Here is a 115,343-nt window from a genome sequence, read left to right as displayed (position 1 = left end):
GATACAGAAGCCCTATACGAGACGAACCCATTGAATGCGATGCGGTCCGGCGCGCGCGATACTCGCGACCGTCCATACTCCTATAGCCGAATCGGAGTGCGCGAGCGGGATGGACTGGGTTCACGCCGACGAAGGTCACCCGAACCGGAAGTAGCCACGTGCTGTTCTCAGAGGTGTCGTCTTCGGCTCCCCCGCTCGCGACGGGAGGGTCGAGCGCGATCAACCAAGCCACCCCACCCCCGGTGCACGCGGCAGTCGCTCCCAACGGATAGGGATTCGTGAATGTACCTTTCGCAGCCGACAATCCCGGATAGGGATTGCCCGTTCCCCAATCGCCGGTGGTGAAAGCGAGGGCGGAGCCGGACTCTGGGCACGGCTTGCTGGCTGACTTCGACAGACGTCGAGAGGGCGACTTCTTCCTTCTAGACGGCTTTCTCGTGATCAGGGTCAGCGAACGGAGGGCAGATTGGAGTTGACGGGTCGACATGTTCGCTCGGGTGACGTGACTTTCGGAGCGCGGCAGCGCCAGGTGGTTCGGGTGAAGGTGCGAGTAAACCGTACTTGACGCTGTGAAGGCTCTGATTCAATTCGAGGGAGAACCCAGCCCACGCCAGGTCGCCTCGCAGGTTCACGAGACTTTCAGGTCAACACGAGAAGTCAAGGCCCACAACATCTGGTTGCGCGAGCATCGGCCCCACGAGGGCCTCGATGTCCTTCTGCGCGAGTTGGCTCACATCGATGTCGATAGTCGCGCTCTCAGTGCCTCCGGGTGAAGTCTGAATGACTCCGCGCGCGACCGGATACGTATCATCTTGTCCCTTGAATGCGGCGGTCTGATCGGTCGTTCCCGTAATCGATGAGATCGACGACCCCTCCGGGGCGTAAACATACGTGAATACTCGCAAGTCGCCGAAGGGGACACGGAAGCCGTTACCACCGGCGCCGGTGATGAAGGTCGAGAGCCCGTCAACTGCCGCGGGATCGAGCACGTTGGTCGCGTCAATCTGCACGCGCACGATTCGATTGCCTGCGGCACACGTCTGCTGACCCACGTGGATAGTGGATCGGAGGTAGTAATCCATCTTCGAGCCGAGATAGTCGCTGAAGTAGATGCCAATCTGGTGCGCATTCGGTGTCTCGGCGGGCATCTGACCTTGAAGCCCGGCGTCGATGACGAGGGACTGAACAGTCTCGTCCGTGCTGGACGCGAGGATGCGCCTTTCGGTGCCGGATTTCTGAACAGCAGAGATGAAGGTCGGAAGATCGACCTTTCCGTTCATGATCGCACCGAAGGTCTCAGACGCGGCAGCCTCGAAGTACGCATCTTGAGCGTCTGCGTCTTCAGAGTACGTCTGATAAACCTGATTGAGCAGTACATCGTTGGAGTTTGCCGAGGTCAGCTCAGTGCCGTCTGGCAACGAGATCGGGCCGGTCGCATCCAAGATGTAACTAAGCGCAATCGGGTCTACGAAGATCACGGTGTCGGGAGACACGCCGAGCTGGCTTCCCCACATCGATCGTGTCAGATCAGCCGCGACCTCGACTCGGGGGGTCAGCGTGTTGTTCTGACTCTGCACCCCGAACGGCGGAAGGTAGAGAGCCCGGCTTTCCGCCGACACATGGCTATTGGCGAACTCCTCAGACTCGAACTTGAAGTCACGCCCGGTCGTCTGCTGCGTGATTGAAACTCGGCCCTGGTCAGCGGTGACCAGGATCTGCGCGCCAGCGATCCCACCAAGCGGCCTGACTTCGGCTGAATTCTCAAAAACCAGGAGGTAGTTTCGTGGACCATCAGCTCCCAACAGCCCTGGGAGGACGGGAGCAAGTGCTTTAGCCGTCGCTATTGCGGGCTCGACCTCGCCCACCAGAGAGTTGATTTCCTCCACGGCCGACTTCACCGGGCCGATCAACCCGGCCGTGTCGAGGGCGGAAATTTCTCGGCTAGCTCCCGTCAATGCAGTGCCGGCGCTGTCGACGACAGGAAGAACCGACTCAATCGCCGCAAGGTCGACCGCACCGTCGACGGGACGAAAGACCGACGGGGACAGCTTGTCGCCGAGCGCGACCGCAGGAACGACGGCGTTGTCGACGATATCGCTGACGTTGTCGGCGATGGTGCGGACGGCCACGAGGTTCGGCCCGACTTCGGGAATCTGTTCGGCAAGCCACCAGACGGGCCCCGCGGAAGCGTCGCGAGCCTTTGCCGCATGCTCAGCGAGCTCGGCAGCCTCGTCCTGAGCCGTGGAGGCCTCGCCGGCCAGGACCTTTGCCTTGACAGTTGTCAGGAGCGGTCGAGCCGCCTCGAGCTCGTTCTTGACGGTGAAGGCGTTCATCCCGACCCACACCGCACCCCCCACCACCAGCAGAATGAACAGAAAGGTGCCGCCGACGATCCAAGGCCAACGCCTGCGAGGACGTTTCCGTCGCCTTCTTGTCGAAGACGAGCGGGATCGGCGGGTTCGGTTCTCGTCGGTCACCGTGTCAGTTTAGTGAACCACCGGAGGGCTCTCCTGGACGAACGTCGAGTATCAGACGCGATCGTAGTGACCCGATCGCTCGAGCGCGAGAGCCTCCGCGGTCGCGCGGAGCGCCTTCTCGCTCTTCTCGGGGCTGTCGTTGAGAGTGTGTCCGAGCGAGGGAATCAGTCGTCTCAGCGTGCTCTCCCAATTCGCGAATCGATCGGGAAAACATTTGTGCATGAGATCGATCATGATCGGAACGGCCGTCGATGCTCCCGGGGAGGCGCCGAGAAGACCGGATATCGTTCCGTCCGCAGAGGTGATGACCTCGGTGCCGAATTGCAGCACGCCGCCCTTCTTCGGATCCTTCTTCATCACCTGAACTCGCTGTCCTGCCGTGATCAGGTACCAGTCCTCGGACTGCGCGGTCGGCATGAACTCCCGAAGTGCTGCAAGCTTCTTCTTGCGTGAAGCGAGCAACTCGCCGATGAGGTATTTCATCAAGTCGAAGTTGTCGCGAGCGACTGCCAACATCGGGCCGAGGTTGTGGAGACGCACCGACCCGGGCAGGTCGAACCATGATCCTGTCTTCAAGAATTTCGGACTGAAACCCGCATATGGCCCGAACAGGAGCGAGGGACGGCCGTCCACGATCCGGGTATCGAGGTGCGGCACCGACATCGGAGGGGCACCCACTGATGCCTTTCCGTAGACCTTCGCCTGGTGTTGAGCTACGACTTCGGGCTTGTCTGTGCGGAAGAATTGACCGCTGATCGGGAAACCGCCAAAGCCCTTGATCTCAGGGATACCTGACTTCTGCAGCAAGGGCAAAGCGTGACCGCCGGCGCCGACGAAGACGAACTTGGCGTTGACGGTGTAGGGGGTGTTCCCGACGAGCTCCCTCACCGAGACGTTCCACGAGCCGTCCTTTTGCTTCCGAAGTTTGCGCACCTCAGTCTCTAGACGCAGATCAGCGCCCGCACGAACCGCGTTGTCGATCAACTGCGTGGTCAACGATCCGAAGTCAACATCAGTACCAGAGGGAACCCGGGTCGCCGCGACTACCTCATTCTTGGCACGACCTCGGATGAGCGCCGGTGCCCACTCGTAGATAACGCGTGGATCATCGCTGAACTCGATACCCGCAAAGAGCGGCTCGTCTCGCAGAAGCTCGTACCGCCGTCGGAGGTAGTCGACGTTTTCTTCACCGCGAACGAATGTCATGTGCGGTGTCGGATTGATGAAGGACGATGGGTCCGGAAGGACACCCTGCGACACCAGCGAAGACCAGAACTGTCGGCTGACCTGAAACTGCTCGTTGATGTTCACCGCACGAGAACTCTCGAGCGAACCGCCCGGGCCCTCCGGCATGTAGTTGAGCTCAGCCAAAGCAGCGTGCCCGGTCCCGGCGTTATTCCATGGGTTGGAACTCTCAAGGCCCACGGCACTGAGCCGCTCGAAAATGAGGATGGACCAGTCGGGCTCCACCTGCTTGATGAGGGTGGCGAGAGTAGCACTCATGATGCCACCGCCGATCAAGACGACATCCACGTTCTTTGAGCTCACCGGATCATTGTATGGCGCTTGTATACAAGCTGTCGCCCCAATAGGGCCACAAACGTACTGACCTAGCTCAGGGACGGCCCATTCCGCGGTAGTCCCATCCCGCAGCTTTCCACTCCGCCGCGTCGAGGACGTTGCGCCCGTCAATGATTCGCTTTCCGGAGACAAGGCTCTCAATGTCGGCCGGCCTCAATGCGCGGTACTGGGTCCATTCAGTCAGAAGAACCACTATCTCAGCATCCCGCACTGCGTCTTCGACTGCTGTCACGAAATGAAGCTGGGGATGCTTGGCCCGTGCGTTCGCGATCGCCTCCGGATCGGTCGCGCTCACGAGGGCTCCGAGACCGTTCAGCTGCACAGCGACATCTAGGGCAGGCGAATCCCTGATGTCATCTGAATCCGGTTTGAATGCAAGTCCCAGAACCGCCACGCGCTTCTCGAAGGCGTGCTGCCCCAACATCTCGACGACGAGGTCGACAACCCTCTGTCGACGACGCAAATTGATCGCATCCACCTCCTTGAGGAATGCGAGCGACTCACCACGACCCAACTCCTCCGCACGAGCACCGAACGCGCGAATGTCCTTCGGAAGACATCCTCCACCGAAGCCCACACCCGCGTTCAGGAAACGTCGACCGATTCGAGCATCGAAACCAATGGCATCGGCGAGTTCTGTGATGTTGGCACCGGTAACCTCAGCGATCTCGGCAATTGCGTTGATGAACGAGATCTTCGTGGCCAGGAAGGCATTGGCCGACACCTTCACCAGTTCTGCGGTGGCGTAATCCGTGACCACCAGCGGCGTGCCTTCGCTGAGCGCTTTCGCGTACACCTCATCGAGTTGAGCCTTCGACGCCGCAGCGTCGTCCGCCTCAGATGCAACACCGTAAACCAAGCGGTCGGGCGCAATTGTGTCCTGCACGGCGAACCCCTCCCGTAAAAACTCTGGGTTCCACGCGAGGCGTGCTGCGGGCTGCACTTCGCGCACTCGCTCCGCCAACCTGGAAGCGGTCCCCACCGGGACCGTCGATTTACCCACAACCAGATCGCCGGGCTTCAGAATGGGCAGGAGCGCCTCGAGTGCGGCGTCGACGTACGTCATATCGGCGCTATAGGAACCCGGCTTCTGGGGAGTTCCCACCGCAATGAAGTGGACGGTGGCTTCGCTCGCGGCAACGATGTCTGAGGAGAAGGAGAGCCTTCCGGATGCGCTTGCCGAGGTCAAGATCTCGGGAAGGCCGGGTTCAAAGAACGGTGCTCTTCCCGCTGCGAGCGCGTCGATCTTTGCCTGATCGACGTCTATTCCAACGACGTCGTGTCCCAGGTCCGCCATCGCTGCCGCGTGTACGGCGCCGAGGTAACCGCAGCCAACCACTGAGATCTTCATCGTGTTTCTCCTACCAAGGGATGTAGTCCAACCACCGCGCTGTGCTGCCAGGATCATTCCTATCAGCTGTGAGGCAGCTCAGCGATTCTGCGCCACAATATAGGAAGCGGACTCAATCCACCCCGCACGCACCATCACGTCGTCGTCGAGGAGAATGCTTGTCTTCCGTTCTGGAAAGTCTTAAGGGCCGAAAGCTGCTTCTAGTGGCATCCACGGGTGGACATCTATCTCAACTCCACAGGTTGGCGGAACGAATCCAACCCGCCGAAGATTCGCTATGGGTGACTTTTGAGAAGCCCCAGAGCGTGTCCCTTCTCGCCAGCACCCGCCACAAGTTCATCGACTACATTGCCCCGCGTGACTACATGGGAGTCGCAAAGGCCTCGCGAATCTTCAGCGCCCTCCTCAAGGAAGAAGATTTCGACGCGGTGGTGAGCACTGGCGCAGCCGTTGCTCTAGCGTCTCACCTGCCTGCACGACGACGTGGAGCGAGAACGATCTATATCGAGAGCGTCTCGCGATTCGATGGGCCATCCCTCACCGGACGGATCCTTCAACGAGTCCCTCACATTGAGCGCTACGCGCAGCATTCAGGCTACAACGTCTCGCGGTGGCGCCAGGAGTTCTCTGTTCTCGATACCTACGCCGCGGACGCCACTTGGCAGCACGACGGGGTTCCGCGATCTATATTCGTCACTCTCGGCACGATCCACCCATACAGGTTCGACCGCCTGGTCGACCGCCTGGTCGAGATCGCTCCGACAAACACGGAGTTCGTATGGCAGCTCGGTTCGACCATTCGAGATGATCTGCCGGGCACGGTGCACAACGAGATGTCGGCGGCTCAGTTCGAGGCGGCCGCATTAGGGAGCGAACTTGTTGTGACCCACGCGGGGGTTGGCACGATAATGGGCCTGCTCGATGTTCGCCGCCCGACGCTGGTGGTACCTCGTAGACGCTCGTTCAAGGAACACGTCGACGATCACCAGCTTCAGATCACGCGCGAGGTTTCATCGCGAGGACTGGCTATAGCGAGTGAGGCCGATCAGATCGACATCGATACTCTGACTCGGGCCTCCGCGACTCGGGTACTCTAAACCTTCAAGGGGCACGTGTGTTCATCAGTTGGATTCGCCATCACGGCCGCAGCGCTGACCTCGCCGCAGCCCTGGATATCCCCGCCATTTTTGTCGATGGCGGCAGTGGAAACGTACTGCGACGTTACCTTCGCCAGTGGAACGACACCCGACAGGCTGTGCGGAGCGGAAGACCCTCGCACGTCATCGTCATGCAGCCACCACTGCCCGCTCTGCTGGCAGTTCTCTCCGTTCGGGAGGGACGGCGCTCACGGCTGATCGGCGATCTTCATACCGGAGCCCTGGAGAACCCCAAGTGGCGATGGGCAAGCGGCATAGTGTTGCGCATTCTCCGCCGCCGAGGCTTTGCTGTGGTCACGAACGAGGAACTCGCAGACAGGGTCTCGGTTCGCGGTACAGAGGCGCTGGTCATGCACGACCTTCTGCCATCCCTGCCCGACACCCTCGACGACACGTTAGACGACCCGAAGCTCGCCGAACTTCGCGCGAAGACGTTCATCCTCGTGCCGGTTACGTACGCGAACGACGAACCGATCGACGCTCTTCTTGAAGCAGCCAGTTCCGGCAGAGATGTCACGTGGGTGCTGACGGGTCGGGCTCCAACCGGTGTCTCATCGTCAGCACCACCGAATGTCTACTTCACCGGATACGTGTCGAATGCCGATTTCCTTCGGCTGCTGAGCTGGTGCAGTGCTGTCGCAGCTCTCACCACTAGGGAATTCACGATGCAGCGAGCGGGATATGAGGCCCTCGGTGCGGGCAAGGCGCTCATCACGTCGAACACGAATACACTCCTGCGCTATTTCGAGGATGCGGCCGTATTCACCGACAACTCGGCACGGAGCATCGCTGACGCCGGGCGGCGTGCACTCGACGAAAGCCGTGCTCTTGCCTTGAAGATGACGAGACTGAGAGAAGCGAAGATCGCCTCCGAGTCGATGGCGCTACAGTCCCTGCGTGACCGCTTGTCAGAATAGGCGGCTCAAATGAGGAGGTGGATCATCCGTGGGCGAATCCCTCCAGCCGCGCGAATCTACCGGCGGTAACGAGAATTCGAGACCGCGTATGACACGGCGAGCTTTCATCACCTGCTCGCTCCTCGGTATCGGAGCCGCGTCAGCTGCCACTGCCGGAGTCGTTCTCGGACGGCCCGTTCATCCGCGATCCTCCGGCGCCGCCCTTGACAAGCTCTCGACGTTTCCTGAGCTGGACGGCACGTTAACTGATGCTACCGGCGTGATCGCGCGCTACCTCCAGGATGCCCAGGGCATCGCCGTGCTGAGAGGCACCTACTATTTAGACGGCCCGGTCGAAGTTCCCCACAACGTGACTCAGTTGGTACTGCCCGCGACGAGCGCGCTCCATGTCCGTGGCAACCACCCTGCGCTCACGCGCATGGGCAAGGTGACGTTCCGAGAAACGACGTGGCGCGACATGCCGGAGAAAACTGTGCGTTTGGACGTGCGGAACTCATCGCTCTATAAGGCTGGAGAGACGGTGCTTCTCTCAGGTGCGAATGTCGTCCCCAACTCGAAAGACCGATACGGGTATCTTCGGCGAGTCACTGCAGTCGACGCGGGCACCATTTCGATCGATGCTCCGCTGCCTCGTACGATTGATGACGTTGCTCGAACGTCGTCCGTCGAACTCGCACCACCCCTGTGGGTCTCGGGATCCGGCCAAATAATGAGCGACGACCCTTCTGCAATGTTTTCGCCGCTGGTCCACTTCTTCGCTACAGAGGGCCCCAAGATCACGGGTGTCAGGGTCGGTCACAGTGGCGCCGCAGGCGTGACGCTGTCGCACTGCATGGGCGGCCTGATCGATTGTGAGATTTCTGATCTGCTTGATGACGGCGAGGCACACTTCGGATATGGGGTGAACATCACTGGCGCAACACGCGACGCGCGCGTGCTGGGCAGGATGTCCCGCGTCCGCCACGCAGTGACGACGAACACCGGGCAACACCTCGGGGGAGTCGGTTACGCGGGCGAGCCGGAGAATTGCTACTTCGCACCTCAAGCGTCGGACTGTTCCAACAAAGCGATCGACACCCACCGAGTGGGTTGGGGAATCGTCATCGTCCCTCATGTCGTCGGAGGCAATGGCGGTGTGCAGGTACGTTCCGACAATGCGACGGTGAAAGGCGGGTCAGTCGAGGGCAGCTCGGGCCCGGGAATCTTTGTGAGTTCAGTAGTCAAAGTACCGACCAGCATCAGCGACGTTTCCGTCAGCGCGCTGTCGGGCGGACAGACCGGGATCCTCTGCAAGGGTCCGGCGGAGATATCTGACGCACGCATCGATTTGACCGGCGGCACAGGCATAGAGATCTTCAACGACAGTACTGTTAGCCGCGGCTCAGTGATAGGAACCCCCGACACGGGGTTGGCGATCAACGGCGTCCGCAACACTGTCGACGGGTTGGCCGTCGGGCCCACGGTGCGCAGACAGTCGGTCGTCGTCAAACCAGATGACAACAACAGGGTTCTGCTCGCCGCAGCGCCAATGAGATAACCTGGGCTAGCAGCAACGACCGAAGACAGGACGGTTTGGGCCCAGTGCCGGGTGTCGCGAGGCGAGAGACGGGGGCTCCAATGAGTACGACGACGAGATCACGAGCATCCCGGAGGCCGCCTCGAATTGACGGGGAGCAGCTGAAGTCGCTGGGGCTCTTGATCGGCACCGCGGTCACCGTGGTTGTCGTGACTGTCGCGATCCTGTCGGGAGGCTCACAGGTCGCGGTTCTTCTCCTCATCGGCTGCTTCGGCGCGGCGTCCGTCACCGCGGCCGTGATGGGGCAGCCGGTCGTGATCATCGCACTTCTCGTCGTCGCGTCTGCAATCCAGCGCGCCGTAGCTGCATCTACCTTGAGTGCGACCGCGCTCTGGCTCGACGACATCGTCTTGGTCGGCATGGTCCTGTACGCCGCCGGACGGATCATGAAGGAGTCATCGCTTCGGGTCAAGCTCGTGGTCGTTGTTCTCGTCCTGGTCCTCGGCGTTGCCGTCGTGAGAGCCCCAGATCTCGGCTTAGGCATCACGCAGTTCCGCCAGATGGCCGTCCCCATGATCCTTGTCCTCTTCGGGATGGTACTGACACGCGAGCAGATCATGAAGGCCGGCCCGATAGTAGTGGCTGTGATCTTCGTCGGTGCCGTCTATGGGCTGTTCGAACAACTTGGTTGGCGCCCTATCGACCCCCTCGGAGTGCTCGGACTCAATCAGTACGCTCACGGCAAGTCGTTCGAGGGCCTGCCGAACTCGTACTACTACTACCCGGCCGACGGTGTACGCCTGGAACGGTCGGGCGGACTGGTGCTCAACCCGCCGTCCTTCGGCATGCTTGTCGGCGCAGGGCTGATCTGGGCTTGGTACACGTTGAAGGGCCACGATGTCGCGAAACTCATCTGTACGGTCGTCTTCCTCGCCGCGGCATTGTTCGCGTTCGGTCGTGGCGGATTCGTCCTGATCGCCCTCGCGGCGTTCCAGCCGTTACTCACCCGCAAGTCAGGAAAACTCTCCTTCCTTGTGGTCGGGGTCGTCCTCGGTTACGTAGCCCTCTCAGAGTTCATCAGCGATGGTCAATCTGCCAAACACGTAGACGGGTTCGTCGGCGGAATCGTTTACGCCATCACTCATCCGCTGGGAGGCGGGTTCGGTACGGCCGGCAACAGCCTCAGTCGAATCGGTCTGGAGAATGAGAGCGGTGCGAACGAGAGCTTGGCCGCTATCTTCATGGCCTCAGTAGGTTGGATAGGTATCGCGGTCATCGCGTTCCTGCTCGTTCGCGGAATTCTCGCAGGTAGGAGCCTTCCCGGTGCTGCACTGACAGGCGCAGTCGTCGTGAGCCTGGTCTCGGAGACCGCAGGTGGCCTCGATGCCACTGGCCCGTTGTGGATTCTGGCCGGGTTCGCTTTGTCACCCCTGTCTCGCGATGCGTCGTTTCCGCCAACTCGCGCGGAACGGCGGCTCATTCGACAATCATCCGCACCCCAGGCCGACCAGATTGGTGCCACCACTTGAGCGCAGCAACCGAGCCTCCTTCTACCCCTGGACAGCCACTTTCGGACGGCGTGTCCTGCGTCATTCCCACACACGGCAGACCGGACTTCCTCAAAGAATCAATCTCATCGGTGCTCGCGCAGACTCACGCGGTGTCGGAGATCTTGGTCGTCAGCGACGACGCAGAGGAGCGCACGAAGGTTATCGTGCAGGAGATGGCGCAGGAGTCCTCGATCCCCATCATCTACGTCGACAACTCGCAAGGAGTGGGCGGAGCGTCTTCGTCTCGCAATGCGGGCGCGAGGCTCGCGTCGGCCCCGAAGTTTGCGTTCCTCGATGACGACGATCTGTGGGAGCCAGAACACCTCGAGGGACTCCTTCGCACCATGGAGGCCAACGACGTTGCATGCGGCGTTGCCTGGCTCATGATGTTTCGCGGCGAGCTCCGTGTGCCTGGGCTCATGATGAAGAACGATCTCCCGGCTCGGGAGGTCGCTTCGATCAATCCGGGCTTCATCGGAAGCAACTTCGTCATCGACGCGGAAGATTTCTGGAGGATAGGCGGGTTCGATGACGAACTTCGCGTGATCAATGACGGCGATTTCATCTATCGGTACCTTCTTGCCGGCGGTACCTATCGGGTACACGAGGCGTTCACCGTTCTTCAGCGGAAGCACTCGGCCGGACAGCTCACAGCGGCGACGGAAATGCGCGCACTCGGACTCGAGAGGTACGTAGAAAAGCACCGCGAGACGCTCACTCTTGCGGACCGCCGATACATGCGGCTGGCGATCAACCGGATTCGTTACCACGCTGCGTCTACGCGCACTAAGAAACTGCGCTACCTTGTCGCCGGTGCACTCAACTCATCACCGAGATCCGTTCTCATCAGCGTTCGCGGATGGAAACAGCGACCAGTCTGGCGTTCGAACTGACGTCTGCGCTGGTGAGAGGATCGCGACCGGCGCGTCTGGCTCGAGCAGGGAGGCGGGCCATCGCCGTGGTCTGCTCTATCGTGCTTGCTGTCGTCGTCATGGCAGGAGTCGGCGTGCCGATCTACGTGCTCCCGCACCTCGATACGCCTACTCGCTCAGATGCCGTCATCGTGCTGGGGCCGCCCACCGTCCAGAGGCTGAAGACGGCGCAGGGGCTCGTAAACGACGGGCTCGCATCGACCATCGTGGTCTCTGTTCCACCCGGGGTGCGGGAGGACGATGCACACCCAAGGGTTCGAGACATGTGCTCGGGCCGATCCACATACGATGTAGTTTGCTTCACGCCGAACCCATTCACTACACAAGGTGAAGCGCGAGCAGCAGAGGCGCTCATGGCCGAGCACAGCTGGGACAGCATCATCGTCGTGACGTCCGTGAGCCATGTCACCCGCTCACGGGTGCTTTTCGATCGGTGCCTCACAGGCGCCCGAACGTCGGAATTCGTGAGCGACCAGCGCGACTATGACCTTGCTCGGTGGATTGCCGAATACGTGTATCAGACAGCAGCCTTCATCAAGGTCGCAGCTGCACAAGATTGCTAAAGCTATGCCCGCTGCTTCTGCGCCACAACGCGATCGTACAATTCCCGATGCTGACGCCCCACTAGCGGCCATTCGCGCTGAGACATATCAGGCGAGTCCTGACTATTGTTCCTTCGGCTCATCGAGAGCGCTGTCTCGAGGTCACTCACTGCCAATTCATCATTGAAGAGCGTGATCCAACGTTCCCCGAACTCAGCTTGAAGCGAGATGTTCGAAGGCGTCCTCGGCGCCAAGACGTGGGCACCGAGGCTCAGCGCGAGGAGAAGCGCCCCGGAGTTGTACATTCGCGTGTACGGGAGCACGACGACTTTTGAGCGCGACACCAGGTCGGTGAGTTGGTCGTCGGGCACGTGAGCCAGAGTGAGAGTCACGCTCCGTAGCCCCGACGCCCGATCGCCTATCTCAGCGGCATACTCAAGGGAGTTTGGCTTACCGACAACAGTGAGGTCGCTGCTGCCGCCGAGCTCGGAATATGCGGCGAGCAATGACTCCAGTCCCTTGTATGGTCGCACCAGTCCGAAGAATAAAAAGTCCCTGTCTCGCTCGCCAGACCAAGATCGGAGCGGTTTGTACCACGGCGAATAGGTGCCGTGCAGGATTGTCGTCGCCGGCAGATCAACGTTCTCGCTCGACCGGTTGATGTACACGCGAGATGAGACGGAGGCGAGAAAGCGGCGAAGGAAGAACCGCTCGAGGCGTCCGCCAGACTCGTGCGGCGACATGTTGTGGACCGTCCAGACGACACGAGTGCCGGTCATGCGGAACTTCCCCAGTAGCAGTATGCCCAGCATGGCAGCTGCTGCGCTCTTGAGTCTCGATGGTCTGCGGACGAGAAGTTCCGGCCAGTGCACGTGAAAGATGTCGACTCGGCCCACGAACGCAGATTTCCACGAGAAGAATCGAACAGAGACTCCTTCGGCCCCCAATGCGGCCACCAGAAGAGGAATGTACGGATTTGTGGCGGGCGTAGGAGACGGAACGGAGAACAGGACCTTCAGCCGGCGGGCCTTCTCGGTCTCTTCAAATGGCGACAATCGCAGCATCCTTCATGTGTCATGACCTGTTCATTCGGTGTCTCATGGGCGCGGAGGGTGCGTATGTCGAGGATACAAGGTGGTCGACATCTGCGGTGTTCCAAGTGATCGGAGCGACCGTCACGGTCCCCTAGTCTGGAACCGGCGCATCAGGACAATCACGAACGGGGGAACGTATGCCGGAGGTCGAACTTGTTCATTGGAATCCGACGCGACAAGTCGTTTCCGGCCGCCTGGGGCGATACCTGCCCAAGCGCCCCGTCAACAACTTCGGCGACCTCTTAGGACCTGTGATCGTCAAACGGATTCTCGAGCAACGCGGAATTGCGCTGGATTCGGCTCCTCGAGCACGCCGACTTCTCGCGGTGGGATCGATTCTGCACTTCGCCGAAGACGGGGACACGATCTGGGGAATCGGTGCCAACGGCAAGCGCCTCGACGACGAGGTCGCCTTTCGTGATCTCGATGTCAGAGCTGTGCGCGGGCCCTTGACGAGGGAGTACCTCGAAGGTCGCGGCATCACGACACCGGAGGTATTCGGAGACCCCGGGCTTCTCGTAGGTGAGCTATGGACTCGTGATGAATTGGCGAAGGGTTATCGATCCAACGACGTCGTCATTTTGCCCAATTTTCACGACTATCGGTCTACGAGGCGGGCACGCAATGTCATCAACCCGAAAGACTCGCTCTGGTCGGTCATCGGTCGTATCGCCGCGAGCCGGCTCGTCGTCGGTTCGTCCCTTCACGCAATGATCATCGCCGAGAGTCTCGGGATCCCGGCTCGACTGGTCGTTTCGGGCACGGAACCCATCTACAAATTCGACGACTACTACAGAGGGACGGGTCGCGCGGGAGCTGAGCCTGCCCCCAACATCAAGGAGGCCATCAAGATGGGCGGGCAGCGACCGATCGACTGGTCACCCGCTCCCCTCCTCAATGCATTCCCGGTCGATTTGTGGACGTCGTGACGTCCTAGGGGGTCATCAGCTAGCGATCAATGGTTGGGTCGACGACGAGGCGCTAGTGAAACCGGCACGCTTCGCGGTGACCTTCGCGACGATTGACTTGGCCTTCCAGGCGCTCATGACCTGAACCCGTGTCGTTGTGAGACCCGACACGAGGGCACCGTTCACGTACCAGGCGACCGTGTGAGAAGTTGCGGAGGGCGACCAGCTGCCGTACGCGACAGTCAGAAATGAACCTACCTTGCCCGTGCCGCTGAGGGAGGGGCGTGTCTTGTTGACGAGCGGCGCAGCCTCGATCGTTATTTTCGCGCTCTCAGCAGTGGAGGCGGTCCAGCCAGGTTTCGATGCGGTGACCTTCGCCGACACCTGCTTCCCCGACCAGTCAGAGCGCACCTGCACACGAGACGTGGTGAGCCCGGAGACGACTGCACCGTTGACGAGCCAAGTGACCGCCCAGCCGCTCGGGTAGGGGTTCCATGAGCCGTTGGAAACTGTGATGAAGGATCCGACTTTCGGCGTACCGGAAATGACGGGCTTGGCGGTATTAGTTATCGCAGCCCCCGCCATACGCTTTGCCGAAGTGGTGACCGACCCGGAAGCCCAACCGGTTCGGGTCGCTGTGACTCTCACCGCCACGGACTTCCCTGCCCATGACGATCGGATTTGAACACGATCCGCGGTCAGCCCAGCCTGTTCGACACCCTCGACGAGCCACGCGTAGCTCCAACTTTGCGCTGCGGGGGTCCAGGTTCCCTTCGTGACACTGAGCCACGTCCCGATCTCCCCTGTCCCACTCATGACGGGGGCTGTCGTGGCTTGAAGTGCTGGGCCCTGGGCCACGGGGACCGCCTCAGAAAGAGAAACTCCTTGCGCATATCCGACACGATCAGCCATGACTTTCACGGTGAGCGTCTTCCCCATGTCGACGCTGATGATGTCGTACTTCGGATGGGTCCTCGCAATGGCACCCGTGATCTCCACGCCGTTTCGGAGCCACGTGTAGGTGAAGACCACCCCGGCAACGTCCCACGAGCCTGTGCTGGCTCGGAGTTGACTCCCTACCGAAGGCGTGCCGGAGATGCCAGGCGCCGTGACAGCTTTCGGCGCGGGCAACGCCTCGATGTCCGTAGGGGGAGAAGGCTCGAACACGTTGTTGGTCGCACCGGAAGCCTCGATGTACGGCGTCGTCACCGATGCGCCCAGCTGAATGCCGCGAACTGTGTTGTTGCTGCCGAGGAATTGCACGCCTACGTTTCCACCGGCGCTGATGGATCCTCCTGTGACCGTCGAGTTATTCGCGAGCACGATGTTGGTGCCGTAGCAGTCACGAATTTTTACATCGGTCGCATTGACGGGCGCTTTGCACAGGAGCGCGGTACCTGAAGCCTTCAGGTTGCTGATGGACACGCCCGAAACGGTCGCTGCCACTCCCACGACGTCCGAGATCGCGATACCTGGGCCCGAGCTCGCGTTGATGGTGCCACCGATCACGCGTGTGTTGTCGGCTCTGATCTGCACTCCACCCTTACCGCCCACGATGTTCGGAACGATTGTCGTGTTCCAGCCGACTCGATGGGTATCGATCGACTTGTCGCTGCAGTTCGACACGACTGGCTCGAAACGACAATCCTCGGGTTCACCCGCTGGGCCGATCCCTGTGACCTGAGGGCCCGCGTTCGTGGTGACTGCGTGCCGCACGCGCGAGATGGTGCCTTTGACGGTCAGCCCACGAGTCGCCCCGGTAACGTTCACCCCGTACCCGAAATAGTCGGTCCCGTCGTCTCGGAGATCTGAAATGGTGCAGTCGATCGCACCGTTGAGCGAGTGAGCCACGTTGACGCCGGTTCCGCCCGAGTCGTGGAGAGACACCCCTTCCACCACGGGGTTATCGACCGCGAAGAACGCGATAAGCGGACTCCTCGAAACCAGGGGGTCTGTACTCAGAATCTCTCCCGCTCCCCAGATCCGCACCGACGGCGCAAGAGACACGGCCGCAGTTCGCGGCTGGAGCGTCATCGGTCTCGGAATGGCCTTATCGAGCGCGACTTGACTACCGCTGACAGCGGAGACTCGTCGGAGGTATCCGTACTTGTCGGGTGATTTCGGCACGACGTCGTAAGTCGTCACCAAAATGTACTCGCCGACCTTGTAGGCACCCGGCGACGCTGCGACGACACCCGTCGCGTCCTGGGCAACATTGGACGCCAGGAGTTCACGGAATGTCACAGTGCCAGCCCGAGTCAATCCCGCATGATTCCCGCGCACTTTCAAGCGTGACCCACTAGGGATCTGCAAAGACGTCACGGAATGCGGTAGGGGTAGCTCAGCATCAATGAAGTAGTCGCCGACGATTGTGGCGTTCGAACCAGCGCCCGCGAGATAGCGCGCGAGGGCTGCAGTCGCGTCAGCGCTCGTACCCGATAGCTCGGGAAGAGTCGAAAGCGTCGCGGCACTGACCCTCATCGGAGGTGCGACTGCTTCGACCGCGATCGTCGCGGCACCCAAAACCGAAGCAGACAAAAAAATTCGTCGAGAAAATGCACTATTCATATTTGGTGACCCCAATCACACTTCTCTGATCGTACGTCACCTCCGCGGAATCCGCACAGATGACTGTCGCCAGACTTCCGGTGGAGCACCAATGTCAGGAGGCTGACCCTCTTGTCCTGACCTTCTGGATGGCAATCCTCATCACACCGTTAGCGCCCTTGAGCAGACGACGCAGTCGCGCTATGAACAAGTGGGCGCGATCATCAGGCGCGTCCGGATGATCTTGAAGGTACAGCTCACGCGGTGGCCAGATGATCATCCAGAACTCATGCGCGCGAGCGCGCCGCGGTGTCTTGGTCAAGAACTCGAGCCACTGGCCAGTTCTCGAATGATGAGCGCGGCGACCGTCCCATGCGCGCAACGCACGAGGATCGGGGGCGAAACCCGTCAGCGTCTTCACTCCGAGAGCTTCAAAGAGAGGCGCCAGGGTTTCGTTGGCACCGACGATGCTGGCCAGTCGCCTCACCGCCTCGATCAGCTCTGCGTCGTCTTTCACACGGTCGATCAGCTGATCGAGCTCACTCTTCCGCGCAACGTCCCAGATCTGTCGAAGTGAGTGCAGCGCCAGGATCACCACGCTGGCGGCTCGCCCGGTGGCCTGAACTTCTCGCCCTGCAAGCGAGACTTCCGATCGTGTGCGCCACAGTTCACCGAACACCACGTCGTCGGGTGCCAGCATTCCTGGGAAGCGGACGTGAATATCGATGTCGCAGGGCCACGCGTCGTGAATCAAGGTGAAGGAATGGCTACCCACCCTCTCGAGAAACCAGCTCGGGCCCCGTTCATGCCACCCCTGATCACCGAGGAGATCCACAAATCGCTCGGCGTCTGATTGCGGAACCCAGACGTCGATGTCGGCGTAGATCCGCGGGGCTCGCAGACCCTGAGCGGCAAGAACAGGGCCTTTGATGACGAGCAGCTCGATCGACGCGCGTGCAGCCACATGGGAAGCCAGGGCTGCAGCAAGCTCCACGGCGACCGACTGGGGAAGGAGATGTGTCTCCAAGGGCTACCGCAGAACCTGGTGACAGCGAAAACGAGGCGCCTCACAATGTACCCCGCTCATCGCCTCAGGCTAGCGCATCCTCGTTATGAGTTCCTTGGTAGCCTCAGGAGATGCCCACGAGACCGGACTCTGCAGCGATGGTCCGGTGGAGGCAGTCACAGACGGTGGCGAGCGTAACGACGCCAGATGGTGTTTACGTACTGCAGGTGGATTCAAAGAACCCGACACCGGTGCTGATCAGCGGCAGCGGACTGACGATTTGGGAATGCTTGGTTGTCTGGTCGACGGTCGAAGAGATCGTCGGCACGATAACGTCCGCATTCGGGGTCGAACACGAGGCTGCGCGTCTCCAGATCACGTCGTACCTCGGCGAGCTGGGGTCACGCCTACTCGTCGAACGGGAGTGAACGCGCGCCCGGGGATGCAGTCCGAATAACGCTCTGGTCGCTCTTCGCATACGCCGCAGGGAAGCCCAGACGCAAATCCGGGGTTGCGCTCGCAGCCATGCGGGGAGCGGACCACGAGAAAGTAGGCCGTACAGCGGATTCGAGCCGTGAAGTCATCTGAGTCGGCAGCGCGAGTCGTTCCAGAATGCTGGCACCCACCGTCGCCTTTCGAAGCGGCGCCCCGTCGAATACACCACTCAAGCCCAGCTGGGGTTCCCGTGCCGGAGAGGCATTCGAACGTTTCGAGGCGGTGAATGGCCACGCAAACTGCGCGGCGGACGCCGGAGCGGCAGCTCCGCGAGTTCGCTCCCGCCCACCCAGATCGAGTTTTATGTCGGGAACCACATCGACGACTCGATTCGTCAGAAGACCAGAGATGTCGAGGGCGCGAGGTGGCGCGTTATGAGTCCGCCGCGTCGATCTCACGAAGTCGGAATCAGTGGGTGCAGCCGAGACAAGGATTGACGAACGGAGTCTGGCGATCCTCCACCGAGAAATAACGAACGATACTGCCGCTAAAGCAACGACGAGGCCGGCCGCTATGCCGCCCAGGATCAAGGGCAGGAGATCCCGGGCGGCCCCGGTCGATGGCGGGTAGAAGGGTGCGAAGATGTCAACTGCGGGAATAGGTGTCGGCGTCGGGGTCGGTGTCGGCGTTGGAGTCACCACAGGTGGCGGAGCAATCTGCTCCTCCTCCGATGGGCCCTCGTAGTACTCCTCTGCCGGCTCTTCGATAGGCTCCTCAGGAAGGGCGGGCTGAACCGGGGCCTCAGTTGGTTCATCGGGCACCGGCACGGGTACCTCTGTCGGCTCGGGCGCGGGCGGCTCGGATGGCTCAGGCGTCGCGGTCGGTTCGGGTTCCGGCACGGCAGTGGGCTCAGGCGAAGGTACCGGCTCCTCAGGAGCCACTGTAGGCACCACGACCTCTACGGGCGGTACCACGACCTCCGCGAGTGTCGATGCGGACGCCATGACAGGAAGCATGGGGAGCGCGACCACTCCAGCGGTCACGACGGCGATCGTCAAACCCCGGACCACGCTCTGATGTACGGCGACCATGCGCAATGCCCTCCCCGACTGGCGAACTCGCCAGGCTGAAATCCTACCAGGAGCCCCTGCGGGCCTTCGGCTCACTCGACGACCGTCGTCCGCGGATTCATGATCGACGCACCTAATGTGAAACAATCGGCCTGGGGATGCGGGCTCGTGATGTGACGGAACGGTTTGCGATTTCCGCATGATGTCGATGACGAGAGGCAACCAATCGTGACTTTGCAAGACTACCTTCGCGTACTTCGCAAGGGTTGGGTACTCATTGTCGTCGGTCTACTTTTGGGCGTGGCAGTCGGCTCGGCGCTCGCCATTGTCGCTACGCCGCAGTACCAATCTCAGACGCGCATCTTTGTTTCCGTCCAAACCGACTCGTCAAGTCCTGGAGAGTTGATTCAGGGAAACAGCTACGCCCAGCAAAAGGTCTCGTCTTACGTGGCCGTCGTCAGCAGCCCCGCTGTGCTGGACCCTGTGATCGAGCAGTTGGGCTTGGACACCACTGCTGCTTCGCTGGAGTCGAAGATCTCAGCTGCCGCAACATCCGGCACGACGATCATCAGCATCATCGCGACCGACCCCGACCCCCAGGTGGCCGCGAACATCGCGAATGCAACGGCTGACAGTTTTCAGAAGGTAGCCAATGACCTCGAGGAGCCCACAGGCGGCGGGCCGAGCCTAGTCAAAGTGCAAACGATCCAGCCTGCCGAGCCTGCGAGCCAGCCGGCGAGTCCTAACCTCGCATCGAATATCGGGATCGGGGCCCTGCTAGGCCTGGTCATCGGCATCGGTGCGGCGTTCCTGCGTTCAGCCCTCGACACTCGGGTCCATGGCCGCCACGATATCGAAGCATTGACTGACGTCCCGATCCTCGGAGGCACGACGTACGATCCCGAGGCAACGAAGTCCCCACTGATCGTGCAGAGTGACCCCCGAAACCCCCGGGCCGAGTCTTTCCGAGCGCTCCGAACCAATCTGCGATTCGTCAACCTCGATCATGACAATCGTGCCTTCGTCGTCACATCGTCTATCCCCGGTGAAGGTAAGAGCACGACTACCGCGAATCTCGCGCTCGCCCTGGCGGAAACGGGGGCGCGTGTCGTCCTTGTCGATGCTGACCTGCGGCTGCCGAGGCTGGCCGAATACATGGGCCTCGAGGGTGCGGTGGGACTTACCGACGTACTCATCGGAAGGGCAGCCCTCGGGGACGTCTTGCAACGCTGGGGCACTAAGGACCTGTTCGTCCTTCCCGCAGGGCAGGTTCCCCCGAATCCGAGCGAACTGCTGGGGTCCGAGGCCATGGTCGGGTTGCTCCAAGCTCTGAACGACCAGGTTGACTACGTCCTTCTGGATTCACCTCCGCTCTTGCCCGTCACCGACGCTGCTGTGCTCAGCAACCTGACCGCGGGTGCGATCGTCGTGGCCGCGGCGGGCAAGGTGAAGAAGACCGAGGTCGTTGCCGGCATCCGGAACCTCCACCAGACCAACAGCAAAGTCATCGGAATCATCATGACCATGCTCCCGAGCAAGGGGCCCGACGCCTACGGGGGCGGCGAGTACAGCTACTACGGTGGCGCGAGCGAGCCCGCTGAGGTCATGCCACAGTCGAGGCCGCGACGCGGCCGCAAGTAGCCCCTCTGTCGTAGGACCCCCACCAAACTGAGGAAGGCCGACTTGCCAGGTACTCGGAACCCGAACTCCGTCAGGCGTGTAAAGGTCTTGGTGGGGACGGCGGCCATCTGCGCGTTCGTCGTGGTTGACATTGCATTAGTGACCGCGGCGATGTCGTCGAACCCCTCGGCCCCCAGCACAGCCGCGGCCTACACACCGAGCCTCTCGAGTGCACCCACCCCCAGCCGCACAGTCGAGGCAGAACCCCTCGGTCGGGCGACGCGAACGATTTCTGCGTTCGATTCGAACACGGCGTGGAGAGCGGACATCGGAGACTGCCCCGTTTCCGACGCGGTGATTGAACGATCCTCCAATGGTGGTCAGAGTTGGAATGGTTTCGACCTCGGAACTCAGGGTGGACTATCCGGGCCTTTGACGCTGCTGGCCGGGGCCGACTCGAGTTCGGCTCACACCATCGCTTTGGACAAAGACACATGCGCGCCAACATGGGTGGGCACGACGACGGAGGGCAGCCAATGGGCTGCATACCCCGATCGCCTCGGCGATGACTGGTACGTAGACGCTGCGGACCCGTCGATCGTGCGTGGACCGGGGGGCACGGCCTCGGCGCCCTGTGAACTGGCGGTTTCTGTGGCGGGGACGGACACCTCATCGGCGGCAGCGCTGTGCTCTGACGGTGCGATCGCGCGGACCAACGACGCGGGGGCGACCTGGCAGTCTTCCACCCCGCTCGACGGCGGGGTGCTCGCGCTCGGATCGGGGTCAAACGGATACCTTTTCGCAGCATCATCGACCGATCCGAGCTGCATCGGCCTCGTCGTTGGGTACCTACCGCAGCAAGCTTCTACGACGGCCTCTCGCGTGTCGCGATGCGCCGAGACGGGCAACATCAGCCGTGACGTCGCGATCTCAGGCAATCAACAGGCAATCTGGCTGTGGTCGGGGAGTTCAGTGCGCCGGTCGACGGACGTTGGCGCGACATGGCAATGATGAGGGATAGACCCGCCTCAGTCGGGCAATCTCCCACACATCAGTAAGCGCCGCTTCCAGCGAAGACCGCCCGGACGGTCTTCAACAAGATGATGAAGTCGCCCACGATGGACCAGTTCTCGACGTAGTAGAGGTCAAGGCGAACGGAGTCTTCCCAGGACAGATCCGACCGGCCGCTGACTTGCCAAAGACCGGTGATGCCCGGTTTCATGAGGAATCGGCGATGCACATGCGTCTCGTAGAGTTCGACCTCACGCTGCAGGGGCGGGCGGGGCCCGATGAGCGACATGTCGCCTCGCAGCACATTGAAGAGTTGTGGTAGCTCGTCAAGGCTGAACTTCCGAAGCACACGACCGACGCGTGTGACACGAGGGTCGTCCTTCATCTTGAAGAGAACCGTGTTCCCCTCCGTGCGCTCTGCGGTCTTGAGATCCTCGATGAGCGCGTCGGCGTTCGTGACCATCGAGCGGAACTTCAGCATGCTGAACTTCGTTCCATTTAACCCGACCCTCTCCTGCTTGAACAACACCGGGCCAGGCGACGTGAGGCGGATCAAAAGGGCGATCAGAACGAGCACAGGAAGGGCGATGATGATCAACGCGCCAGATGCAAGGAAATCGAAAATCCGCTTCTGATACCGCTTGAACCCTTCATAGCGGGGCGTTTCGACATGGATAAGTGGGAGACCCGCAACGGGGCGAGTGTGAATGCGGGGGCCACCTATGTCCGTGAGACTCGGGGCAACCACAAGATGCTGGCGACCCGGTTCAAGTGACCAGCTGAGCTGTCTGATCTTGTCGGGAGACAGCTCGTCCGAGCTCGTGATGACGATCGTGTCGGCTCCGGTCGCTGCGATCGCTCGATCGACGCGTTCGACGCTTCCCGCAACGGGTATCTGGGTACTTGGTAAGTAGTCCGCGACACGTCCGCTCGGCACGCAGGCTCCTACGACGTTGTATCCAGCCTGCGGGTGACGCGCCAGTTCGCGTGCGGTGTGCAGCACCGATACCTCAGAGCCTACGAGCAGGACCTGAGCGGAGTATTCTCCCTTTGCGCGGTGGCGGTTCAGCCATTGGCGCCACCCCCATCGGACGACGACAAGAGCGATCGTTCCCAATGGCAGCGCGACGATGAAGTAGCCTCGACTGAAGTCGATCTGGAACAAGAACGCGATGATCGCGAGAAGACCGAAGATGCGCAGACTGCCGTCGACCACCAGACGATATTCAGCTGTTCCGGTGCCGACGATTCGGTCGCTACGGGATCCGATGATACCGAGGATGGCGGTCCAGCAGATCGCAAGTATTACCGAGACGGCCGTGTAGCTGACAGCCAGAAAGCTCAGGTTGGTTCGGAACCGGACCTCGTCGGCCGACGGGCCGAACCAGATGAGTTGGGTTGCCACGACCGCCACGACGATGACGATGAAATCCGACAGGCTGAGGCGCCGACTGTAGTCCTGCCGCCAATCGTGTCGCGATTCAGTTGCGTTGACGCGGTGCGTCGCAACCGTCATAGATCCCCCAAGCATGTCCGTGCGTGCAAACTGGCCGTTCAGCTCCGGAGCGCTTACGCGCTTTCTCCTCCTAGAGGATACGCCGCCAGACGGAGCACCCGTGCCACTTCCTCGACGGCTGGTGCAATCTCGAGGCCCGAACGGACGTAGGTCGCCCGATCTTTGCGATAGGGGTCCACAACATCATCTTCGTCGGGGATCGCAGGCATCGCTCCGGCCTTCTCCGCAACGAGACGTGCCATCACTGCCTCAAAGCGCCCGCGAACGTCGGGCGCTGTAGCTACTGCCCGAACCTCCTCATCACCCACGCGACCAGAGAGCCGCGCGAATTCACGAAGTGTGAAGGTTCGTGAGATCTTGCGCGGGTCATAACGCACAATCTGGCTGCGATGCGAGCGCGACATGGCCAGGATGAGGTCCGAATCGGACACGATGCTTTCAGTGAGATAGGTGGCCCGGTGGGTGGTCGGGTCGACGCCGTACTCGATGGCGAGCTCCTGAGCCGGATCCGGCATCGGATCCCCGTCACGGGCGACCGTGCCGGCACTCGTGACGACAAAAGAGTCCAGGCCGGATAGTCTGCTCGAGATCATCAGTTGAGCGAGCGGCGATCGACAGATGTTTCCCGAACAGACCGTCAGAACCCTGATTGAATCCACAGTGCCGTCTCCCAGCGTTTTGTTCGCATGCGTGAACGGCCCATCCTACGGGCAACCCGGGGTCGCCCGGCTGACGTGGCGGAGCTCCAAACCGTAGGATGGTGCGAACCGCATTTCGATGCGCGACGTGCACGCTGGGAGGTCTGCCTCCCGCCGATTCGAGGGATCACATGGAGCTGCGCTCATATCTTCCAGTGCTGAGGGCACATTGGCTGATGATCATCGCCATTACGATCCTGGGCGGCGCTGTTGCATTTGGATGGACCCTCTTCCAGCCGAAGGTCTACACAGCGGACTCGAGCGGTTATGTCTCCGCGGGCAACAACACCGATACCGGCAACGCCCTCGTCGGAAACAACCTCGCTGAATCGAAGGTGAAATCCTACATCGACATCGGACAGTCACGAGCGGTGGCGCAGTACGCCATCGACGACCTCGGACTCAGCGGGGTGTCTCCTGAGGGCCTCGTAGGACGCATCACCGTGACGAACCCCTCGAACACCGTTCTGATCAAGGTTTCTGCAACTGGGCCGTCTCCGACAGAAGCACGCGACCTTGCGGAGGCGTGGTTGCGCGGCATCGCTCAGCAGATCACCGAGATCGAGGGATCTGCCTCCAGCGGTGCCAGCATCGTTCAGCTCGTACCTCTCGACTCTGCTGTGCTGCCTTCCTCGCCCACCTCGCCCAACACTCGCCTGTCTGTAGCCATCGGCCTCGTGGCGGGTCTCGTGCTCGCTCTCATCTACGTATTCATCCGCCACGCACTCGACCGCCGCATTCGCAGCGCCGACGCTGTGGAAAAGGAGTTCGATGTCTCTGTCGTGGGAAGCATTCCGATCGACAGGCGGTTCACCGACGAGGACAGGCTCGTGGCGATGGATGGAGCCACCGACTACTCACGCGACGATGACGACGACGTGGCTGTGGCCGAGGCGCTCCGCGAGTTGCGCACAAACCTGCAGTACATGAACGTCGACAATCCACCCCGGGTTATCGTCGTCACCAGCCCCTTGCCTGGCGACGGGAAGTCGACGACGATCGCGAACCTGGCGATCGCATTGGCGGCCGGAGGTCAGCAGGTCGTGCTGGTCGATGCCGACCTGCGCCGGCCTACAGTGTCGAAGACCTTCAATCTGGTTGGAGGTGCTGGTCTCACGGAAGTACTCGCAGGTCGATCTGACATCGCAGACGTCCTGCAGCCCTGGGGCACTTCGGGCAAGCTGTTCATCCTCGCGGCAGGTAAGACCCCTCCCAATCCGAGCGAGCTCCTAGGCTCGGAACGCATGCACGCACTGCTTGCCGAGTTGTCAGAGCATGCCATCGTGTTGATCGACGCCCCGCCTCTCATCCCCGTGACGGATGCTGCGATCCTCACGCACAACACCGACGGCGCGCTTGTCGTGGCCAGTGTCGGAAAGACGACGTTCGAGGCCCTTTCCAAAGCCATCCAAAACCTCGAACGAGCGAACGGGCAGGCGCTGGGCATCATTCTGAACCGCGTACCCCGGCGCGGCCTTGGTTCGGGTTATGGGTACTACGGGTACCGAGGCGATTACAGCAGCCGACCGAACGCTGACGAGTCCGCGGAAACCTCCCATACCCCCGTGACCAGTGCACGACCGCCGGCATCCGCAGAGGCTGGTGCACCCACGGAAGCCCCGCAGCCAACGCACGAGCGGGACAGCCACCTGAGAGAACCATCGGCCCTCGAGTTCGACGAGCTGGTTTCGGGCGCAGGGATCATCGATTCGGCTACGTCCATGCCGGGCGCCATTGATCTCGTCGCGCCTTCCGGCTCCGAGCGACCCTCCACTCGACGCGAACTGCGCGCGCGATCCAGGAATACCTGAGAATGTTCGGTAACCCCTTCGCCAGGCCGCAGGCACCTGAAGGGCCGCCCCTGGTCTTGTTCGTATGCACGGGTAACATCTGTCGCTCGCCGTTAGCAGAAAAGCTCGTCGCTACTCGCCTCGATGAGGCGGGTAGTCTGCCGCAACTACTCACGTCAAGTGCCGGACTGCACGCCGTCGTGGGTTCCTCGATGGACACGATGCCCGCTCTCATCGCTCAGCGCCATGGTGCAGATCCTGCTCATGTAGCGCGTCAGATCGACAGCTCGATCGCAGATTCGGCCTCTCTCATTCTCACGATGACGGTGGCGCAACTCAATGAACTCGTCGTCGAGTATCCAAGCACCATGAAGCGCGCCTTCACGTTCGCCGAGTTCGTGGAGATACTCGAGCAGCTACCGGATTCGGTTCCACCGGTGGATGAAGAGTCTGGGAGATCGCTTTTCGACGTCGCCATAGACGCTTTCAACAATCGGTCTCTCATACCGCGTGATTCCAAACGCGACATCGACGATCCCTACCGACGCTCGATCGAGACTCACGAACGTGTCGGATCGGAGATCGCGGGTCTCTCGCAGCGTCTGTCAGCCCGCCTCGTTGCCTCATCGACAGGTAAGTAGCCGGTGCCGCTGGTCGCCGTTGCGTATGAGATATTCTGACGAAATGGACGGGGCCATTGCAATCAGTGCGCTAGGGGCCGTGGTTGGTCTCCAGTTCGAGAAGAGCATCTCCGAAGACGACGCGAACCGGCTTTCGGAGCTGTGGGCATCGACTCTGACACATGAGCCTGCTGAGACCTCGATCTCGGCCGCGTTAGCCCCCGCGTCGGCAGACGTGACTGCGCAGGACTTCAGTTCGTTGGCTGCCGCATTGTCGACCCGCGTGACGCTGACCGCGATCGAACAGCGTAAGTCCGATCTGGTCATGATTCACGCCTGTGGTGTGGCTTTACCAGACGGTCGTGTCGTTGCATTCGTCGGCCCCTCAGGGCGAGGCAAGACGACCCTGGCGCGAGCACTCGGTAGACACTACGGCTACGTCACTGACGAAACGGTCGGAATTGATTCGAACGGTATTGTCTATCCTTATCGGAAGCCCCTCTCGATCATCGAGGATCGAGCAGCGCCGCAGGTCAAGACTCAGATCGCCCCGGGCGAGCTCGACCTCCTGCCGATTCCCTCAACCGCACTCCGTATAGCAGCGATTGTGCTGCTCGACCGGAGCGAAACTTACACCGGTCCGCCGGAGGTCAGCGACGTCTCGATGCGGGACGCGCTTGTGTCGCTCGTCCCGGAATTGAGCTATCTCCCCGAGCTGCCACGCCCTCTCCAGCGCGTGGCAGGGCTCATCGATAGCGTCGGCGGGGTCAGGCGACTGAGATATCGTGAGGCAAATGATGTGCCCGTTGTGGTACCTGATCTCATCAAGCCGTCGAGAGAATCATCCTGGAACCTGATAGCTGACGATGGGCCTCATCACCGCCTTGGCGCGGGCGAGTTCGTTCGTGAGACGGTGTTAGATCAACTCGAGCTCGAGGGGGAATACGTAGCGCTGAGGGGGCGCAGCGTACTTGTTCTAAACGGCATAGGGCCCGCCATCTGGGACGCTCTCGTGAGCCCGAGGACGCCTACACAAATCACTGAATTCGTCGTCGACCGCCACGGCGAGCCGGAAGACACGGACTCCGCACTCCTGGTTACGAGCGCCCTCAGTCAGATGGTCGATTCTGGGCTCGTTCGATCGGAAACCGCGCTCCACTGAGCGGTGGCTCATCTCCTCAACGTCCCGCGAACAACTTCGTTGACCGTCGGATAGCCAAACAGACGGCGAAGTGAAGTAGGACCGCGAGGGCGAGATACGGGGAGAGGGATGCGATCAGGATCGAGACGACCAGAAGCTCTCGATGCGCGCGTTGTCGACGCTTAAGCCGACTCTACTCATAGACCCGAGCAGCACGGCAAGGCGCAAACGGTGCCCGAAGAGCCAGCTGATGGATTGCGCTCCGCGGTCCGCCTGAACCAAGATCCCAGGCTTGGGACGGCGACGCCAGCGTGCCATCTCTTGGGCGTCGACGACGATTTCCGCGGTGACCCGATCCGAGATTGACCAGCCCAGGATCCGACGCGAGTGTGTTGGCCCAAAGCAGCCGTGCAACAAGGTCCATCCCACAGCGCCATGCTCCTCGCAGTCACGGCTAGAGGCGGCGCTGGTCGCTAAGTTTACTGAGGAGACGGTGGAACCCGACTCGGCGGCGTATCAGCTACACGTGGGGAATGGGAACTGCGTGAATGCGACACTGTTAGGGCCACCCAGAATGACAGCCTTTTTGGCACCCATGCCGAGTATCTGGTCATTCACACCTGAACCGACGCACTGCGTCTGCGCGAGGAGGATGGGTGCCGCCCTGCCGGATCCCGCTAGGACGCCGCCTGTGAGCGCGTCGGGGAAGTTGGCTCCGGCTGCGACATACGCGGTGTCACGCTGAAACTTCGTGGGAAAGTATTTCTTAGCGGTGTTCAGAGAGACGGCGTACCGGTCGGCGCCGGTGATCTTGGTCACGTATGCCCCGGTTCGCGCGAAGCCCGTTATGAGGGCGGGAGTCAGGCTGGCCGGCCCCCCAAAGGTGATAACCGATGTGACCCCCCGATTCTTCAAAAGCGCCTTTTCGCTATCGTTCAGTGAGGTTTGAGTCCCATCGACGAGCAACACCGGCGAGTCATGCAAAGCAGCTGCAGGCGACGCACTGAGGGCGTCGGGGAACGTTCGACCGGTGGCCACGAAGATCTTTGAAGAGGGGGCGGCTCCGAATTTCGGGTGCGCGATGAGGTTTCGAGACATCTCATAGCGGTCCGCGCCCCCGATGCGCGTAATCACCGCGTCGGGCACGATGCCGCGCAGCTGATCGACCACGGCCGGAGTAAGTGTGTTCTCCCCCCCGAGCACGACTACATCGGCCGGCGCAAGACGCGCGAGCTCCGCCGCGACAGTATCCGGCACAGATGTCCTCGTAGCAAGCAGGAGGGGGGCGTTGCGCTGTGCAGCGATAGCCGACCCGCTCAGTGAATCCGGGAAAATCTCACCGCTGGCAACGTACACGAGACGCGAACCGTCCGGAGCTAGCGTCTTCGAGATGAGGGCGGAACCCTCGTACCGGTCAGCTCCCGCGATTCTCTCCACCGACGGCGCTGTGCGCTCAATCGTTACTGGCTTCGATGTTATCGATTTGGAGGGATAGCCAGCTTTGCTACCAGTGACCACAACGGTGATCTTCTGAGCCTCGTCGGTCTGCTGAACGGTGTAGCTCGCCCCCGTAGCCCCGCCGATTGCCGCGCCGTTACGATTCCACTGATAGGCGAGCGAGACAGGCTCGGGTCCCCAGGTACCTGGATTCGCGGTCAACTTACCTCCGACTCGCGGCACGCCACTGATCACAGGTTCCGGGGTCGGCGAGAGTTCACGAGAAGGGATGATCTCCTGCGACACCCTGGTGTCCTGCCCGGACCCCAGGGTCGCCGACACGGCGAAGGTCAGCTCTCTGTCGACATCGGCATCGGTCACGACGTATGTGAGTGTCGTGGCACCAGGAATCGGAACATTATCGCGACGCCATTCGTACTTGACTGTCGTGGGTTGCGGGCTCCACGACCCTGCCGCAACTGAGAGGGTGTTTCCGGGTGTCGCCTTACCCTGGATGACCGGGTCTGGCACTGTCGAGAACGGGCTACCCCTATCGATGTTCAGGTCCAAGTCTGCCGACGAGTTGCGCTCGACCACGAGGATCTTCGTACCCGAACTCAAAGAGGAGTCGGGGTATTCATAATCGAAATCTCCTCGTATGTGCTGCCACCAGTTGATGTCGTATGTCGTTTCATACTCGTTGCCATTCCAGGGCGGGGTGATGCGAATGAGGTACTTGCCCGGTGGCACCTTGATTTCGTAGCGGCCGGAAGCGTCTGGATGCACCGTTCGGCGCCGCGCCGTGTGGTTCTCTTCCGAGAACTGCTCCAGCGAGATGAACATGACGGAGAACTTCGTCAAGTCACCCTCCACAGGGGCAGATCGCGTCAAAGTGCCAGATATCACACTGAAGGCGTCCAGAGCGAAGTCGACTCCGTCCAGTGTCTGACCGGGCTCAACGGTCACTGTCGGGCCAGCTGTCTCAACACTCGTGGAACTTGCTGGCTCCTCGGATGGTCGCCCAACGAGCTGGTAAGTACCTGCCGGGACACCCGCCAGACGGTAGCGTCCCTCGAAATCGCTCAGCGCCTGCGCCGGGCGACCAAACTCATCGCTCGTCACCGTGACGCCAGGCAAGGGGGCACCTGCTGAATCCCTGACGATTCCTGTAATGATCGCTGCCGGCTCGAGTTCGACGTCGAGGTCTACCGCCTGCGCGGTCTGGACTGCGACCGGAGCGGTAGTGAGGTCGAGATATGCTCCGACGTTGTCGGTGAAGTAAACGGTATACGCACCGGTCTTAGCTCCAGCGAGTACGTAGTTCCCATCACTATCCGTTTGCGCAGTCTGATCGGCTCTACTGACTGAGACGCCGGCGATTGGCTCCCCATCCGCTGAGGACGTGACTGTGCCGGAAAGCACCCCAGGCGACTGAAGCTCGAGATCGACGTCATAGTCTTGGCCGAGGACGACGCCTGGGACGTCGACCGCGGCCGGCCCGTTACCCGGAAGCGTCGCGCTGACGCGGTAATCACCCGCAGCAAGCCCCACGACGTTGAAGGCCCCGCCCGCCTGCACAGTGCGCGTCGCGACCGGTCGGGATGACCTTGCCACGGTCACGATGGCGCCCTCCGGACTTCCGCCGTTCGTAAGGCTCACCGTGCCCTGAATACTCGCACCGACCGGCATGGATATGCCGACGATGTTGTCGCCCGTGGGATCGGGTACAACCGGGCGCACTGTGGTTGCCACGTACGGACTACCGCTTGGAGGCGTCGCGGTGATAGTGAAGCTTCGTCCGTCGGCCAAGACGTTTGAGAAAGAGTACTGCCCGGACGCGGAGGTCAGAGTCGATCCAACTTCCGAGTCATACGCATTGTCCGTCAGGACAACGCGTACACCTTCAAGGCGTGGCGCATCAACCCCACCTCCGGTCACCGTTCCTTGCAGCTGCACCGAAACCGCGTTCGCTTCCGACTCGAGGGTGTGCGCGGTGGCCGGCGATGCGGACATCAGCGTTGCCACTAGGAGTGCACTAAAACTACCGGCAGCGATGCTCCACCATCGCCGCGCCCCTGTGTTACCTCGCATACGCCCGCCCCCATCGACACGTGTCTTTGTGACAGGTTAGTGGCTCCTGTGCCAGCTTAGGAACGATGGCAATCGTGATGGGCTCACAGATGCCTTGCAGCTCCGGCTTCGGTGCTACAAGGAGACTGTCAACCCACGTTCATGCCAGCTAGTAATGATTCTGGAAGCACGGAATCAGCGGTGGAACTGTGCTCAATATGAGGCACCCGCAAGACGTCAGCCTCGACCGTTCAACGGCGTTCGACAGAGTGATCTGAGCGAGGAGCTTTCACTCCGAGCGGGAGCTTCGCGGATCAACGGCACGACACGATGAAGGCTCCGCCGCGGTGTACGCGACGGAGCCTTCATCGAAACGATCAGCCGACGGGCGGGGCGTACGGGTCGGACGGGAAGGTGCCGGTAGCACCGCCGCCGCCGGCGACGTTGCCCGCCGAGACGACGTACGACGCCGAGTAGACGGGCCACTGGCCCTCGTCGTCCTGCTCCCAGGTGCCGTTGTAGGTGGCCTTCACCGTGAACGCCGGTGCCGGGTAAGTGACCGGGCCGGGGGCCGCGACGGTCTGCGACGGAGCGGTGAGGGTGAGGAGGGTGCTCGAGGAGGCCGTGACGGTCCACACGAGGCCGCCAGCAACGTAGGTGCGGCCGATGGCCGAGGCGCCGGTGGGAACGGTGGCACCGTTCTGGTCGACGATCGAGCGCGCCGTGGAGGTGCCGCCGGCTGCGTTGTTGATGTCGAGGCGGAGGATACCCGTCTCCCAGGTGCCGATGATGTTGCTGATCTGCAGGTAGCCGTTGGTGAAGGCCGAGGTGACCTGCACGCCCGGGTACTCACCCGGAACGACGGTCGACGGGTTGGTGCTGACCGTCGAGGTGGCGCCGGAGATCGAGGTCGCGTCGGACGGTCCGCCACCGCTCGCAGCGGCAAGCGGCGTGGCAGCAGCGAGCGCGATGACGGGCGCGGCCCAGGCGGCGCCGACGGCGACCTGGCGGCGGGTGAGGCCGCGAGGTGCGGTCTCGGTGGCCTCGGAGCTCGGGAAGTCAGGAGTGTTCTGAGTCATAGGTGTATCCCCCGTGGGTTGTGGGCTTGTCGCGAACCGGGTCGAAGATGTCGCGAATTCGACGCTAGGGCCAGTTCTCCACAGTCCTCTTATAGGGGCGGTTCTTTTCACCCCCGAAATCACCTCCGGAGATCGACCGCCTCGATCGGCTAGCGTTCTCGTGTGAGCTCGACCACCGCGAAGCGCCCCAGCCAGCTCAGGCGGCTGGCGCGCAACCCCTTCGTGAACCTCGTCGCGGCCTTCATCGTGCTCGCGCTCGTGCAGAACTTTCTCGTTCGCCTCTACTACGTACCCTCCGGGTCGATGGAGCAGACGCTCGAGGTGGGCGACCGCATCCTCGTCAACCGGCTCGCCTACCTCGGTTCCGAGCCGACCACGGGCGACGTGATCGTGTTCGACGCCAGCGAGGCGTGGGATGGCGAGACGGCGCCCGAGACGAATCCGCTGAAAGCCGCCGTGCGGTGGCTCGGCGGCGTGGTGGGCATCGGCCCTTCCGATCGGCACACGCTCGTGAAACGAGTGATAGCCGGGCCCGGCCAGACAGTGTCGTGCTGCGACGCAGAGGGGCGCATCCTGGTCGACGGTCAGCCGCTCGACGAAACTTATGTGTTCGAGAACCTCCCCTTCGAGGCCGGCACTCTCGACTGTGACTCGACCCCCGCATCCCTGCGCTGTTTCGGCGAGTACACCGTTCCGGAAGGCGAGTACTTCGTGCTCGGAGACCATCGTTCGGCCTCGAGCGACTCCATCGCCCTGTGTCGCGGGGCGCCTGCGACGACAGACGGATGCGTGCGGCTGGTCGAGCGGTCGGGCGTGGTGGGGAAGGTGTTCCAGGTGGTGTTCCCGTTCGGAAGTTTCAGATCTCTCTGACCTCCGAGAGGCGGCTCGGGTAGACTTCGACGACCTGAGGACCAACGGAAAGGGTGGATCCGATGCTCGGCAACCTCAACGGATGGCACTTGATCATCGTTCTGGTGGTGATTCTGCTGCTGTTCGGAGCGACGAGGCTCCCGGCGCTCAGCAAGAGTCTCGGCCAGTCGATGCGCATCTTCAAGAACGAGACGAAGGCCATGAAGGAGGAGAACGCAGACCCGTCGACGGCGACGACCGCCACTCCCCCGACTGCGGCAACGCCGGCTCCCGCAGTTGCGGCGACGCCCGCGCCCGCTGCGCCCGCCGCGCCCGCGCCAGCTGCACCCGCCGCAGCAGCGCCTGCGGCCCCCGCCGAGCCGGTCGCGGCTCCGGTGCCCGCGCCGGCTTCTGCGACGGGCGAGAGCAAGTAATGACCGGCGAGCTCGACCGGCGCACCGTCTTGCAGGGTGCCGCCTGGTCGGTGCCCGTGGTCGCGCTGGCGGTGGGCACTCCCCTGGCAGCGGCCTCGGGAACGACGATCACCGTCGACTTCGCCGCAGCGTTCATCGCGCTGCGCAGCTCCGACATCGTGGCAGGCGTCATCCGCATCACGAACACGTCGGGCGCAGCCATCTCGGGAGAGACGCTGTCGATCGTGCTCACCGCGACGCAGACCGACGAAGGTGCAGAGGTCACCCCGAGCGAGTCGTACGCCGTCTCCCTCCCGACCGAAGCCCAGGTCGCAGAGTCGAACGGCGAGCTGGGAGACGTCGTCAATGACGACTTCGCCTTCAGCTTCACCGACGTCGACCAGTCGGGCCTGACGCTCAGCGGCCCCCTCACCGTCGCCGCCGGGGCCACAGTGGTGATCGCCCTGTACTTCCAGTGGGCTGCGGACAATCCTCGGCGAGCCGTCTTCCTCATCGCAGGAAGCTTCACGATCGGTGGGGCGACGAACCCCCTCGGTTCAGGACTCGAAGTCACGGTCGACCCGCCCGCCTGACAAGGGTGAGGCGGCGGGTGAATTCGTCGCTTTTCGATGATCGTCGATCACCGGACGGATAGATTCGTCAGGTCGGACCCGATGACGTCACAAGGTCTCGACGGTGTCGCGACCTCGACGGAGCACCCACTCCGTGGCGCAGATACATCGCCCCCTCGCCGGCCTGGCCCCAAACAGTCCCGGCGAGGGGGCCTTCTCATTCCCCGCACGGCGGTGACGATGACGAGAGCGCCAGCCTGAAAGCGCGTGTCCCCGACGCCGCTCCGTCCTCGAGGCTTACGTCGATGCGGCAAGGGCTAGGGGTGTGCAGCGCGGGCATGGGGTCGTAAGGTCCAGGCATGGGGGTCGGCACACGCAATCGGTACTGGGATCGCGGGTTCACGTCGCGTGGGCTCGCGGGGTCGGCCGTCGCCAACGGGGTCATCGCCCTCGGCGCCGTGAGTCTGTGGTTGGTCGATAGCGAGGGGCGACCGTGGGGTTGGCTGCTGGCGGTCGGATGCGCGGTCGTCGCGGCCCACTTCGGGTGGCAGGCAGTGCGGCTCCGCGCTTTCGAACGGGCGCAGCGCATCCCTGAGTCGGAGGCGGGCGCAGCGGCTCGGAGTGAGTGCGACACCCATGGCGGATGACGAATCGACGACGAGCACGAGCACGAGCACGGCGATGACCGACCGAATCAGTCCGCGGGCCGCAGGATGGGCGGCCGTCGGCGGGGCGGCGGTGCTGGCGGTGGGCGGGGGCATGCTGCTCGTGTACCCGCCGTGGAGCATCCTGGGCGCGGTGGTGCTGGTGGGGGCGAGCATCCTGGCGGCGGTGGGAGTGGTCTGGATGCTGCGGCAGACGTGGAGCGAACCGTGGCCCCCCGATGTCACGCCGTCGCTGCAGAAGCAGCTGCGGCGGGTTCGGGTGAGTCAGATCGTCACGAGTGTGCTGTTCGTCGCGGTGATCGCGCTCGCGTTCTACGCCGTCTCCCAGCAGAAGTGGTGGCAGCTGGCCTGGGCCGGTGTCATGACGGTGACGGGACTCACCAACCTGAGCGTGAACCGGGCGACACTGCGGCGGCTCCGTGAGCTTCACCTCGAGCAGGCAGACGCGGCCGACGAAGGCTGACGGCGGCCGCTACTCGGTGCAGGACCAGCCGCGGATGCTCGCACCGCGGCATTCCGGCGCCTCACCCCAGATGCGGGCCGTGAACTCGTCGGTGGGCTCGGGCTCCGACGTCTTGAGGATGGTGATGGTGGGCACCTCGACCTCTCGCGCGCTCGCGACGAGCGAGGGGCCCGTGAACTCGGCGCCGCGGTCGGACACCGACACCACACGCCACCCACCATCGAGCACGTCGTCGACGACGAGGCCGTGGGCGAGGAAGCCGTCCGTCCAGCGCAGAGACATGCGGAGCGCACCCGACGACGGGCCGAGGCCTCCGCCGCTCAGACGCACCCGGCCGTTGCCGAGGGTGACGCTCACGATTCCCGAGTTCGCATTGACGGCGAACTCGGCGGAGAACTGCAGGGGGCTGACGATTCCGGGGAGCGGGGGGCCCTTGGGGTCGGGCACGCGGGCGACGACGCGGGACATCCACGAGGCGGCGTCGTGCATCCGCTGGTCTTCGGTCGGGGCATCGTGAGCGTCATCGAACCCGTCGGGCTCGTTCGAGGGTGCCTCCGGGCCTGAGTATGCGGTCATCCGTTCGTCTCCAGTATCGGCCAGCGCCTGTCGAAGAGCGTGGGTCTCACTACTCGACACGTGTACAATTCGCGCACGGGTCGCTGGGCGTGACCCCAGCATGCCGGTATTTCATTCGGCGACACAGTGATTTTCAGACTGTCGGCGGATTTGAGAGCTAAATGGGCATCGATCGGCCGCTTTTCGGATAATCGTGCCGTTTCCTCGCGCACGGGCGCAGCGTAGGGTTATCACCACGATTCTCATGGGGTGATAGGTGACAGACGACGCTCAGATTCCTCGCCTCGGTGCTCTGGCCGCGAGGGTCTTGCTCGACGCGGTGATCTCGCAGAGCAGCGGCCAGTCGATGGAGGCCAACATCTCGGCGATGGCCGTGGCACTGGAGGCGTTGACCGAGGGCACGGATGAGAGGCCCGACGGTCGGGAACAGCCTGAGCCGAGCGACGTCGTGGGCGCCGCGGTGGTGTGCATCTCGTGGCTCGCGGCTCATCTCGCGGCGGCGAACTCCGTCGACCTCGAAGACGTCGTCGCCGACCTGCGCGGATTCATCGAGGACGTGTCGGAGCCTCGGTGACCCCGTCAGCGCCGCCGCCCCTCTTCGGGACCAGCTTGGTGAAAATGACGTAGAAGACGATCCAGAGCAGGAGACCCGTGGCCAGGAAGGTCGCGACGACGGCGAGATATCCCCAGGCGGTGTCGAGCGGGAACCATCCGCTGAGCAGGAGGGCGGGGAGCACAGTCACCAGCATGATCGCGAAGTGCACGGCCGTCTGCGTGCGCAAACTCCACCGCTCGACCTGATAGACGACGGATGCGCCGGCCGTCGCAGCGACGATCACCCCGACGGCGAGGGTCGCCCGCCCGTCGTCGGTCTTGCCCTGGGCCAGCAGCACCACACCGATCGTCGACATCACCACCAGAGGGATGCCCGCCAACAACGTCGCTCTCACGGGCAGTCTCATTGCGCCAGCCTACCGAGCGGCTGCTTCTCCTGCGGCCGGCGGAGGGCACTGCCACTACTCGGGGGCGGCGGGACGGAGGAGATCGCGGGTGAGGACGGCGTCGAGGGAGAGGACTTTGTAGCCCTGGGCGGGGAAGTAGGCGGTGAGGCGGTCTCCGTCGAGGGAGACGATCTCGCCCGGGCCCCAGGCGACATGGATGACGTCGTCGCCCTCGGCGTACGGTGGCGCAGTGGGCGCACCAGCCTCCGGGAGCCCGCCGGCCTCTGGGGTCGGCACCGAGGCGTCGGCAACACCGGCAGCACCATCGCCCCTGAGCCCGGGACGCGCATCCGTTCCACCCGGGCCCCAGCCGCGGCGGGTGCAGACGTCGCAGTTGCCGCAGGGCGCGGCGAGGTCGTCGCCGAAGTAGCCGAGGAGGAACTGGCGGCGGCAGCCACGCGTCTCGGCGTACCCCTGCATGAGGACGATGCGGGAGGTGTCGATGCGCTCTTGGCGCTCGCGCGCGGAGGTGACGGCGTCGAACGCCTGTTCCGGGGTCACCGCGGAGGCGAGCACGACCCCCTCCCCCTCCTCTGCGAGCAACCCGGTTTCGACGAGCAGGTTGACGATGTTCTCCACCGCCCGGTCGGGTAGGCCCGTGGCCTCGACGAGGTCCGAGACGGAACGCACGGCCGAACCATCGACGCCACCGCCACCCGCGAGCAGCGCCTCCACCACGTCACCCACCCGCTCCTCCGACACCCGACCGCCGGCGAAGAACCGCCGCAGCCCCAGGTCTTCGGGCCGGTAGTGCAGCGTCGCCAACGCGGGCTCGCCGTCGCGGCCCGCCCGCCCGAGCTCCTGGTAGTAGCTGTCGAGCGACTCCGTGACGTCGCCGTGCACGACGAACCGCACATCCGGCTTGTCTATCCCCATGCCGAACGCCGAGGTCGCCACCACCACGTCGAGCCCGCCCGCCTGGAAGAGCTCGTGCACCTCCGCCCGCTCCCGTGCGCCGAGCCCTCCGTGGTAGGCGGCAGCGCGCAGCCCCGTCGCGCCGAGCGCATCGGCGACCCGCTCGGTGTCACCCCGCGTGGCGAGATACACCAGCCCGGGCGGCGCCAGCCGCGTGACCTGCTCGAGCACCGCCCGCTCCTTCTCGTGCTCACTCTCGTGCCGCTCCACGGCGAGGCGGATGTTCGGCCGATCGAAGCCGTGCACGAACACCTCCGGCTCGCGAAGGCCGAGCCGCTGCACGATCTCGTCGCGCACGGGCGCCGAACCGGTGGCGGTGAGGGCGAGGATGCGCGGCCCGCCCAGCCGACGGATGACCGCCCCCAGACGCAGATAGGCCGGCCGGAAATCGCGCCCCCACGACGTGACGCAGTGCGCCTCGTCGACGACGAAGAGACTCACCCCGAGGTCGCGCAACCGCTCGACCACCTCGTCTCGCGCCAGCTGCTCGGGGGCGAGGAAGACGAACTCCGCCGACCCGTTCGCCACCCACACCCAAGCCTCGTCGTTCGCCCTCTTCGAGCGCCCCGAGTTCACCGCCACCGCCTCGCGCCCGTCGCCGGTGCGGGAACGGATGCTGCGCACCTGATCGGCCTGCAGCGAGATGAGCGGCGACACCACGACCGTGGGCCCGTCGAGCAGGTGACCGGCGAGCTGGTAGATCGCCGACTTGCCGTACCCGGTGGGCATCACGGCGAGCGCGTCGTGCCCCTGCACCACCGCTCGCACCGCGACGAGCTGACCGGGGCGGAGCGTCTCCCATCCGAACTCGTCGCGCGCCACCGCGGCGATCCGCTCGTCGATCGCTGCTTTCTCGGCCTTGCCGCCAGCCCGGGTCTCCCCCACGCGCCGAGGCTATCGCTTCTGGCTCAGGCGCCGCGAGCCCTCAACTGGGAGGGAGTGCAGTAGCCCAGCGCCTCGAACGCCCGCCGCAGATCGGCCGCATCCGCGAACCCGCTGTGGTGGGCGACCTGCGTGATGTTGAGCACCCGGAACGCCGGGTTCTTCAGCATCGACACGGCGAGCTCGGCGCGGTGCCGGCGGATCTCACGTGACGGCGTCGACCCGATGCTCGAGAAGATGCGCTGCAGCTGCCGCATCGAGATGCTGAGGCTCTGCGCGAGCACCGTCGGGGTGAGGCTCTGGTCGGTGCGGTACGCGGCGATCTGCGCCATCGCCCGGTCGAGGAGGCCCGGCGCCGGCGCTGCGATGCCTCCGGCGCCCCGGTTCTCCAGCAGCAGTGACGCCGTCATCTCCCACAGCAGCTTCTCGAGGAAGTACGCCGACAGCCGCTCGAGTTCGCCAGGCGTCTCCATGACGCCGCCGAGGAATTTCTTCACCGGCCCCAGCACCGCCGAGTCGCGGATGATCGTCGAGCGTCCCGCATCCGTCACGTACTCGTCGACCGCCAGCCGCGGCACCGTCACCGCGACCGCCACCGAGCGCTGAGCGGAGAACACCGCGTAGCGCCGCGCGCCGATCAGCACGAGCGCCTCGTCGGCCCGCACCGCGCTCTCCTCCCGCTCTTCGTCGCGCACGACGACCGTGGTGTCGAGCGGGAACACGAACTCGACCGAACTGGGCGTGTTGCGGCAGATCTTGCGGAGGGGTGTGCCGCCGGCCGGCACCTCGAGCATCGACACCTCGGTGTCGCCGATGGCGATCGTGCCGCGCGTGGAGGGCCGCGGAAGATCGGCCAGCGACCTCCGGAGTGGTGAATCAGTCGTACTCATGAATGAACCCCGTTCATGAACCCGTGGGAAATCGCCGTTCCCGCTGCTGATGATGTGCACAGTCGTGGATCCCGGGGAGGCCCGGGAGGCGACGCCTGTCGTCAATCCGATCATCAGGTGGCGATTTCATGGTGTGAAACCGGTAGTACATCGGTATTGACTCCGATGACATGGCCTATCGCGCTCAGCAATTCCGCCACCTCGTCGCTTCCCTGGGCCGGGCCGGCCGCCACCGTGCGGGCCGGCGTGAGCAGGAGTGCCGCCGGGAGTCCGGCGATCTGCGCCGCCGCCATCAACGATCTCGAGCCGTAGTAGACCGGGGCGCCGAGGTGCGGATACCGCTCGGCGAAGGTGCGCGGCTCGGCTGAAGTGAGCACGGCGACGCCGACGGATGCGCCCACCGCATCCGCCCACCCGTCGAGCCGGGCGGCGACGGTCGTGCAGGGCGTGCAGTCGGCGGAGAGCAGCACGAGGAGGGTCGGCCGCGCCGACGCGATGGTGGCGAGCTCGACGGCCCGGCCGCCTCGATCGGTGACCTCCAGGTCGGGAACCGGCCACTCGGCGCCGTCGCGGCCGGGCCCCTGTTCCAGGACCCCCTGCTGCGCCTCACCCGCCGTCGAGGCCCGACCGGCGCGGGCCCGCGTGGCCACCGCCACGACCGCCACGACCGCGAGCACGAGCGTCGTCGTGGCGAAGAACGCAGTCCATTGGGCGGGAGCGAAGCCCGCGACCGTCGGAGCGACCGCGTCGCCGCCGAGCAGCACGGCGCCGCCCGCGACCACGACCAGCGCCAGGTTGCGCACCACGCTCCGCCAGCTCACGGGTGCGGTCGACGCCACCCCGAAGCAGTTGCAGTGCACCGCCTCACCGGCACGGACGACGCGGGCCAGCGCCACGGAGAACACGACGAGCAGTGCGATCGAGGCGGCACCGGCGACGATGAAGGCGGGGCCGGGGACGACGATCAGCACGATGGCGATCGTGCACTCGCCGAGAGGCAGCGCCCAGGCACCCCACCCGGCGGCGCGGCCGGGAACACCGAACTCCTCGAGCGACCTCCGCGTCGACCCAGGCGTGCTGAGCTTGGCCACGCCGCTCCACCCGAAGACCACGGCGAGGGTGAGCGCGAGTGCGGTGCCGACGGCGGTGGTCATGGTGAGGCTTCTCCTGGAGTCGACCGGCGGAGAGTGTGCCGGAAGGGCTGCAGCGGGCGGAGACACCCGTGGCCGCCGACGATCGTGACGATCGCGGGCGGCCACGGGGGTGAGCCACCGGTCAGGTGGTGGAGCAGAGCACCAGGGTCGAGGTGACCGAACCGGCCGGCTTGCCGCCCGTGCCCACGTAGCCGGTGGGCAGGGTCGCCGTGGCGTTCAGCGTGAACGCGACGGTGATCGAGAGCGTGGTGCGGAACGAGATGGTGGCACCCGCGGGCACGGCGGAGGTGAGGGTGATCAGGCGGCTGGTACCGCTCAGCACGGCGACGTTCGCCGTGCCGCCCGAGACGGAGAAGACGCCGATGTTGGCGACGCCGCTTCCGTTGATGAGCACGGTCGTGTTGGCCGGGATGGGCTCCGTGGCGCCGGCCGTCAGCGTGAAGCCAGGGCCGAGGATGCCCAGGGTGCCGCACGACCCGTTGAGGGCGTAGGCGCCGATGTCGGTGGTTCCCGACGCCGATGCGGCGGGAGTCGCCACGGCGAGGGCGATGACGGGGAGCGACCAGGCGGCCCCCTTCATCACGGTGCGGCGGTCGACGCCGCTCTTCAGGTCGGTGCCGGTGGGCTCGAGTTCGGTCATGAGTTCCCCTGGGATCTAACGGATGTGTCGGGCTGAGGCGGTCGTTCCGCCGCCTGGTGCACCAGCCTCACCGCGACCCCGCGGCACCTGAACGGCAGCCGAGAACCACGTCGTTCTCGTCACCTCATGTGTCGTTAATCCGCGCATCCGGAGCGCCACGGGGAATCACGTTGCCGCCCCAGCGGGCCATCCGCCGTCGCTACGATCGAGTGCGCAGCGATGCGCGACACAGGGGGATGGAAAGAGATGACAGACTCGACCGGCGCCGGGGCGCGCCGCTCACACCGCGGAGTGCTCGGCACCGCCGCCACCGCACTGGGCCTCGGCCTTCTCCTCGCGGCCGCCGGCGCGGCGCCCGCCTTCGCGACGACCACTCCCCCCGCGCCCGCACCGCGGGTCGAGGTGCTCGCGCAGAGCCTCGCCCTGCTCGCCGACGAGGCCTCGGGAACGGGCGGCGCCGAGGGCTCGGGGAGCGCTGCGATCGGCGACACCCTCGACCCCACCCTCGGCCTCACCTTCGACGACCAGGGCCGCACCCCCGTGACCGTGCTGTTCGCGAGCGCCGACGCGCTCGACGCCGCTCGGGATGCGGTGGCCGGCTCGGGCGAGATCCTCACGGTCACGACCTCGCAGCCCACCATCGTCGTCACGGCCGCCCCGACGGCGTTCGAGCAGCTCGCCGCCCTGCCCGGCGTGGTCTCGGTGAGGCCGGTGCAGCAGCCCGTTCTCGGCCACTCGGCGAGTGCGACGATCGCCTCCGCGCCGGCGTCCTCCGGCAACACGGCCTGCAACCCGCTCGACGTCGAAGCCGACGCACCCGGCGCGCTCAACTCCGCTGCCGCCCGCGAACGCTTCGGAGTCGACGGCACCGGCGTGAAGGTCGGCATCATCTCCGACTCCTTCGCCGTCGTCACCGACCCCTACCGCACGATGGCGGAAGACATCGCCGCCGGCGCGCTGCCCGGCAGCACCAACCCCTGCGGGTACACCACCGACATCCTCATCATCGAAGACGGCAACCCGAAGCTGCTCACCAACACCGACGAAGGCAGGGCCATGGCTCAGCTGGTGCACGGTGTGGCACCAGGCGCCGAGCTCATGTTCGCGACGGCGGGGGCCAACGAGGCGGCGTACGCCGACAACATCAACCGGCTCGTCGAGGCGGGCGCCGACATCATCGTCGACGACGCGACCTTCCCCGACGAGCCCCTCTATCAGGAGGGCGTGGTGGGCACCGGCGCTCGCAAGGCCGTGGAGCAGGGTGTGCTCTACCTCTCGGCGGCGCAGAACCAATCGAGCATCGGTCAGGCCAGCCAGGGCACCGAGCCCGGGTTCCGCGACGACCAGAGCACGGGATCGTGGACCACGAAGGTCTCGAGCTTCGGCCCGTGCCCCGAGATCGTTGCCGAGGAGGCCCGCGCGGTCGTGCAGCAGCCCGAGCTCGTCGTCGACTGCCAGAACTTCGCGCGCGAAGGGCACGACCCGCTGCTCCGCGCCACGATGGGCCTGCCCCTGACGCCGGAGGGCACCTTGGCCGGCACGATCAAGGCGCAGTGGGCCGAGCCGGTCTGGGGTGTCGAGACCGTCTTCCTCATCATCGCCCTCGACGAAGACGGTACCGCCCTCGTGCCGCAGAGCCCTGGGGCCGAGACCACCACGCCGTACGCGTCGACGGAGTTCGCTCCGCCGGCGGGGATCGAGAACCCGGCCAGCTTCACGTTCGCGTTGGTGAGGCTTCATCTCGAGGGCTTCCACCCCGGCACACCCGAGGTGCGCATCCAGTTCATGCTCGACGATGGCGGGGTGTCGAGCCTCGGCGACGGGCGGGGCTGGGCCGACGGAGTGACCATCGGCCCGAGCATCTGGGGCCACGCGGGCGACGAGTCGGTGCTGACGGTCGGAGCGGCGTCGGTGCTCACCCCCGACGTGATCGAGGACTACTCCGGAGTCGGCCCCGTGCGCTACCTGTGGGAGCCAGCGACGGGTACGAAGTCGACGCCGGTGCCGATCATCGACCCGGTCACGAGGTCGAAGCCCGATGTCGTGTCGGTCGACCAGTCGTTGACGACCTTCTTCCCCGCCGGCGCGAAGCGCGAGTTCCGCTTCGGCGGCACCTCGGCTGCGACGCCGAACGCGGGCGCGGTCGCGGCGCTGGGTTTGGAGTACTCCCCCGATGCCACCGCCGAGCAGCTGCGCCACGCCCTGGTGTCGACCGCGACGGCGATGCCCGAGCAGCGCATCCGCAACGTCTCGCGGGAGAACGTGACCGGCACCGGCCGGGTCGAGGCGGTGAACGCGCTCGCCGCGCTGCCCGCCCCGGCTCCCACACCCTCACCCACCCCGACTCCGACTCCTGATGCCGGCGGCGGCAACCGTCTCGCCGACACCGGCGCCGATGTCACGGGCGCCTCCGGCGGTCTGATCGGCATGGCGGTCATCATCGCCGCGGGAATCGCCCTGGTGGCCCTGGGCCGCGCCACGGCGATCGGCGGTCGCGGCCGGCGGGGCTGAGCACCGCTCCCGCCCACGACGAGGGAGGATCCGGGCATGGGCCTCGACTACCCGACGCTGCTGGCGGCGATGAGCTTCACGATCATCCCGCTCGCCGCCGTGTTCTTCGTCGACAAGCTCCGCCGACCCGCCGACGACGCCGGGCGCTACTGGTCACTCACCTTCGTGTCGGCGGTGCTCTGCTCGGTCGCCTACTACGTGTCGGGCAGCAGTCACGACATCTGGTGGTCGGTGGCGGTGGGCAACGCGGCCATGGTGCTCACGCTCGGTTCGGTGTGGATGGGGTGCCGCGCCTTCAACGGGCGGCGACCCTTCGTGCTCGGCGTCGGCGCCGTCGCGCTGCTCGTCGGAGTCGTCTCCGCCCTGCCCTCCCACGACGGATCGAGGTGGGCGGGTGCCCCCGAGAAGATGCTCGGGCTCGCGCTGTTCTCGGTGCTCGTCGTGGCGGAGTCGCTGCGCCCGCGCCTGCGCCGTTTCGCCGGTGCGTGGGTGCTCGCCGGGACACTCGCCGTGCACGGCGTCTACGTCGTTCTGCGCAGCCTCGCCTACCTCGTCGCCGGCCCCGGGCATCCGCTGTTCGAGGGGGTGTTCGGTAGCGCAGGGGCCACCGGCATCAACCTGGTTCTCGTGGTTCTCGGCGGCGCGGGGATCATCGCCATCAGGGTTCAGGATGCTCGACGCGGCCTCAGCCGACGCGACCCGAGCGGCGCACGGGAACGGGTGCTCGGCGCCAAGGCCTTCGATCAGCTCGCGCGACGACGGCTCACCGAGCTGCCCCGCGCCGCCTTCCTGGTGGGAACCATCGACCTGCTCGGCGAGCTGCGGGGCGCCTATGGCGTCGCCCACGGCCGCGAGCTGCAGCGCACCCTCACCCGGCTCGTCGTGCGCGACGCTCCCGCCGGCGCCGTGATCGGGGTCGACGGAGACCGCTGGCTGCTGATGTTCGGGGCCGACGACGCCTCGGAATCGCTGGAGCCGCTGCTCGCCACCGCCCACCGGCTCGCCACCGCCTTGCACCGCGAGTACGAGACGCAGACGACCGGCATCGACGACGCGTCGTCGGCGAGCTTCGGTGTGGTGGTGGCCGCGGGTGTGCCCTACGAGGAGCTGCTCACCGCCGCGTCAGCCGCGCTCGTGCGCGACGCCGACTCCGTGCGGGGGCGCATCGCCGTCGGAGCCGTCGGCACGTGCGCCATCGCCTGACCCCTCGGCCTGCTCCCCCTCGGCCTGCTCTCCCTCGGAATCGGACTCGGAGCCGCCGGGTATGCCGGTGACCGCACCGGTCTCCCGCTGCGCCTTCATCGCCTCCAGCAGCGCCACGGTGGCCTCGACGTCGTAGTCGGGGTCTTGCTCCAGGAAGCGCTCGAGGATGGCCACCAGCGCGATCGCGGGCAGCGCCCACTCCGGGTCGTCGGAGGCGATCGTCGCCGGGCCCCGGTAGGTGGCGTCGACGAGCTGCGGGTTGCCGAGATGCCGGAGGCCGAGCCCCTCCACCACCGCCGAGATGACGACGGCGTAGGGACGGTAGTCGCCGTCCCACTCCGCCTTCAGCCGATAGCCGAGAATCCCCGAGAACCAGCCGTGGAACTCGGCCATGCGGTCGATGAAGTCGGAGCTGCCCGACCGCAGCGCCTGCTCGATGTCCTCTCGGGCCGACGACTCCATCTGGCTGAGGAGCGTCGCCGAGAGCCCCACGTACGACTGCCACGGCACCGACTCGATGACGGCGCGGTAATTGTGCTCGAGCGCGACCCTGATGACCTCGTACATCACGCGCACGCGGTCGTCGGTGCTGCGCAACCGGTCGATGTTGGCGAACAGGATGCCCTCGCTGATGGCGAGGGTCTCGTTGTCGGCGAGCTTGTTCGAGGTCTCGGAGGCGATCTCGACGAGCAGATCGGCGACGAACGCCTCCTTCGAGTCCCAGAGGCGGTAGGTCGAACTCCGGGGAACCCCCGCCTCGCGGATGAGATCGTCCATGACGATGTGCTCGAAACCGATGGTGAGCCCGATGCCCTCCACCCGTTCGAGAGCGACATCGAGCACACGCCTGCGCACCTCGGATGCTCGGATGCGCGCCCGCCTCTGCTGCGAGTAGCTGGCACCCCCGTCGCTGCCGGTCGAGAAGACATCACCCATGGGCTTACCTCCAGAACATCGTGGAGCCGGATCGGATCTCTCGACTACACGTGTCGCTAGCGTAGTGAATACCACGGCGTTTCGCCGGAGGTCGACGGGGAAACCCCCGCTCGCGCCGTAGCGGATGCGACCGAATTCCGTCAACCCCAAGATTCTTTGCCAACTACTAGTTAGGCTATCTAGTAATGAGCCAGACGCAACGAGAGGCGGCAGTCATGAACACCATGAAACTCATCTCCAACGGCGAGACCTACACGGTCGCGCGCCTCGACTCGGGTGTGTACCAGGTGCTGTGCGGCGAGCGCTTCCTCGGCTTCGTCGAGCGAGCCGGCTCCATCTACGTCGCCCTCTCGGGCACCCGCTACGACCGGGCGGTGGAGGCCGGGCAGGCACTCTCGCTCGGCAAGGCCGCCGCACTCCTGCGCGCTCCCTTCGAGAGCACCGTTCCCACCGAACTGCTCTCCGCCGCGTAGTCCGTTCCCGAACGAGTGGGTTTACGATAACAGGATGACCACCGACCGCCCCGAGTCGGCCAACCACTACTGGTACGCCGATGATGCCGGACACCAGCGCGGAGTAGACGTGCTGGAGGCGATGCGCAGCTACCGCGCCGCCGAGTCCGCCATGCGACGCCGCTCCCAAGCCTCGATGGGCATGGGCGAGAACGACCTCATCGCCATGCGCTACCTGCTGCGCGCCACCGCCGAGGGCAAGGCCGTCGGGCCCAAGGAGCTCGCGCAGTACCTCGGCATCACGAGCGCCTCCATCACTGTCCTCCTCGACCGCCTCGAGAAGAACGGCCACCTCACCCGGCAGCCCAGCCCGTTCGACCGTCGGGCGCTCATCATCGTGCCGAGCACACCGAGCAGCGAGCTCGAGGCGGCAGCCCTGGGCGACGCCCGGCCCGAGCTGCTGCAGATCATCGAGGGCCTGTCCGAAGACGACGCCGAGACCGTCGTGGCTTTTCTCACCCGCATGAGAGACGCCGTCGACCAGGTCGACTCGCACGTCTTCGATCGCGATGAGCGGCGCTGAACCGCAGGCCTCGAGGCGCAGCTTGGAGGTCTTGACCGAACTGCGCGCCTACCGCGCCGCCGAAGAGGCGATGCGTCGCCGCACGCGCGAGTCGATGAAGATGGGCGAGAACGACCTCACCGCCCTGCGCTTCCTTCTCAAGGCCCAACGCGAAGGGCGCGTCGTCACTCCCGGGGCGCTCGCCGATCACCTCGGCATGAAGTCGGCCTCCGTCACCGTGATGCTCGATCGCCTCACGAAGTCCGGCCACCTCTCCCGTCACCCGCACCCCACCGACCGCCGATCGCTCGCTGTGACGGCGACTCCCGGCTCTGACGACGAAGTGCGCCAGACCCTTGGCGAGATGCACCGCCGGATGATGGCGGTCGCCACCGGCCTCGACGCCCGCGCCGCCCTCGTGGTGCGCACCTTCCTGCTCGACATGGCGAGGGTCGCGGCGCAGCAGGAGTAGCGCCACTCGATGCGGTTCCGCACCGGGACACGACCCCTCGCGGGCTCACGCGACGCGGTCGATGTCGAACTGCACCAGCAGTTCGTCGCCCTGCACCTCCTCCGAGGTGGTGCGCATCATCAGCCGGGTCATCCTGATGAACGGGAGCACGGCGGAGCGGAGCGCGCGCACGTCGGAGCTCGAGCAGCGCAGCATGCCGAAGCGGTCGTCCTCCCCCTCCACCAGCTCCAGGATGATCGACCCCGGGCGGGTGTGCGGCGACGACTGCACCGCCACGAGCAACGCCCGCAGCGTCGCCCGGTCGTCTTCGTGGAGGCGCGGTGAGAGACCGCTCTCATCGACGAGGAGGTCGACGTGATCGCCCAGCGAGTCGAGCTGTTGCGTCTCGGCGATCGCGGCCTGCAGGCTCCTTGCGAGCTCCCCCGCGCGCACGCGGTCTTCGGGGCTGAGGGTTCCCGAGAGACGGATGCGCGCCAGGAACGGCACGATCTCCTCCCGCAGCGCCCCCATCTCCCCCATCAGGTCGTCGTCGACGAACCGGCCGCGCACCTCCTCGTACTGTTGTTCCCTCTGCTCGGCCTGGGTGAGGCGCTCCGCGTAGATGCCGCGCAACAGAGTGCGCGCGTAGGCGATCGAGCCGAGGCCGAGGGCGAGGGCCGGAGCCACCGCTACCGCGACGATCACCGCCAGCGGAAGCGAGTCCTCGAAGCTCAAGAAGTAGTGAAGGGTGGCGAGAACGGTGCAGAGCACCGTCGAGATGACCGTGTAGCCCGTGAGCTCCGCCGAGGTGCGGAACGGCGCCGCCGCCATCATCGCGAGGCCGATGGTGAGGAGCCCCCAGTCGTCCCGGATGTAGAGGTTCGTGCCGATGCAGCTCACCGAGCTGAGCACGGTGGCGATCGCGATGAGCGCGAAGGCTGTCGCGAAGCGATCGCTCGTGACCCCGAGATCGAAACGGAAGGCGCTGCGGATGAACCAGGCGTGTCCCGCCGCCAGCGCCACGATCGCCGCGACGGCGAGAGGCCACGACGAGATCTGGTCGGCGGCGACCACCGTCAGCCCGACCGCGGTCAGCAGGGAGACCGCCGTCACCACGAGCAGGAAGCCGCGTGCGCTGATGGAGGCGAGCGGGTCGAGCTGCAGCGCCGTGGTGCCTGCGGGCGGGCGCAGCGCCGCCTCGCGCACGTTCATGCGGCACCCCCGGGCACCGTGACGAAGACGGCGGTGCCTGCCCCCGGCCGCGACCAGATCTGCACGGAGCCCCCGACTTCGACGATGGTGTCGACGACGGTCATGCGCAGGCCCACCGTGTGGTCGTCGGCGGCGTCGACGTCGAAGCCGACCCCCGCATCCGACACCATGATGCTCAGCTCCGGCGGGCTCGACATCACGGCGATCTCCGCCTCCACGACCCCCGAGTGCGCCGTCACGTTGTCGAGGCACTCGGCAACGGCCCGCTCGACGGCACGCCCCACCGAGACGCTGAGGGCGTTGACGGCGTCGATGTCGCCCGTGACCCGCACGGCCAGACCTTTCTGCTCGGCGGCCCTCACCAGACCCACGAGCAGCGGCACCTTCGCGAGCTTGCGCAACGACCCGGCCGGGCGCTGGCCCTCGAGGATCACCCGCACGTCGGCGAGGTTCGCGAGATCGCGATCGATCGCCTGCATCTGCTCCGGCGGGATTGGGCCGGGCGAGCCGTCGGCGAGCGCCCGGAGGTCGACGAGCACGGTGTCGTGAAGCCACGTCGAGGCCCGGGCGGTGAAGCGGCCCATCGCGACGTCGCGCTCCTCGGCGAGCGCCGCATCCGACATCATCACGGTGCCGCGAGCCGCGTCGCGCCGGCCGAGCCACAGGGCACTGACGAGGAGGCCGAGGGCCACGTAGGCCGCCACCACCGGCACGTCGACGGCAAGGGTCATGCCCTGCTGCCAGGCCGCGAGCTGCACGAAGCCCGGCCCGGCGACGAAGGCGACGCTCCCCAGCACGATCGACTTCGCGAGAGACCGGGCGGCGACCCCCACGACGAGCACCGCGAGCTCGGGCATCGACAGCAGCACGTAGTCGCTCGACGGCGGATGCGGAGACAGGCTGACGGTCACCCCTGTGGCGAGGAGCGCGTAGACGTAGAGGCCGGCGCAGCCCGCGATCGTGTAGACGAGTGCCCGCACGAAGGAGCGCGTGAGAAGGGCCGCGATCACTCCGGCGGCGGTCACCAGCAGGCCGACGATGGCCAGTGAGAGCTCCCAGCGGCCGGTGATCGGGATGAACAGGGCGGTGAGCACCACCGTTGCCGCGAGGAAGACCGACGACAGCCAGACACCCGCTCGAGCGAGAGCGCGGCTCGTGACGACGCCGTCGACGTCGGCGGCGATCTGCAACGTCATCGCGCAGTCACCCGCTGCGCACCCGAACCGTTCACGGAAGACCCCCGGAACGAGGATATCCGCCGTGCCGACACGCCGCCAATCGCCGCCTCCGGTGCCTGTACCCTACAGATCATGAGTGCGGGGAACGGGGACAGGGAGACGGAGCGCCGTTCCCGGTTCGACCGTGCCGTGTTCCAGTCGCAGCTCCTTCTCGCGGCGGCCCTGCTGCTGCTCGTCTGCGCCGCCTACATCTTCCAGCCCTCCGCGGTGCTCGACGTGCGGTTCTTCGGCGGGGTCGCCGTCGTCTTCGTGCTCACCGGCGCCGCAGCGCTCGTGCCGTGGTCGAGCATCCCGCGCGCCTGGGCCGCCGCACTGCCGGTCGTCGACATCTTCGCCATCATGCTCGTGCGCGAGGGCAACCTGCAGCTCGGCACCGGCCTGCTGCTCGTGTTCCCGGTGATCTGGCTGTCGAGCTACTTCGGGCTGACCGGCGCCGTGGTCAGTGTGCTCACCTCCGCCCTGCTCATCTGGCTGAGCGCGGTGATCGGCGACGTGCCCGTCAGCGTCGCCAACCTCGGCTCCCTGCTGGTGCTGCCCGTCACCCTCGCCTTCATCGCCACGACCACGCTCGCAACCTCGAGTCGCACAGCTGCCCAGAGGGGCCTGCTGCGCCAGCAGGCCGACCTCCTCGAGGTCGCCCTGCGCCGGGCGCGGCGACAGGAGCAGACGCTCGACGAGGTGCTGAACGCCGTGACCTTCGGTGTCGTCGCCTTCGGCAAAGACGGCAAGCAGACCATCGTCAACCGTGCCCACCGCAACTATCAGACCGAGTTCGGGCTCCCCGAGACCAGCATCGAGCATCCGGTGATGTACCGCCCCGATCGCGTCACCCCCTACGACGAGAACGAGCGGCCGTTCGGGCGGGCCACCCGCGGCGAGCGCTTCGACGACATGGTGGTGTGGCTCGGCGAGCCGGGCGAGCACCGCATCGCGCTCTCGGTCAGCTCGCGACCGCTCACGGCCCCCGACGGCGAGCCCGACGGTGGTGTGATGATCTCCCGCGACGTCACCAGCGAGATCAACGCCATCAGGGCCCGTGACGACCTGGTGGCCTCGGTCTCGCACGAGCTGCGCACTCCCCTCACCTCCATCCTCGGCTACCTCGAACTCGCCCTCGACGACGAGACCCTCGACCCGTCGACGCGGTCGATGCTCGAGGTGGCCTCGGCCAATTCCGACCGTCTGCTCGCCCTCGTCGCCGACCTGCTCACGGCTGCCAGCGAGAAGGAGCAGCAGATCGTCATGTCGTTCAGCCAGTGCGACCTCGCCGAGATCGTCGCCCAGGCCATCCAGGGTCAGACCATCGCGGCGGGCGAGCGCGGCATCGAGATCGTCAACCGCGTGGCGGGGCCGGTGATCCTCGACGCCGACGGCTTCCGCCTGCGCCAGGTCGTCGACAACCTGCTCTCGAACGCCATCAAGTACAACGTCGAAGACGGCAGGGTCGACGTGTCGGTCAGCGCCGACGCCGGCAGCATCGACCTGGTGGTGAGCGACACCGGCATCGGCCTGACCGACCTGGAGCAGTCGAAGCTGTTCGAACGGTATTTCCGGGCAGAGGGCGTGCGGCAGTCGACGATCCACGGCTCCGGGCTTGGGCTCACCATCAGCCGCGACATCATTCGGCGCCACGGCGGCGACCTCACGGTGTCGAGCGCGATCGGCGTCGGAACGACGTTCACGGCGACTCTTCCCCGCGCGCGATAAACTCCGATCATCGGCGGCCGATGCGCGGCGCGGAAGGAGGTCTCACGGCATGACACTCGACCTCGACACCCTCATCGTCACCAGCGGTCTCATCATCGTCCTCTGCGGCATCACCTTCATCCTCAACACCGCGATGCGGCGGAACGACGCCTCCGGTCGTCTCTGGAGCATCTCCTTCATCGCAGCCATGCTCACCGCCCTGTCGTTCTCGGTCTGGAGCATCTCCGACCAGTTGTGGTGGGTGCTCGCGGTCGGCAACACGGCGCACGTCATCTCGATCGGATCCATCTGGGCGGGGGCGCGCGTGTTCAACGGCCGGCCGTCGCTCATCTGGGTGGTTCTCCTGGGCGGTGGGGTCGTCGCGCTGTTCACGGCGATCGAAGGCCCCGCCGGGGGCGAGTGGACGGGCTCGGCTGCACTGTTCGCGGGGGTCGCGGTGTTCGCGGGCCTCGGCGGTGCGGAGACCATGCGCTCCCGCATGCGGCGCAACCTGAACGCGCGAGTCATGAGCTTCGCCCTCTGGATCGTCTGCGCCTATTACGTCGCCCGCACCGGCATCTTCGTGAGCCTGGGCCCCGAGAGCTCGACCTTCCAGCAGTACTTCAGCTCGGAGCTCACCTCCGTCCTCACCATCGTCGTCGTGCTGCTAGGCACCATCTCGATGTCGATCCTGCAGGCGGAGCGCTCGGGCGCACGGGCGCTCGGCGACGTCACGGTCGGTGTGCACTCGGTGGTCGGGGTGCTTTCGGCCGCCCCCTTCATGCAGCAGTGGGCCGACTGGGTCGAACGCGCATCCTTCCACGGCGACCGGCTCGCCATGATCGCGATGGATGTCGACAACCTGCCCCAGATGAACACCGCGTTCGGCCGCACCTTCGGCGACACCGCCATCCGCTCCGTCGCCCAGATCGTGCGGCACCACGCACCCACCACAGCACTGCTCGGTCACACCGGCGCAGGCCGCTTCGTCATCGTGGTGGTCACGCAGAGCGCCGTCGACGCCGAGCAGCTCGCCATCCGTCTGCAGACCGCCCTGGTCGACGAGCCGATCGACCCGCAGCAGTCGCTGCGGGCGACGGCCAGCTTCGGGGTCGTCGACACCGAGGGCTACGGCTACGGGCTGCCCGTACTGCGCCGGGCGCTCGACGACGCCACCCACGCCGCGCGGGAGGCGGGCGGCAACAGCATCGTGGTGGGGCGCGGGGTCACGCAGGCCGGTTCGTAACGGCTCCGCCCGATCGCCTCACTCGCCGCCCGACGAGTCGGGTGCCTGAGCGATGGCCACGGTGAGCTGGTCGCTGGCCGTCTGCTTGGCGTAGTCGTTCGACCCGGGCGCCGTCTGCAGCAGGATCTCGTAGGTGAACGAGAGCGTCACCGAGGTGGCCGCCGGATCGAGCGCGGGCAGGATGAAGGTCTGACTGTAGCTGTAGGGCGACTTGATGTAGTACCCCGGCTGCACAGCCGCCTGGTCGGTGATGGGGGCGGGGGCGGGCAGCGAGCCGGTCGGCCCGTCGACCGCGGGGGTGAGGGTGACCCGCGAGAGGTAGAAGCTCTGCCCGTCGTCGGTGCCGAGGGCGCCGGTGAGCGAGAAGGTGATGGGCTTGTTCGCCTCGGCCGTCCACTGGTCCATGCTGAGGGTCGAGTAGTAGTCGACCGTCATCGCGATGTCGCCGGCCTGCAGGAGGTGCTTGGCGCTGCCCGTGGCGAGCTCGTTCACCACGGGGGTGATGGTGGGGCGGGCTGTGGGGGTCGCAGGAGCCGACGACGACGTCTCCGGCGCATCCGTGTTGAAGCGCGACTGATCCCACGGGGCGGTGCCGCAGGCGCTCACGCCGGCCACGGTGGCGAGCGCGACGGCACCCGCCGCGATGCCCCTGAACAGCCTGCCTGCCATCGACAACACCCTCTCCCGTTCCGACTGATGCAATCTTAAGGTTTTCCTGACCGGACCCTAGCGCATTCACGTGCGAACCCTGTGGGTGATACCGCAGACTTGAGCCATGTCAGAGATCAACCCGTACGTGACCGACCGCACCGAACTCGGTGAGTCGGGCGAGTTCCAGAACGACTTCATCGAGTCGGTGGAATCGCTGCCGTCGTACCGACCCACGATCGGGTGCATCATCCCGGCCTACAACGAGGCGGAGTCGATCGGCGACGTGCTCGAGTCGCTGCTCAACCAGACCCGCCTCCCCGACGTCATCCACGTCGTGGTGAACAACACCACCGACGACACGGTGAAGATCGCTGCCCAGTACGCCGGCCCCCATCTCAAGGAGGTCGACGGGGTCGAGCAGTTCACCGAGGTCTACGTGCACGACATCGGCAAGAACAAAGACAAGAAGGTGGGCGCGCTCAACTACGGCTACCAGCTGGTCGAGGGCTGCGACTTCCTGCTCGGTGTCGACGGCGACACCACGGCGGCCCCGGATGCTGTGGAGCGTCTCGCAGAGGAGATCACCTCCGACTCGCGCATCGGCGGCATCTCGGCGATCTTCTCCATCGACGACGCGCCCATCAAGGGCTTCATCGCCAAGTTCCTCATCACCGGCCAGCGGTTCCAGTTCGCGGCCTTCAACATGCAGAACATGCTGCGCGGCCGCAACATGGCGGTGCTCGGCGGGCAGTTCTCCATCTTCTCCACCAAGGCGCTCCGCCAGATCATGGTCGAGAACCACCAGAACACCCCGTGGGTGAAGGACTCCGAGGTGGAGGACTCGCTGCTCTCGCTCCAGATCAAGAGCGCGGGCTACCTCACCAAGATCTCGGCGCAGGCCCGCGCCGACGTGGGCGGCATGACCACCCTCCGCGGCCTCGACGCGCAGCAGGTGAAGTGGAACTTCGGCGCCATCGAGCTCATGTGGCCCGGGCAGCGCGGCGACACGAAGGGTCAGCCCTTCCACCCGAACCTCCGCCTGCGCTGGCTCGAGAACCTCTCGATGCTCACGAACCTCGTCACCCGCGTGCTGTTCTTCATCCTGCTGTTCGCCTCGCTGTCGATCAACGCCTTCGTGTTCTCCCCCATCTGGCTCATCCCGCCGGTCGTCGCCATTCTGCTGAACCTCCGCACGGCGCTGTCGATGAAGAACCGCAACGGTCGTGACATCTTCTTCGCGCTCGCCCTGTTCCCCGCCGAGATCTACATGTGGGTCAGGCTCGGGCACTTCCTCCGGGCATGGACCAAGTTCCTCAGCCGCAAGCAGACCGACAACTGGGCGGCCCAGGCCAAGGCTGAACGCGGTCGCGGCAACGGCTACCTCGTGCCCCTCGTCATCCTGGTGCTCGTCGTGGCGGTGATGGTGCTGGTCTGGTTCCAGCTCACCCCGTTCGTTCAATCGACAATCCTCTGGATCGGCTGGCCGGTGCTCGGCATCATCACGATCATCCAGACCCTCGGCATGGTCATCAAGGTCCTCCGCCGCTACCGGGGGTACAAGGTTTGACCCGGTTCGTCGACCGCGAGGCGGCCCTCGGCCTCCTCAGTGCCGTCGGAGACGACGAGCACCGCGGCCGCTTCGTCCACGACTTCATCAACCTCTGGGAGACCCGATCCCAGAGGTTGATGAAAGCACTCGGCATCCGCGACTTCGAGGATGCCGATGTGGTGTGTCTGAGCATCCGTTCGTCGAGCACCATGCTCGGCGCGTGGCCCCTCGAGGCCATCGCCGGCATGGTGCACACCGCTGTCAAGCAGCAGGACCTGGCCGGATGCATGTCGCACCTCGCGAGGCTGCACGAGGTGGGCAGGCACACCTGCGACGAACTGCTCGAGCTGCTCGACTCCCTGAAGGCGACGGGTTCGGGTCAGTCGTCCTCGGAGGCGGCGAGGCGGTAGCCGACGCCCCGCACGGTCTCGATCCAGCGCGGCGTGGTGATGCTGTCGGCGAGCTTGCGGCGCAGGTTCGCCATGTGCACCTCGATGGCGCGCTTGTCGGCCTCGCTCACGAAGTGGGCGGTGACGTAGCTCTCACCACGCAGGAGCAGCGCCAGGTCGGCCTTGCTGCGCACCCGACGCTGGCTCTCCATGAGCGCGTTCAGCAGGTCGAACTCGCTACGAGTGAGGTCGATGGCCTTGCCGTCTTTCTCGGCGAGACGCATCTCGGAGTTCACGAACAGGCTGTTGTGCTCGAGCCAGCCGTCTTCGCGCGAGTAGCTCTTGGGCGCCGCGGGCTCGGGAGCAGCGGCGGCGGGGGCGAGCGGGGCGGTCGGCGTGGCGGCGTAGGAGGCAGCGTCGGGGGCGGGAGCGTAGCCCGCGGCGGGGGCCGAGGAAGCGGGAGCCTGCGGCGCATACTGGACAGCGGGAGCCTGCGCGGCAGGCGCCGGAGCCGGCGGGGCGGCGATGGGCGCGACCGGACCAGACCCGTCGACCGCGTTCACCTGCCGCGGGCGCCGCATCATCGCCTCGACCCGCGCCCGCAGCTCGCGCGGGCGGAACGGCTTCGTGAGGTAGTCGTCGGCGCCCGCCTCGAGACCCTGCAGGGTGTCGATCTCCTCGTCGCGGGCCGTCAGCATCACCAGGTAGGTGTTGCTGAAGGCACGGATGCGCTTGGCCGCCTCGAAGCCGTCGATGCCGGGCATGCTCACGTCGAGCGTGGTGACCATCGGGTCGTAGGCCCGCACCGCCTGCACTCCGTCGAGACCGTTCCCGGTCGCCACGACCTCGAAGCCGGCCTGGCTCAGCACCGTCTCGAGAAGGTGCCTGATGTCGGCGTCATCCTCGATGATGACCGCGACCCTACGTTCCCCATGCGTGTCCATTGCCACGATCGTAGCAAGGGATCACCTCACCCGGCATGGGGCCTGCCCAAGCGGGCCCGCCGTGTGATGCGCGGCGCGCATCCGCTCTACCAGCCGGCGTTCTTCGCCAGCTCGAGGGCGTTCTCGTTCCACCACTCTCCCGCTGCCGGCCCGCCGTTGCACTCGCCGTCGCTCTCGCCCGGGGGCTTGACCCAGAGGGTCGCGTCTTGCGCCGAGCCCGACTTCGCCGGCTCCGGCGTCGCGCCGAGGGCGCGGCCGGGCGGGTTGCACCACTCGCCGTTCGATCCGGCACCGTTGCGGCCCGTGTCGATGACGTAGTGCGCGCCGTTCGTGAGCGCCGAGATGGAGTTCGCGTAGTACTGCTCGCGGTCGGTGGTGTTGTAGTTCGACACGTTGGTCGAGAAGCCGCGCGCCCGCTCGACGCCCGCGCGGTTCAGCAGGTCGGCCATCTCGGCAGCCGGGCCCCAGTTCGAGTGACCGGCGTCGATGTACACCGTGAGACCCGCCGCCACGAGCGTGTCGACCGAGTCGCCCACCTGCACGAGCCGCTCGTCGACGTTGTCGCACTCGTCGGCGAGCGCCAGGGCGTCGGGCTCGAGGATGATGACGGAGTCGCTGCCCTCGAGGCTGTCGGCGATCTCCTTCACCCAGACGGGGTAGTCGTCGTTCGACAGGCCGCCCGCCGACTGGTTGCCGCAGTCGCGGTTCGGGATGCCGTAGACCACGAACACGGGCGTCGCCTTGAGCTTCGCGGCCTCGTCGACGAGTTTCGAGGCGTAGCCTCCCACGTCGTCGATCGGGTGCTTCTCGGGCGTGAGCCAGATGGCGGTCGGAACCTCAGCGATGCGGGTGAAGACGGCGGCATCGCCCTCGTCGCCGGCCTTCTTCTCCTCGGCCGCGGCTGTCGCCGCCTTCGACGCCGGGTCGACGAACAGGGTCTTGCCCGCGAAGGGGTTGTCGCTCGCCACCCCGCCCTGGGACAGGATGCCGCCGACGCCGATCACCATGGCCGCCAGAACGCCGACGATCGCCACGATCGCCACGGCGAGGCCGATGCGGGGCAGAACTCGTGGCACGGAGCCCCTTCCTGTCGCGGGTGTCGGCTCAACTCTATCCCGCCCGGCCTACCCGGCCTCGCGGGCCCGCTCCCGCTCGCGGTCGCGTTCCCGACCCGGTGTTCCCGCCGCGCCGTTGGCCTTGAGGCGCGCCATGGTCTGGTTGAACGGCATCGGCCGGCCGTAGAAGAAGCCCTGGGCGTGCTTCACACCGATTCCCGCGAGGATGTCCACAGCATCCTGAGTCTCCACGCCCTCGATGATCGTCGAGTAGTCGAAGGCGTCGCCGAAGCCCTGCAGCGCACGCACCACCTCGCGCTGGCGGGTGTCGTCGAGGTTGTCGACGAGGGAGCGGTCGATCTTCAGGATGTCCATCGGGATGCGCACCAGAGCCCCCACGGAGGAGGCCTCCGAGCCGTAGTCGTCGAGCGCGATGAGCATGCCGAGGGCCCGGAAGTGCTCGGCCTGCCGGCGCAGGTCGTCGTCGATGTCCTTAACCGAGCGCTCGTTGAGCTCGAGGCAGAGCGTGACCTCGGGGTACTTCGGCACGATCTCCTTGAGGAAGGCGCCCACGTGCTCGTCGCGGATCTGCTCCACCTCGAGGTTGATGGTCATCGTGGCGATGCCCGGAACCACCTTGTGGAACTCGCGAGCCGACTTCAGGGAGGCGGCGATGACCTGCTTGGTGAGCTGGTCCATGCGGCCGAGGCCCTTGGCCTTCTCGATCAGCGACGACGTCGAGATGCGGCCGAGCTCGGGGTGGGTGTAGCGCACGAGCGACTCGAACGCCCAGATCTCGTCGTCGACCGTGTTGACGATGGGCTGGTAGACGACGTTGAGCACGCCGTCGTCGATGGCCTTCGCCACGATCTCGTTGATGCGGCTCGAGCGGTGCGGGGAGATGCCGATGCTCGACTCGAACGACGGCCCGCCCTGCCGCCTCGACTTCTTGATGGCGAGCATCGAGTGGTCGGCGTCGACGACGATCGACTGCGGGTCGGTCTCCTGGTGCCCCGAGTAGGCGAGCCCCACGCTCACCAGGGGGCGGTACTCCCTGCCACCCAGGGTGGCGGGGGCGCCGACGTTCGCCACGATGTGGTCGGCGACCTGCTTCGACTCGGCCAGCGACTGCAGCTTGGTGAGGATGACCACGAACTCGTCGCCGCCCACCCGCGCCACGAAGTCGTGCGAGCGCACGCTCGCGCGCAGGCGCGTGGCGACCACCGAGAGCACCTCGTCGCCGATGTGGTGGCCCTCGGAGTCGTTGAGGCGCTTGAACTGATCGAGGTCGATGAACAGCACGGCGATGCCGGAGGCGTAGGTGCGGTCTTCGTTGAGGCGGGCGAGCGAGCGCTGGAAGGCGTTGTAGTTCGGCAGGCCGGTGAGCGAGTCGCGGTCGACCTGGTCGAGCAGGGTGTCGTAGGCGCCGCGCACCCGCGCGGTCTCGGAGGCCATGTGCCCGATGGCGTCGAGGGCGAGCTCGTCGTCGGCGGTGAACGGGGAGCCGCCGCTCTTGCGGCTCGCGATGAGGTACTCGGGCGGCTGCACCGCGTCTTGCTGATGCTCCTGCGACACCCCGTCCTCGGCGTCGGAGAACGACTCGGGGTTCAGCTGCGGGTCGGTCGAGTCGATCTCGGAGAAGCGCGTGCCGATCTCGTTGCGGCCGGGAGGGGTGCGGCGGATCTCGAAGTCGGTGGCGTCGATGGCCCGGCGGGCGAAGTCGACCATCGTCTCCCGCGGATCCTGCTCGGTGCTCCACGGGAGGGCCCGCGCCGCGTCGACGACGCCGCTCAGCCGGCGCTCGCTGCTCCTGGTCTGGCGGCGCTTCGCCGCCCCGTAGAACACCATCGAGACCAGCAGCAGCGGGATGGTCTCCCGGGCCAGCTGGAGTTGCTCGGCGGGGCCGTCGACGATGCGCAGCATCCCCGTCGTCGACACGAAGACGCCGAGTGCCACCACGGCGCTCAGGCCCAGCACGGCGCCCAGACGCCACAGGCTCAGCCCGCTGAACCCGAAGGTGCTGTCGACGCTCCACCGGCCGCGCTCACGCACGAACTCGAGCGCGAGCACCACCACCACGTAAAGCACGACGCCCACGACCACCGCGATCAGATCGCTGACGCCCAGCCCGATGAGCCACCGCGACGAGGCGACGAACGCGATCGCGCCGAGCGTCGCCACACCAGACCATTGCGCCGAGAGGAAGAGCGAGCGCGTGCTGAGGGCGCGGGAGACGAAGTACGCCAGCACCCACATCCCCACGTCGAACACGGGGTTCGTTCCCGCCGTGCCCACCACGAGCAGGGCGCTCGCCACACCGATCGGCGGGAGGCCCGCGGCGCGACCGATCGGCAGCTGGAACACGGCGGTGACGCCGACGCTGAGGAGGAAGACGACGCACGAGATCCAGCTCCGCGGCGGATCGGCGATGCCCGCCACGACACCGAAGGCGATCGTCGCCGCCGTGATCGCGATGAGCACGAACGACGTCGCCGCGGAGGTGGGCTGACGCTGTCGCTGCTCGAGCCGCACGGATGCCATGCGGTGAGCCTACCGCCGCGCGGGGGTGGCTCGTCAGAGGCCGAGGGGTGGCTCGTCGGAGGCCGAGGGGGTGGCTCGTCAGAGGCCGAGGCGGGTGAGCTCGTCAGAGGCCGAGGCGGGTGAGCTCGGCGTCCATGCGGGTGGCCATCTCGGCGTAGCCGGCGTCGTTGGGGTGCAGGCCGTCGGCGGCCATCCACTCGGGGTGGCCCTCGATCCAGTGCGAGGCTCCCCCGATGTAGTCGGCGCCGATCGCCCCCGCCTCGTCGTGCACCCAGGCGATGATCTGCTCGACCGAGTCGGGGCGCGCATCCGTGTACCAGAACGGCTCGACGACGATGATGCGGGCCTCGGGCAGCTCGGTGCGCAGGGTGCTGAAGTCGGTGCGGATCGCAGCCTGGATGTCGTCGGCGCGGCGCGGCATGGAGAAGTTGTCGTTCAGGCCCATCGTGATGAACACGATGTCGGGGTCGGCGGCGATGATCTCGCTCACCTCGTCGGTCGGCGCGTAGTCGGGCGGGGTGCTTGCGCGGTTGTTCACGAAGCCGAGGCCGTTGACGCTGGGGTTGAACTCGTTCCAGCCGCGCTCGGCGCTGATGACGCTCGACCAGCGGAGGGCGGGGTCGGATGCGCCGGTGCCGAGGGTGTAGGAGTCGCCGTAGAAGGCGACGACCGGGGCGTTCGGGTCGGGTGCGGTGCTCGCGCTCGTGCTGCTGCTCGTGCTCGTGCTGCTGCTCGGCGTCAGCGTCGCGACGGCGACGGCCGTGGTGACCGCCGCAGCCACCGCGACGGCGGCGAGCAGGATGAAGACCAGGGGCTTGCGCACATCCGTCGTTCGGAGCGGCCGACGGATGCGGTTTGCACGTTCTCGCGGACAAAGTCCGTCACAACGTCAGTCATGACGGACTTTGTCCGCGAGAAAGTGGCGACGCCTAGGCGGTGGCGGCGGCCCCCGCCGCGACGGCGACCGACGGCACCTCGGCGCCGTCGGCGATGAGCTCGGCGATCTGCACCGCGTTGAGCGCCGCGCCCTTGCGGAGGTTGTCGTTCGAGATGAAGAGCACGAGGCCCTTCTTGCCCGGGGCGCTCTGGTCTTGACGGATGCGCCCGACATAGCTCGGGTCGCTTCCGGCAGCCTTGAGCGGCGTGGGCACCTCGGTGAGCTGCACCCCGGGGGCGTCGGCGAGCAGTTCCCGTGCGCGCTCGGGAGTGATGTCGGAGCCGAACTCGGCGTTGATCGACAGCGAGTGGCCCGTGAACACGGGAACGCGCACGCAGGTGCCGCTCACCAGCAGCTCGGGGAGCTCGAGGATCTTGCGGCTCTCGTTGCGGAGCTTCTTCTCCTCGTCGGTCTCGAGCTCGCCGTCGTCGACGATCGAGCCGGCGAGCGGGATGACGTCGAACGCGATGGGCGCGACGTACTTCACGGGGGCGGGGAACGCGACCGACGAGCCGTCGTGAACGAGGTTCAGCAGCGCCTCGGGGTCGGCGACCGCGGCCTGCGCCTGACCGGCGAGCTCCTCCGCGCCGGCGAGACCGGAGCCCGACACCGCCTGGTAGGTGCTCACGATCAGCCGCTCGAGGCCCGCCTCCTTGTGCAGCACCTTCAGCACGGGCATCGCCGCCATCGTGGTGCAGTTCGGGTTGGCGATGATGCCCTTGCGCGCATCCGCCAGTGCGTGCGGGTTCACCTCGGAGACGACGAGGGGCACGTCGGGATCCATGCGCCAGGCGCTCGAGTTGTCGATGACGGTGACGCCCGCGGCCGCGAAGCGCGGGGCCTGAGCGCGCGAGCCGGTGGCGCCGGCCGAGAACAGGGCGATGTCGAGGCCCGAGGGGTCGGCGGTCTCGACGTCTTCGACGACGACGTCCTGCCCCTTGAACGGCAGGGTGGTGCCGGCCGAGCGCGCCGTGGCGAAGAAGCGGATGCTGGCGATGGGGAAGTCGCGCTCCTCGAGGAGGCGGCGCATGACCTTGCCGACCTGACCGGTGGCGCCGACGACGCCGACGTTGAGTGCCTTGCTCACGATGCTTCCTTCTTCTTCACTTCGAGGGTCGGGTTGTTCGTCTGGGCCGGGGGTCAGCGGCCGGTGCCGGCGTGCACGACGGCCTCGGTGTCGGCGTCGAGGCCGAACGCCGAGTGCACCACGCGGAGGGCGTCGTTGATGGTGTCGGCACGGGTGACCACCGAGATGCGGATCTCGGAGGTCGAGATCATCTCGATGTTGATGCCCGCCTCGAACAGCGCGGTGAAGAGCTTGGCCGAGACACCGGCGTTCGTGCGCATACCGGCACCGACCAGGGCGAGCTTGCCGATCTGGTCGTCGTACTGCAGCGCGGTGAAGCCCACCGCATCCTGATCGGCGCGGAGAGCCGTGAGCACCAGCTGACCCTCGCTCTTCGGCAGCGTGAACGAGATGTCGGTGAGGCCCGTCGAGGCCGACGACGAGTTCTGCACGATCATGTCGATGTTCGCGCCGGTCTTGGCGACCAGGGTGAAGATCTCGGCCGCCTTGCCAGGCACGTCGGGCACGCCGACGACGGTGATCTTGGCCTCGGAGAGGTCGGTGGCGACCCCGGCGATGAGAGGCTCTTCCACGGCGTTCTCGCTTTCAGGAGTGGTGCTGACGGTGACGGATGACCCGGGCACGACGGTGGGGCCGAACGGCTCCGCCTCGGTCGGGTTGTAGACGATCGTGCCCTCGTTGTTGTTGAAGCTCGAGCGCACGTGAAGGGTGACGCCGTGCCGGCGCGCATATTCCACGGCGCGGATGTAGAGCACCTTGGCGCCGTTGGCGGCCAGCTCGAGCATCTCCTCGCTCGTGATGCGGTCGATCTTGTGCGCTTTGGGAACCAGACGCGGGTCGGCCGAGAAGATGCCGTCGACATCGGTGTAGATCTCGCAGATGTCGGCGTCGAGGGCCGCGGCCAGCGCGACGGCGGTGGTGTCGGAGCCGCCGCGACCGAGCGTGGTGATGTCCTTGGTGTCGCGGTTGAAACCCTGGAACCCCGCCACGATGACGATCGCGCCCTCGTCGAGAGCCTCGCGCAGCCGCACCGGTGTGACGTCGACGATGCGGGCGGAGCCGTGCTGCGCATCCGTGATCATGCCGGCCTGCGAACCCGTGAACGAGCGCGCGGTGTGGCCGAGGCTCTCGATGGCCATGGCGAGCAGCGCCATAGAGATGCGCTCGCCGGCGGAGAGCAGCATGTCCATCTCGCGCGGGGCCGGGATGGGGGCGACGGCGTTCGCGAGGTCGAGCAGGTCGTCGGTGGTGTCGCCCATGGCGCTCATCGCGACGACGACCTCGTTGCCCGCCTTGCGGGTCTCGACGATGCGCTTGGCCACGCGCTTGATGCTCTCGGCGTCGGCGACGGAGGATCCGCCGTACTTCTGCACGATCAAGCTCACGGGCACTCCTGGGGGTCGTTGCACGGGTCGTCGGAACCCGGCTGTCGATTATATCGTGCGGGTGTATTCCCGGAGCTGAATGGGGCGCGGGGGTGCCGGGTGGGGCTTCGCGGAGTCGGGGGTTCTCGCAGCATCCGTTTACTGGAGGTTCATGCGGCGGGCTTAGCGTCGCCGTATGAGCACCAGCAAGTGGACGGAGCGGGCGCTGCGCGCACGGCTCCGCGCCGATGTCGCCGTCAATGCCGCCGGTCGTCGCGTGAGCGCCGACGATGCCGCCCGGCGCCTCGAGTACCTCCGTGTCGTCGCCGGGGTCGACGCCGGGGTCATCTCCCCCGACGCGGGCGCCGCGCTGTTCGATGAGATGTCGTTCGCGCGCGGGTGACGCGTCCCGCCACTTTCTGACGGACAAAGTCCGTGATAACGGCAGTCTTCACGGACTTTCTCCGCGAGAACGTCGGGAGCGCTCCCTACTTGGCCTTGTCGTAGCTGTCGACGACGGCGACCGTCACAGGGAACTGCACGGGGGCGCCGCCGAAGATGAGGCGGCCGGCCTCTGCGGCGGCCTCCCGCAGGTGCGTCGACACCGCTTCGGCGTGCTGTTCGGGGGTGTGGATGAGCAGCTCGTCGTGGAGGAAGAACGCCAGGTGCGGCCGTGTGGAGAACACGGATGCGCGCGGCGCGCCTGGGGGAAACGGTTCGTCGGGCTCGATCGTCCACAGGCGGCGACGGAGGGAGCTGATCCAGCACAGCGCCCACTCCGCCGCCGTTCCCTGCACCACGAAGTTGCGGGTGAATCGACCCCAGCTGCGCGCCGCCGAGCGCGCTCTCGCGCGGGTCGCCTCGGTGGCGCCGTCGGAGGCCGCAGCATCCTGGAGGTCTTGCCACGTGTCATCCGGCCGCGGTGAGCTGCGGCCGAGCCGGGTGGTGACGATGTTGCCGGCCTCGCCGGCCCGGGCGGCATCCTCGACGAACGCGATCGCTGTCGGGTACGCACGCGCGAGCCGCGGGAGCAGGCGGCCGCTCTCGCCGGTGGTTCCGCCGTACATGGCGCCGAGCATCCCGAGCTTGGCGTGCGCGCGGGTGTCGACGGCGCCCGAGGCGACGATGCCGTCGTAGAGGTCGCGGCCGAAGCCGGCGGCGGCCATGGCGCGGTCGCCCGAAAGGGCGGTGAGGATGCGCGGCTCGAGCTGGGCGGCATCGGCGACCACGAACACGTGGCCCGGGTCGGCGACGACGGCCGAGCGCACGAGCTTCGGCAGCTGCAGCGCTCCCCCACCCTCCGAAGCCCAGCGGCCGGTGACGACGCCGCCCGGCAGGTACGTGGGGTGGAAGCGGTCGTTCACGACCCAGGTGTCGAGCCAGTTCCATCCGTTCGCGGTGAGCAGACGGGAGAGCTTCTTGTACTCGAGCAGTGGGGGGATCGCCGGGTGGCGGATGTTCTCCAGCTCCCACTGGCGGGTGCTCGACACCTCGAGTCCGGCGCGACGGAGCGACTTGACGAGCTCGGCCGGGGAGTCGGGGTTCGCCGTGGAGTCGCCGAGGGCGTCGCGGATGTGCACCAGCAGCTGCTCGAGCTTGGCCGGCCGGGTGCCCGGCTGAGTGGGGCGTGGGCCGAGCGCGTTCTCGAGCAGCGAGTTGTGGCGTGCCGAGCTCCAGGGGAGGCCGGCGTGCTGCATCTCGACGGCGGCGAGGCTCCCTGCCGACTCCGCTGCCAGCAGCAGGGCGATGCGCGAAGGGTCGGTCGCCGAGGCTGCGGCGCGGCGCTGGCGGCGGAACTCGAGGAGCTCGGAGGGTTCCGGGTGCTTGGGCTCGTGGAGGGCAGTGTCGACGCGAGTTGCAAGCGCAGCGGCCGACGCTTCGATGGAGCGTCGCGGGTCGGGAACGGGAGGGGAGGATTCGGGTGCGCGTGGCGGAACCACCGCATCCGGTGCTATTTGTGCGACGGCGCCGAGGGGACGTGGCGTCTGTCGAGGTTCAGACGGGGCGTCGAGATGGTCGAAGAGGGTCGGACCCTGAGAGCGGGCGGGCTCGGGCAGGTGGACGGGCGCACCTGCGGCGGTGGGCATGGTCGCCCAGGAGTCGCGCGGGGCGCGGGCGAGCTCGGACGCCGCCGTGAGGGTGGAGGCGCGCAGGATCGCGTGGCACAGCCTCAAGTCGACGCACCGTTCGACCCGTACCCCCGCGGCCAGGAGCCGCGGGTACCAGGCGGCGGTGTCGTTCCACACCCAGCGGGGGTGAGCGGCCTCGAGCGCGCCCGCCGCCTCGACGAATTCGGCCTCCGTCAGCTCCACCGGCCCGGATGCTGACGCTTGTCCCCCGAAAAGTCCGGGAAGACTGCGGTCTTCGCGGACTTTGTGCGGGAGAACCGCGGCGGGGAGGGGAGCTGGCTCGCCCGCCTCGTCGACGAGGTGGAGGGTGACGGTGCCGGGGACCGGTGACGAGACCACGATGTGGGTGGCGGGTGGAGCATCCGGAGCGTCCCGCGGCGGGGTGGCGGCCGTGGGGTGGGCGGCGGCCGGGGTGGGCACGGTCAGTTCTCGACGAGGCGGCGGCCCTCGAAGGCGCGGCCGAGGGTGACTTCGTCGGCGTACTCGAGGTCGCCGCCGACGGGGAGACCGGAGGCGAGGCGGGTCACGCGGATCTCGAGCGTCGTGAGCAGGCGCGACAGGTAGGTGGCGGTCGCCTCGCCCTCGAGGTTGGGGTCGGTGGCGATGATGACCTCGGTGACCTCGCCGTCGGCGAGGCGCTGCATCAGCTCGCGGATGCGCAGGTTGTCGGGACCGATGCCGTCGATCGGGCTGATGGCGCCGCCGAGCACGTGGTAGAGGCCGCGGAACTCGCGCGTGCGCTCGATGGCGACGACGTCTTTCGCCTCCTCGACCACGCAGATGAGGGCGCGGTTGCGGCGCGGGTCGCGGCAGATGCCGCAGGTCTCCTGCTCGGAGACGTTGCCGCAGATCTGGCAGAAGTGCACCTTCTCGCGCACATCGGTGAGGATCTGCGCGAGCCGCGACACGTCGAACGACTCGGTCTGCACGATGTGGAAGGCGATCCGCTGGGCGGACTTCGGTCCGATTCCGGGGAGGCGGCCGAGTTCGTCGATGAGGTCCTGGACGATTCCTTCGTACATGGTGTCTCCTCTCCGCTCGCGCGGGGGTGTTCTCGTCTATCCGCTCGTGCGGTGGGGTTTCCGTCTTCGCTCGGCGAGGGTGCAGGATGCTCGCAGCACGCTCCGGGCGGCTACCCCTCGCCGGGGCTGCGGGGCTCGCGGCTCGGCAGAGGTTGCTCTTCGATGAAGTTCGCCCCGAGGATCTCGCGCACGACCGCCTCGCCGTAGCGCGCGCGGCCGGATGCGGTGGTGGCGACATGCGCCGGCGTCGCGGGGGCGGTGTCGGCTTCGGGGCTCGGCTCGAAGCGCAGGGCTCCCGGGCGCCGCTCGTTGGGGCCGGAAGCGGGCGATGCGGGTGCAGGTGCAGATGATGCGCCGGATGCAGGTGCAGGCGCGCCGGGTCGGTTCGCCTCGGCGCCACCGCGGCCGCTGCCGCTGCCGAACGATGTTCCGCCTGCGGCGCTCGGACGGATCGGGGTCGACGGGGTCGCCCGGGCGTAAGGGTCGGGCGTCGCACCGGCTCGGTCGGCGGGCAGGTCGGGCTCGTCGCTCGGCATCGGCTCGTCGAAGAAGGGGGGCTCGTCATCGTCGGACCCGGCCGATGTCGGGATCGCTACGACGTCCCAGCTCGTGGTGGGTGCCGAGCCGTCTGCCGACGCCGGGCCGCGCTGCGGCTCGGGTGCGCGTTGTGGCGCGGGGCGCTGCTGCGCGGGGCGCTGCCCCTGCCCTTGCCCCTGCCCGGTCGCCTGAGCCTGAGCGGGCCGCTGACCCTGAGTCGGCTGGCGCCCCGCAGCATCAGCCTGTGCGGGACGCTGACCCTGAGCGGGCGGCTCCCCAGCAGGATCAGCCTGAGCAGGGCGCTGACCCTGAACCGGCTGCTGCCCAGCAGGATCAGCCTGAGCGGGGCGCTGACCCTGAACCGGCTGCTGCCCAGCAGGCTCAGGGTCAGCGGGGTGCGCGCCCTCAGCGGGCTGCCCATCCTGGGCGGTGACGGGGGGTGTCGAACCCGAAGCGGCGGCGGCCGGCGACTCGGGTGCAGCTGCGGGGGGCGACGGTGGGGCGGGCTCCTCGAAGCTGGAGCCGCCCAAGTCGGAGACACCCGGCGTCGACCACTCCGACGCGGGCACCGGAGCGGGGGTGCGCCGAGGCGGGATGGTCATGCCCGCTATGCCGGTCGGGTTCGGCGTGGCGGCGGGCTGCGGGTCGGCTGCCGCCGTGGAGGGCGAGAGGTCGGAGCCACCACCTGCTGGTGTCCCAGCACGAGGATCGTTCGTGGGCGGCGCGACAGGGGCGGGGGTGGGCGGTGTCGAAGGCACCGAATCCGCGGAGGGCGCGACGGAAGCGGCAGCCGGCGCGGGGGCGGAGGGCGTCGAAGCACCCGCCACCGGGGCGGCGTCGCCCGCCGTGCCCCCGCCGTCGGGGGCGTCGTGGGGGCGGAGGGAGGTGTCGACGCGGGCGATGTACTTCACGCGGAGGCCGAGCACCTCGACGATCGCCTCGCGGAGGTACTCGCTGACGCCCTGGCCGGGCGCGGAGCGCTCTTTGAAGCTGGCGACATCGTTCTCGCTCGGGAAGGCGAGGGTGAGCACATCGCCATCGAGCGAGCGCACCTGAGCCGTGTAGACGACGAGCCACGCCGTCATCTTCGCCTTCTGGACGCGGTCGAGGATCTCGGGCCACGCATCCTTCAGCTGCTGCACCGACACGGTACCCGGCTCGACGGGCGTCGCCAGCGGCGCCGCCGACGGCGGGGTCGCCACCACGTCGGGGGTGTTGACCGGCGAGGCGGATGGCGCCGAGTGCTCGGATGCGCGCGGCGAGGCGGGCACAGGCTCAGAGCGTTCGCGGGCCTTCCCAGGGTCGGTCGCAGTCGCCGGCTCGGGCTCCCGCGAAGACGGGGCGCCGGAACCGGGCGCGGCGACCGCCCACCCTCCTGAAGAGGCCGCGGGAGCGGGGGACGGGGATGGGATGGAGCTCGTCGAGGCGCTCGGAGCCGGCGCGGCGACGACCGCCGCGGGCGCAACAGTCGCGTGCGCCGCCGCCACGGGCGCACCCACCTCAGTCGCACCAGCTACCACCGCGCCCGCCGGCGCCCCTCCCCCATCGACACCGATGCGCCGCTCGAGCCGCTCCACGCGCGCCAGCGCGCCGCGCTGGGTGTCGTCGACCGAGGGCACGAGCGTGCGTGCCACCATCAGCTCGAGGTGCAGCCGCGGTGAGGTCGCTCCCGTCATCTCCGACAGGGCGGTGTTGACGATGTCGGCGACGCGCGACAGTTCGGCGTGACCGAAGAGGGTCGCCTGGCGGCGCATCACCTCGATCTCGTCGGCCGGAACTCCTCGCAGCACCGACGACGCCTGCTCGCGCGTGGCCTCGACGACGATGATGTCGCGCAGGCGCTCGAGCAGGTCTTCGACGAAACGACGCGGGTCTTGACCGGTCTGGATGACGCGGTCGACGGCGTCGAACGCCGCCGCACCGTCGTGGGTGCCGAGCGCGTCGATGGCCTCGGAGAGCAGTGCGCCGTGCGTGTAGCCGAGCAGCGCGACAGCGCGCTCGTACTCCACGCGGTTGCCCTCCGAGCCCGCGATGAGCTGGTCGAGCAGCGACAGGGTGTCGCGCGCCGAGCCGCCGCCCGCACGCACCACGAGCGGCAGCACACCAGGTGCCACTTCGACGCCCTCGGAGTCGCACAGCTGCTGAACGTACTCGAGCAGCTGAGCCGGCGGAATGAGGCGGAAGGGGTAGTGGTGCGTGCGCGACCGGATGGTGCCGATGACCTTGTCGGGCTCGGTCGTCGCAAAGATGAACTTCACGTGCTCCGGCGGCTCTTCGACGATCTTGAGCAGCGCGTTGAACCCGCCCGAGGTCACCATGTGCGCCTCGTCGATGATGAAGATCTTGTACCGGTCTCGCGCGGGGGCGAAGATGGCCCGCTCGCGCAGGTCGCGTGCGTCGTCGACACCACCGTGGCTGGCGGCGTCGATCTCGACGACGTCGAGCGAGCCCGAGCCGTCTCGACTGAGCTCGACACAGCTCGGGCACACGCCGCACGGCGAGTCGGTCGGCCCCTCGGCACAGTTGAGGCACCGGGCCAGGATGCGCGCCGACGTCGTCTTGCCACAGCCACGCGGGCCGCTGAAGAGATAGGCGTGATTGACCCGGTTGGTGCGCAGAGCCGTCATGAGCGGATCGGTCACCTGGGACTGCCCGATCATCTCGGCGAAGTTCTCTGGCCGGTAACGGCGATACAGGGCGGTGACCACGCGACAAGACTACCTGCGGCCTCCGACACCGGGGTCGCTGCGGGTGAGCTGGGGACGGTCGACGGATGCGCCCCGCAGTCCCACAGGCTCACCCCTCCAGGTCGCGGGCGTAGCAGACGGAGAGATCGGAGCCGACGTAAGCGCCGAAGAGCGGCACCCGCGAGTAGCCCTCCCGCTCGTAGAACCGCATGGCGTCGGGCTGCGCCGTGCCGGTCTCGAGCACCAGGCGGGTCACCCCGAGTGCACGCGCCTCGTCTTCGAGGGCACGGAGCAGGGTCGTCGCGACGCCTGATCCGCGCGCTTCGGGACGCACGAACATCCGCTTCACCTCGACCTCGCCGTCGCCGAGCGGGCGCAGGCCGCCGCATCCGAGGGCCGTTCCGGCGGCATCGCGCGCGAGCAGGAACACCGGCACGGAGTCGGCCGTGGGCACCTCGCCCGGCTCGTGGTCGTCGCGCCCGTAGCGGGCGTCGAGCTCGGCGCGTTGCGCCGCCCGCAGGGCCGCGGCGTCGCGGTGGTCGTAGTGAACGCGCTCCACCGTGAAGGCGACGGATGCTCGGGTCGGTTCGGCCGGCTCGGCTGACGGCGGAGTGGAGGCGTCGGGGGTCATGGCCCGTCCTTTCGTAACAGTCATTACGGTAACGTATGTTACGGATGCTCGGAGCCGGTGGACGCCGGACTCTCGATCGAGAAGAAGGAGGAGAGTGCTCGATGGCCCGCAAGCGCGATCTCGCCGATCAGAGGCAGCGACTCTCGGAGGCGACCTGGTCGGTGCTCACCGAGCGGGGGCTGGCGGGGCTGACGATCCGTGCCGTCGCCGAGCGGGCCGGCTGCACGACTGGTCTCGTGATGCACGCGTTCCCGAGCAAGGAGGCGCTGCTGCTTCACGCTCGGGAGCTGTTGCACGAGCGCACGCGCGTCCGGGCCGATGCGGTGGAGGAAGAGGCGGGTCGTGAACCGGCGGCGGCACTGCTCGCGGTGCTGCTGAACGGTGCGGCGCTCGATGACACCGGGGTCGACGAGGCACGGGTGTGGGTGAGCTACCTCGCGGCATCGCTCGCCGACGACGGCCTGGCCGAGCGGCACGTCGCCGGCAACCGCAGCTTCATCGGCAGGGTGGGGCGGTGGGTGGCGCTCAGCCGCCCCGACAGGACGGCCGAGGAGAACTCGTCGGATGCGCTCGCGCTCGTCGCCCTCGTGGAGGGGCTCAACGCGCTGAGCTCGGCCGATGCGGAGAGCTACTCCCCCGAGGTGCAGCGCCGCGTGCTCGGCGACGCGGTCGCGCGGCTCGTCGCCGGCGGCGCGCCGGGCGCGGGTGGCGGAGGCGCGGCGGACGCAGGCGCGGCCGCGGGCGACGGGGGCGCGAGTGGCGCGGGCACTGCGCCCGTGGCTGCTGCCGAGGTGGCGGGAGCGGAGGGTGTGGGGGGCGCATCCGCTGGGCTGGGGGAAGGGCGGAGGGTGCGGGTGCGGCCTTACGCGGAAGGGGACGACGAGGGGATCGTGGCGCTGTGGGCGGAGTGCGGGCTGACGCGGCCGTGGAACGACCCGCGGAGGGATATCGCGCGCAAGAAGACGGTGCAGCCGGAGTTGTTCCTGGTGGGCGAGGCGGTCGACGGCGACGGGCGGGCTCTTCGCGACGGGAACGGGGGGCCGGTGGTCGTGGCGACCGCGATGATCGGCTACGACGGGCATCGGGGGTGGGTGAACTACCTCGCGGTCGCGCCGGGGATGCAGGGGCACGGGGTCGGCGGTGCGTTGATGCGGCAAGCGGAGGAGCTGTTGCGGGAGAGGGGGTGCCCGAAGGTGAATCTGCAGATCAGGGCGGGGAACGAAGGTGTGATGGCGTTCTACCGGTCGCTCGGGTACGAGCCCGACGGCGCCGTGGGCTTCGGCAAGCGGCTCATCGCCGACGCCTGAGTCCGCGCGGCCCCGGCGCAGCCCGGCGCGGGCGCGACGGTGGGCGCGGCGCCCCACGACCACGCCAGCCGACGCGCCCGCCCGCGCACGCGCGCAGCACCTCACGACCACGCCAGCTCGCGCGACGACGCGCGCACGCAGCGCCCCGCTACGCGACCGCCGCGGCCGCCTGCCGCGCGATCTCGAGTTCCTCGTTCGTGGGCACCACGAGCACCGCCACGCGCGAGTCGGCCGTGCTGATGCGCCGCGCCCCCTGTGCCGCGGCACCACTGAGCTCGTTCAGGGCGGGGTCGATCGAGATGCCGAGCTCCTCGAGCCCGGCGAGCACGCGCGCCCGCACCAGCGGGTTGTTCTCCCCCACCCCCGCGGTGAACACGATCGCGTCGACGTGCCCGAGCTGCGCGTAGTAGGCCCCCACGTAGCTCCGCAGCCGGTGCACGTACACGTCGAGGGCGGCAGCGGCGGCGGCGTCTCCGGCGGCCGCGGCCTTCTGCACATCGCGCATGTCTCCGGTGCCCGAGAGACCGAGCAGCCCCGAGCGCCGGTTGAGCAGCTCGTCGAGCTCGGCGAACCCCATGCCGGTCTTGCGGTTGAGGTGGAACAGCACCGCGGGGTCGATGTCACCCGACCGCGTGCCCATCACGAGCCCTTCGAGCGGCGTCATGCCCATCGACGTCTCCACCGAGCGGCCGCCGTCGACCGCGCACGCCGACGCCCCGTTGCCGAGGTGCAGCACGATCGTCTTCGTCGACTCGAGCTCCCGCCCGAGGAACCGGGCTGCCTCGCCCGACACGTACTTGTGCGAGGTGCCGTGGAAGCCGTAGCGACGGATGCGCTGCTTCTCGGCCAGTGCCGCATCGATCGCATACGTGTAGGCAGCGGGCGGCAGCGTCTGGTGGAACGCGGTGTCGAACACCGCCACCTGCGGCACCTCGGGGAACGCCTTCTGCGCCGCCTCGATGCCCTGCAGGTTCGCCGGGTTGTGCAGTGGGGCCAGCTCGGCCAGGTCTTCGATGTTGATCTTCACCAGATCGGTGATGACCGTCGCCTCGTGGAACCGCTTGCCTCCGTGCACCACCCGGTGCCCCACCGCGGTGAGCGGATGCTTCGCCAGCTGCGGCCCGTGCTCGGCGAACGCCTCGAGCATCGCCTCGAACCCGGCCGTGTGGTCGGCGATCGGCAGCTCCCGTTCCCACAGCCCGACCTGCGTGGTGTGGCGCGTGTGGCCCGACGACTCGCCGATGCGCTCGACCAGACCCGAGGCGAGCACCTTCTCCGACTCCACCTCGATGAGCTGGTACTTGAACGACGACGAACCGCTGTTCACGACCAGGATCGCGCTCATGCCCCGGCCCCCGACCCGGTGGCGGCCTGGATGGCCGTGATGGCGATGGTGTTCACGATATCGGGCACGAGCGCTCCTCGGGAAAGATCGTTGATCGGCTTGTTGAGCCCCTGCAGCACGGGCCCGATGGCCACGGCGCCGGCGCTCCGCTGAACAGCCTTGTAGGTGTTGTTGCCGGTGTTCAAGTCCGGGAAGATGAACACCGTCGCACGACCCGCCACCGCCGAGCCGGGCATCTTCGCGGCGGCGACCACCGCATCCGTCGCCGCGTCGTACTGGATGGGGCCCTCGACGGGGAACGCGGGTCGGGATGCGCGCACCAGCTCGGTCGCCTGACGCACCTTCTCGACGTCGGCGCCCGATCCTGACGAGCCGGTCGAGTACGACAGCATGGCGACCCGCGGCTCGATGCCGAACTGCGACGCCGTCGCGGCGGAGGAGACGGCGATGTCGGCGAGCTGCTCGGCCGTGGGGTCGGGCACCACGGCGCAGTCGCCGTAGACCAGCACGCGGTCGGCGAGCGCCATGAGGAACACGCTCGAGACCACCGACACGTCGGGTCGGGTCTTGATGATCTCGAACGCCGGCCTGATGGTGTGCGCCGTCGTGTGGGCGGCGCCCGACACCATGCCGTCGGCGAGACCGAGCTGCACCATGAGCGTGCCGAAGTACGACACGTCGGAGACGGTGTCGTACGCCATGTCGTAGGTGATGCCGCGGTGCGCCCGCAGGCGCTGGTACTCCTCGGCGAAACGGTGCCTGAGCTCGGGGTCGAAGGGGCTCACCACCGCGGCTGCGTCGAGGTCGATGCCCAGCTCGGATGCACGGGCCCGCACCGCCTGCTCGTCGCCGAGCAGGGTGAGACGCGCGACCTGTCGCTTCAGCACGGTGTTGGCGGCGAGCAGCACGCGATCGTCGTCGCCCTCGGGCAGCACGATGTGCCGGTCGGCGGCGCGGGCGCGGTCGAGCAGACCGTACTCGAACATGAGCGGGGTGACGACGTCGCTCGAGCTCACGTCGAGCAGGCGCAGCAGCTGGGCTCCGTCGACGTACTGCTCGAACAGGGCGAGCGCGTTGTCGTACTTCAGCGAGGAGTCGGCGGCGAGCTTGCCCCGCGTCGAGGTGATGCGCACCGCGGTCTCGTAGGTGCCGAGCTCGGTGGTGATGATGGGGAGCTTCGGGTCGAGGCCCTTGATGAGGCGCACGACCGGTTCGGGGATCTCGAATCCGCCGTTCAGGATGATGCCCGCCAGCGACGGGAAGGTGCCCGACGCGTTCGCCATCAGGGCGGCGAGCAGCAGCTCCTCGCGATCGCCCGGCACCACCACCACGGCGCCCTCGGTGAGGCGCGGCAGCACGTTGCGCATCGACATGCCCGCCACCACCACGCCGAGCGCCTCACGGGCGAGGAGCCGGTGGTCGCCCATCACGAGGGTGCCGCCGATCGACTCGACGATGCCCGCCATGCTCGGGGCGACGAGCACGCGGTCTTCGGGGATGGCCCAGATGGGGATGCGGCGGGGCTGCACCGGGCCCGAGACCAGTGGGACGGATGCGCGGGAGGCGGGAGGAGCATCCGTCGCGCTGCTGCCGGCGCCGGAAGCGGCGGACGCGTCTGCATCCTCATCGTCGTCGTCGCTCGCGACCATCGACACCGCGCCGGTGGCGATCGGCGACTCCTTCGCGGCACGCACGAGTCCTTCGACGGCGTCGCGGGCTGCGACCCCGATCGCGTCGCGGATCTTCTCGAGGTTCTCGGGGTCGGAGCGGTTCGCCACGATGCCGACCAGGGTGGCGTGCGCGTTGCGCAGCTCGACCAGGGCGATCTCGGTGATCTGCCGCATGTCGTCGGCCGAGCGCGGCGGGGCCTGGCCGAGGAGCTCGTCGCTGCCCTGTCCGCGCCGGCCGCCGAGCACGAGGAGCACGGGAGCGCCGAGGTTCGCGGCGATGCGGGCGTTGAAGCTCAGCTCGGTGGGGCTGCCGACGTCGGTGTAGTCACTGCCGAGGATGACGACCGCGTCGCACTGCCGTTCGACCGCCTTGTAGCGTTCGACGATGCGCGACAGTGCGGCATCCGGGTTCTCGTGCACGTCGTCGTAGGTGACGCCGAGAGCGTCTTCGTAGGGGATGTCGGCGTTGTCGTGCTCGAGCAGCATCTCGAGCACGTAGTCGCGGGCGCTCACCGAGCGGGCGACGGGACGGAAGACGCCGACCCGCTGCACCGAGCGGCGCAGCATGTCGAGCACGCCGAGGGCGACGGTGGACTTGCCGGAATGGCCCTCCACCGAGGTGATGTAGATGCTCTTCACGCCGGCGGCGCGGGGGGTGGGGGTGTCGAGTCGCGTCACGGAATCCTCTTCGGTCGTCCGTACCCGATTCTAGGCCGGGGGCCTGCGACCCGCGCGGGAGTGGGGGGCGGATGCGCGGGGCTCGCGCGGGGGCTGGCGCGCACTTGGTCGCGCGAATTGCTCTCAATCCGCGGAATGCGAGCAGTGTGCGCGACCAAGTCAGCGCGCGGGGCAGCGCGGCCCGCGGGTCAGGCGCCGCAGTACTCGGAGGCGACCTCAGCGCTGGTGGTGACGGTGACGATGACGACCTGGTCGGAGCCAATCGGCTCGAAGTTGATCGTCGACTCGTCGCCCGAGACGCGGTAGACGGTCTCGCCGCCCCGGTTCTGGTAGGTCTCGATCATGGGGTACGCGGCCTGCAGCTCCTCGACCGTCGAGCCCACGCCGATGCCCTCTGCCGTGCGCGGCACCGCCGCCGACGGGTCGAACGAGTCGACGGCGAGCGAGCGCACCGCCACGATCGGCGCCTGCGGGTCTGACTCGTCGATGCCCGACACCGCGGTGTATGCGAGCCCGTCGAGGCTGTAGCTGTCGACGCCCGCGCGGCACGTCTCGGGGGTGAGGCCGAGCTCGGTCTGCAGGGCGGGGAGGGTGCCGCCGAGACGCATCGGCCCGATGCCGTCGAGCGAGACCAGCCAGGTGCCGGGGTCGGCGGGGTCGTAGGAGTCGGCGTCGGGGATCGCCGGGGTGGGCGCGTCGGTGGGGTCGGCGCTCGCGGTCGGGCTGGGCGTCACGGTCACCGTGACGGTGGGGGCCGGCGCGGGGTCCGCACCCGAGCATCCGGATGCGGTGAGCGCCACCGCGAACGACAGAACGGTGAGCGCGAGCCCGCTTCGAAGCCTCATGAGTCCCCCTCATCGGCATCCGTGCCGTCGGATCGGTCGGAGCTGCCTGCTCAGACTCTAGGGCCTCGGGAGCGCTCGCGGCGCCGGGTGACTAGCCGCAGTACTCCTTCGGCTTCACGGCCGACGAGGTGACCTCGACGATCTGGACGGTGCCCTTGCCGTAGTCGTCGAAGTGGATGTACGTGGCGCCGTCGGTGATGCGGTAGACCGTCGAGTTCACGGCCTGGTACGGCTCGGCGTCGGGGTAGGCGGCGAGCAGCTCGTCGATCGTGGAGCCGACGCCGATGCCCTCCGCGGTGGTGGGCGGGGTGATCGACGAGCCTTCGCCCGAAGCCACGCCCTGCGAGATCACGAGACCGACCGACTCGCCGTCGGCGCCGTCGGTCGAGGCCACGACCGCCGAGCCGAAGAAGCTGTCGACGCCCGGGCGGCAGGAGTCGGTGGGCGGCACGGCCGCCTCGATGTCGGCGAGCGGGGTGCCGAGGGTGATGGGACCGATGCCGTCGAAGCCGATGGTCCAGGTGGAGGGGTCGGCCGGGTCGGGTGCGGGGGCGGGCTCGGGCGCGGCGGTCGGCGTGGCCGTGGAGGTGAAGGCCGGGGGTGTCGCGGTGATGGTGGGGACGGATGCGGTGACGCTCGGGATGGGAAACGGCGTCGCTTCGGAGCCGCCGGAGCCGGTTCCCGCGCAGCCCGCGAGGGCGAGTGCTGCCGCCGCGACGAGGCCGGCGACAGCGAACCGTGGGGCGGGGCGCCTGCGTGAGCGGGGGCTCGGGCGCGAGTTCGCGTGGATGCGGTGTGGACGCTGAGCGGGTCGCATGGGCCCACGCTACAACCGTCGTGGAGTACGTCAACGCCCCCGGAGACGTCGGTGCGCATCCGTGATGAGACGACCGTGAGGGAAAAGAAAGGACTCCCCGCGCACCCGCCAGAGCCCGGTTACCCTTGCTGCGTTTCCGCCCTGGGGGAGTTGGCCTGGATGGCGCCACACGGGGAGCCGGGCTCCAGTGTAGCAAGAGCGGGCGGTGGCCGGTGTCGGCGGGTGGTGGTTCGCTTGGAGCATGAAGATCGCCATCGCAGGAGGACACGGGCAGATCGCCCTCATCGCCACACGGCTGCTCGCCGCCGAGGGGAACGAGGTGTGGGGCATCATCCGTGACGCGTCACAGTCGTCGGACATCGAGGAGGCGGGCGGGCAGGCACTCGTGCTCGACCTGGAGCAGTCGTCGGTCGAGGCGCTGGCGGGCGAACTCTCGTCGCGGGGCATCGACGCCGTCGCGTTCGCCGCGGGCGCCGGGCCGGGGTCGACCGCCGAGCGCAAGCTCACCGTCGACCGCGACGGCGCCGTGCTGCTGGCCTCGGCCGCCGAGGCGGCAGGCGTGTCGCGCTACGTGATGGTGTCGGCGATGGCCGCCGACTCGTTCGACCCCGCCAGCGACGACGTCTTCCAGGTCTACCTGCGCGCGAAGAGCGAAGCGGATGCGGCGCTGCGCGCCTCCTCCCTCGACTACACGATCGTGCGGCCCGGCGGCCTCACCGACGACCACGCCACCGGCACCGTGCAGGTGGCCGTCGACGGGTCGACCGGGCGGGGCACCATCCCGCGAGCCGACGTCGCCTGGATCGTGGCGCGCCTGCTCACCTCGGGCGAGGGCATCGGCACGCAGTTCGAGGTGATCTCGGGCAACGTGCCGATCGCCGACGCCCTGCGCTCCCTCTGAGCGTCGCGCCGACCGGGGTGCACGACGCCGCGCCCAGCGTCGGGTAGAGTGTTCGAGGTCGTCGCGCGCAAGCCGGCGTCAGGAGAATTCGCCTAGTGGCCTATGGCGCACGCTTGGAAAGCGTGTTGGGTGCAAGCCCTCGGGGGTTCGAATCCCCCATTCTCCGCCAACACATCCTGCCCTCAGCATTCTCTGCCGCCTTCTCGCATTCGGCGCCGGAGAGCCCGTTCACTCCACCGCGAGCGCCACCACCGGGGAGATGCGGGTGGCACGGCGGGTGGGCGCGACCGAAGCGGCCAGCGTGAGCAGTGCCGCCGCCACCACCACCGCGGCCAGCAGCCAGAGCGGCACGACGGGCACCACGAAGCCACCTGTTCCCGGCAGCGAGGCCAGCAGCGACTGGGCACCCGCCCAGCCGTAGAAGACGCCGAGCAGCAGCCCGACCAGCACCGCGGCGACCGTGAGCTGTGCGCTCTCGACGGCGATCATCCGTCGCAGCTGACCACTGGTGAACCCGAGCGCGCGCAGCAACCCCAGTTCGCGGGTGCGCTGCATCACACTGAGCGACAGGTTGTTCACCATGCCGACCGCCGCGATGAGCGCGCTGAAGCCGAGCAGCACAGAGAAGATCACCACGGTGGTGAGGATGATCGCGTCGAGTTGCACCGCGCCGTCGGGGCCGCCCGGGAAGGCGGTCTCCAGCACCCTCTGATAGCTCCCCGACGCGACGGCGAACATCGTCACCAGGGTCACGCCGATCACCAGGCCGATGGTGGTGCGGGTGCTGCGTTCCGGGTAGCGCACCGCGTTCTCCGATGCCAGTCGCGCGCTGGCACCTCGCCCGAACAGGCGGCCCACGAGACGCAGGGCGGCAGGCATGACGAGCTGTGCGCCGAGCACGAAGCCGGTGAACGAGAGCACCCCGCCGAGCACCGCGGGCAGGATGCCGACCGGGTTCGCCACGCCCACGACGACACCGAGCGCGAGCAGCCCGCCGCCGAGCAGCAGCAGCACGAGCGCCGCGACGTTCCGGCCGCGACCCTTGCGGGCATCCTCGTACCGCACTTCATGGGCGCCGCCCGTCGCCTGCATCGGCGACACGTCGAGCACCCGGCGCGAACCGGCCCAGGATGCCGCCCAGGTGGTGACCACCACGACGACCACGGGAAGCACGATCACCGGCTGCACCCACTCGTAGGACAGCACGGGCGCGAGTCCGCTCGCCATCGCGACGGCGACGAGGCCCGCGCTCACCAGCACGCCGAGGAGCGCCCCCAGCACCGCGCCCACGACCCCGACCAGCAGCCCCTCCCCCGCCACGGCGCGGCGCCGGCTCGTCGCGCTCGCGCCGAGCAGTCTGAGCAGGGCGATGGTGCGGGTGCGGCCCGCGATGATGGTGGCGAAGGTGTTGGCCGTCACGACCGCCCCCACGTAGGTGGCGATGACGATGAAGACCCCGCCGAGCAGAGCCAGCACGAAAGCGACCGTGGAACTCGAACCGGTGACGTCGTCGGCCGCGATGATGGCCGTGAGGTGCCCTGTCACCGACAGCAGCGCGACGCCGAAGGCCGAGGAGAGGGTGGCGACCAGGATGCTCGGCGCATGCTCGCGAAGGCGGAAGCGGTTCACGCGACGCCCTCCATCCCCAGCATGTACCGGCTGATCTCGGCGGCGCTCGAGCGCCCGCGCTCTTCGGCGATGCGCCCATCGGCCAGGAACACGATGCGGTCGGCGTAACTCGCTGCCACCGGATCGTGGGTCACCATGGCGATGCTCTGCCCGTACTCCGAGCTCGCCGTGGCGAGGAGCGACAGCACCTCCCGCCCCGTGCGCGAGTCGAGGTTGCCGGTGGGTTCGTCGGCGAACACCAGGTCGGGGCGCGACCCGAGGGCACGCACGATCGCGACCCGCTGCTGCTGGCCCCCCGACAGCTCGTGCGGACGGTGGCGGAGTCTCGGCGCGAGCCCCAGCGACGCGATGAGGCCGTCGATGCGCAGCCGCTCCTCCGCCGTCGGCCGGCGGCCGTCGAGCTCGAACGGGAGCAGGATGTTCCCCTCCACATCGAGGGTCGGGACGAGGTTGAACGACTGGAACACGAACCCGACCCGGCGCCGCCGGATTGCCGTGAGCTCGCGGTCGCCGAGGGCGGAGATGTCGGTGTCGCCGATCCACACCCGCCCCGAGGTCGGGGTGTCGAGCCCGGCCATGATGTGCATGAGGGTCGACTTGCCCGATCCGCTCGGGCCCATGATCGCGGTGAACTCGCCGCGCCGGATGCCGACGGACACGTCGTCGAGCGCTGTGACGGCGGTGCTCCCCCGGCCGTAGGACTTCGTGAGCTGCGTGACCCGGGCGACGAGGCCGAGGTCGGTGGGTGTGATCTGCATGCTCCGACGCTACGAACCGGCGGCCGGGCGGCGCGTCGGACCACGGGACGACGACCGTCCATCGCTGGGATGACCTTCGAGGCCCGCGCAGACGGCCGCGCACCGCGCGCCGCCCGCCGCGCGCCGCCCGCCGCGCGCCGCCTCAGCTCAGGCGGTGCTCGTGCGCGAACACGACGAGCTGCACCCGGTCGCGCAGCTCGAGCTTGCCGAGGATGCGGCTCACATGCGTCTTCACCGTCGCCTCGCTCACGAACTCGGCCCGCGCGATCTCGGCGTTGCTCAGCCCGCGGGCGGCGAGCCTGAAGATCTCCTGCTCCCGGGCGGTGAGACGGTCGAAGGAACGTGGTTCGCTCGGGCCGGCCGGGGCGGCAGGAGCATCCGTCGCCCTGTCGGAGAAGTGCTCGATCAGCTCGTGCACCGCTGAGGCGGCGATCACCGAGGTGCCGGCGTGCACCGTGCGGATGGCGGCGAGCAGGAACTCGGGGTCGGCGTCTTTCAGCACGAAGCCGCTCGCCCCGGCCCGGATGGCGCGAGCCGCCGCCTCGTCGAAGTCGAAGGTGGTGAGCACGATGACCCGCACGGTGCGGTGCGCGGCGTCGGCGGCCTCGAGGATGCGCCTCGTCGACTCGATGCCGTCGAGCACGGGCATCCGCACGTCCATCAGCACGACGTCGGGGAGGGCTGAATCGGCGAGGGCGGCACCCGCCGCCCCGTCGGCGGCCTCCCCCACGAACTCGAGGTCGGGTTGCGAGGAGACGACCATGCGCAGGCCCGCCCGGAAGAGCGCCTGGTCGTCGACGAGGGCGACCCGGATGCGCGCGGCGGCGGGGGCGGTCATGCTCGGCCCCCCGAGACGTCAGGGACGGTCGGGACGGTCGGGACGGTAGGGATGGTGAAGTCGACGACGAAGCCGTCGTCGCGGGGTCCGGCGGAGAGGGTTCCGCCGGCCAGCAGGGCGCGCTCGCGCATGCCGTCGATGCCGTGCCCCGGGGCCTTGACAGCGGCATCCGCTCGGTCTGTCGTGGCGACCCGGTTGATGACGACTCCCGAGACCCTCTCGGGCAGCCAGGCGAGTTCCACCCTCGCTCCTTCGCCGGAACCGTGGCGGAGGGCGTTGGTCAGCGCCTCCTGCACGATGCGGAAGACCGCGATCTGCACGCCGGCCGGAAGCCCGGCCGGGCTTCCGCTCTCGACCAGATCGACCGGAAGGCCGGAGGCGCGCAGCTGGTCGTAGAGGCGGTCGAGGTCGGAGAGCACGGGCTGCGGGCCGGGAGCCTCGTCGTGGCGCAGCTGCGCGAGCAGCAGGCGCACATCGGCGAGCGCCTCGCGCGCCGTGGAGGAGATCGCGACCAGCGAGGAGTCGACGGCGTCGGGATCGGTCGCTCGGGCGTAGCGCGCACCATCGGCCTGGGCGATCACCACAGCCAGGGAGTGGGCGACGACGTCGTGCATGTCGCGGGCGATGCGGTTGCGCTCCTGTTCGATCGCCACGGTCTGCTCCGCCAGGGTCTCCCGGCGGCGGCTCTCCCGCGCGGCCGACCAGGTGCGGGCCAGGAGCCCGAGCGTCCAACTGAGCACCAGGCTCGCCGCGGAGGCGGAGAGCAGGATCGTCGCGGTCACGACCACCCGGGAGGGCTCCGGCGGGGCGACCTCCCCCACGATCGCGCTCCGGTAGGAGACCGCCGTGAGGTAGCCGGTGGCGACCAGTGCGCCGAGAACCGCCGAAGCCAGCCCCACCCATTTCATCGCTGCTGTGCCGCGGCGTGCCGTCGCATAGAGCACGGGAAGGATGGCGAGGTTCGCGATGTCGGGCGGCAGCACCGATGCGAGCTGCACGACGGCGCCCAGCCAGGCGACGCCGAGTGCGAGCGCGGGGCTCAGCCTGCGCAGGGCGAGGGCGACGCCCATCGCGACGACGACGACCGTGAGGGCGATGCCGTCGATGCCGATCGCCACCCGGAGCAGCACGCACGCGGCGGCGAGGCCCACGTCGATCGCCAGCTGCGCCGGACGGAGGGAGCGGATCATGCCTTTCACGCTACGGTCTGCGCCGACGATGCTCGAGGCGCTCGACGGCGAACCCACGGAAATCATCCTCGAGATGTACACGGCAGGCGTGCGCACGACGGAGTATCCGGTCGCACACGGGTCGAGCATCCGTCGTGCGGAAGCCTTCGCAGAAGCTCCCTTGCGAGGCGTGGTGGGCCAGTGCTAGCGGTCGCCCGCCTCGATGGCGGGGATGGCGGCGGGGTCGGCGCCGTCGAGGAAGTCGGTGAGGCGGCTGACCTCGTCGGTCTCGCCGATGCCCTCGGCTGCGCGGCGGAGCATGTAGAGCGACAGCAGCACGCCCCGGTTGCCCTCGTGCGACCACGGCACCGGGCCCTGGCCCTTCCAGCCGCCGCGGCGGAGGGCATCGAGACCGCGGTGATAGCCGACGCGGGCGTAGGCGTACGACTGCACGAGTTCGCGACGCGACCAGGCACGGTCGGCGAGCACGGCCCAGGCGAGCGAGGAGGTGGGGTGGTCGCGCACCGTCTGCTCGAGCACGTCGTCGACGTCGAAGCCGATGGCTCCGGCGAGCGCCTCACGCACGGCCGGGTCGTCGGTGAGGTAGGTCGGGGGCACGCCCAGGAGGTTCTCGCTGCTCATCCTTCGATCGTACCCGCGCCGCGCAGGGGCCCGGAGAACGACGAGACGCCCCGGCCTGCACGACCGGGGCGTCTTCTGGAATCGAACTGGAAATGCGGGGCGGGGCTCAGTGAGCCCGGGCTCCCGTCACCTTCTGAATCGAGCCCGATGCGATCTGGCCTGTCATAGTCGACTCCTTTCGTAGGTGGTTCCACCGAAGAGGTGGATGCCCTATTCAACGCCTCCGTGCATCCGTTGTAAAGCACTTCTCGTGCGCTCACGGCGAAACGGGCGAGAGACGCTACCCGTTGTCGCCGCCCGTGTCGACGGCGGCGTCGTTCGGCCCCTCGCTCGACCCCTCGGAGTCGAGCGCTCCGCCCGACCCGCCCGACCGGTCGAACGGCAACCCGGCCGACCCCGTGACGTCGGGCATGTCTTCACCGTGGCGTCGCGTGTAGGCGCGGTGCTCGGCGCGCGCGTCGTCCATCTTCTGCGACAACGCCGCGTAGGCGGTGGTGAGGCGTGGAACGCGCCGGATGACGTCCATCACCAGACGGAACCGGTCGAGGTCGTTCAGCATGAGCATGTCGAACGGCGTCGTGGTGGTGCCCATCTCCTTGAACCCGCGTACGTGGATGTTCGCGTGGTTCGTTCGCCGGTAGGTGAGGCGGTGGATGAGCGACGGGTAGCCGTGGAAGGCGAACACGACGGGCTTGTCGACGGTGAACACCGCGTCGAACGACTCGTGGTCGAGGCCGTGCGGATGCTCCGACTCGTCTTGCAGGCGCATCAGGTCGACGACGTTCACGAACCGCACCGCGAGGTCGGGGATCTCGTGCCGGAGGATCTGCACCGCCGCCATCGCCTCCACGGTCGGGATGTCGCCGGCCGCGGCGACCACCACGTCGGGCTCCTCGCCCGGGCGCTCCGTGCCCGCCCACTCCCACACGCTCAGGCCGCGGGCACCGTGCGTGCGCGCCTCCTCGAGGGAGAGCAGGCTGGCGGTGGGCTGCTTGCCGGCGACGATCACGTTCACGTAGTCGCGGGTGGCGAAGCAGTGCTCGGCGGTGACCAGCAGGGTGTTCGCATCCGGCGGCAGGTACACCCGCACGACGCTCGCCTTCTTGTTGACGACGTGGTCGAGGAACCCGGGGTCTTGGTGTGAGAAGCCGTTGTGGTCTTGCCGCCAGACGTGGGAGGAGAGGAGGTAGGTGAAGGAGGAGACGGGGCGCCGCCACTCCACCTCGGCGCTCGACTCCAGCCACTTCGCGTACTGGTTGAACATGGAGTCAACGATGTGGATGAAGGCCTCGTACGAGGTGAACAGCCCGTGCCGGCCGGTGAGCAGATAGCCCTCGAGCAGGCCCTGGGCGAGGTTCTCACTCAGCACCTCGATGACCCGCCCGTCGCGCGCGAGGTTCGCGTCGGTGTCGAGCACCTCGCCCTCCCACTGCTTCGCGGTGACCTCGTACACGTCGTCGAGGCGGTTCGACGCCACCTCGTCGGGCCCGAAGATGCGGAAGGTGTCGGGGTTCTCGGCCATCAGGTCGCGCAGCCACCGGCCGAGCACGCGCGTGGGTTCGACCACGACGCCGCGCCCCTCGGAGACGTCGACGGCGTGCGGCTCGAGCGGCGGCAGCCCGAGAGACCTGCGCAGCAGACCGCCGTTCGCGTGCGGGTTGGCACTCATGCGCAGCTGACCGCTGGGCCGGGCGGCGTCGAGCACGGCCGAGGGCCGGCCGTCGCGTTCGGCGTCGAACAGCTCTTCGGGGCGGTAGCTGCGCAGCCACCCCTCCAGCTGGGCGAGGTGCTCGGGATTGTCGCGCACCCCCGACAACGGCACCTGGTGGGCCCGCCACGTGTTCTCGACGGGGAGGCCGTCGACGGTCTTCGGGCCCGTCCAGCCCTTGGGGGTTTTCAGCACGATCATGGGCCAGGGCGGGCGGGTCGAGTCGGAGCCGTCGCGGGCGGCTGCCTGGATGGCGACGATGTCGTCGAGCGCCTCGGAGAGCACGGCGGCGAAGCGCTCGTGCACGAGCATCGGATCTTCGCCGTCGAAACCGCCCTCGACGATCCGGGGCGAATAGCCGTAGCCGATGAACAGCGACCGCAGTTCGTCTTCGGGGATGCGGGCAAGCAGGGTGGGGTTGGCGATCTTGTAGCCGTTGAGGTTGAGGATGGGGAGCACCGCCCCGTCGCTCGCTGGGTCGAGGAACTTGTTGAGGTGCCAGCTCGTGGCGAGCGTCGCCGTCTCGGCCTCCCCGTCGCCGATCACGCAGGCGGCGATGAGGCCCGGGTTGTCGAGCACCGCCCCGTAGGCGTGGACGAGAGAGTAGCCGAGCTCGCCTCCCTCATTGATGGACCCGGGGGTCTCGGGCGCCGCGTGCGACGGGATGCCGCCCGGGAACGAGAACTGCCGGAACAGCCGCGAGATGCCCTCGCGGTCGAAGGGGATGCGCGGGAAGAGCTCGGAGTAGGTCTCGTCGAGCCAGGCGTTCGCCACGACACCCGGGCCGCCGTGCCCCGGGCCGGCGAGGTAGATGACGTCGCAGCCGCGCTCGACGATCTGCTTGTTGAGGTGCGCCCACACCAGGTTGAGCGCGGGGGTGGTGCCCCAGTGGCCGAGCAGCCTCGGCTTGATCGACTCGGGCGTCAGGGGTTTCTCGAGGAGGGGGTCGTCGCCGAGCAGGTAGATCTGCCCGACGGAGAGGTAGTTGGCCGCGCGCCACCAGGCGTCGACGACCTCGAGTGCAACAGGGTCGGTGGTGCTGTGCTCGCTCATGGCCCCAGCCTAGGAAGGCGCGCCGACCGCGGCCAGGGGTTGTGGAGAACGAGTGCACAGTGCGCCCCCTGTGCATTACTCTCGGGCCAGCCGCTCGAATCTGGGAGAACCGTGACCGCTGCATCACCCGACGCCGTTCCCGCGCCCGGCGGTGCGCCGCATCCGGCACCCGACGCCGCCCCGGCGACAGGTCAGCAGTTGCTGCTCGCGATCCCCGCGCTCCTCGTCGGAGCGGTGTCGGCGCTCATCCTGTTCGGGCTCGACGAGCTCTCGGAGTGGCTGGAGGGCCTCATCTGGCACACCTTCCCCGCTGCGACGGGCCTCGACCCGTCGAACGGGTTCTTCATCTTCACGGTGCTGACGACGACGGGCATCGCGGTGGGCCTCGTGGTGTGGCAGCTTCCCGGCCACGGCGGCCGCGACTCGGCCACCACCGAGCTCATCGCCGCCCCGCTGCCACTGCGCTCCCTGCCGACGCTCGCCCTCGTGGCCACCCTCGGCCTCGCGGGCGGGGTGAGTCTGGGGCCGGAGAACCCGATCATCGCCATCAACGCCGGCCTCATGGCTGCGGTGGTGGGGCGGATGTTCCAACGGGTCCCCGTGCAGCTGACGGTGATGATGGCGGCGGCCGGCACCGTCGGGGCGCTGTTCGGTACGCCGGTTGCCGCCGCGCTGGTGCTGACGGGCATCGTCGCCGCGTTCCCGCGTGGCGGCGCGCTGTGGGACAGACTGTTCCTGCCCCTCGTCGCCGCCGGGGCCGGCTCGGTGACGATGCGGCTCCTCGCCAAGCCGACCTTCGAGCTGCCGCTGCCCTCCTACGACACGATCGCGCCGATCGACCTGGTGAGCGGGGCGGGCATCGCCGTCGCCGCCGCCGTGTTCGGTGTCATCTGCGTGGTGCTGTTCCGGGCGTTGCACCGCCTCTTCCACGGCTTCGGCAACCCGCTCGTCTACATTACGCTCGGCGGCGTCGTGCTGGGGCTGCTCGGCGCTCTCGGCGGCGAGATCACGCTGTTCAAGGGGCTCGCGCAGATGGGCGAGCTCATCTCGAACTCGAACGAGTACTCGGGCCTGCAGCTGCTGTCGATCTTCGGCGTGAAGCTGATCGCGCTCGCGGTGGCGGGAGCGTCGGGCTTCCGCGGCGGGCACATCTTCCCCGCGGTCTTCCTCGGCGTCGCGTTCGGCATGTACGCGACCGTGCTGATGCCGGCCGTCCCGCTCACGCTCGCCGTCGGGGCAGGGGTGCTCGGCATGGTTCTCGCCATTGCCCGCGACGGGTGGATCGCGCTCTTCGTCGCGACGCTCATCACGGGCAGCGTGGTGGCGCTGCCCCTCCTGTGCATCGCCATCCTGCCCGCCTGGCTGCTGGTCTCGCGTGCTCCGGAGATGGTGGTGGCCGAGGTGCCCGACACGAACCGCGTGCACAACCCCTTCCGTCGCCGCCCGGTGCTCTGACCTGGCCGGCTCACGGGTGCGGGCTGGGTGTTGGCTGAGTCGTGTCCCCCGGACGGCCGCTGTCGCGCCCCGAACGGGGCACGTATCCTGAAGCCATGGGTGAGGGAGAGCGGGGTGGAACTCTGCCCTCGGGCGGGGTCGACGCCTCCGTCCCTGCGCACGGCGCGCGGGCGGCGGGCGAGCCGGCAACCCGGCGGGAGCCTGGTGACGCCCGAACGCTCCGGCCGCGGTCGCAGCTCATCCGGCAGACCCGGCTCGTGGTCGCCGCGCTGACGCTGCCGATCCTGGCGGCGATGCTGTGGTTCGCCATCCCCCGCGGCAGCTGGCCGCGAGTGATCATCGCCGCCCTGTTCATCCTCGCCCTCTACCTGGCCGCGGTGGCGCTGCTGCGAGGGGTGAGCATCCGCCTCGAACGCGACGGACTCATCGAGCGGGGCTTCTTCGTGCACCAGAACCGGGTGCCGGCCAAGCGCGTCGCGACGGCGCTCATCGTCGACATCTACCGCGGGGCGACCACCGAGACCACCCGGCAGCTCTTCCTGCTCGACACTCTGGGCGAGCCGTTGCTGCGCATGCGCGGGGAGTTCTGGTCGAACGACGACATCGACGCCGTGGCCACAGCCTTCGGGGCACCCGTGCAACGCCTCGACGACCCCATCACCGCCGACCGGCTGCGCAGCGAGATGCCCGAACTCATCTACTGGTTCGAGCGGTGGCCGTGGGCAGGACGGCTCGCGGTGGCCGGCACCATCGCCCTGTTCACCCTCGTGCTCATCGCGCTCATGTCGCCGGCGAGCCTCGTCATCGCCTGAGCCTCTCGCCTAACATACCGGGTGGGGGTATGCTCGGAGGAGGCCGCCGAGTGGCGGTGTCGAGCCGTGGAGGAGTTCACCATCATGCACAGCGAGGGAATCCGCGACCTGGGACTGACGACGCGCGGGGGTGACGGATGCGCGTGCTGCGCACCCGGGGGCCATCACTCCGATCACGCGGTCGCCCTCGACACCGTGGGCGACGGAGCCGTCACGACGCTGATGGTGGAGGGCATGACCTGCGCGCACTGCGTCTCGAGCGTCACCGAGGAGGTGTCTGAGGTCGAGGGGGTCGGGTCGGTCAGCGTCGAGCTCGTGGTGGGCGGGGCGTCGACCGTGCGCGTCATCGCCGCCGGCGACGCACGGCCCGACGCCGACGCCCTGCGCGCGGCCGTCGAGGAGGCCGGCTACACGCTCGCCCCGCGGCCGTGAGCACTTTCGACGTCGAACTCGACATCGGCGGCATGACCTGTGCGTCGTGCGCGAACCGCATCGAGCGCAAGCTCAACAAGCTGCCCGGCGTCGAGGCCACCGTGAACTACGCCACCGAGAAGGCGCGGGTGCGCAGCGACGGAGTCGAGACCCCCGAGCTGGTCGCCGCCATCGAGGCGGCGGGTTACTCGGCGTGGCTCCCGGCGCCGGCCGATGCGCCGAGCACCTCCCTCATCGACGGGGGCGCCGCATCCGCCTCCTCCCCGCTGCGGCACGGCAGCGATGCGGCAGAAGGAGCGGCCGGCCGCTCCGCCGCCGACCGGGCAGCGCGCGTTCTGCTGCGGCGGCTCGTCGTGTCGGGGGTGCTGGCGGTGCCCGTGGCGCTGATGTCGATGGTGCCCGTGCTGCAGTTCGACGGCTGGCAGTGGGTCGCCCTCGCGCTCGCGACCCCTGTGGTGGTCTGGGGTGCGCTGCCGTTCCACCGCGCGGCGGCGGTGAACGCTCGCCACGGGACGGCCACGATGGACACGCTGATCAGCGTGGGGGTGCTCGCCGCCTACGGCTGGTCGCTCTACGCGCTGGTGTTCGGCTCCGCCGGCCGGCCCGGCATGCACATGTCGTTCACGCTGCTCGGCACACCGGAGGGCGGAGCCGACGAGATCTACCTCGAGGTGGCCGCGGCGGTGACCGTGTTCATCCTCGCCGGGCGCTTCATCGAGTCGCGGGCGAAGAGGTCGTCGACCGAGGCACTGCGGGCGCTGCTCTCGCTCGCCGCGAAAGACGCGTCGGTGCTGCGCGACGGGACGGAGCACCGGGTCGCGACCGACGAGCTTCAGGTGGGCGACGTCATCGTCGTGCGCCCGGGCGAGAAGATCGCCGCCGACGGCGTGGTGCTCGAGGGCGCTTCCGCCGTCGACACGAGCCTCGTCACCGGGGAGTCGGTGCCGGTCGAGGTCGCGCCGGGGTCGCGGGTGACGGGGGCCACCATCGTGGCGGGGGGCAGGCTCGTCGTCGAACTCACCCGGGTGGGCGCCGACACCGAACTTGCGAGGATGGGGCGTCTGCTGGAGGAGGCGCAGACAGGCAAGGCGCAGGCGCAGCGCCTCGCCGACCGCATCTCCGGAGTGTTCGTTCCCGTCGTGATGGCACTCGCGCTCATCGCCTTCGGCGGCTGGCTTCTCGCCGGGGCGTCGCTCGACATGGCGTTCACGGCGGGAGTGGCGACCCTCATCATCGCCTGCCCGTGCGCGCTCGGCCTCGCGACGCCGACGGCACTGCTCGTGGGAACGGGGCGGGGGTCGCAGCTCGGCATCCTCATCCGCGGGCCACAGGTGCTCGAACAGACCCGACGCGTCGACACGATCGTGCTCGACAAGACCGGCACGGTGACCCGCGGCGAGATGACGGTGCGGGAGGTGGTGGTCGCGGAGAACGGTGCGCTCGGCGCGCCTCGTGGAGCTTCGGGCAGAGGCTCGGGCGCAGCGCCGGGCGGAGACGCTGACGGGGACTCGGGCGCAGCTCGGGGTACATGCTCGGACGCTCCTCCCGGCGCAGCCGCGGACGCGGGGGTCGCCGAGCTGCTGGCCCTCGCGGCGACCGTCGAGGAGGGCTCCGAGCATCCGGTGGCCCGGGCGATCGTGCGGGCCACCTCCGGCGGCGCCCCGCGGGCCGACGGCTTCGAGGCACATGCCGGAGCAGGAGTGCAGGGCGTGGTCGGCGGGCGAGCGGTCGCCGCCGGCAGGCTGTCGTGGCTGGCCGACCGGTGGCGGGTCGACACCGGGCCGCTCACCGCACGCGCAGCCGCACTCGAGTCGCAGGGAGCGACCGTCGTCGCCGTCGCCGCCGACGGCGTCGCGCTCGGACTCATCGCCGTCGCCGACACCGTCAAGCCCACCAGCGCCCGAGCCGTCGAGGAGTTCCGGGCACTCGGGCTCACGCCCGTACTGCTCACGGGAGACAACCCGGGGGCAGCCGCCTCCGTCGCCCGCGCCGTGGGCATCGACGACGTGAGGGCGGGAGTGACGCCGGCCGGCAAGCTCGACGCCATCCGGTCGCTGCAACGGCAGGGGCACGTCGTGGCGATGGCCGGCGACGGAGTGAACGACGCAGCGGCGCTCGCCGCCGCCGACCTCGCGCTCGCCATGGGCGACGGAACCGACGCAGCCATCGCCGCCGGCGACATCACCGTCATCGGGGGCGACCTGCGCACCGCGGCCACCGCGATCCGGCTGTCGCGAACCACCCTCGGCATCATCAAGGGCAATCTGTTCTGGGCCTTCGCCTACAACGTCGCGGCGATCCCCCTCGCCATGTTCGGCCTTCTCAACCCGCTGCTCGCGGGGGCAGCCATGGCCTTCTCCTCGGTCTTCGTGGTGACCAACAGCCTGCGCCTGCGTCGCTTCAGCTGACCCGCCCCGCGCATCCGCTCGGCCGTGGAGAACCCGCCCCGCGCATCCGCTCGGCCTGCACGCGCGAAGTGCCCGAAACCCGCGGGTTTCGAGCACTTCGCGACAGAGACCGGCCCAGGCCGGCGGATGCGCGCCGACGCTAGGTGCGCTGCTTGCGTGCCCGCGTGGTGCGTTCGCCGTCGACGTTGAGCTTGCCCTCCGAGACGGCCGAGAGCGGGTTGGTGATGGCCTCGAGCGGCTTGCGTTCGGCGTTCACCCCGAAGATGAACGAGATGACACCGCCCACCACCATGAGCAGGCCCGCACCGATGTAGCCGATGGTGATGGGGCCGCGGTCTTCGCCGTCGCCGATGAGAGAGGCGAACAGCAGGGGGGCGACCGATCCGGCGATCTGCGCGATCGAGAAGAAGTACGAGATGACCTGCGAGCGCATCTCGAGCGGGAACAGCTCGCTCACCGTGAGGTAGGCGGAGGATGCGCCGGCACTCGCGAAGAAGAACGCGACGCACCAGAACACGGTCTGCGTGGTGGCGTTCAGCACATCCGCCTGGAACAGGAAGCCCGAGACGGTGAGGATGATGCCCGACAGCCCGTAGGTGAGCAGGATCATCTTGCGCCGGCCCCAGGTGTCGAACAGCGGGCCGAGCACCAGCGGGCCGATCAGGTTGCCGATCGCGAAGGGGAAGAAGAAGTACTGCACCGCATCGTTCTCGACCCCGTAGAAGTTCTGCAGCGCCAGCGCATAGGTGAAGAAGATGGCGTTGTAGAGGAACGACTGCGTGATCATCATGGTGAGGCCCACCACGGTGCGGTTCGGGTAGTCGCGGATGAGCACGCTCGCGATCTTCATGAACGGGATGCGGTCGAGCGGCTTCACCTCGATCGCCTGGTCGTCGGGAACCGGGTCGAGCTTCTTGCCCGACTCCTTCTCGACGCGGGCCTCGATGTCGTCGACGGTCTTCTCGGCGACATCCTCCTTGCCGTGGGTCATCAGCCAGCGCGGGCTCTCGGGGATGTGCCGGCGCATGTAGATCATGACGAGGCCGAGCACCGGGCCGATGAAGAAGGCGAGGCGCCAGCCGATGTTCTCGGCGAAGTTGTCGGGGTTCAGGAAGAACAGGTTCGCGACCGAGCCGAGTGCCGCGCCGCCCCAGTAGGTGCCGTTGATGGCGATGTCGATGCGGCCGCGGTAGTGGCTCGGGATGAGTTCGTCGATCGCCGAGTTGATCGCCGCGTATTCGCCGCCGATGCCGAGGCCGGCGATGAAGCGCATCACGAACAGGAACTCCATGTTCGGGCTGAGGCCGGCGAGCGCCGACCCCACGAGGTAGATGGCGAGGGTGATGATGAACAGCTTCTTGCGCCCGAACCTGTCGGAGAGTCTGCCGAACACGAGCGCGCCGACCACCTGGCCGACCAGGTAGATGGTGCCGGCGAGGCCGACCTGCGCGGAGTCCATGCCGAGTTCGGCCTGGAAGCCGTTCGAGGCGATGATCTGGATCTCGAGGCCGTCGAGGATCCAGGAGACACCGAGGCCGAAGACGACCATCCAGTGGAACCTCGTCCACGGCAACCGGTCCATCCTCGCCGGAACGAGGCTCCTCACCGTCCTCGGTGCCTGGTCGGGTTCTTTCGACCTGCCGGCCGCATCCGTGTTCGACGACATGACTACCTCCGTCTGAATCTCGCGTCGTGCGTCTCGCTTGTGCCGGTCGGTCACGGGGCGAATGCGAGGGACGCCGGCGGCTCGACCGACCGTACGCCTAGGTCAACAAAATCGCACGGGTGTTTCTCAGCTTCGGTCTTGCCGCGTCGCAGCGGGCGTGGGGTCGCGCTGGCGGGCAGGGCCCTCGCGACACCTCCTATCAGGCGCGGCGGAGCTCCTGCTCGGTCGAGAGCTCCGACGGCTACGCCTGAGCAGGGCCGCCAGGAGGAACACAGGGTAGCGCAGCTCCATCGCGCCAGAGTAGGGCGGAGTGACGTGGCGCAGGCATTATCCACAGAACCCGATGTAGGCCGTCGGTAGTGCACAGGTCGCCGTCATGAGACCTCGACAGCCGTGGCCGGCGCAGCCCGGCGCGGTCGCACCGGTGCGCGGGCGCAGCGGTCTGGCGTGCGCCGAGCTCATTCGGGGTAGCCGAAGCTCCACGGGAGTGGCGCGTAACCCGGCACCAGGAAGGTGGCGCGCACGCCAGGGAGGGATCGGTCGTCGGGCATGAAGAACAGCTGCAGCACGCGGCCGTCGTCGAGCACGACCCAGCGAGTGATGGTGACCGGGTGGGAGAACACGATCATGTCGTCGGTGAGCCCGCCGGCGTAGTGAGGGCTGGCGACGATGCCCGCGAAGGCGCCCCAGTCCTGCGAGGGCATGTAGCCGCTGCTGGTCACGGTGAGCCTGCCGCCCGGAGCGGTGCTCGCCGCCGCCAGCGGAGTCGCCGCCGCCACCGCGACGACCGGCGCCGCCCACGCCGCGCTCCTCAGCACCGCCCGCCGCGTCGCGCCTGCACCCTGGCCGCCCCGTGCGTCCTCGATCGCCCTCGACCCCTGCATCCTGCTCCCCCGCTCGTCCCCCTCACGCTATCGACGCCGTCACCTCAGCCTCCGCGCACCCGGTAGTTCTTACTACCGGAGCCGCCCCAGAACGACGGATGCGCGTCCAGCACCCACACGGATGCTCCCTTCGTCACGACCCCGATGGCCTGCGCCCCACGAGCAGTGCGGTCGTCACCGATGCGACCGCGGCGGCGATGGCGGCGGCGAGCACGGTCAGCCAGGGAGCAGTGTGGCTGGTGAGGTCCCACACGCCACCCAGGACGGCGACCGGTGCGACGGTGAGGATCGCCCCGAGGAGTGCGCGGCGCACGCGCGAGGTCGGCCGGGCCGAGGTGATGGCCCACGCGATCACTCCGCCGACCAACGCTGCTCCGCCGAAGACGAGGGCCACCATGGCTGCAGCGAGGATTCCGAAGGCGATGAAGCCGCGCTCATCGGCCGGGGTACGGCGGATGAGCTCGATCGCGAACCCCGCCGCGGACACGACGCCGACCGCCAACGCTGCGAACAGCGTCGCCTTCAGATGCGGCAGCGCGGCCCCGTGCCCATTGTCATCCGGCCCGCCGATGCCCGCGACCCTCCCGTGGTCGTCACCACAAGCATCCGTGCGACCCTCGACGACCCCCATCGGTGCTCCCTTCGGCCGCGGCGTGGATGCGCTCATCGTCCCACGGCGCCGGCGATCGGATGCGCAGGGGCGCCGTAGTGGTCGACTTATGTCGAGGAGGGTTGTAGCGTCGGGGAATGGGGAAGATGTCGTGGGCGGCGTACGCGCTGGGAGTCGTGATCGTGGTGGTGCTCGTCGTGATGAGCCCTGAGGCTGGGCCGCTCTTCAAGTCGATCGTCGTCGCCACGACGCTCTTCGTGGGCGCGATCATCGCGGCGTTGAACGAGATCGCCCGGGCGATCGCCGGACGACACACCCACCACCCGTCTGCCACCCACACAGCCTCGAGCGTCGCCGAGGTCGAGGCGCCCGCCTCGAGAGCCTGAACGCCGGCCTCTCGCGACGAGGGCTAGCGTCGAAGGATGGGAGTTCCCGAGGCGACGGAGCGGCTGCGGTTCCGGCAGATGGAGGAGCGCGACCTGGATGCGATGGCCGGGTTGCTGGGTGACGCCGAGGTGATGCGCTACTACCCCGCCCCGAAGTCCCGCGACGAGGCGTCCGCCTGGATCGCGTGGAACCGACGCAACTACGAGACCCTCGGCTTCGGGCTGTGGATCGTGGAGACGCACGACGGCGGATTCGTGGGCGACTGCGGACTCACCGTGCAGCACCTCGGCGGCGCCCCCGTCGTCGAGGTCGGCTACCACATGCGCGCCGAGCTCCACGGCCGTGGGTACGCAACCGAGGCCGCGACCGCCTGCCTCGAGTTCGCGCGGCAGCACACGACCGCCGATCGAGTGGTGGCGATCATCCACCCGCAGAACCGCGCCTCGCAGCGCGTCGCCGAGAAGATCGGCCTGACGCGCATCGACGACGACGGCGCGGGTGAGGCCAGGCGGATCGTGCTGGGGCTCGCGATGCCGCGGCCCTGAGGCGGCGACGATGGTGGGGCTGCCGAGCCTCGCGAGCTAGGCCCGACCGTGTCAACCCCGTGGCCGCGGCGGCGGAGGGGTGCAGGCTGGAGAGGGTGGAACAACGAGGCGACTTGAGCGCGGGAACGACGACGCGGCGCACGCCCACGGTGGTGATCGTTCCCGGCATCGGGATGTCGCACCGCTACAGCAGGCGGCTCGCCGCCGAGATCGGGCGCACTGGGTCGGTGCTGACCCTCGATCTCCCGGGCTTCGCGGGGCACCGGATGCCCGACGGAACCCTCCCGCCGCCTCAGCACCTCACCGTGCCGCACCTCGCCGATGCCGTGCTGCGCGCCCTCGGCGAGCACGACATCGCCGACGCCGTGCTCGTCGGCCACTCGATGGGCGCTCAGATCGCAGCCGAGGCGGCTGCCCGCGAGCAGGCGACCGTGCGGGGAGAGACCGCGCGCCACGAGTCCGAGGGGAAAGAAACCGTGCACGAAGGTTCCGTGCGCGGAGGTTCCATGCGTGGAGGAGCCGTTCCTCGCATCCGGGGCCTGGTGCTCGCCGCCCCCGTCGTCGACCCGAGCCGGCGCAGCGCCGCGCAGCAGACGGCCGACCTGCTGCGCGACACCCTCTTCGAGACGCCCACCTCGGTCGCCCTCATCGCCGCCGACTACCTGCGCACCCGCCCACGTCGCTTCGGTGCGGCCCTCAGACGGATGCTCGACTACCGTCTCGAAGACACCGTCGCAGGGTGGAAGGGCCCGGTGCTCGTGCTGCGCGGGAGCAACGACCCCATCGCCCGGCGCGAGTGGTGCGAGCAGCTCGCGCACCGTGCAGCGCACGGCGCCCTCGTCGAGCTCGACGGCCCGGGCCACGTGCTGCAGCACACCGACGCCCCGCGGGTGGCGCGCGAGATCGAGGCGTTCCTCGCCCTGCGGGTCGGCGGCATCCGCGCATGAGCGCCCCCGTCAGCCTCCGCGCCTTCGCCGAGGGCGTCACGAAGGACTATGTGGTCGCCGCCGCCCTGCAGCTCGGCGGCTGGGCCTCCCGCATCGACCCGGCGCGCTACGCCTCGGGCACCGAGCGCCCCTGCATCGCCCTGCCCGGCGTGTACGAGACGTGGCACTTCATGCGCCCCATGATCGAGGCCCTCCACCGTCGCGGGCACCCGGTGCACGTGGTCTCCGCGCTGCACTGCAACCGCCGCCCGGTGATCGACAGCGCTGAGCTCGTCGCCCGCTTCATCGCCGACCGCGGCCTCGACGACGTGTTCATCGCCGCCCACAGCAAGGGCGGGCTGATCGGCAAGTACGCCATGCTGAAGCTCGATCCCGACCACCGTCTGGTGCGCATGGTCGCCGTGGCCACCCCGTTCTCGGGCAGCCGATACGCCCGCTGGGCGCCGAACAGCACGCTGCGCGCCTTCCGCGCCGACGACCCCACCACGGCCCTCCTCGCCTCCGAAGACCTGGTGAACGAGCGCATCGTGTCGGTCTTCAGCAGCTTCGACCCGATCGTTCCCGAGGGCAGCGAACTGCCCGGAGCCCACAACGTGCGGCTGCCGTCGGGCGGGCACTTCGACGTGCTGCGCGACCGGCGGGCGATCGACATCGTCACCACCGAGGCGGCGCGGCCCTCCGCTAGGAACTGCGACCACTGAGGTGGAGTCATGGCTCCTTCCGTCCTCACCGGCGCCGGGGCAGAACGGATGCGCGCCCTCCGTGAACGACCGACAAGCATGCCACGATGATCCACCGTGTCAAGGCCGGTGCGAACTCCTCTGGGAGCCGTTCACTGGGAGAGTGACCGATATCGCCCGCCGACCCTCCGCATCCGCTCTTCTCGACTCCGGGCACGCCCCGAGGCGTGAGACGATCAGGGTCGCATCGGTGCCCTCCGGTCACGTGTACGTGCGGCACCTCTCCCCCGTCGACGGCGGCCCGGGAGAACCCGAGACGGCGACCGCTCGCGAAACCGCCCCCGTGCACCGCCTCCCCGACCCCCACCCCGACGACCCGCGCCGCTCGGCTGTCGAGCGCTGGTGGCCCCCGGCCATGCTGCAGGCGGAGTGGGTGCACGAGCACGCCGACGAGTTCGACGTGTTCCACCTGCAGTTCGGCTTCGACGCCCGCACCCCCGACGAGCTGCGCGAGCTGACCGAGGCGCTGCGCCTGCACCGCAAGCCCTTCGTCTACACGGTGCACGACCTGCGCAACCCGCACCACCCCGACCGCCGTGAGCACGACGCGCAGCTGGATGTGCTCATCCCCGCCGCCGACGCCCTCATCACCCTGACCTCGGGTGCGGCCGCCGAGATCGAGCGTCGCTGGGGGCGCCACGCGACGGTGCTGCCGCATCCGCACGTCGTCGATCTCGAGACGATGCGGGAACGTCAGGCGGGGCGGCTGAACCCCGATGCACCCGCTTCGCCCTCGCCTTCGCCCGGGCGCCTCCGGCCGGTGCGGGTGGGCGTGCACGTGAAGAGCCTTCGCGCCAGCATGAACCCGGGCCCGGTGATCGAGGCGCTGGTGGAGGCCCTCGACGGCATCCCCGGTGCGGTGCTGCAGGTCGACGGCCACTCCGACGTGCTCGACGCCGCCGGCTCCCGCTTCGACCCCGAACTGGCGGGGCTCCTTCGCCGGCGCGAGGAGGAAGGGGCGCTCGAGCTGCACGTTCACGACTTCTTCACCGACGACGAGCTGTGGGCCTACCTCGACTCACTCGATGTGTCGGTGCTGCCCTACCGCTTCGGCACCCACTCGGGCTGGCTCGAGGCCTGCCGCGACCTCGGCACCGCGGTGGTCGCCCCTGACTGCGGCTACTACGCCGACCAGGGCCCGGTGCACTCGTACCACCACGACGAGTCGGGCCTCGACGAACAGTCACTCGCGCGCGCTGTGCGTGCCGCGGCGAGCGCACCCCCGCCGCAGCCCGCGAGTCCGGATGCGCGTGCCCGCCAACGAGACAACGTCGCCTCCGCGCACCTCGCCCTCTACCGCGGGCTGCTGCAGTGAGGGGGTTGCGGGTCTGCCTCATCGCGTCGAGCCGTTTCCCCATCGCCGAGCCGTTCGCGGGCGGCCTCGAGGCCCACACCCACGCCCTCGCCCGGGAACTCACGGCCCGCGGCCACGAGGTGACGCTGTTCGCCTCGGCGGGAACCGACCCGGCGCTCTCGGCGACGACCCTTCCCGTGCATCCGTTCAGCTCGTCGGAGACCGCGCGGTCTGATGTGGCGGCGCCCCCCGAGCACTGGATGCAGGAGCACCACGCCTACCTCGGACTCATGCTCGAGCTGGCCCGCTCGGGCGGCTCGCGCTTCGACGTCGTGCACAACAACAGCCTTCATCACCTGCCGGTGGCCATGTCAGAGACCCTCGACATCCCGATGGTGACGACGCTGCACACCCCGCCCACGCCGTGGCTGGAGTCGGCGATGCGTCTCACCCCGTCGGCGAGGTGCGTCGCTGTGAGCCGGTTCACGGCCAGGCAGTGGAGAGGGAGCACCTCCGCCTCCGTCATCCTGAACGGGGTCGACACGGCACGTTGGCGGCCGGGCCCCGGTGGCGACGCGGCGATCTGGTTCGGCAGGCTGGTGGCCGAGAAGGCACCCCACCTCGCGATCACGGCGGCGAAGCTGGCCGGGCTGCGGCTCGATCTCGCGGGCCCGGTGTTCGACCGGGCGTATTTCGCCGAGCACATCGAACCGCACCTCGACGAGCGCATCCGGTACCTCGGCCACCTCGGGTCGCGGGAACTGGCGCACCATGTGGGGCGGGCGGCGGTGACGGCGGTCACCCCGACCTGGGAGGAGCCGTACGGGCTGGTGGCGGCGGAATCGATGTCGACGGGCACGCCGGTGGCGGCGTTCGCCCGCGGCGCGCTGCCCGAGATCGTCTCGGTCGACAGCGGGCGGCTCGCCGCCCCCGACGACGTGGAGTCGCTCGCCGTCGCCCTCGTGGAGGCCTCGGCGCTCCCCCGCGACGCGGTGCGCCTCCACGCTCTGCGCACCTGCTCGATCGGCGCGATGGTGGAGCGGTACGAGCTTCTGTACGAGGAGTCGATCGCGCTGGAGCGCGCCGCATGATCGGGTACTACGTGCACCACGTGGGCCAGGGCCACGCCGTGCGGGCGACGGCGATCGCCGCTCAGCTCGACGAGCCGGTGACGGGTCTGTCGTCGCTGCCGAGACCCGCCGGCTGGCGCGGCCCGTGGGTGCAGCTGCCGCTCGACGACACCGAGCCGGTGGACCGGGCGACGACGGATGCGGATGGCCGGCTGCACTGGGTGCCGCTGCGCCACGAGGGGCTGCGGCGGCGGATGGCGCGCATCGCGTCGTGGATCAACCGTGCCGGCCCGACGGCTGTCGTCTCGGACGTCTCGATCGAGGTCGCGCTGCTCGCGCGGCTGCACGGTGTGCCCGTGGTGTCGTTCGCCCTGCCGGGCCGGCGCGACGACGAGGCCCACCGGCTGGGTTTCGCCGCGTCGAGCCTCATCCTCTCCGCGTGGCCGGCGGGGGCCGCCGGGATGCTCGAGGGGCTCGACGATGCGGCGCGGTCGCGGCATCTTCCGGTCGGTGCCATCTCGCGCTTCGCGACCGCAGCCGGTCGGCACGCTCAGCCCCACCCCACCACGGCGCCGAAGCGGAGGCCGCGCGTGCTCGTGCTGAACGGGCGGGGCGGGGGCGGGGTCTCCGACGAGTCGCTCGAGCGGGCCCGTCGCGTCGCGCCCGGATGGGACTGGACCCTCGTCGGCGGCGACGCCTCCTGGGTCGACGACCCGTGGCCGCTGCTGCGCCGCACCGACGTCGTGGTCACCCACGCCGGTCAGGGCGCGATCGCCGACGTGTCGGCGGCCCGGCGGCCGGCGGTCGTCATCCCGCAGCGCCGCCCCCACGACGAGCAGCGCCATACCGCCGCCGTGCTCGAGGCGGGCGCCTGGCCGGCCGTCGTCGCCGAGAGCTTCGACTCGGCCGACTGGGGCGAGCTGCTCACGCAGGCCTGCGAGAGCGACGGTTCGGCGTGGCGAAGCTGGAACGACGGCCGTGGCGCCTCCCGGGCCGCGGCTGCGATCGCGGCGGTCTCGGCGGGTGGAGCGGGCGCGACGAGCGGGGCGGGCGCGGCAGCCGAGCCACTCGGAGCGCGCGCCTCCGACACCCCACCGCCCGCCACCGCGGCCGGCGACGGCCCGTCCCTGGAGCTCGCCTCATGACCCGCACCGCCGTCATCACCGTGGTGCGCGGCCGCCACGACCACCTGACCCTCCAGCGGGAGGCGCTCGCCCGGCCGGGCGCGCATCCGTTCCTCCATGTCGTGGTCGCGATGGGGGACCCGGGGCTCGAGGCGCTGCCGGCGCTCCACCACCCCGACGTGGTGGTGAGGCACGTGCCGGCTTCCCGCACGCTTCCGCTCGCCCGGGCACGCAATGTGGGCGCCGCCACCGCCACCCTGCACGGTGCATCGACCTTCGTCTTCCTCGACGTCGACTGCGTACCCGCGCCCGGGGCGATCGATGCCTACGTGGCTGCCGCCGAGCATCCGGCCACCGCCGACCGGCTGCTCTGCGGGCCGGTCACCTACCTTCCCGCGCCCGGCCCCGGCGGGTACCGGCTCGACGAGCTGCCGGCCCTCGACAGCCCGCACGCCGCCCGGCCGTCACCCGCGCCGGGCGAGGTGGAGCTCGGCGGGCCGCACGAGCTGTTCTGGTCGCTCTCGTTCGCGCTCACCGACGAGGTGTGGCGGCGGATCGGCGGATTCCACGAGGGTTACTCCGGCTACGGGGGCGAAGACACCGACATCGCCTTCACGGCGCGGATGCGCGGTGTGCAGCTGGCCTGGATCGGCGCCGCCCGCGCGTACCACCAGCACCACCCCGTGACCAGCCCGCCCGTCGAGCACCTCGACGACATCCTGCGCAACGCGCGCACCTTCCACGACCGCTGGGGCAGCTGGCCGATGCAGGGCTGGCTCGACCGGTTCGAGCGCGACGGACTCATCGAGCGCGACGCCGACGGCTACCGGCGGCGGCTCGTCGCCGACGCCGCGTGAGGGGCGACGCGCGGCCCGGAACCCGCGCCCACGTGCGCGCCGGCATCCGCGCCGATCCCCGGGTGAAGCCGCGGGAACGGAGCCGCTGGGTGCGGCTGTGGCGGCTCTGGCGCACCCGACAGCCGGTCACCTTCACCGAGAAGGTGCGGTACAAGATGCTGCGCGACCACCGGCCGTTGCTCGTGACCTTCGCTGACAAGGCCGCGGTGCGCGACTACGTCGCCGCCCGCATCGGGCCCGAACACCTGCCGCACGCGTTCGCGGTCGTCGACGATCCGGTGCGGCTACGCGAACTCCGGCTGCCCGACCGCTTCGTGGTGAAGCCGACCCACGGCAGCGGCGCCGCCATCGTGGTGAGCCCCGACGCGCCCGCCGGTGCCGAGCTGCCCGAGGCCAGGTGGAGTTGGGTCTACCGGCACGTGCGGCCCGAAGCCGTCGACGGCGGTCATCTGGCCGCGATCGGAGCCCATTGGTCGTCGCAGTTGTACGGACAGGGACCGAACCGCGAGTGGGCCTATGGTCACGTTCCCCCGCGCATCCTGGTCGAGGAGATGCTGACGGATGAGGGCGGCGGCATCCCCGACGACGTCAAGCTGTTCGTCTTCCACGGCCGCTGCCGGTTCATCCAGGTCGACACCGCCCGGTTCGCCGGCCGCACGCAGGATTTCTACACGCCCGACTGGGAGCACCTCCCGCTGAGTGGCGGACCGCCCTGGGCCGACCCCCCGCACCCTCGCCCCGACCGCCTCGACACCCTGATCGCACTCGCCGAGCGCCTCGGCGAGGACACCGATTTCGTGCGCGTCGACCTCTACCTCCTCCCCGACCGCATCGTCTTCGGCGAGCTGACGAGCTACCCCGCCGGGGGCGACAGCCCTTTCCACCCCGCCTGGTTCGACATCCAGTTCGGGCGCCACTGGACGGTGCCGCGCCGCTATCGCTGACACGTGGGGGCGATGGCGGGGGGGGTTCAGCGGTGCCGCGCGGTGAGAGCCGTGCGGTAGCGGGTAGGCGTCGTGCCGACGACCGCGGCGAAGTGCTTCCTCAGGTTCGCCGCCGACCCGAGGCCCGACTCGGCGGCGACGCGATCGACGGGACGGTCGGTGGTCTCGAGCAGCTGCTGGGCGCGTCGCACGCGGGCGCGAACGACCCAGGCGCTCGGGCTCATGCCGGTCTCCTCGCTGAAGCGGCGGTGGAGGGTGCGGGTGCTCACCGTCGCGTGCCGGGCGATGTCGTCGACGGTGATCGGTTCGTGCGCGTGCTGCTCGATCCAGCGCAGTGTCGCCTCGATGCCGGTGCCGCCCAGGGTGTCGTCGCGCACGAACTGAGCTTGGTCGCCGTCTCGTGTGAGCGGCATCACCGCCGCCCTGGCGGCGTCGGCGGCCACGGCGCCACCGTGGTCGCGGGCGACGAGATGGAGGCAGAGGTCGATTCCCGCCGAGGCCCCGGCGGAGGTGAGCACCCTCCCGTTGTCGACGAACAGGGCAGCCGGGGTGACCTCGACCTCGGGGTGACGGTCGGCGAGGAGGCCGGCCGCCCGCCAGTGGGTCGTCGCCCGCAGCCCGTCGAGGAGTCCCGTGGCGGCGAGGTCGAGGGCACCGACGCAGATCGAGGCGATGCGCGCGCCGCGCTCCGCGGCGGCCCTGAGCGCCGCGATGGTCGCCGCGTCGAGGGGCGGGCTGCCTTCGACCCGGCCCGGGACGATCACCGTGTCGGCCCCCATGATGCCGTCGAGACCCTCCCGCACCGAGATGTCGATCGGGCCGGCCGACGCCGTTCGCGAAGGCCCTGCCACCGTGACGGCGTAGAGCTGCTCGCCCTGCTCGTCGAGGGTGCGGGAGAAGACCTCGATGGGGGTGGCCAGGTCGAAGGCGATCACCCCGTCGAGGGCGAGCACGGCGACCTGATGCATGGGGGAAGTCTAGGTGCGGGGCTGGCGGAATCGTAACGGTAACTGGCAGATCGGCCACTGGCCGACAGCATCCACTTCTCCGTAGCGTTCGGGTATGCATCCAGGTGAAGGCCCTGCCACGGCCGTTCCACTCGTTCAGATCATCCTGTTCGACGGGTTCGATCCACTCGACGTGATCGCGCCCTTCGAGGTCTTCGCCGCGGGCTCCGACGCACTGTCGGGTGGTCTCGACGTGCGCCTGGTGAGCCTCGACGCACCGGGCCCCGTGCGGAGCGGAACCCGGGGCCTGCACCTGGAGGCCACCGACACCCTGCACCCGGAGGCGCCGGGCATCGTCGTGGTGCCCGGCGCCTCCGGACCCGTCGACGGCGACCCCGACGAGGTCGTCACCATTCCGGTGCTGATCGCGAGGCTCGGGGGCACGCCCTTCCCCGAGTTGATGCGGCGGTGCCTCGACGCGCCGCACACTCTCGTCGCCACCGTCTGCGGCGGCTCGCTCGCCCTCGCCATGGCGGGGCTGCTCGAGGGGCGCACCGCCGTTACCCACCGGCTCGGGCTCGACATGCTCGAGGCCACGGGCGTGACGGTCGTCGACGCCCGCGTCGTCGACGACGGCGACCTCGTCACCTCCGGCGGGGTGACGTCGGGCCTCGATCTCGCGCTCTATCTGCTCGAGCGCGAGACCGGCCCGCGGATCGCGCACGCCGTCGAGCAGCTCTTCCAGTACGAACGGCGTGGCACCGTGTGGGCGCCTCGCGGGCCCGTGCCGGTTGCGTTCTGACGGGGCCGGGCCGTGCGGTGTCCGGGGTTCCGTCCGGCTCACCCCTGCCGTTGTCACCCCTGCCGTTGTCACCCCTGAACCTGACCCTCTCCCCTCGCCCACTCCCCAACCGAAAGCGACCGACGATGAGCACCCTCCCCGGCACCTGGGCCCTGACCATGCGCACACCGATCGGCAGCATCCGTGCCGATCTCACCTTCATCGCCGGCGGGGAGGCGCTCCGCGGAACCGCAATCGGCACCGACGAGACGGTCGAGCTGCTCGACATCGCGACGAGCGCCGTCGACGGTGGAGAGCGGGTCACCTGGCGCCAGTCGATCACGAAGCCCCTCCGGCTCCACCTCGACTTCGACGTCGTCGTGACGGGCGACACGATGACCGGCCACTCTCGCGCCGGCCGGCTGCCGCGCTCCTCCGTCAGCGGAACCCGCGTCGCCCGGAGCACCCGCTGAGCGGGAGCGGGTGCCCGTGTGGGAGCGGGTGCGCGTGCGGGTGCGCGTGCGGGAGCGGGTGCGCCTGCGGGTGCCCTGCGGGTGCGGCGCGCGAGCCTTGTCGCGGCGGGGCCGCGATCAGGCGGCCGGCAGCGGGCGGGTGAAGATCACCACCTCGGGCTCCTCGCGCGCTCGCGCGAAGCCGACACGCGGGTAGAACGCGAGCGCTACGGTGTTCCGTGGGTCGACACCGAGGTGCACACCCCGCGACCCCGCGACGGCGAGACGCCCGTGCACCTCGTCGACGAGCCTACGCCCGAGCCCTCGACCCTGCGCCTCGGGCAGCAGGTCGACGTGGAGGTGCGAAGGAAAGCGCTCCGCCTCAGGCACACGCAGGCCGCGCGCGTGCTCACGCCGCTCCGCGGCCGTGAGCGAGTGGTCGTCGAGCTGCTCGAACCGCGTCGCGAAGTCGGCAGTGTCGAGCGCGCCGAGCGCGTAGCCGAGCACCCGACCATCCAGCTCCGCCACCACGGCGAACGCCGGTTCGAGGTCGAGGTAGCAGGTCGCATACCGGGCGACCAGGGCGCCGAGCGCCGGTTCCCCGAGGCCGCTCGCCCGCGCATCCGTTCCCGCGTCGCCGGTGGCGATGCAGATGCCCGCGATCGCCTCGCGGTCGGGGGCCGCCGCAGAGGCGCTCCGGATGCGCACCTCAGCACCCGCGCCCGCCCCCGCTGCCCGTGCGCGACGCTCAGACATGCCCGAGCTGCCGCACGGGCCGCGAGCGCCACTCCTCGAGCAGCTCGTCGCGCACCGTCACACCCGAGCCCGGCCCGGTCGGCACGGCCAGACGCCCCTCGACCAGCACGAACGACTCGGTCAGGTCTTCGGCGAAGTACCTGTCAGACCCCGAGGTGTCGCCCGGCAAGGTGAAGCCCGGCAGCGCCGCCAGGGCCACGTTGGCCGCCCTCCCCACCCCGGTCTCGAGCATCCCACCGCACCACACCGGCACGTCGCGGGCCCGGCACACGTCGTGAACGCGCACGGCTTCGAGGTAGCCGCCGACGCGGCCCGCCTTGATGTTGACGATCGACGTCGCGTCGCGGGCGATCGCGTCGATCGCCACCTCGGCCGAGGTGATCGACTCGTCGAGGCACACCGGGGTGTCGATGGCCGCGGCGAGCGCGACGTGGCCGGCGATGTCGTCCTCGACGAAGGGCTGCTCGATGAGCAGCAACCCGAAGTCGTCGAGCTGCCGCAGATGGTCGATGTCGTCGACCGTGTAGGCGGCGTTCGCGTCGACCTGCAGCAGCGCACCGGGGCCGAGCAGCGACCGCACCGCCGCCACGGGTTCGAGGTCCCACCCGGGCTTGATCTTGAGCTTGATGCGACGGTAGCCCGCGTCGCGGTACGACGCGACCTCCTCGAGGAGGTCGTCGACGGAGGCCGAGATGCCCACCGACACACCGCACTCGACTTCGGGGCGCACCGCCCCGAAGTACTCGCCGAAACTCATTCCCGCCGCCCGCGTCTGTGCGTCGAGCACTGCGGTCTCGAGCGCCGCCTTCGCCATCCGGTGCCCGATCACGAAGCCGAGCGCGGCACCCACGTCGACGGCGCCGAGCGTGCGCACCCCGAGCAGCGCCGGTGCGAGGTAGCGCGCGAGCACCTCGGCGGCGCCCTCCACGTACTCGCTGGAGTACACCGGGTCGGTCATCGCCACGCACTCGCCCCACCCCTCACCCGAGGAGGTGAGCACCCGCACCAGCAGCACGTCGCGCACGTACTGGCGCCCGAAGCTCGTCTCGAACGGTCGCACCAGGGGCATCGCCACGCGATGCAGCTCCACCGCCTCGAGCTCGACCGGGTCGAGCGCGGGAAGGGCTGAACACTCCTCGGGCACCGTCATGATCAGGCCAGCCGGTCTTCGAGCCCCCAGGCCTGCCCGTACCCGCCCTCGGCCTCCGGCCGCGCCATGAGTTCGAGGAACGGCTCGGCGTCGAACGCCTCCGGCCCGAGCACGCCGCTCCCCGACCAGGTACCGGCGGCCAGCAGCTCGAGGGCGACGACCGGGTTGAGCGCCGTCTGCCACACCACGCACTGCGACTCGTACTCGGCCATCGTCCACTCGTTGTCGCTCACATGGTAGAGGTACACCTCGCGCGGCTTTCCGTCGGTACCCGTGCCGGTCACCCACAGCCCGGCACAGGTCTTCCCCGTCATGAAGGGGCCGAGGGTCGCGGGGTCGGGCAGCCCTGCCGCCACCACGTCGCGCGGTGCCACCTCGACCGGCCCGTTCGCCGAGCGCACCCGCAACGGTGTGGTCTTGTCGAGGCCGAGCTGGTGCAGCGTCTTCAAGATGCCGATGAACTCCTCGCCGAGCCCGTACTTGAAGGTCACGCGCTTCGCGTCGACCCAGCGCGGCATGAGCAGCACCTCCTCGTGCTCCACGTTCACGCACTCGACGTCGCCGATGCCCTCGGGGAAGGTGAACACCTCCGGCTCCGAGAACGGCGGCGTGGTGAACCAGCCCGTGTCCTTCTCCCAGATGACGGGCGGGTTGAGGCACTCCTCGATCGTCGTCCAGATGGAGAACGATGGCGCGAAGATCTCATTGCCGTCGGAGTCGCGCACCACCAGGTTGGCACCGTCGCGGGTGCCGAGCTCGTCGATCTCGCTGAACAGGTGGTCGGCGGCGTAGCGCGCGAACACGTCGCTGAGACCGGGCTCGACGCCCATGCCCACGAGAGCGAGCCGCCCCTGCGTCTCCCAGTCGGCGGCCTGGGCGAACTGGTCGTCGCCGAGCTTCACGCCGGTCTCGGTGTACGGATGCACGGGGTGCGGCTCCGACAGGCTCATCGCCATGTCGAGGTAGTCGGCCCCCGCGGCGAGCGCCCCCGCGAAGATGGTGGGCACGAACTTCGGCTCGACCGCGTTCATCACGTGGGTGGAGCCGTGCTTCGTGGCGACGGCGGCTACACTGTCGGGGTCGGAGGCGTCGATGCTGTCGGCCGCGAACCGGGCAGCGACATCGGCGCCGTGCCGCTCGGCGATCCAGGCGACCGTGCGCTCGGCTCGACTGACGTCGTAGTCGGTCACGACGATCTGCTCGTAGAAGGAACGTCGAGCAGCGATCTTCGCGATGGCGTCGCCCACTCCGCCGGCGCCCACAAGGAGAATTCTCATGGGTCGACGTTACCGGTCAGGGTCTGATTGCGGAACGCCCGCCGCGCATCCAGACCGGCCGATGGTCGGCCGCGCGTTCCCGGTAGAGCTTGGCGGCGAAGGGAGCCCAGATGAGCACGGCGACGGCGGCGCCGAGCAGCAGGCCGCCGATGGTATCGCTCACCCAGTGCGCCCCGAGGTAGGTGCGGCTCGCCATCATGAGGAGGGTGTAGACCGAGCCGGCCACCCAGATCCAGACCCGGGTGAAGATGATGCCGAACGTCACGGCGATGGTCGCGGCGTTCGCCGAGTGGCCCGACGGGAACGACCCGAAGTCGGAGACGACGAGGATGTCTTCGGGGCGGGGCCTCCCCACCACGGTCTTCAGCAGCTGCACGAGCGCGGCGCTCACGATGATGGAGATGGTGAAGTACAGCGCTGCCCAGGGGCGCCGGAACAGCAGCAGGCCGACGATCACGATGATGGGCACCACGAACACCGCGACCACTCCGCCGCCGAGGTAGTTCATGACGAGCGACGGCACCTCCCAGAACGGGGCGCGGTGCTCGACGATCTCCTCCATCCACTCGGCGTCGAACGCGAACGGCAGCCCCTGCTCGCGCAGCAGCACCACGGCCCCGATGACGAGGGCGAACACCAGCGCCACGGCGCCCGAGACCACGGGCCAGAACCGCGCGACCTTGTAGGGGGTCGGCGCGTCGGGCGGCAGCGGTTCCCCGTGCTCGACGGGAGGCGGGGGCGGGGTGGTCGACATCTCGCGAGACTACCGCGACGTGCCCGCGACCGCCCGCCCCCGCATCCGCGTCATCTCGCGAGTTCGGGCACCCGCCACGGCCGCACGACGAGCCAGAGCGAGAGGATGCTCACCACGGCCGTTCCCGCCATCACTGCCGCCATCGGCACGGCGCTGCCGATGCCGAGCACGCCCACGAGGGGCGAGATGAGGCCGGCGAGGCCGAAGTTCACCGCCCCGAGCAGCGACGCGGCGGTGCCGGCCTCGTGCCCGTGATCGTTCAGGGCGAGCACCTGCACGCACGGGAAGGTGAGGCCGCAGGCGAAGATGAACAGCCACAGCGGCACCAGCGTTCCCCAGAGGCCCACCTCGAGCTCGCTGAACAACACGATCAGCCCGGCCATGGCGAGCAGCATCACGGTGGAGACCGCGATGATCCACTGCGGGCCGAACCAGCGGGTGAGCCGCGAGCTGAGCTGAACGCCTCCCACCACGCCGAGGGAGTTGACCGCGAAGAGCACACCGTACTGCTGCGGGTCGAAGCCGTAGACCTGCTGGAAGAGGAACGAGCTCGCCGAGAGGTAGGCGAACAACCCCGAGAAGGTCATGCCGCCGATGAGGGCGACGCCGACGAACACCGGGTCGGTGAGCACGGCGCGGTAGCGCTGCCGGGCGGTGGCGTGGCCGGCGTCGTGGCGGCGTTCGGGAGGGAGGGTCTCCCTGATGCCGAGGGCGACGACGGCGATCACGATCGCGCCGTAGGCGGCGAGCACCCAGAAGATGCCCCGCCAGTCGACGACCAGCAGCAGCTGCGAGCCGATGAGCGGGGCGAGGATGGGGGCGAGGCCCGACACCAGGGCGAGCCGGGACAGCATCAGCACCAGCGGCCGGCCGCCGAACAGGTCGCGCACCATGGCCATCGCGACCACCGCTCCCGCCGCGGCCCCCATTCCCTGCAGCACGCGGAACACCCCGAGGCTCCAGATCTCGGGGGCCACGGCCGCGCCCACACAGGCCACCACGTGCACCGCGGTGGCGACCAGGATGGGGGTGCGCCGGCCGATGCGGTCGCTCAGCGGCCCCATCACGAGTTGCCCCAGCGCGAAGCCCACCGTCGTGCCGGTGAGGGTGAGCTGGATCATCGCCGCCGGCACGTCGAAGTCGGCCTCGAGGGTCGGGAACGCGGGGAGGTAGAGGTCGATGGTGAACGGGCCCAGCGCGGTGAGGGCGCCGAGGATGACGATGTAGAGCAGGCGCTGGCGCAGGGTGAGCGAGTCACCGGGATGCACGACGGTAGTCACGGAGGGAGAACGGCATTCCTGCGGGGCGCGCCCCGCCGTCGGTGGCGATGGAGGAGAGGGAGGCGAGCACCCGGCGGGGTCGAGGGCGCCGGCGTCGTGTCCAGTCTAGGCAAGCTCGGCGGAGCGGATGCGCGGGGCGGGGCGGAGCGGGCCGGATGCGCGGGGCCGGGCGGGCCGTCAGGCCACGATGACCTCGAGGCCCCGTTCGGCGAAGCCGTCGAGGGCGCCGGGCTCGGGGTCGGCGGTGACCAGCACGTGGAACTCCTCGATGGCGCCGATGCGCCCGAGGTCGACGACTCCGAGCTTCGAGGAGTCGGCGACGAAGACCGCACGCTCCGCCGAGAGCAGCATCTGCCGCTTCAGCTCCGTCTCGGGGAGGTTGACGTTGGTGGCCCCGTGGAGCGGATGCACGCCGGTGCCCCCGAGGAACGCCAGGTCGACGTGCAACTCGTCGAGCACCTTCGAGGCGAAGGGGGCGACCAGCGAGTGCTGCAGGGGCCGCAGGGTGCCACCGGTGACGACGACGGTGAGACGCGGGATGGCGGGCTCGAGCGCGAGCGCGGTGGTGAGGCTGTTCGTGACCACCACCACGTCGTCGAGGTCGTCGCGCTCGACGAGCGCTGCGGCGACGGCGGCCGGGGTGGTGCCCACGTCGAGGATGATGCTCGACCCGCTCGACACCATGGCGGCAGCGACCCGGCCGATGCGCCTCTTCTGCTCGGCCGAGCTGGCGAGCGCCGCCTCGAACGGCTCCTCCCGGCGGCCTCCGCCGCCCCGCAGCACCGCGCCGCCGTGTACGCGGTCGATCGGGTACTCGCGCTCGATGGCGTCGAGGTCGGAGCGCACGGTCACCTCCGACACCCCGAACTCCCGGCTCAGCTCGCCGACCCGCACGAACCCGGTGTCGAGGACGCGGGCGATGATGCGGTCGCGACGCACCGCCGCGGGAAGCTGCTCGGAGTCGGAGGACATGCGTCGAGTTTCGGTTCTTTTGCTTTAGTTGTCAATGCTTGGCCTTTCCCGGACTTGACTTGTGGAATCGAAAGTGGGGTAATCGTCGTGTGACTCAGCTCTCCCACGGCATCACGAAGCGCGTGCACCACCTCTCCGACGGTCGCGAGCTCATCTACTTCGACGACGCCGACAGCACCCTCGACCCCGAGCGGGCGCCCGACCTGCGCCCGGCCGCCCCGCGCCCGCCCGTCGCCTCGATGCGCCAAGACCCGCTCACGGGCGAATGGATCTCCATCGCCGCCGCACGGCAGAACCGCGTCATGCTGCCTCCGAAGCACCTTGACCCGCTGGCACCGTCGACTCCCGAGAACCTCACCGAGGTGCCGAGCCTCTACGACGTCGCGGTGTTCGAGAACAAGTCGCCCTCCTTCGGGCCTGACCTCGCCGAGGTGACCGGAGCATCCGGCGCCTCCCAGCGGGCCGTCGCCGAGCTCGACTCGCTCGCCGAGGTCGGCCTCGGGCGGGTGAAGCCCTCGGTCGGCCGCTGCGAGGTGGTGTGCTTCAGCCCGTCGACCGACGGTTCCTTCGCGACGCTGTCGCCCTCACGGGCACGCACCGTGGTCGAGGCGTGGGCCGACCGCACGGCGGCGCTCTCCGAGCTGCCGGGCGTCGAGCAGGTGTTCCCGTTCGAGAACCGCGGTGAGGCCATCGGCGTCACGCTGCACCACCCGCACGGGCAGATCTACGCCTACCCCTACATCACCCCGCGCACCCAGAAGCTCATCGCCTCGATCGAGAGCTACGGCGCTTCCCTGTTCGCCGACATCCTCGCGTTCGAGCAGGAGTCAGACCGCGTGGTGCTCCGCGGCGAGCACTTCACCGCGTTCGTGCCGTTCGCCGCGCGCTGGCCGCTCGAGATCCACCTGCTCCCGCACCGGCACGTTCCCGACTTCGCCGGGCTCTCGGGCGACGAGCGCGACGAACTCGCCGTGCTCTACCAGCGCCTGCTGCGCGGCGTCGACGCCCTCTACGACACGCCCACACCGTACATCGCCGCCTGGCACCAGGCGCCCGTGCACGCCCACCGCGACGACATCCGCCTGATGCTGCAGATCACGTCGCCGCGGCGGGCGGTCGACAAACTGAAGTTCCTGGCAGGATCCGAGGCGGCGATGGGCGCCTTCATCGGCGACGTACCGCCCGAGGCCTCCGCCGCCCTCTTCCGAGACGCCCTGCTCCGAGCCGACAGCGAGAACTGACGTGAACGACACCGCCCCCTCCCCCACCTCCTCGCCCCTTCCCGGGGCGCTCGTCGACGTCGTGCTCGCGGGCTTCGCCCGGCACTTCGGCGGGGCGCCCACCTCGCTCTGGTCGGCACCCGGTCGGGTGAACCTCATCGGCGAGCACACCGACTACAACGACGGCTTCGTGCTGCCCTTCGCCATCGACCGGCACACGGTGATGGCCGCCCGCCTGCGCGACGACCGCCTGCTGCGGGTGTCGTCGGCGTTCACCGAGGAACTCATCGAGATCTCGCTCGACGAGCTCTCGCCCGAGTCGATCTCGGGCTGGTCGGCCTACCCGCTCGGCGCCATCTGGGCTGCCGGGGCGTTCGGCGCCGACCTCGAGCGGGTGACCGGCATCGAGCTCTACCTGGTCTCCGACATCCCGGTGGGTGCCGGGCTGTCGTCGTCGGCGGCGCTCGAGAGCGTGGTGGCCCTCGCCGTGAACGAGCTCTGGGAGCTCGGTTTCGACCGCCAGACGCTGGCGAAGATCGGGCAGCGGTCGGAGAACGTCGTCGTCGGCGCGCCGACCGGCATCATGGACCAGTCGGCCGTGCTGCTCGGCAAGTCCGACTCGGTCGTGCTGCTCGACTGCCGCTCGCTCGAGTCGAGCGTCATCCCGCTCGGGCTGCACGATGAAGAGCTCACCATCGTCGTGACCGACACCCGGGTCGAGCATGAGCACGCCACCGGCGGCTACGCGGCGCGACGCGCCTCGTGCGAGGCGGGTGCCGCCGCCCTCGGGGTGACGTCGCTCCGCGACCTCGGGGTCGACGACCTCGCGCGGGCCGAGGCGCTGCTCGACGACGAGACCTTCCGCCGGGTGCGCCACGTCATCACCGAGAACGAGCGCGTGCTCGAGACTGTCGCCATCCTCCGCGAACGAGGCGCCGGCGCCATCGGCACTCTTCTCGACGCCTCCCACGTCTCGATGCGCGACGACTTCGAGATCTCGGTGCCCGAGCTCGACCTCGCGGTCGAGGTCGCCCGCCGGCACGGTGCCGTGGGCGCCCGCATGACGGGCGGCGGCTTCGGCGGCTCGGCCATCGCCCTCATCCGCAGCTCCCAGGTCGGGTCCCTCCGTGAGGCTCACCTCGCCGCCTTCGCCGCCGCCGGCTACCGCGAGCCCGTCGTCTTCGAGGTCACCCCCTCCCAGGGCGCCACCCGGCACCCCCTCTGAGCGCCCCTTGGCGCCCCCTCCCAGGGCGCCACCCACCCGGCCCCATCCACTTCTCACGGACAAAGTCCGTGAAGACGGGAGTTATCACGGACTTTGTCCGTCATAACGTGGTGGCGCGGGTCGTTCGACCACACCCAGCAACCTCCCGCCCCACCCCTCAACCACTCGGCCCACCCCTCAGCCACACGACCCCACCCACCCCCGACCACTCTCTCGCGGACAAAGTCCGACAGAACTTTGTTCTCGACGGACTTTGTCCGCGAGAACGTGGTCGCGGGCGGGTCAGGCGGGGGCGAGGAGGGTGGCGAGGGTGAGCGGGTCGACGGGGGTGCGGGTGTCGAGGGTGCCGGTGACGCGGCCGTCGGCCATCACGAGCACGCGGTCGCAGACCGTGAAGAGCTCGACCAGGTCGTCGGAGGCGAGCACCACCGACTTGCCCGAGTCGCGGATGCGCTCGACGCCCCGCCGCAATTCGGCACGTTGCGCCGCGGTGAGGCCCTCGGCGGGGCCGTCGAGCAGCAGCACCCGGCGCTCGGAGGCGGGGAACTCGCGCAGAAGCCCGAGCAGCTGATCGGCCTGTGCGCCGCCCCGGTTCATCGAGCGCACGGCCCCCATGAGCCTGCCACCGAGGCCGTCGCCCGGGTCGGTGTCGCTGTCGCGGTCGACGAGTCCCATTCGTGCGAGGCGCGGGAGGGACGATGCCGAGACCGGCATCGCGATCCCCCCGATGAACCGCACCCGATAGCGCGGCGGATTCGTCGCCACGAGGAACAAGCCCGCAGCGATCGCCTTCTCGACGCTCGAGGTGTCGACCTCCCGCCCGGCCAGCTCGACGCGGCCGGCCCGGAAGGTGCCTTCAGAGTGGCCGTAGAGGCTCAGCAGCAGGGCCGAGCTCCCCGAGTCGTGGAGCCCGGCGATGCCGAGCACCTCCCCCTCCCGCACCGAGAAACCGACATCGTGAACCAGCTCGCGCCCGGGGTCGACGGGGTCGCCCACCGTCCACCCCGACACGACGAGCACCTCGTCTCCGTCGGCCGGCGCGCTCGCCTCCCGCGGCGAAGGTGCCGGTACCGCCACCGACAGCTCCGGTCGCGACACCATCTCTCGCAAGATCGTGTCGCGCATCCGCTCGACCCCCGCTCCGGCAACCGCACCCGGGGAGCCCGCGCCCGAGTCGCCGCGCGCAGGCGAGCCCGCGGCACCACTCGCCCTCGCGCTCTCCTCCCACTCAGCCCGTGCGTGCTCCCCCACCACGACCCCATCGCGCACCACCACCACGCGGTCGGCGACCGCGAGCGCCGCCCGCGGCCGCTCGCTCAGCACCACCACGGCCACCCGGCGCCGCCGCACCTCGGCGAGCGCCGCCTCCAGCCGCTCGGCATCGCGCGGCGCGAGATCGGCCGTGGGCTCGTCGAGGGTGATGAGCACCGCCTCACGGGCGAGCGCCCGGGCCAGCTCCACGACGATGCGGTCGAACTCCCCGACCGCCTCGGCCTGCTCGACCGGTGAGACCGTCGACCCGAGCGCTGCCAGCAATGCCGCAGCGTCGTCGCGGGTCGCCCGCTCGTCGATCCCCAGGCGCAGCGGCCCCCAGCGCCTCACGCGCTCGCGCCCCATGAACACGTTCTGGGCCACGTCGGCACCGGGGACAAGCCCTCGCCGGCGCCCGATCGACGCGTACACCGGCGCGTCCCCGCGGGCCGACACGATGTGGTCGACGACGTGCTGAGCCACCGAGGCGAGCCCCGAGCGGTTCTCGCCGACGGCGACGAGCACCTCCCCGGGCACCGCGACGAGCTCGGTGTCGCCGGGCACGAGACCCGCTCCGGGCAGGGGAAGGTGGATCGCGCCGCTCATGGTTCCCTCACGATGACAGTCGCCCCCGGCTCCCGCAAGCCGGGCACGGGAAGCGTGCCGGTCGAGCGGGCGCCGGGGGCGACCAGAGTACGAACGACGGTCAGCGTCCGCCGGAGCGCCGCTTGTTGTACACGTCGAAGGCGACGGCGAGGAGGAGCACGAGGCCCTTCACTGCCTGCTGCCACTCGATGCCGATGCCCATGATCGACATGCCGTTGTTCAGCACACCGATGATGAGACCACCGATGATGGCACCGCCGATGGTGCCGACACCACCCTGCACTGCGGCACCGCCGATGAACGCCGCCGAGATGGCTTCGAGCTCGAAGCCGTCACCGGCCTTCGGGCCGGCGAGGTTCAGTCGCGCCGTGAAGATGAGGCCGGCGAGCGCCGCCAGGAAGCCCATGTTCACGAACAACCAGAAGGTGACGTTGCGGGTCTTGATGCCCGAGAGCTCCGCCGCGTGCAGGTTGCCGCCGATGGCGTAGACGTGCCGGCCGAAGGTCGACCGGTTCATGATGATGCCGTAGACGAGCACCAGCACGGCGAGCACGATGAGCGTCACCGGGATGCCCTTGTAGGTGGCGAGCGCGAAGGCGAACAGGCCGATGGCGACCGCGACGAGCACCAGCTTGGCGATGAACCAGGCGAAGGGCTCGACCTCCTGGCCGTAGCTCTGGCGTCCACGACGGGTGCGGAACTGCTGCACCACGAGAGCGACGATGGCGATCGCGGCGATGCCGAGGGTCAGCGGGTCGAGCTCGAACTCACCGAAGACGTTGGTGAGGAAGCCGTTGCCGAGTGCACGGTACTCGGCGGGGAACGAACCGATGTTCGCGTTGCCGAGCACCACGAGCGCGAGGCCTCGGAAGATGAGCATTCCCGCCAGGGTCACGATGAACGCGGGTATGCCCACGAAGGCGATCCAGAAGCCCTGCCAGACACCCACCAGGGCGCCGACGAGCAGCGAGAGGATGATCGACAGCCACCAGGGAAGCCCCCATTGCACCGCGAACACGCCCGACACGGCGC

Annotated in this window: 99 protein-coding genes, 1 tRNA gene and 1 other RNA gene (1 of these 101 cut by a window edge); 48 read left to right on the top strand and 53 right to left on the bottom strand. The window is 68.3% G+C overall.

The features are described 5' to 3' along the window. Positions 1 to 644: 644 nt before the first annotated feature. Genes ABFY20_RS04680 through ABFY20_RS04670 form a run of 3 tightly spaced genes read right to left on the bottom strand, consistent with a single transcriptional unit; the run spans position 645 to position 5,409 of the window. A complete protein-coding gene (locus tag ABFY20_RS04680) occupies positions 645 to 2,477 on the bottom strand; it encodes a DUF4012 domain-containing protein (RefSeq protein ID WP_368498779.1) in 1,833 nt (610 codons plus the stop codon). 51 nt (positions 2,478 to 2,528) lie between these two features. Further along, positions 2,529 to 4,049, bottom strand: a complete 1,521-nt coding sequence (locus tag ABFY20_RS04675; RefSeq protein WP_368499735.1) for a malate:quinone oxidoreductase — start codon at positions 4,047 to 4,049, stop codon at positions 2,529 to 2,531. A 43-nt stretch (positions 4,050 to 4,092) separates the two neighbouring features. After that, positions 4,093 to 5,409, bottom strand: a complete 1,317-nt coding sequence (locus ABFY20_RS04670) for a UDP-glucose/GDP-mannose dehydrogenase family protein (protein ID WP_368498778.1) — start codon at positions 5,407 to 5,409, stop codon at positions 4,093 to 4,095. A gap of 305 nt (positions 5,410 to 5,714) precedes the next feature. Here ABFY20_RS04670 and ABFY20_RS04665 point away from each other — a divergent pair, with 305 nt between their 5' ends. The 6 genes from ABFY20_RS04665 (at position 5,715) to ABFY20_RS04640 (ending at position 12,044) form a co-directional block, all read left to right on the top strand. After that, the gene (locus ABFY20_RS04665; protein ID WP_368498777.1) at positions 5,715 to 6,506 is read left to right on the top strand and encodes a glycosyltransferase; all 792 of its coding nucleotides are present in this window, start codon (positions 5,715 to 5,717) and stop codon (positions 6,504 to 6,506) included. Positions 6,507 to 6,523: 17 nt separating this feature from the next. After that, positions 6,524 to 7,483: a hypothetical protein gene (locus tag ABFY20_RS04660; protein WP_368498776.1), complete on the top strand. Its 960-nt coding sequence runs from the start codon at positions 6,524 to 6,526 to the stop codon at positions 7,481 to 7,483. A 28-nt stretch (positions 7,484 to 7,511) separates the two neighbouring features. After that, on the top strand, positions 7,512 to 9,020 hold the full coding sequence (locus ABFY20_RS04655; RefSeq protein ID WP_368498775.1) for a hypothetical protein: 1,509 nt from the start codon (positions 7,512 to 7,514) through the stop codon (positions 9,018 to 9,020). A gap of 188 nt (positions 9,021 to 9,208) precedes the next feature. Next, a complete protein-coding gene (locus ABFY20_RS04650) occupies positions 9,209 to 10,528 on the top strand; it encodes a hypothetical protein (RefSeq protein WP_368498774.1) in 1,320 nt (439 codons plus the stop codon). A 50-nt stretch (positions 10,529 to 10,578) separates the two neighbouring features. Continuing rightward, the gene (locus tag ABFY20_RS04645; protein ID WP_368499734.1) at positions 10,579 to 11,442 is read left to right on the top strand and encodes a glycosyltransferase family A protein; all 864 of its coding nucleotides are present in this window, start codon (positions 10,579 to 10,581) and stop codon (positions 11,440 to 11,442) included. Then, positions 11,409 to 12,044 (top strand): YdcF family protein, encoded by a 636-nt coding sequence (locus ABFY20_RS04640; RefSeq protein ID WP_368498773.1) that lies wholly within the window; start codon positions 11,409 to 11,411, stop codon positions 12,042 to 12,044. The genes ABFY20_RS04645 and ABFY20_RS04640 overlap by 34 nt, the downstream gene beginning before the upstream one ends. Before the next feature lie 2 nt (positions 12,045 to 12,046). Here ABFY20_RS04640 and ABFY20_RS04635 read toward each other — a convergent pair whose 3' ends face one another. After that, entirely contained in the window at positions 12,047 to 13,087 is a 1,041-nt protein-coding gene (locus ABFY20_RS04635) for a hypothetical protein (RefSeq protein WP_368498772.1), read from the bottom strand. 167 nt (positions 13,088 to 13,254) lie between these two features. Here ABFY20_RS04635 and ABFY20_RS04630 point away from each other — a divergent pair, with 167 nt between their 5' ends. Then, a complete protein-coding gene (locus ABFY20_RS04630) occupies positions 13,255 to 14,046 on the top strand; it encodes a polysaccharide pyruvyl transferase family protein (RefSeq protein WP_368498771.1) in 792 nt (263 codons plus the stop codon). 15 nt (positions 14,047 to 14,061) lie between these two features. Here ABFY20_RS04630 and ABFY20_RS04625 read toward each other — a convergent pair whose 3' ends face one another. Further along, the gene (locus ABFY20_RS04625) at positions 14,062 to 16,593 is read right to left on the bottom strand and encodes a right-handed parallel beta-helix repeat-containing protein (RefSeq protein ID WP_368498770.1); all 2,532 of its coding nucleotides are present in this window, start codon (positions 16,591 to 16,593) and stop codon (positions 14,062 to 14,064) included. A gap of 94 nt (positions 16,594 to 16,687) precedes the next feature. Further along, positions 16,688 to 17,566, bottom strand: a complete 879-nt coding sequence (locus tag ABFY20_RS04620; RefSeq protein WP_368498769.1) for a nucleotidyltransferase family protein — start codon at positions 17,564 to 17,566, stop codon at positions 16,688 to 16,690. A gap of 143 nt (positions 17,567 to 17,709) precedes the next feature. On the opposite strand from ABFY20_RS04620, the gene ABFY20_RS04615 reads away from it, so the two are divergent. Beyond that, positions 17,710 to 18,006: a PqqD family peptide modification chaperone gene (locus ABFY20_RS04615; protein ID WP_368498768.1), complete on the top strand. Its 297-nt coding sequence runs from the start codon at positions 17,710 to 17,712 to the stop codon at positions 18,004 to 18,006. 1,305 nt (positions 18,007 to 19,311) lie between these two features. Continuing rightward, positions 19,312 to 20,724, top strand: a complete 1,413-nt coding sequence (locus ABFY20_RS04610) for a polysaccharide biosynthesis tyrosine autokinase (RefSeq protein WP_368498767.1) — start codon at positions 19,312 to 19,314, stop codon at positions 20,722 to 20,724. 1,030 nt (positions 20,725 to 21,754) lie between these two features. Here ABFY20_RS04610 and ABFY20_RS04605 read toward each other — a convergent pair. Then, a complete protein-coding gene (locus ABFY20_RS04605) occupies positions 21,755 to 23,230 on the bottom strand; it encodes a sugar transferase (RefSeq protein WP_368498766.1) in 1,476 nt (491 codons plus the stop codon). A gap of 53 nt (positions 23,231 to 23,283) precedes the next feature. Beyond that, entirely contained in the window at positions 23,284 to 23,889 is a 606-nt protein-coding gene (locus tag ABFY20_RS04600; RefSeq protein ID WP_368498765.1) for a low molecular weight phosphatase family protein, read from the bottom strand. Positions 23,890 to 23,987: 98 nt separating this feature from the next. Here ABFY20_RS04600 and ABFY20_RS04595 point away from each other — a divergent pair, with 98 nt between their 5' ends. Genes ABFY20_RS04595 through ABFY20_RS04585 form a run of 3 tightly spaced genes read left to right on the top strand, consistent with a single transcriptional unit; the run spans position 23,988 to position 27,500 of the window. Further along, the gene (locus tag ABFY20_RS04595; RefSeq protein ID WP_368498764.1) at positions 23,988 to 25,739 is read left to right on the top strand and encodes a polysaccharide biosynthesis tyrosine autokinase; all 1,752 of its coding nucleotides are present in this window, start codon (positions 23,988 to 23,990) and stop codon (positions 25,737 to 25,739) included. Positions 25,740 to 25,741: 2 nt separating this feature from the next. After that, positions 25,742 to 26,359, top strand: coding sequence for a hypothetical protein (locus ABFY20_RS04590; RefSeq protein ID WP_368498763.1), 618 nt, complete (start codon positions 25,742 to 25,744; stop codon positions 26,357 to 26,359). A gap of 43 nt (positions 26,360 to 26,402) precedes the next feature. After that, complete coding sequence (locus tag ABFY20_RS04585; protein ID WP_368498762.1) at positions 26,403 to 27,500, top strand: hypothetical protein; 1,098 nt, start codon at positions 26,403 to 26,405, stop codon at positions 27,498 to 27,500. A gap of 495 nt (positions 27,501 to 27,995) precedes the next feature. Here the strand turns inward: ABFY20_RS04585 and ABFY20_RS04580 are convergent, their stop codons facing one another. Further along, positions 27,996 to 30,668 carry a cell wall-binding repeat-containing protein gene (locus ABFY20_RS04580; RefSeq protein WP_368498761.1) on the bottom strand — a complete coding sequence of 891 codons (2,673 nt, stop codon included), beginning with the start codon at positions 30,666 to 30,668 and terminating at the stop codon, positions 27,996 to 27,998. 695 nt (positions 30,669 to 31,363) lie between these two features. Continuing rightward, the gene (locus ABFY20_RS04575; RefSeq protein WP_368498760.1) at positions 31,364 to 32,065 is read right to left on the bottom strand and encodes a hypothetical protein; all 702 of its coding nucleotides are present in this window, start codon (positions 32,063 to 32,065) and stop codon (positions 31,364 to 31,366) included. Between the two features lie 162 nt (positions 32,066 to 32,227). On the opposite strand from ABFY20_RS04575, the gene lepB reads away from it, so the two are divergent. From lepB to ABFY20_RS04550, 5 genes are all read left to right on the top strand, one after another. Beyond that, on the top strand, positions 32,228 to 32,935 hold the full coding sequence (gene lepB / locus ABFY20_RS04570) for a signal peptidase I (protein WP_368498759.1): 708 nt from the start codon (positions 32,228 to 32,230) through the stop codon (positions 32,933 to 32,935). 62 nt (positions 32,936 to 32,997) lie between these two features. Continuing rightward, positions 32,998 to 33,348, top strand: coding sequence for a Sec-independent protein translocase subunit TatA (gene tatA / locus ABFY20_RS04565; protein ID WP_368498758.1), 351 nt, complete (start codon positions 32,998 to 33,000; stop codon positions 33,346 to 33,348). Next, complete coding sequence (locus ABFY20_RS04560; protein ID WP_368498757.1) at positions 33,348 to 33,920, top strand: hypothetical protein; 573 nt, start codon at positions 33,348 to 33,350, stop codon at positions 33,918 to 33,920. The genes tatA and ABFY20_RS04560 overlap by 1 nt, the downstream gene beginning before the upstream one ends. A 338-nt stretch (positions 33,921 to 34,258) precedes the next feature. Continuing rightward, on the top strand, positions 34,259 to 34,546 hold the full coding sequence (locus ABFY20_RS04555) for a hypothetical protein (RefSeq protein ID WP_368498756.1): 288 nt from the start codon (positions 34,259 to 34,261) through the stop codon (positions 34,544 to 34,546). Between the two features lie 34 nt (positions 34,547 to 34,580). Continuing rightward, the gene (locus ABFY20_RS04550; RefSeq protein WP_368498755.1) at positions 34,581 to 35,027 is read left to right on the top strand and encodes a hypothetical protein; all 447 of its coding nucleotides are present in this window, start codon (positions 34,581 to 34,583) and stop codon (positions 35,025 to 35,027) included. A gap of 9 nt (positions 35,028 to 35,036) precedes the next feature. Here ABFY20_RS04550 and ABFY20_RS04545 read toward each other — a convergent pair whose 3' ends face one another. Continuing rightward, positions 35,037 to 35,603 (bottom strand): hypothetical protein, encoded by a 567-nt coding sequence (locus ABFY20_RS04545; protein ID WP_368498754.1) that lies wholly within the window; start codon positions 35,601 to 35,603, stop codon positions 35,037 to 35,039. Between the two features lie 256 nt (positions 35,604 to 35,859). Between ABFY20_RS04545 and ABFY20_RS04540 the strand changes: the two genes are divergently transcribed. Beyond that, positions 35,860 to 36,177, top strand: coding sequence for a hypothetical protein (locus ABFY20_RS04540; protein WP_368498753.1), 318 nt, complete (start codon positions 35,860 to 35,862; stop codon positions 36,175 to 36,177). Here the strand turns inward: ABFY20_RS04540 and ABFY20_RS04535 are convergent. The 5 genes from ABFY20_RS04535 to ABFY20_RS04515 all read right to left on the bottom strand — a co-directional run bounded on the left by ABFY20_RS04535 (position 36,149) and on the right by ABFY20_RS04515 (position 41,085). Further along, positions 36,149 to 36,565 carry a DUF3021 domain-containing protein gene (locus ABFY20_RS04535; RefSeq protein WP_368498752.1) on the bottom strand — a complete coding sequence of 139 codons (417 nt, stop codon included), beginning with the start codon at positions 36,563 to 36,565 and terminating at the stop codon, positions 36,149 to 36,151. The genes ABFY20_RS04540 and ABFY20_RS04535 overlap by 29 nt on opposite strands. Positions 36,566 to 36,619: 54 nt before the next feature. Further along, complete coding sequence (locus tag ABFY20_RS04530; protein ID WP_368498751.1) at positions 36,620 to 38,404, bottom strand: ATP-dependent DNA helicase RecQ; 1,785 nt, start codon at positions 38,402 to 38,404, stop codon at positions 36,620 to 36,622. 23 nt (positions 38,405 to 38,427) lie between these two features. After that, the gene (locus ABFY20_RS04525; RefSeq protein WP_368498750.1) at positions 38,428 to 39,291 is read right to left on the bottom strand and encodes a helix-turn-helix domain-containing protein; all 864 of its coding nucleotides are present in this window, start codon (positions 39,289 to 39,291) and stop codon (positions 38,428 to 38,430) included. 113 nt (positions 39,292 to 39,404) lie between these two features. After that, on the bottom strand, positions 39,405 to 40,445 hold the full coding sequence (locus ABFY20_RS04520; RefSeq protein ID WP_368498749.1) for a MauE/DoxX family redox-associated membrane protein: 1,041 nt from the start codon (positions 40,443 to 40,445) through the stop codon (positions 39,405 to 39,407). Positions 40,446 to 40,566: 121 nt separating this feature from the next. After that, positions 40,567 to 41,085 (bottom strand): hypothetical protein, encoded by a 519-nt coding sequence (locus tag ABFY20_RS04515; RefSeq protein WP_368498748.1) that lies wholly within the window; start codon positions 41,083 to 41,085, stop codon positions 40,567 to 40,569. Positions 41,086 to 41,331: 246 nt separating this feature from the next. On the opposite strand from ABFY20_RS04515, the gene ABFY20_RS04510 reads away from it, so the two are divergent. Together ABFY20_RS04510 and ABFY20_RS04505 are read left to right on the top strand one after the other, a co-directional pair. After that, positions 41,332 to 43,596, top strand: a complete 2,265-nt coding sequence (locus ABFY20_RS04510; protein WP_368498747.1) for a S8 family serine peptidase — start codon at positions 41,332 to 41,334, stop codon at positions 43,594 to 43,596. A gap of 36 nt (positions 43,597 to 43,632) precedes the next feature. Further along, complete coding sequence (locus ABFY20_RS04505) at positions 43,633 to 44,799, top strand: hypothetical protein (RefSeq protein WP_368498746.1); 1,167 nt, start codon at positions 43,633 to 43,635, stop codon at positions 44,797 to 44,799. Here ABFY20_RS04505 and ABFY20_RS04500 read toward each other — a convergent pair. Continuing rightward, positions 44,719 to 45,735: a TetR/AcrR family transcriptional regulator gene (locus ABFY20_RS04500; RefSeq protein ID WP_368498745.1), complete on the bottom strand. Its 1,017-nt coding sequence runs from the start codon at positions 45,733 to 45,735 to the stop codon at positions 44,719 to 44,721. The genes ABFY20_RS04505 and ABFY20_RS04500 overlap by 81 nt on opposite strands. A gap of 215 nt (positions 45,736 to 45,950) precedes the next feature. On the opposite strand from ABFY20_RS04500, the gene ABFY20_RS04495 reads away from it, so the two are divergent. The 3 genes from ABFY20_RS04495 to ABFY20_RS04485 are packed head-to-tail and all read left to right on the top strand — an operon-like array spanning position 45,951 to position 47,221. Continuing rightward, positions 45,951 to 46,208 carry a hypothetical protein gene (locus ABFY20_RS04495; RefSeq protein WP_368498744.1) on the top strand — a complete coding sequence of 86 codons (258 nt, stop codon included), beginning with the start codon at positions 45,951 to 45,953 and terminating at the stop codon, positions 46,206 to 46,208. A gap of 34 nt (positions 46,209 to 46,242) precedes the next feature. Further along, positions 46,243 to 46,770: a MarR family winged helix-turn-helix transcriptional regulator gene (locus tag ABFY20_RS04490; RefSeq protein ID WP_368498743.1), complete on the top strand. Its 528-nt coding sequence runs from the start codon at positions 46,243 to 46,245 to the stop codon at positions 46,768 to 46,770. A 31-nt stretch (positions 46,771 to 46,801) separates the two neighbouring features. Then, the gene (locus ABFY20_RS04485; protein ID WP_368498742.1) at positions 46,802 to 47,221 is read left to right on the top strand and encodes a MarR family winged helix-turn-helix transcriptional regulator; all 420 of its coding nucleotides are present in this window, start codon (positions 46,802 to 46,804) and stop codon (positions 47,219 to 47,221) included. Positions 47,222 to 47,266: 45 nt separating this feature from the next. On the opposite strand, the gene ABFY20_RS04480 is transcribed toward ABFY20_RS04485, so the two are convergent. Together ABFY20_RS04480 and ABFY20_RS04475 are read right to left on the bottom strand one after the other, a co-directional pair. Next, the gene (locus ABFY20_RS04480) at positions 47,267 to 48,412 is read right to left on the bottom strand and encodes a hypothetical protein (protein WP_368498741.1); all 1,146 of its coding nucleotides are present in this window, start codon (positions 48,410 to 48,412) and stop codon (positions 47,267 to 47,269) included. After that, the gene (locus ABFY20_RS04475) at positions 48,409 to 49,608 is read right to left on the bottom strand and encodes a sensor histidine kinase (RefSeq protein ID WP_368498740.1); all 1,200 of its coding nucleotides are present in this window, start codon (positions 49,606 to 49,608) and stop codon (positions 48,409 to 48,411) included. The genes ABFY20_RS04480 and ABFY20_RS04475 overlap by 4 nt, the downstream gene beginning before the upstream one ends. A 114-nt stretch (positions 49,609 to 49,722) precedes the next feature. Between ABFY20_RS04475 and ABFY20_RS04470 the strand changes: the two genes are divergently transcribed. Both ABFY20_RS04470 and ABFY20_RS04465 read left to right on the top strand, forming a co-directional pair. Beyond that, complete coding sequence (locus ABFY20_RS04470; protein ID WP_368498739.1) at positions 49,723 to 51,357, top strand: sensor histidine kinase; 1,635 nt, start codon at positions 49,723 to 49,725, stop codon at positions 51,355 to 51,357. A 49-nt stretch (positions 51,358 to 51,406) separates the two neighbouring features. Beyond that, the gene (locus ABFY20_RS04465) at positions 51,407 to 52,582 is read left to right on the top strand and encodes a GGDEF domain-containing protein (protein WP_368498738.1); all 1,176 of its coding nucleotides are present in this window, start codon (positions 51,407 to 51,409) and stop codon (positions 52,580 to 52,582) included. Positions 52,583 to 52,600: 18 nt separating this feature from the next. Here the strand turns inward: ABFY20_RS04465 and ABFY20_RS04460 are convergent, their stop codons facing one another. Continuing rightward, positions 52,601 to 53,251, bottom strand: coding sequence for a hypothetical protein (locus tag ABFY20_RS04460; RefSeq protein ID WP_368498737.1), 651 nt, complete (start codon positions 53,249 to 53,251; stop codon positions 52,601 to 52,603). 106 nt (positions 53,252 to 53,357) lie between these two features. On the opposite strand from ABFY20_RS04460, the gene ABFY20_RS04455 reads away from it, so the two are divergent. Together ABFY20_RS04455 and ABFY20_RS04450 are read left to right on the top strand one after the other, a co-directional pair. Beyond that, positions 53,358 to 54,800 carry a glycosyltransferase gene (locus ABFY20_RS04455; protein ID WP_368498736.1) on the top strand — a complete coding sequence of 481 codons (1,443 nt, stop codon included), beginning with the start codon at positions 53,358 to 53,360 and terminating at the stop codon, positions 54,798 to 54,800. Beyond that, positions 54,797 to 55,192 (top strand): hypothetical protein, encoded by a 396-nt coding sequence (locus tag ABFY20_RS04450; protein ID WP_368498735.1) that lies wholly within the window; start codon positions 54,797 to 54,799, stop codon positions 55,190 to 55,192. The genes ABFY20_RS04455 and ABFY20_RS04450 overlap by 4 nt, the downstream gene beginning before the upstream one ends. On the opposite strand, the gene ABFY20_RS04445 is transcribed toward ABFY20_RS04450, so the two are convergent. The 6 genes from ABFY20_RS04445 to ABFY20_RS04420 all read right to left on the bottom strand — a co-directional run bounded on the left by ABFY20_RS04445 (position 55,162) and on the right by ABFY20_RS04420 (position 63,120). Then, positions 55,162 to 56,115 (bottom strand): response regulator transcription factor, encoded by a 954-nt coding sequence (locus ABFY20_RS04445; protein WP_368498734.1) that lies wholly within the window; start codon positions 56,113 to 56,115, stop codon positions 55,162 to 55,164. The genes ABFY20_RS04450 and ABFY20_RS04445 overlap by 31 nt on opposite strands. An 86-nt stretch (positions 56,116 to 56,201) precedes the next feature. Then, positions 56,202 to 57,191, bottom strand: a complete 990-nt coding sequence (locus tag ABFY20_RS04440; RefSeq protein WP_368498733.1) for a glycoside hydrolase family 6 protein — start codon at positions 57,189 to 57,191, stop codon at positions 56,202 to 56,204. A gap of 48 nt (positions 57,192 to 57,239) precedes the next feature. Continuing rightward, positions 57,240 to 59,711 carry a putative bifunctional diguanylate cyclase/phosphodiesterase gene (locus tag ABFY20_RS04435; protein WP_368498732.1) on the bottom strand — a complete coding sequence of 824 codons (2,472 nt, stop codon included), beginning with the start codon at positions 59,709 to 59,711 and terminating at the stop codon, positions 57,240 to 57,242. A gap of 103 nt (positions 59,712 to 59,814) precedes the next feature. Further along, positions 59,815 to 60,534 (bottom strand): SGNH/GDSL hydrolase family protein, encoded by a 720-nt coding sequence (locus tag ABFY20_RS04430; protein ID WP_368498731.1) that lies wholly within the window; start codon positions 60,532 to 60,534, stop codon positions 59,815 to 59,817. A 106-nt stretch (positions 60,535 to 60,640) separates the two neighbouring features. Then, entirely contained in the window at positions 60,641 to 61,735 is a 1,095-nt protein-coding gene (locus tag ABFY20_RS04425; protein ID WP_368498730.1) for an aspartate-semialdehyde dehydrogenase, read from the bottom strand. Positions 61,736 to 61,788: 53 nt separating this feature from the next. Then, positions 61,789 to 63,120 carry an aspartate kinase gene (locus ABFY20_RS04420; protein WP_368498729.1) on the bottom strand — a complete coding sequence of 444 codons (1,332 nt, stop codon included), beginning with the start codon at positions 63,118 to 63,120 and terminating at the stop codon, positions 61,789 to 61,791. A gap of 175 nt (positions 63,121 to 63,295) precedes the next feature. Here ABFY20_RS04420 and ABFY20_RS04415 point away from each other — a divergent pair, with 175 nt between their 5' ends. After that, positions 63,296 to 63,502, top strand: coding sequence for a hypothetical protein (locus ABFY20_RS04415; RefSeq protein WP_368498728.1), 207 nt, complete (start codon positions 63,296 to 63,298; stop codon positions 63,500 to 63,502). 85 nt (positions 63,503 to 63,587) lie between these two features. On the opposite strand, the gene ABFY20_RS04410 is transcribed toward ABFY20_RS04415, so the two are convergent. From ABFY20_RS04410 to ABFY20_RS04395, 4 genes are all read right to left on the bottom strand, one after another. Then, positions 63,588 to 65,411 carry a bifunctional 3'-5' exonuclease/DNA polymerase gene (locus tag ABFY20_RS04410; RefSeq protein WP_368499733.1) on the bottom strand — a complete coding sequence of 608 codons (1,824 nt, stop codon included), beginning with the start codon at positions 65,409 to 65,411 and terminating at the stop codon, positions 63,588 to 63,590. Positions 65,412 to 65,650: 239 nt separating this feature from the next. After that, a complete protein-coding gene (gene recR, locus ABFY20_RS04405; protein ID WP_171705881.1) occupies positions 65,651 to 66,250 on the bottom strand; it encodes a recombination mediator RecR in 600 nt (199 codons plus the stop codon). 110 nt (positions 66,251 to 66,360) lie between these two features. Beyond that, positions 66,361 to 69,495 carry a DNA polymerase III subunit gamma and tau gene (locus tag ABFY20_RS04400; RefSeq protein WP_368498727.1) on the bottom strand — a complete coding sequence of 1,045 codons (3,135 nt, stop codon included), beginning with the start codon at positions 69,493 to 69,495 and terminating at the stop codon, positions 66,361 to 66,363. 88 nt (positions 69,496 to 69,583) lie between these two features. Further along, positions 69,584 to 70,105: a GNAT family N-acetyltransferase gene (locus ABFY20_RS04395; protein WP_368498726.1), complete on the bottom strand. Its 522-nt coding sequence runs from the start codon at positions 70,103 to 70,105 to the stop codon at positions 69,584 to 69,586. Between the two features lie 101 nt (positions 70,106 to 70,206). On the opposite strand from ABFY20_RS04395, the gene ABFY20_RS04390 reads away from it, so the two are divergent. After that, entirely contained in the window at positions 70,207 to 71,412 is a 1,206-nt protein-coding gene (locus ABFY20_RS04390) for a GNAT family acetyltransferase (RefSeq protein ID WP_368498725.1), read from the top strand. A gap of 148 nt (positions 71,413 to 71,560) precedes the next feature. Here the strand turns inward: ABFY20_RS04390 and ABFY20_RS04385 are convergent, their stop codons facing one another. The 5 genes from ABFY20_RS04385 to ffs form a co-directional block, all read right to left on the bottom strand. Continuing rightward, the gene (locus ABFY20_RS04385; RefSeq protein WP_368498724.1) at positions 71,561 to 72,757 is read right to left on the bottom strand and encodes an acetate/propionate family kinase; all 1,197 of its coding nucleotides are present in this window, start codon (positions 72,755 to 72,757) and stop codon (positions 71,561 to 71,563) included. Next, positions 72,754 to 75,105 carry a phosphate acetyltransferase gene (pta, locus tag ABFY20_RS04380; RefSeq protein ID WP_368498723.1) on the bottom strand — a complete coding sequence of 784 codons (2,352 nt, stop codon included), beginning with the start codon at positions 75,103 to 75,105 and terminating at the stop codon, positions 72,754 to 72,756. Before pta ends, ABFY20_RS04385 begins: the two co-directional genes overlap by 4 nt. A gap of 188 nt (positions 75,106 to 75,293) precedes the next feature. Next, the gene (locus tag ABFY20_RS04375) at positions 75,294 to 75,950 is read right to left on the bottom strand and encodes a hypothetical protein (RefSeq protein WP_368498722.1); all 657 of its coding nucleotides are present in this window, start codon (positions 75,948 to 75,950) and stop codon (positions 75,294 to 75,296) included. Positions 75,951 to 76,041: 91 nt separating this feature from the next. Then, the gene (locus ABFY20_RS04370; protein ID WP_368498721.1) at positions 76,042 to 76,767 is read right to left on the bottom strand and encodes a hypothetical protein; all 726 of its coding nucleotides are present in this window, start codon (positions 76,765 to 76,767) and stop codon (positions 76,042 to 76,044) included. 85 nt (positions 76,768 to 76,852) lie between these two features. Then, positions 76,853 to 76,949: signal recognition particle sRNA small type (ffs, locus tag ABFY20_RS04365), an RNA gene on the bottom strand. Positions 76,950 to 77,008: 59 nt separating this feature from the next. Here ffs and ABFY20_RS04360 point away from each other — a divergent pair. Beyond that, on the top strand, positions 77,009 to 77,668 hold the full coding sequence (locus ABFY20_RS04360) for an SDR family oxidoreductase (protein WP_368498720.1): 660 nt from the start codon (positions 77,009 to 77,011) through the stop codon (positions 77,666 to 77,668). An 81-nt stretch (positions 77,669 to 77,749) separates the two neighbouring features. Next, positions 77,750 to 77,837, top strand: a tRNA-Ser gene (locus ABFY20_RS04355). Between the two features lie 59 nt (positions 77,838 to 77,896). Here ABFY20_RS04355 and ABFY20_RS04350 read toward each other — a convergent pair. From ABFY20_RS04350 to ABFY20_RS04325, 6 genes are all read right to left on the bottom strand, one after another. Continuing rightward, positions 77,897 to 79,297 carry an FtsX-like permease family protein gene (locus ABFY20_RS04350; RefSeq protein ID WP_368498719.1) on the bottom strand — a complete coding sequence of 467 codons (1,401 nt, stop codon included), beginning with the start codon at positions 79,295 to 79,297 and terminating at the stop codon, positions 77,897 to 77,899. Then, complete coding sequence (locus ABFY20_RS04345) at positions 79,294 to 80,055, bottom strand: ABC transporter ATP-binding protein (RefSeq protein ID WP_368498718.1); 762 nt, start codon at positions 80,053 to 80,055, stop codon at positions 79,294 to 79,296. Before ABFY20_RS04345 ends, ABFY20_RS04350 begins: the two co-directional genes overlap by 4 nt. A 142-nt stretch (positions 80,056 to 80,197) precedes the next feature. After that, the gene (locus tag ABFY20_RS04340) at positions 80,198 to 80,893 is read right to left on the bottom strand and encodes a response regulator (RefSeq protein ID WP_368498717.1); all 696 of its coding nucleotides are present in this window, start codon (positions 80,891 to 80,893) and stop codon (positions 80,198 to 80,200) included. Next, entirely contained in the window at positions 80,890 to 82,083 is a 1,194-nt protein-coding gene (locus tag ABFY20_RS04335) for a sensor histidine kinase (RefSeq protein WP_368498716.1), read from the bottom strand. Before ABFY20_RS04335 ends, ABFY20_RS04340 begins: the two co-directional genes overlap by 4 nt. A 183-nt stretch (positions 82,084 to 82,266) precedes the next feature. Further along, positions 82,267 to 82,704: a DUF3151 domain-containing protein gene (locus ABFY20_RS04330; protein WP_368498715.1), complete on the bottom strand. Its 438-nt coding sequence runs from the start codon at positions 82,702 to 82,704 to the stop codon at positions 82,267 to 82,269. 280 nt (positions 82,705 to 82,984) lie between these two features. After that, positions 82,985 to 85,465 (bottom strand): phosphoketolase, encoded by a 2,481-nt coding sequence (locus ABFY20_RS04325; RefSeq protein WP_368498714.1) that lies wholly within the window; start codon positions 85,463 to 85,465, stop codon positions 82,985 to 82,987. A 111-nt stretch (positions 85,466 to 85,576) separates the two neighbouring features. Between ABFY20_RS04325 and ABFY20_RS04320 the strand changes: the two genes are divergently transcribed. The 4 genes from ABFY20_RS04320 to ABFY20_RS04305 all read left to right on the top strand — a co-directional run bounded on the left by ABFY20_RS04320 (position 85,577) and on the right by ABFY20_RS04305 (position 90,572). Continuing rightward, a complete protein-coding gene (locus tag ABFY20_RS04320) occupies positions 85,577 to 86,920 on the top strand; it encodes an ion channel protein (protein WP_368498713.1) in 1,344 nt (447 codons plus the stop codon). Between the two features lie 95 nt (positions 86,921 to 87,015). Then, positions 87,016 to 87,732 (top strand): hypothetical protein, encoded by a 717-nt coding sequence (locus ABFY20_RS04315; protein ID WP_368498712.1) that lies wholly within the window; start codon positions 87,016 to 87,018, stop codon positions 87,730 to 87,732. A gap of 84 nt (positions 87,733 to 87,816) precedes the next feature. Further along, the gene (locus ABFY20_RS04310) at positions 87,817 to 88,164 is read left to right on the top strand and encodes a heavy-metal-associated domain-containing protein (RefSeq protein WP_368498711.1); all 348 of its coding nucleotides are present in this window, start codon (positions 87,817 to 87,819) and stop codon (positions 88,162 to 88,164) included. Beyond that, a complete protein-coding gene (locus ABFY20_RS04305) occupies positions 88,161 to 90,572 on the top strand; it encodes a heavy metal translocating P-type ATPase (protein ID WP_368498710.1) in 2,412 nt (803 codons plus the stop codon). The genes ABFY20_RS04310 and ABFY20_RS04305 overlap by 4 nt, the downstream gene beginning before the upstream one ends. Before the next feature lie 139 nt (positions 90,573 to 90,711). Here the strand turns inward: ABFY20_RS04305 and ABFY20_RS04300 are convergent, their stop codons facing one another. From ABFY20_RS04300 to ABFY20_RS04290, 3 genes are all read right to left on the bottom strand, one after another. Beyond that, positions 90,712 to 92,238 carry an MFS transporter gene (locus ABFY20_RS04300; protein ID WP_368498709.1) on the bottom strand — a complete coding sequence of 509 codons (1,527 nt, stop codon included), beginning with the start codon at positions 92,236 to 92,238 and terminating at the stop codon, positions 90,712 to 90,714. A gap of 458 nt (positions 92,239 to 92,696) precedes the next feature. Then, the gene (locus ABFY20_RS04295; protein WP_368498708.1) at positions 92,697 to 93,122 is read right to left on the bottom strand and encodes a hypothetical protein; all 426 of its coding nucleotides are present in this window, start codon (positions 93,120 to 93,122) and stop codon (positions 92,697 to 92,699) included. Positions 93,123 to 93,255: 133 nt separating this feature from the next. Further along, positions 93,256 to 93,753, bottom strand: coding sequence for a hypothetical protein (locus tag ABFY20_RS04290; RefSeq protein ID WP_368498707.1), 498 nt, complete (start codon positions 93,751 to 93,753; stop codon positions 93,256 to 93,258). Between the two features lie 116 nt (positions 93,754 to 93,869). Here ABFY20_RS04290 and ABFY20_RS04285 point away from each other — a divergent pair, with 116 nt between their 5' ends. The 9 genes from ABFY20_RS04285 (at position 93,870) to ABFY20_RS04245 (ending at position 101,640) form a co-directional block, all read left to right on the top strand. Then, positions 93,870 to 94,118: a hypothetical protein gene (locus ABFY20_RS04285; RefSeq protein WP_368498706.1), complete on the top strand. Its 249-nt coding sequence runs from the start codon at positions 93,870 to 93,872 to the stop codon at positions 94,116 to 94,118. 36 nt (positions 94,119 to 94,154) lie between these two features. Beyond that, positions 94,155 to 94,664, top strand: coding sequence for a GNAT family N-acetyltransferase (locus ABFY20_RS04280; protein ID WP_368498705.1), 510 nt, complete (start codon positions 94,155 to 94,157; stop codon positions 94,662 to 94,664). Positions 94,665 to 94,777: 113 nt separating this feature from the next. Then, positions 94,778 to 95,611: an alpha/beta fold hydrolase gene (locus ABFY20_RS04275; RefSeq protein WP_368498704.1), complete on the top strand. Its 834-nt coding sequence runs from the start codon at positions 94,778 to 94,780 to the stop codon at positions 95,609 to 95,611. Continuing rightward, positions 95,608 to 96,312 (top strand): esterase/lipase family protein, encoded by a 705-nt coding sequence (locus ABFY20_RS04270; RefSeq protein WP_368498703.1) that lies wholly within the window; start codon positions 95,608 to 95,610, stop codon positions 96,310 to 96,312. The genes ABFY20_RS04275 and ABFY20_RS04270 overlap by 4 nt, the downstream gene beginning before the upstream one ends. Before the next feature lie 142 nt (positions 96,313 to 96,454). Next, positions 96,455 to 97,666 (top strand): glycosyltransferase family 1 protein, encoded by a 1,212-nt coding sequence (locus tag ABFY20_RS04265; RefSeq protein WP_368498702.1) that lies wholly within the window; start codon positions 96,455 to 96,457, stop codon positions 97,664 to 97,666. Then, positions 97,663 to 98,736: a glycosyltransferase gene (locus ABFY20_RS04260; RefSeq protein WP_368498701.1), complete on the top strand. Its 1,074-nt coding sequence runs from the start codon at positions 97,663 to 97,665 to the stop codon at positions 98,734 to 98,736. Before ABFY20_RS04265 ends, ABFY20_RS04260 begins: the two co-directional genes overlap by 4 nt. Then, the gene (locus tag ABFY20_RS04255) at positions 98,733 to 99,860 is read left to right on the top strand and encodes a glycosyltransferase (protein WP_368498700.1); all 1,128 of its coding nucleotides are present in this window, start codon (positions 98,733 to 98,735) and stop codon (positions 99,858 to 99,860) included. Before ABFY20_RS04260 ends, ABFY20_RS04255 begins: the two co-directional genes overlap by 4 nt. Further along, the gene (locus ABFY20_RS04250) at positions 99,857 to 100,696 is read left to right on the top strand and encodes a glycosyltransferase family 2 protein (RefSeq protein ID WP_368498699.1); all 840 of its coding nucleotides are present in this window, start codon (positions 99,857 to 99,859) and stop codon (positions 100,694 to 100,696) included. Before ABFY20_RS04255 ends, ABFY20_RS04250 begins: the two co-directional genes overlap by 4 nt. After that, a complete protein-coding gene (locus ABFY20_RS04245) occupies positions 100,693 to 101,640 on the top strand; it encodes an ATP-grasp fold amidoligase family protein (RefSeq protein ID WP_368498698.1) in 948 nt (315 codons plus the stop codon). The genes ABFY20_RS04250 and ABFY20_RS04245 overlap by 4 nt, the downstream gene beginning before the upstream one ends. Positions 101,641 to 101,666: 26 nt before the next feature. Here ABFY20_RS04245 and ABFY20_RS04240 read toward each other — a convergent pair whose 3' ends face one another. Next, on the bottom strand, positions 101,667 to 102,608 hold the full coding sequence (locus tag ABFY20_RS04240; protein ID WP_368498697.1) for a GlxA family transcriptional regulator: 942 nt from the start codon (positions 102,606 to 102,608) through the stop codon (positions 101,667 to 101,669). 94 nt (positions 102,609 to 102,702) lie between these two features. Between ABFY20_RS04240 and ABFY20_RS04235 the strand changes: the two genes are divergently transcribed. Together ABFY20_RS04235 and ABFY20_RS04230 are read left to right on the top strand one after the other, a co-directional pair. Continuing rightward, positions 102,703 to 103,389 carry a DJ-1/PfpI family protein gene (locus ABFY20_RS04235; protein WP_368498696.1) on the top strand — a complete coding sequence of 229 codons (687 nt, stop codon included), beginning with the start codon at positions 102,703 to 102,705 and terminating at the stop codon, positions 103,387 to 103,389. A gap of 125 nt (positions 103,390 to 103,514) precedes the next feature. Then, on the top strand, positions 103,515 to 103,841 hold the full coding sequence (locus tag ABFY20_RS04230; protein WP_368498695.1) for a hypothetical protein: 327 nt from the start codon (positions 103,515 to 103,517) through the stop codon (positions 103,839 to 103,841). A 117-nt stretch (positions 103,842 to 103,958) separates the two neighbouring features. Here ABFY20_RS04230 and ABFY20_RS04225 read toward each other — a convergent pair whose 3' ends face one another. The 6 genes from ABFY20_RS04225 to ABFY20_RS04200 all read right to left on the bottom strand — a co-directional run bounded on the left by ABFY20_RS04225 (position 103,959) and on the right by ABFY20_RS04200 (position 110,009). Next, positions 103,959 to 104,576 (bottom strand): N-acetyltransferase family protein, encoded by a 618-nt coding sequence (locus ABFY20_RS04225; RefSeq protein ID WP_368498694.1) that lies wholly within the window; start codon positions 104,574 to 104,576, stop codon positions 103,959 to 103,961. Further along, complete coding sequence (menC, locus tag ABFY20_RS04220; RefSeq protein ID WP_368498693.1) at positions 104,569 to 105,726, bottom strand: o-succinylbenzoate synthase; 1,158 nt, start codon at positions 105,724 to 105,726, stop codon at positions 104,569 to 104,571. The genes ABFY20_RS04225 and menC overlap by 8 nt, the downstream gene beginning before the upstream one ends. Before the next feature lie 2 nt (positions 105,727 to 105,728). Then, the gene (locus tag ABFY20_RS04215) at positions 105,729 to 107,003 is read right to left on the bottom strand and encodes a saccharopine dehydrogenase C-terminal domain-containing protein (RefSeq protein WP_368498692.1); all 1,275 of its coding nucleotides are present in this window, start codon (positions 107,001 to 107,003) and stop codon (positions 105,729 to 105,731) included. Between the two features lie 16 nt (positions 107,004 to 107,019). Further along, complete coding sequence (locus ABFY20_RS04210) at positions 107,020 to 107,757, bottom strand: phosphatase PAP2 family protein (protein ID WP_368498691.1); 738 nt, start codon at positions 107,755 to 107,757, stop codon at positions 107,020 to 107,022. 50 nt (positions 107,758 to 107,807) lie between these two features. After that, complete coding sequence (locus ABFY20_RS04205) at positions 107,808 to 109,037, bottom strand: multidrug effflux MFS transporter (RefSeq protein ID WP_368498690.1); 1,230 nt, start codon at positions 109,035 to 109,037, stop codon at positions 107,808 to 107,810. A gap of 177 nt (positions 109,038 to 109,214) precedes the next feature. Further along, positions 109,215 to 110,009, bottom strand: a complete 795-nt coding sequence (locus ABFY20_RS04200) for a DeoR/GlpR family DNA-binding transcription regulator (protein ID WP_368498689.1) — start codon at positions 110,007 to 110,009, stop codon at positions 109,215 to 109,217. 89 nt (positions 110,010 to 110,098) lie between these two features. On the opposite strand from ABFY20_RS04200, the gene galT reads away from it, so the two are divergent. Together galT and galK are read left to right on the top strand one after the other, a co-directional pair. Next, positions 110,099 to 111,250, top strand: a complete 1,152-nt coding sequence (gene galT, locus ABFY20_RS04195) for a galactose-1-phosphate uridylyltransferase (RefSeq protein WP_368498688.1) — start codon at positions 110,099 to 110,101, stop codon at positions 111,248 to 111,250. Positions 111,251 to 111,311: 61 nt separating this feature from the next. Further along, a complete protein-coding gene (gene galK / locus ABFY20_RS04190; RefSeq protein WP_368499866.1) occupies positions 111,312 to 112,454 on the top strand; it encodes a galactokinase in 1,143 nt (380 codons plus the stop codon). A 282-nt stretch (positions 112,455 to 112,736) separates the two neighbouring features. On the opposite strand, the gene ABFY20_RS04185 is transcribed toward galK, so the two are convergent. Next, the gene (locus ABFY20_RS04185; protein ID WP_368498687.1) at positions 112,737 to 114,311 is read right to left on the bottom strand and encodes a hypothetical protein; all 1,575 of its coding nucleotides are present in this window, start codon (positions 114,309 to 114,311) and stop codon (positions 112,737 to 112,739) included. Between the two features lie 100 nt (positions 114,312 to 114,411). Then, positions 114,412 to 115,343: the 3' portion of a multiple monosaccharide ABC transporter permease gene (gene mmsB / locus ABFY20_RS04180; protein WP_368498686.1), read on the bottom strand. The gene runs 310 nt beyond the window's last position; 932 of the gene's 1,242 nt are visible here — the last part of the coding sequence; the start codon falls outside the window, past its right edge — the gene reads right to left on this strand; it ends in the stop codon at positions 114,412 to 114,414.

It is taken from the genome of Herbiconiux sp. A18JL235 (genome assembly GCF_040939305.1).
Taxonomy (GTDB): domain Bacteria; phylum Actinomycetota; class Actinomycetes; order Actinomycetales; family Microbacteriaceae; genus Herbiconiux.
This window is presented reverse-complemented; position numbering and strand designations above follow the sequence as displayed.

Bases quoted from the DNA above. Each gene is read 5' to 3' on its own strand.
- ABFY20_RS04230 (WP_368498695.1), top strand. From the start codon at position 103,515: ATGAGCACCCTCCCCGGCACCTGGGCCCTGACCATGCGCACACCGATC.
- ABFY20_RS04280 (WP_368498705.1), top strand. From the start codon at position 94,155: ATGGGAGTTCCCGAGGCGACGGAGCGGCTGCGGTTCCGGCAGATGGAG.
- ABFY20_RS04500 (WP_368498745.1), bottom strand. From the start codon at position 45,735: ATGGGTGATGTCTTCTCGACCGGCAGCGACGGGGGTGCCAGCTACTCG.
- ABFY20_RS04290 (WP_368498707.1), bottom strand. From the start codon at position 93,753: ATGGGGGTCGTCGAGGGTCGCACGGATGCTTGTGGTGACGACCACGGG.
- ABFY20_RS04435 (WP_368498732.1), bottom strand. From the start codon at position 59,711: ATGGCATCCGTGCGGCTCGAGCAGCGACAGCGTCAGCCCACCTCCGCG.
- ABFY20_RS04360 (WP_368498720.1), top strand. From the start codon at position 77,009: ATGAAGATCGCCATCGCAGGAGGACACGGGCAGATCGCCCTCATCGCC.
- ABFY20_RS04315 (WP_368498712.1), top strand. From the start codon at position 87,016: ATGGGTGAGGGAGAGCGGGGTGGAACTCTGCCCTCGGGCGGGGTCGAC.
- ABFY20_RS04495 (WP_368498744.1), top strand. From the start codon at position 45,951: ATGAACACCATGAAACTCATCTCCAACGGCGAGACCTACACGGTCGCG.
- ABFY20_RS04470 (WP_368498739.1), top strand. From the start codon at position 49,723: ATGAGTGCGGGGAACGGGGACAGGGAGACGGAGCGCCGTTCCCGGTTC.
- ABFY20_RS04375 (WP_368498722.1), bottom strand. From the start codon at position 75,950: ATGAGGCTTCGAAGCGGGCTCGCGCTCACCGTTCTGTCGTTCGCGGTG.
- ABFY20_RS04210 (WP_368498691.1), bottom strand. From the start codon at position 107,757: ATGTCGACCACCCCGCCCCCGCCTCCCGTCGAGCACGGGGAACCGCTG.
- ABFY20_RS04625 (WP_368498770.1), bottom strand. From the start codon at position 16,593: ATGAATAGTGCATTTTCTCGACGAATTTTTTTGTCTGCTTCGGTTTTG.
- ABFY20_RS04525 (WP_368498750.1), bottom strand. From the start codon at position 39,291: ATGAGTACGACTGATTCACCACTCCGGAGGTCGCTGGCCGATCTTCCG.
- ABFY20_RS04185 (WP_368498687.1), bottom strand. From the start codon at position 114,311: ATGAGCGGCGCGATCCACCTTCCCCTGCCCGGAGCGGGTCTCGTGCCC.
- ABFY20_RS04335 (WP_368498716.1), bottom strand. From the start codon at position 82,083: ATGATCCGCTCCCTCCGTCCGGCGCAGCTGGCGATCGACGTGGGCCTC.
- ABFY20_RS04615 (WP_368498768.1), top strand. From the start codon at position 17,710: ATGCCCACGAGACCGGACTCTGCAGCGATGGTCCGGTGGAGGCAGTCA.
- ABFY20_RS04395 (WP_368498726.1), bottom strand. From the start codon at position 70,105: ATGACCCCCGACGCCTCCACTCCGCCGTCAGCCGAGCCGGCCGAACCG.
- ABFY20_RS04520 (WP_368498749.1), bottom strand. From the start codon at position 40,445: ATGACCACCGCCGTCGGCACCGCACTCGCGCTCACCCTCGCCGTGGTC.
- ABFY20_RS04515 (WP_368498748.1), bottom strand. From the start codon at position 41,085: ATGACCGAACTCGAGCCCACCGGCACCGACCTGAAGAGCGGCGTCGAC.
- ABFY20_RS04590 (WP_368498763.1), top strand. From the start codon at position 25,742: ATGTTCGGTAACCCCTTCGCCAGGCCGCAGGCACCTGAAGGGCCGCCC.
- ABFY20_RS04310 (WP_368498711.1), top strand. From the start codon at position 87,817: ATGCACAGCGAGGGAATCCGCGACCTGGGACTGACGACGCGCGGGGGT.
- ABFY20_RS04560 (WP_368498757.1), top strand. From the start codon at position 33,348: ATGACCGGCGAGCTCGACCGGCGCACCGTCTTGCAGGGTGCCGCCTGG.
- ABFY20_RS04490 (WP_368498743.1), top strand. From the start codon at position 46,243: ATGACCACCGACCGCCCCGAGTCGGCCAACCACTACTGGTACGCCGAT.
- ABFY20_RS04325 (WP_368498714.1), bottom strand. From the start codon at position 85,465: ATGAGCGAGCACAGCACCACCGACCCTGTTGCACTCGAGGTCGTCGAC.
- ABFY20_RS04285 (WP_368498706.1), top strand. From the start codon at position 93,870: ATGGGGAAGATGTCGTGGGCGGCGTACGCGCTGGGAGTCGTGATCGTG.
- ABFY20_RS04345 (WP_368498718.1), bottom strand. From the start codon at position 80,055: ATGCAGATCACACCCACCGACCTCGGCCTCGTCGCCCGGGTCACGCAG.
- ABFY20_RS04340 (WP_368498717.1), bottom strand. From the start codon at position 80,893: ATGACCGCCCCCGCCGCCGCGCGCATCCGGGTCGCCCTCGTCGACGAC.
- ABFY20_RS04460 (WP_368498737.1), bottom strand. From the start codon at position 53,251: ATGGCAGGCAGGCTGTTCAGGGGCATCGCGGCGGGTGCCGTCGCGCTC.
- ABFY20_RS04250 (WP_368498699.1), top strand. From the start codon at position 99,857: ATGACCCGCACCGCCGTCATCACCGTGGTGCGCGGCCGCCACGACCAC.
- ABFY20_RS04465 (WP_368498738.1), top strand. From the start codon at position 51,407: ATGACACTCGACCTCGACACCCTCATCGTCACCAGCGGTCTCATCATC.
- ABFY20_RS04640 (WP_368498773.1), top strand. From the start codon at position 11,409: ATGGAAACAGCGACCAGTCTGGCGTTCGAACTGACGTCTGCGCTGGTG.
- ABFY20_RS04255 (WP_368498700.1), top strand. From the start codon at position 98,733: ATGATCGGGTACTACGTGCACCACGTGGGCCAGGGCCACGCCGTGCGG.
- ABFY20_RS04295 (WP_368498708.1), bottom strand. From the start codon at position 93,122: ATGCAGGGGTCGAGGGCGATCGAGGACGCACGGGGCGGCCAGGGTGCA.
- ABFY20_RS04390 (WP_368498725.1), top strand. From the start codon at position 70,207: ATGGCCCGCAAGCGCGATCTCGCCGATCAGAGGCAGCGACTCTCGGAG.
- ABFY20_RS04300 (WP_368498709.1), bottom strand. From the start codon at position 92,238: ATGTCGTCGAACACGGATGCGGCCGGCAGGTCGAAAGAACCCGACCAG.
- ABFY20_RS04630 (WP_368498771.1), top strand. From the start codon at position 13,255: ATGCCGGAGGTCGAACTTGTTCATTGGAATCCGACGCGACAAGTCGTT.
- tatA (WP_368498758.1), top strand. From the start codon at position 32,998: ATGCTCGGCAACCTCAACGGATGGCACTTGATCATCGTTCTGGTGGTG.
- ABFY20_RS04200 (WP_368498689.1), bottom strand. From the start codon at position 110,009: ATGTCCTCCGACTCCGAGCAGCTTCCCGCGGCGGTGCGTCGCGACCGC.
- ABFY20_RS04555 (WP_368498756.1), top strand. From the start codon at position 34,259: ATGGGGGTCGGCACACGCAATCGGTACTGGGATCGCGGGTTCACGTCG.
- ABFY20_RS04670 (WP_368498778.1), bottom strand. From the start codon at position 5,409: ATGAAGATCTCAGTGGTTGGCTGCGGTTACCTCGGCGCCGTACACGCG.
- ABFY20_RS04545 (WP_368498754.1), bottom strand. From the start codon at position 35,603: ATGACCGCATACTCAGGCCCGGAGGCACCCTCGAACGAGCCCGACGGG.
- ABFY20_RS04480 (WP_368498741.1), bottom strand. From the start codon at position 48,412: ATGAACGTGCGCGAGGCGGCGCTGCGCCCGCCCGCAGGCACCACGGCG.
- ABFY20_RS04270 (WP_368498703.1), top strand. From the start codon at position 95,608: ATGAGCGCCCCCGTCAGCCTCCGCGCCTTCGCCGAGGGCGTCACGAAG.
- ABFY20_RS04240 (WP_368498697.1), bottom strand. From the start codon at position 102,608: ATGCATCAGGTCGCCGTGCTCGCCCTCGACGGGGTGATCGCCTTCGAC.
- recR (WP_171705881.1), bottom strand. From the start codon at position 66,250: ATGTACGAAGGAATCGTCCAGGACCTCATCGACGAACTCGGCCGCCTC.
- ABFY20_RS04215 (WP_368498692.1), bottom strand. From the start codon at position 107,003: ATGAGAATTCTCCTTGTGGGCGCCGGCGGAGTGGGCGACGCCATCGCG.
- menC (WP_368498693.1), bottom strand. From the start codon at position 105,726: ATGACGGTGCCCGAGGAGTGTTCAGCCCTTCCCGCGCTCGACCCGGTC.
- ABFY20_RS04330 (WP_368498715.1), bottom strand. From the start codon at position 82,704: ATGAGCAGCGAGAACCTCCTGGGCGTGCCCCCGACCTACCTCACCGAC.
- ABFY20_RS04605 (WP_368498766.1), bottom strand. From the start codon at position 23,230: ATGACGGTTGCGACGCACCGCGTCAACGCAACTGAATCGCGACACGAT.
- ABFY20_RS04585 (WP_368498762.1), top strand. From the start codon at position 26,403: ATGGACGGGGCCATTGCAATCAGTGCGCTAGGGGCCGTGGTTGGTCTC.
- ABFY20_RS04635 (WP_368498772.1), bottom strand. From the start codon at position 13,087: ATGCTGCGATTGTCGCCATTTGAAGAGACCGAGAAGGCCCGCCGGCTG.
- ABFY20_RS04225 (WP_368498694.1), bottom strand. From the start codon at position 104,576: ATGTCTGAGCGTCGCGCACGGGCAGCGGGGGCGGGCGCGGGTGCTGAG.
- ABFY20_RS04235 (WP_368498696.1), top strand. From the start codon at position 102,703: ATGCATCCAGGTGAAGGCCCTGCCACGGCCGTTCCACTCGTTCAGATC.
- ABFY20_RS04385 (WP_368498724.1), bottom strand. From the start codon at position 72,757: ATGAGCGCGATCCTGGTCGTGAACAGCGGTTCGTCGTCGTTCAAGTAC.
- ABFY20_RS04475 (WP_368498740.1), bottom strand. From the start codon at position 49,608: ATGACGTTGCAGATCGCCGCCGACGTCGACGGCGTCGTCACGAGCCGC.
- ABFY20_RS04510 (WP_368498747.1), top strand. From the start codon at position 41,332: ATGACAGACTCGACCGGCGCCGGGGCGCGCCGCTCACACCGCGGAGTG.
- ABFY20_RS04370 (WP_368498721.1), bottom strand. From the start codon at position 76,767: ATGCGACCCGCTCAGCGTCCACACCGCATCCACGCGAACTCGCGCCCG.
- ABFY20_RS04550 (WP_368498755.1), top strand. From the start codon at position 34,581: ATGACCGACCGAATCAGTCCGCGGGCCGCAGGATGGGCGGCCGTCGGC.
- ABFY20_RS04535 (WP_368498752.1), bottom strand. From the start codon at position 36,565: ATGAGACTGCCCGTGAGAGCGACGTTGTTGGCGGGCATCCCTCTGGTG.
- ABFY20_RS04445 (WP_368498734.1), bottom strand. From the start codon at position 56,115: ATGGACACGCATGGGGAACGTAGGGTCGCGGTCATCATCGAGGATGAC.
- ABFY20_RS04415 (WP_368498728.1), top strand. From the start codon at position 63,296: ATGAGCACCAGCAAGTGGACGGAGCGGGCGCTGCGCGCACGGCTCCGC.
- ABFY20_RS04575 (WP_368498760.1), bottom strand. From the start codon at position 32,065: ATGACTCAGAACACTCCTGACTTCCCGAGCTCCGAGGCCACCGAGACC.
- ABFY20_RS04505 (WP_368498746.1), top strand. From the start codon at position 43,633: ATGGGCCTCGACTACCCGACGCTGCTGGCGGCGATGAGCTTCACGATC.
- ABFY20_RS04455 (WP_368498736.1), top strand. From the start codon at position 53,358: ATGTCAGAGATCAACCCGTACGTGACCGACCGCACCGAACTCGGTGAG.
- ABFY20_RS04595 (WP_368498764.1), top strand. From the start codon at position 23,988: ATGGTGCGAACCGCATTTCGATGCGCGACGTGCACGCTGGGAGGTCTG.